At 71.5% G+C, this 104,192-nt stretch carries 85 protein-coding genes and 3 pseudogenes (1 of these 88 cut by a window edge); 46 read left to right on the top strand and 42 right to left on the bottom strand.

The genetic code is table 11. The features are described from left to right. The 4 genes and pseudogenes from ID574_RS62040 to ID574_RS45880 all read left to right on the top strand — a co-directional run. A pseudogene (locus ID574_RS62040) lies at nt 1-398 on the top strand (hypothetical protein); the annotation flags it as partial. Next, nucleotides 395-1,279, top strand: coding sequence for an ABC transporter ATP-binding protein (locus ID574_RS45890; RefSeq protein WP_188195349.1), 885 nt, complete (start codon nt 395-397; stop codon nt 1,277-1,279). The pseudogene ID574_RS62040 and the gene ID574_RS45890, both read left to right, overlap by 4 nt. Before the next feature lie 118 nt (nt 1,280-1,397). Beyond that, on the top strand, nt 1,398-2,708 hold the full coding sequence (locus tag ID574_RS60805) for an ABC transporter substrate-binding protein (RefSeq protein ID WP_223167761.1): 1,311 nt from the start codon (nt 1,398-1,400) through the stop codon (nt 2,706-2,708). A 94-nt stretch (nt 2,709-2,802) separates the two neighbouring features. Continuing rightward, on the top strand, nt 2,803-4,035 hold the full coding sequence (locus ID574_RS45880; protein WP_188195348.1) for a MalY/PatB family protein: 1,233 nt from the start codon (nt 2,803-2,805) through the stop codon (nt 4,033-4,035). Nucleotides 4,036-4,446: 411 nt separating this feature from the next. Here ID574_RS45880 and ID574_RS45875 read toward each other — a convergent pair whose 3' ends face one another. Further along, the gene (locus ID574_RS45875) at nt 4,447-6,687 is read right to left on the bottom strand and encodes an ATP-binding cassette domain-containing protein (protein ID WP_188195347.1); all 2,241 of its coding nucleotides are present in this window, start codon (nt 6,685-6,687) and stop codon (nt 4,447-4,449) included. A 61-nt stretch (nt 6,688-6,748) separates the two neighbouring features. On the opposite strand from ID574_RS45875, the gene ID574_RS45870 reads away from it, so the two are divergent. The 4 genes from ID574_RS45870 (at nt 6,749) to ID574_RS45855 (ending at nt 11,607) form a co-directional block, all read left to right on the top strand. Further along, nucleotides 6,749-7,702, top strand: a complete 954-nt coding sequence (locus ID574_RS45870) for a helix-turn-helix transcriptional regulator (RefSeq protein ID WP_188195346.1) — start codon at nt 6,749-6,751, stop codon at nt 7,700-7,702. A gap of 474 nt (nt 7,703-8,176) precedes the next feature. Next, a complete protein-coding gene (locus tag ID574_RS45865; protein ID WP_188195345.1) occupies nt 8,177-9,151 on the top strand; it encodes an SDR family NAD(P)-dependent oxidoreductase in 975 nt (324 codons plus the stop codon). Nucleotides 9,152-9,614: 463 nt separating this feature from the next. After that, entirely contained in the window at nt 9,615-10,433 is an 819-nt protein-coding gene (locus ID574_RS45860) for an NAD(P)H-binding protein (RefSeq protein ID WP_188195344.1), read from the top strand. A gap of 31 nt (nt 10,434-10,464) precedes the next feature. After that, nucleotides 10,465-11,607 carry an epoxide hydrolase family protein gene (locus tag ID574_RS45855; protein ID WP_188195343.1) on the top strand — a complete coding sequence of 381 codons (1,143 nt, stop codon included), beginning with the start codon at nt 10,465-10,467 and terminating at the stop codon, nt 11,605-11,607. 35 nt (nt 11,608-11,642) lie between these two features. On the opposite strand, the gene ID574_RS45850 is transcribed toward ID574_RS45855, so the two are convergent. Continuing rightward, on the bottom strand, nt 11,643-15,035 hold the full coding sequence (locus ID574_RS45850; RefSeq protein WP_188195342.1) for an AAA family ATPase: 3,393 nt from the start codon (nt 15,033-15,035) through the stop codon (nt 11,643-11,645). 421 nt (nt 15,036-15,456) lie between these two features. On the opposite strand from ID574_RS45850, the pseudogene ID574_RS45845 reads away from it, so the two are divergent. Together ID574_RS45845 and ID574_RS60800 are read left to right on the top strand one after the other, a co-directional pair. Beyond that, nucleotides 15,457-15,723: pseudogene (locus ID574_RS45845) on the top strand (pectate lyase); the annotation flags it as partial. 77 nt (nt 15,724-15,800) lie between these two features. Further along, nucleotides 15,801-17,048, top strand: a complete 1,248-nt coding sequence (locus ID574_RS60800; protein WP_223167759.1) for a hypothetical protein — start codon at nt 15,801-15,803, stop codon at nt 17,046-17,048. Nucleotides 17,049-17,109: 61 nt separating this feature from the next. Here ID574_RS60800 and ID574_RS45830 read toward each other — a convergent pair whose 3' ends face one another. Beyond that, on the bottom strand, nt 17,110-17,667 hold the full coding sequence (locus tag ID574_RS45830) for a TetR/AcrR family transcriptional regulator (protein ID WP_188195341.1): 558 nt from the start codon (nt 17,665-17,667) through the stop codon (nt 17,110-17,112). A 153-nt stretch (nt 17,668-17,820) separates the two neighbouring features. On the opposite strand from ID574_RS45830, the gene ID574_RS45825 reads away from it, so the two are divergent. From ID574_RS45825 to ID574_RS45805, 5 genes are read left to right on the top strand one after another with little or no spacing between them, the layout of a single operon-like run. Beyond that, nucleotides 17,821-19,977: a carbohydrate-binding protein gene (locus ID574_RS45825; RefSeq protein WP_188195340.1), complete on the top strand. Its 2,157-nt coding sequence runs from the start codon at nt 17,821-17,823 to the stop codon at nt 19,975-19,977. A 29-nt stretch (nt 19,978-20,006) separates the two neighbouring features. Further along, complete coding sequence (locus tag ID574_RS45820; protein WP_223167758.1) at nt 20,007-22,112, top strand: glycoside hydrolase family 36 protein; 2,106 nt, start codon at nt 20,007-20,009, stop codon at nt 22,110-22,112. Nucleotides 22,113-22,132: 20 nt separating this feature from the next. Next, nucleotides 22,133-23,464, top strand: a complete 1,332-nt coding sequence (locus ID574_RS45815; RefSeq protein ID WP_188195339.1) for an ABC transporter substrate-binding protein — start codon at nt 22,133-22,135, stop codon at nt 23,462-23,464. A gap of 4 nt (nt 23,465-23,468) precedes the next feature. Continuing rightward, on the top strand, nt 23,469-24,377 hold the full coding sequence (locus tag ID574_RS45810) for a carbohydrate ABC transporter permease (RefSeq protein WP_188195338.1): 909 nt from the start codon (nt 23,469-23,471) through the stop codon (nt 24,375-24,377). After that, on the top strand, nt 24,374-25,207 hold the full coding sequence (locus tag ID574_RS45805; protein ID WP_223167757.1) for a carbohydrate ABC transporter permease: 834 nt from the start codon (nt 24,374-24,376) through the stop codon (nt 25,205-25,207). Before ID574_RS45810 ends, ID574_RS45805 begins: the two co-directional genes overlap by 4 nt. 81 nt (nt 25,208-25,288) lie before the next feature. On the opposite strand, the gene ID574_RS45800 is transcribed toward ID574_RS45805, so the two are convergent. After that, on the bottom strand, nt 25,289-26,602 hold the full coding sequence (locus ID574_RS45800) for an FAD-binding oxidoreductase (protein WP_188195337.1): 1,314 nt from the start codon (nt 26,600-26,602) through the stop codon (nt 25,289-25,291). Nucleotides 26,603-26,915: 313 nt separating this feature from the next. On the opposite strand from ID574_RS45800, the gene ID574_RS45795 reads away from it, so the two are divergent. From ID574_RS45795 to ID574_RS45775, 5 genes are all read left to right on the top strand, one after another. Next, complete coding sequence (locus tag ID574_RS45795; RefSeq protein WP_223167756.1) at nt 26,916-28,100, top strand: hypothetical protein; 1,185 nt, start codon at nt 26,916-26,918, stop codon at nt 28,098-28,100. Next, nucleotides 28,097-29,449 carry a hypothetical protein gene (locus tag ID574_RS45790; protein ID WP_188195336.1) on the top strand — a complete coding sequence of 451 codons (1,353 nt, stop codon included), beginning with the start codon at nt 28,097-28,099 and terminating at the stop codon, nt 29,447-29,449. The genes ID574_RS45795 and ID574_RS45790 overlap by 4 nt, the downstream gene beginning before the upstream one ends. Next, a complete protein-coding gene (locus ID574_RS45785) occupies nt 29,446-29,832 on the top strand; it encodes a FixH family protein (RefSeq protein ID WP_188195335.1) in 387 nt (128 codons plus the stop codon). Before ID574_RS45790 ends, ID574_RS45785 begins: the two co-directional genes overlap by 4 nt. Nucleotides 29,833-29,897: 65 nt before the next feature. Then, nucleotides 29,898-30,527 carry a hypothetical protein gene (locus tag ID574_RS45780; RefSeq protein ID WP_188195334.1) on the top strand — a complete coding sequence of 210 codons (630 nt, stop codon included), beginning with the start codon at nt 29,898-29,900 and terminating at the stop codon, nt 30,525-30,527. A gap of 64 nt (nt 30,528-30,591) precedes the next feature. Further along, nucleotides 30,592-32,616, top strand: a complete 2,025-nt coding sequence (locus ID574_RS45775) for an alpha-glucuronidase (RefSeq protein ID WP_223167755.1) — start codon at nt 30,592-30,594, stop codon at nt 32,614-32,616. Nucleotide 32,617: 1 nt separating this feature from the next. Here the strand turns inward: ID574_RS45775 and ID574_RS45770 are convergent, their stop codons facing one another. The 5 genes from ID574_RS45770 to ID574_RS45750 are packed head-to-tail and all read right to left on the bottom strand — an operon-like array spanning nt 32,618 to nt 39,291. After that, complete coding sequence (locus ID574_RS45770; protein WP_188195333.1) at nt 32,618-33,313, bottom strand: YesL family protein; 696 nt, start codon at nt 33,311-33,313, stop codon at nt 32,618-32,620. A 59-nt stretch (nt 33,314-33,372) separates the two neighbouring features. Then, complete coding sequence (locus tag ID574_RS45765) at nt 33,373-35,010, bottom strand: ABC transporter substrate-binding protein (RefSeq protein ID WP_188195332.1); 1,638 nt, start codon at nt 35,008-35,010, stop codon at nt 33,373-33,375. 29 nt (nt 35,011-35,039) lie between these two features. Continuing rightward, nucleotides 35,040-35,918 carry a carbohydrate ABC transporter permease gene (locus ID574_RS45760; protein ID WP_188195331.1) on the bottom strand — a complete coding sequence of 293 codons (879 nt, stop codon included), beginning with the start codon at nt 35,916-35,918 and terminating at the stop codon, nt 35,040-35,042. After that, complete coding sequence (locus ID574_RS45755; protein WP_188195330.1) at nt 35,912-36,892, bottom strand: ABC transporter permease; 981 nt, start codon at nt 36,890-36,892, stop codon at nt 35,912-35,914. Before ID574_RS45755 ends, ID574_RS45760 begins: the two co-directional genes overlap by 7 nt. 44 nt (nt 36,893-36,936) lie before the next feature. Then, nucleotides 36,937-39,291 carry a beta-xylosidase/alpha-l-arabinosidase gene (locus ID574_RS45750; RefSeq protein ID WP_188195329.1) on the bottom strand — a complete coding sequence of 785 codons (2,355 nt, stop codon included), beginning with the start codon at nt 39,289-39,291 and terminating at the stop codon, nt 36,937-36,939. Between the two features lie 587 nt (nt 39,292-39,878). Between ID574_RS45750 and ID574_RS45745 the strand changes: the two genes are divergently transcribed. Next, nucleotides 39,879-40,388, top strand: coding sequence for an SRPBCC domain-containing protein (locus ID574_RS45745; RefSeq protein WP_188195328.1), 510 nt, complete (start codon nt 39,879-39,881; stop codon nt 40,386-40,388). 120 nt (nt 40,389-40,508) lie between these two features. On the opposite strand, the gene ID574_RS45740 is transcribed toward ID574_RS45745, so the two are convergent. Then, complete coding sequence (locus tag ID574_RS45740; protein ID WP_188195327.1) at nt 40,509-42,005, bottom strand: glycoside hydrolase family 43 protein; 1,497 nt, start codon at nt 42,003-42,005, stop codon at nt 40,509-40,511. Nucleotides 42,006-42,175: 170 nt separating this feature from the next. Between ID574_RS45740 and ID574_RS45735 the strand changes: the two genes are divergently transcribed. Beyond that, entirely contained in the window at nt 42,176-43,180 is a 1,005-nt protein-coding gene (locus ID574_RS45735; RefSeq protein WP_188195326.1) for a LacI family DNA-binding transcriptional regulator, read from the top strand. Nucleotides 43,181-43,374: 194 nt separating this feature from the next. On the opposite strand, the gene ID574_RS45730 is transcribed toward ID574_RS45735, so the two are convergent. Then, on the bottom strand, nt 43,375-44,817 hold the full coding sequence (locus tag ID574_RS45730) for an N-acetylmuramoyl-L-alanine amidase (protein ID WP_223167754.1): 1,443 nt from the start codon (nt 44,815-44,817) through the stop codon (nt 43,375-43,377). An 88-nt stretch (nt 44,818-44,905) separates the two neighbouring features. Further along, nucleotides 44,906-45,925 (bottom strand): M23 family metallopeptidase, encoded by a 1,020-nt coding sequence (locus ID574_RS45725; RefSeq protein ID WP_188195325.1) that lies wholly within the window; start codon nt 45,923-45,925, stop codon nt 44,906-44,908. A 161-nt stretch (nt 45,926-46,086) separates the two neighbouring features. On the opposite strand from ID574_RS45725, the gene ID574_RS45720 reads away from it, so the two are divergent. Further along, on the top strand, nt 46,087-49,293 hold the full coding sequence (locus tag ID574_RS45720; protein WP_188195324.1) for an AfsR/SARP family transcriptional regulator: 3,207 nt from the start codon (nt 46,087-46,089) through the stop codon (nt 49,291-49,293). On the opposite strand, the gene ID574_RS45715 is transcribed toward ID574_RS45720, so the two are convergent. From ID574_RS45715 to ID574_RS45695, 5 genes are all read right to left on the bottom strand, one after another. After that, nucleotides 49,274-50,059, bottom strand: a complete 786-nt coding sequence (locus tag ID574_RS45715; protein ID WP_188195323.1) for an endonuclease/exonuclease/phosphatase family protein — start codon at nt 50,057-50,059, stop codon at nt 49,274-49,276. The genes ID574_RS45720 and ID574_RS45715 overlap by 20 nt on opposite strands. A 41-nt stretch (nt 50,060-50,100) precedes the next feature. Continuing rightward, nucleotides 50,101-50,508, bottom strand: coding sequence for a hypothetical protein (locus tag ID574_RS45710; RefSeq protein WP_188195322.1), 408 nt, complete (start codon nt 50,506-50,508; stop codon nt 50,101-50,103). Nucleotides 50,509-50,603: 95 nt separating this feature from the next. Continuing rightward, a complete protein-coding gene (locus ID574_RS45705) occupies nt 50,604-51,425 on the bottom strand; it encodes a phosphoenolpyruvate hydrolase family protein (protein WP_188195321.1) in 822 nt (273 codons plus the stop codon). Then, nucleotides 51,422-52,657 carry a Tm-1-like ATP-binding domain-containing protein gene (locus tag ID574_RS45700; RefSeq protein ID WP_188195320.1) on the bottom strand — a complete coding sequence of 412 codons (1,236 nt, stop codon included), beginning with the start codon at nt 52,655-52,657 and terminating at the stop codon, nt 51,422-51,424. The genes ID574_RS45705 and ID574_RS45700 overlap by 4 nt, the downstream gene beginning before the upstream one ends. A gap of 115 nt (nt 52,658-52,772) precedes the next feature. After that, complete coding sequence (locus ID574_RS45695; RefSeq protein ID WP_188195319.1) at nt 52,773-53,633, bottom strand: LuxR C-terminal-related transcriptional regulator; 861 nt, start codon at nt 53,631-53,633, stop codon at nt 52,773-52,775. An 85-nt stretch (nt 53,634-53,718) separates the two neighbouring features. Between ID574_RS45695 and ID574_RS45690 the strand changes: the two genes are divergently transcribed. The 5 genes from ID574_RS45690 (at nt 53,719) to ID574_RS45670 (ending at nt 59,060) form a co-directional block, all read left to right on the top strand. Further along, complete coding sequence (locus ID574_RS45690) at nt 53,719-55,323, top strand: AMP-binding protein (RefSeq protein WP_188195318.1); 1,605 nt, start codon at nt 53,719-53,721, stop codon at nt 55,321-55,323. A 72-nt stretch (nt 55,324-55,395) separates the two neighbouring features. Further along, complete coding sequence (locus ID574_RS45685; RefSeq protein ID WP_188195317.1) at nt 55,396-55,578, top strand: DUF5708 family protein; 183 nt, start codon at nt 55,396-55,398, stop codon at nt 55,576-55,578. Nucleotides 55,579-55,745: 167 nt separating this feature from the next. Next, on the top strand, nt 55,746-57,299 hold the full coding sequence (locus tag ID574_RS45680) for an ABC transporter substrate-binding protein (protein ID WP_188195316.1): 1,554 nt from the start codon (nt 55,746-55,748) through the stop codon (nt 57,297-57,299). Nucleotide 57,300: 1 nt separating this feature from the next. Then, nucleotides 57,301-58,206: an ABC transporter permease gene (locus tag ID574_RS45675; RefSeq protein WP_188195315.1), complete on the top strand. Its 906-nt coding sequence runs from the start codon at nt 57,301-57,303 to the stop codon at nt 58,204-58,206. Next, the gene (locus ID574_RS45670) at nt 58,203-59,060 is read left to right on the top strand and encodes an ABC transporter permease (RefSeq protein WP_188195314.1); all 858 of its coding nucleotides are present in this window, start codon (nt 58,203-58,205) and stop codon (nt 59,058-59,060) included. Before ID574_RS45675 ends, ID574_RS45670 begins: the two co-directional genes overlap by 4 nt. On the opposite strand, the gene ID574_RS45665 is transcribed toward ID574_RS45670, so the two are convergent. The 3 genes from ID574_RS45665 to ID574_RS45655 are packed head-to-tail and all read right to left on the bottom strand — an operon-like array spanning nt 59,047 to nt 61,128. Next, a complete protein-coding gene (locus ID574_RS45665) occupies nt 59,047-60,324 on the bottom strand; it encodes a cytochrome P450 (RefSeq protein ID WP_188195313.1) in 1,278 nt (425 codons plus the stop codon). The two genes, ID574_RS45670 and ID574_RS45665, sit on opposite strands and share 14 nt — an antisense overlap. 1 nt (nt 60,325) lies before the next feature. Then, nucleotides 60,326-60,526 carry a ferredoxin gene (locus tag ID574_RS45660; RefSeq protein WP_188195312.1) on the bottom strand — a complete coding sequence of 67 codons (201 nt, stop codon included), beginning with the start codon at nt 60,524-60,526 and terminating at the stop codon, nt 60,326-60,328. After that, nucleotides 60,523-61,128 (bottom strand): TetR/AcrR family transcriptional regulator, encoded by a 606-nt coding sequence (locus tag ID574_RS45655; protein WP_188195311.1) that lies wholly within the window; start codon nt 61,126-61,128, stop codon nt 60,523-60,525. Before ID574_RS45655 ends, ID574_RS45660 begins: the two co-directional genes overlap by 4 nt. 175 nt (nt 61,129-61,303) lie before the next feature. On the opposite strand from ID574_RS45655, the gene ID574_RS45650 reads away from it, so the two are divergent. After that, nucleotides 61,304-62,887, top strand: a complete 1,584-nt coding sequence (locus tag ID574_RS45650) for an alpha/beta fold hydrolase (RefSeq protein WP_188195310.1) — start codon at nt 61,304-61,306, stop codon at nt 62,885-62,887. A gap of 296 nt (nt 62,888-63,183) precedes the next feature. On the opposite strand, the gene ID574_RS60795 is transcribed toward ID574_RS45650, so the two are convergent. Continuing rightward, complete coding sequence (locus ID574_RS60795) at nt 63,184-63,714, bottom strand: transposase family protein (protein WP_223167753.1); 531 nt, start codon at nt 63,712-63,714, stop codon at nt 63,184-63,186. 533 nt (nt 63,715-64,247) lie between these two features. Then, nucleotides 64,248-65,246: an NADPH:quinone oxidoreductase family protein gene (locus ID574_RS45640; protein ID WP_188195309.1), complete on the bottom strand. Its 999-nt coding sequence runs from the start codon at nt 65,244-65,246 to the stop codon at nt 64,248-64,250. A 110-nt stretch (nt 65,247-65,356) separates the two neighbouring features. Here ID574_RS45640 and ID574_RS45635 point away from each other — a divergent pair, with 110 nt between their 5' ends. Then, nucleotides 65,357-65,983, top strand: coding sequence for a TetR/AcrR family transcriptional regulator (locus tag ID574_RS45635; RefSeq protein ID WP_188195308.1), 627 nt, complete (start codon nt 65,357-65,359; stop codon nt 65,981-65,983). 32 nt (nt 65,984-66,015) lie between these two features. On the opposite strand, the pseudogene ID574_RS60790 reads toward ID574_RS45635, so the two are convergent. Beyond that, a pseudogene (locus ID574_RS60790) lies at nt 66,016-66,171 on the bottom strand (IS5/IS1182 family transposase); the annotation flags it as partial. 288 nt (nt 66,172-66,459) lie between these two features. Beyond that, the gene (locus ID574_RS45625; RefSeq protein ID WP_188195307.1) at nt 66,460-67,479 is read right to left on the bottom strand and encodes an ArsR/SmtB family transcription factor; all 1,020 of its coding nucleotides are present in this window, start codon (nt 67,477-67,479) and stop codon (nt 66,460-66,462) included. A gap of 60 nt (nt 67,480-67,539) precedes the next feature. Here ID574_RS45625 and ID574_RS45620 point away from each other — a divergent pair, with 60 nt between their 5' ends. Beyond that, nucleotides 67,540-68,763 (top strand): MFS transporter, encoded by a 1,224-nt coding sequence (locus tag ID574_RS45620; RefSeq protein ID WP_223167751.1) that lies wholly within the window; start codon nt 67,540-67,542, stop codon nt 68,761-68,763. Nucleotides 68,764-69,015: 252 nt separating this feature from the next. On the opposite strand, the gene ID574_RS45615 is transcribed toward ID574_RS45620, so the two are convergent. Next, nucleotides 69,016-69,441: a hypothetical protein gene (locus ID574_RS45615; protein ID WP_188195306.1), complete on the bottom strand. Its 426-nt coding sequence runs from the start codon at nt 69,439-69,441 to the stop codon at nt 69,016-69,018. A gap of 161 nt (nt 69,442-69,602) precedes the next feature. Here ID574_RS45615 and ID574_RS45610 point away from each other — a divergent pair, with 161 nt between their 5' ends. The 3 genes from ID574_RS45610 to ID574_RS45600 are packed head-to-tail and all read left to right on the top strand — an operon-like array spanning nt 69,603 to nt 71,970. After that, nucleotides 69,603-70,238, top strand: coding sequence for a DUF998 domain-containing protein (locus ID574_RS45610; protein WP_188195305.1), 636 nt, complete (start codon nt 69,603-69,605; stop codon nt 70,236-70,238). Nucleotides 70,239-70,289: 51 nt separating this feature from the next. Beyond that, nucleotides 70,290-70,661 (top strand): YciI family protein, encoded by a 372-nt coding sequence (locus ID574_RS45605; protein WP_188195304.1) that lies wholly within the window; start codon nt 70,290-70,292, stop codon nt 70,659-70,661. Nucleotides 70,662-70,716: 55 nt separating this feature from the next. Further along, nucleotides 70,717-71,970: an RNA polymerase sigma factor gene (locus ID574_RS45600; protein ID WP_188195303.1), complete on the top strand. Its 1,254-nt coding sequence runs from the start codon at nt 70,717-70,719 to the stop codon at nt 71,968-71,970. On the opposite strand, the gene ID574_RS45595 is transcribed toward ID574_RS45600, so the two are convergent. From ID574_RS45595 to ID574_RS45570, 6 genes are all read right to left on the bottom strand, one after another. Then, nucleotides 71,951-72,148 carry a hypothetical protein gene (locus ID574_RS45595; RefSeq protein ID WP_188195302.1) on the bottom strand — a complete coding sequence of 66 codons (198 nt, stop codon included), beginning with the start codon at nt 72,146-72,148 and terminating at the stop codon, nt 71,951-71,953. The genes ID574_RS45600 and ID574_RS45595 overlap by 20 nt on opposite strands. Beyond that, nucleotides 72,145-72,408 carry a YciI family protein gene (locus tag ID574_RS45590; RefSeq protein ID WP_223167750.1) on the bottom strand — a complete coding sequence of 88 codons (264 nt, stop codon included), beginning with the start codon at nt 72,406-72,408 and terminating at the stop codon, nt 72,145-72,147. Before ID574_RS45590 ends, ID574_RS45595 begins: the two co-directional genes overlap by 4 nt. 93 nt (nt 72,409-72,501) lie before the next feature. Beyond that, on the bottom strand, nt 72,502-73,005 hold the full coding sequence (locus ID574_RS45585; RefSeq protein WP_188195301.1) for a pyridoxamine 5'-phosphate oxidase family protein: 504 nt from the start codon (nt 73,003-73,005) through the stop codon (nt 72,502-72,504). Between the two features lie 217 nt (nt 73,006-73,222). Further along, nucleotides 73,223-74,377: an NAD(P)/FAD-dependent oxidoreductase gene (locus ID574_RS45580; RefSeq protein ID WP_188195300.1), complete on the bottom strand. Its 1,155-nt coding sequence runs from the start codon at nt 74,375-74,377 to the stop codon at nt 73,223-73,225. Between the two features lie 68 nt (nt 74,378-74,445). After that, the gene (gene sigJ / locus ID574_RS45575) at nt 74,446-75,318 is read right to left on the bottom strand and encodes an RNA polymerase sigma factor SigJ (protein ID WP_188195299.1); all 873 of its coding nucleotides are present in this window, start codon (nt 75,316-75,318) and stop codon (nt 74,446-74,448) included. 87 nt (nt 75,319-75,405) lie between these two features. Continuing rightward, entirely contained in the window at nt 75,406-78,348 is a 2,943-nt protein-coding gene (locus ID574_RS45570) for a DUF6493 family protein (protein WP_188195298.1), read from the bottom strand. A 258-nt stretch (nt 78,349-78,606) separates the two neighbouring features. On the opposite strand from ID574_RS45570, the gene ID574_RS45565 reads away from it, so the two are divergent. From ID574_RS45565 to ID574_RS45550, 4 genes are all read left to right on the top strand, one after another. Next, nucleotides 78,607-79,521 carry a GIY-YIG nuclease family protein gene (locus ID574_RS45565; protein ID WP_188195297.1) on the top strand — a complete coding sequence of 305 codons (915 nt, stop codon included), beginning with the start codon at nt 78,607-78,609 and terminating at the stop codon, nt 79,519-79,521. 175 nt (nt 79,522-79,696) lie between these two features. Further along, nucleotides 79,697-80,125, top strand: a complete 429-nt coding sequence (locus ID574_RS45560) for a MarR family winged helix-turn-helix transcriptional regulator (protein ID WP_223167749.1) — start codon at nt 79,697-79,699, stop codon at nt 80,123-80,125. Then, the gene (locus ID574_RS45555) at nt 80,115-80,630 is read left to right on the top strand and encodes an aspartate carbamoyltransferase (RefSeq protein ID WP_188195295.1); all 516 of its coding nucleotides are present in this window, start codon (nt 80,115-80,117) and stop codon (nt 80,628-80,630) included. Before ID574_RS45560 ends, ID574_RS45555 begins: the two co-directional genes overlap by 11 nt. A 393-nt stretch (nt 80,631-81,023) precedes the next feature. After that, entirely contained in the window at nt 81,024-82,016 is a 993-nt protein-coding gene (locus ID574_RS45550) for a GlxA family transcriptional regulator (protein WP_188195294.1), read from the top strand. A gap of 378 nt (nt 82,017-82,394) precedes the next feature. Here the strand turns inward: ID574_RS45550 and ID574_RS45545 are convergent, their stop codons facing one another. The 3 genes from ID574_RS45545 to ID574_RS45535 all read right to left on the bottom strand — a co-directional run bounded on the left by ID574_RS45545 (nt 82,395) and on the right by ID574_RS45535 (nt 85,260). Next, complete coding sequence (locus ID574_RS45545) at nt 82,395-83,051, bottom strand: maleylpyruvate isomerase N-terminal domain-containing protein (protein ID WP_188195293.1); 657 nt, start codon at nt 83,049-83,051, stop codon at nt 82,395-82,397. A gap of 50 nt (nt 83,052-83,101) precedes the next feature. Beyond that, the gene (locus tag ID574_RS45540) at nt 83,102-84,136 is read right to left on the bottom strand and encodes a helix-turn-helix transcriptional regulator (protein WP_223167748.1); all 1,035 of its coding nucleotides are present in this window, start codon (nt 84,134-84,136) and stop codon (nt 83,102-83,104) included. A 182-nt stretch (nt 84,137-84,318) separates the two neighbouring features. After that, nucleotides 84,319-85,260: a helix-turn-helix transcriptional regulator gene (locus ID574_RS45535; protein WP_188195291.1), complete on the bottom strand. Its 942-nt coding sequence runs from the start codon at nt 85,258-85,260 to the stop codon at nt 84,319-84,321. Between the two features lie 116 nt (nt 85,261-85,376). Here ID574_RS45535 and ID574_RS45530 point away from each other — a divergent pair, with 116 nt between their 5' ends. Next, nucleotides 85,377-89,204, top strand: a complete 3,828-nt coding sequence (locus ID574_RS45530) for a S8 family serine peptidase (protein WP_188195290.1) — start codon at nt 85,377-85,379, stop codon at nt 89,202-89,204. Here the strand turns inward: ID574_RS45530 and ID574_RS45525 are convergent, their stop codons facing one another. Then, nucleotides 89,205-90,140, bottom strand: coding sequence for an alpha/beta hydrolase fold domain-containing protein (locus ID574_RS45525; protein WP_188195289.1), 936 nt, complete (start codon nt 90,138-90,140; stop codon nt 89,205-89,207). Nucleotides 90,141-90,296: 156 nt separating this feature from the next. Next, nucleotides 90,297-91,088 (bottom strand): arginase family protein, encoded by a 792-nt coding sequence (locus ID574_RS45520; RefSeq protein ID WP_223167747.1) that lies wholly within the window; start codon nt 91,086-91,088, stop codon nt 90,297-90,299. A gap of 300 nt (nt 91,089-91,388) precedes the next feature. On the opposite strand from ID574_RS45520, the gene ID574_RS45515 reads away from it, so the two are divergent. Genes ID574_RS45515 through ID574_RS45505 form a run of 3 tightly spaced genes read left to right on the top strand, consistent with a single transcriptional unit; the run spans nt 91,389 to nt 94,449 of the window. After that, entirely contained in the window at nt 91,389-91,958 is a 570-nt protein-coding gene (locus tag ID574_RS45515) for an ArsR/SmtB family transcription factor (RefSeq protein WP_188195288.1), read from the top strand. After that, nucleotides 91,958-93,124, top strand: a complete 1,167-nt coding sequence (locus tag ID574_RS45510) for a retropepsin-like aspartic protease (RefSeq protein WP_188195287.1) — start codon at nt 91,958-91,960, stop codon at nt 93,122-93,124. Before ID574_RS45515 ends, ID574_RS45510 begins: the two co-directional genes overlap by 1 nt. A gap of 59 nt (nt 93,125-93,183) precedes the next feature. Further along, on the top strand, nt 93,184-94,449 hold the full coding sequence (locus tag ID574_RS45505) for a winged helix-turn-helix domain-containing protein (RefSeq protein WP_188195286.1): 1,266 nt from the start codon (nt 93,184-93,186) through the stop codon (nt 94,447-94,449). 174 nt (nt 94,450-94,623) lie between these two features. Here the strand turns inward: ID574_RS45505 and ID574_RS45500 are convergent, their stop codons facing one another. Both ID574_RS45500 and ID574_RS45495 read right to left on the bottom strand, forming a co-directional pair. Next, nucleotides 94,624-95,892: an ABC transporter substrate-binding protein gene (locus tag ID574_RS45500; protein ID WP_188195285.1), complete on the bottom strand. Its 1,269-nt coding sequence runs from the start codon at nt 95,890-95,892 to the stop codon at nt 94,624-94,626. Between the two features lie 51 nt (nt 95,893-95,943). Continuing rightward, complete coding sequence (locus ID574_RS45495; RefSeq protein WP_188195284.1) at nt 95,944-96,825, bottom strand: helix-turn-helix transcriptional regulator; 882 nt, start codon at nt 96,823-96,825, stop codon at nt 95,944-95,946. 99 nt (nt 96,826-96,924) lie between these two features. On the opposite strand from ID574_RS45495, the gene ID574_RS45490 reads away from it, so the two are divergent. The 3 genes from ID574_RS45490 (at nt 96,925) to ID574_RS45480 (ending at nt 99,492) form a co-directional block, all read left to right on the top strand. Then, nucleotides 96,925-97,701 carry a phytanoyl-CoA dioxygenase family protein gene (locus tag ID574_RS45490; protein WP_223167746.1) on the top strand — a complete coding sequence of 259 codons (777 nt, stop codon included), beginning with the start codon at nt 96,925-96,927 and terminating at the stop codon, nt 97,699-97,701. Between the two features lie 146 nt (nt 97,702-97,847). Further along, nucleotides 97,848-98,294 (top strand): DUF4383 domain-containing protein, encoded by a 447-nt coding sequence (locus ID574_RS45485; protein WP_188195282.1) that lies wholly within the window; start codon nt 97,848-97,850, stop codon nt 98,292-98,294. A 118-nt stretch (nt 98,295-98,412) separates the two neighbouring features. Next, the gene (locus tag ID574_RS45480) at nt 98,413-99,492 is read left to right on the top strand and encodes an alpha-hydroxy acid oxidase (protein ID WP_188195281.1); all 1,080 of its coding nucleotides are present in this window, start codon (nt 98,413-98,415) and stop codon (nt 99,490-99,492) included. A 15-nt stretch (nt 99,493-99,507) separates the two neighbouring features. Here the strand turns inward: ID574_RS45480 and ID574_RS45475 are convergent, their stop codons facing one another. Next, on the bottom strand, nt 99,508-102,057 hold the full coding sequence (locus ID574_RS45475) for an ATP-dependent Clp protease ATP-binding subunit (RefSeq protein WP_188195280.1): 2,550 nt from the start codon (nt 102,055-102,057) through the stop codon (nt 99,508-99,510). A 181-nt stretch (nt 102,058-102,238) separates the two neighbouring features. On the opposite strand from ID574_RS45475, the gene ID574_RS45470 reads away from it, so the two are divergent. Further along, nucleotides 102,239-102,997, top strand: coding sequence for an enoyl-CoA hydratase-related protein (locus ID574_RS45470; protein ID WP_188195364.1), 759 nt, complete (start codon nt 102,239-102,241; stop codon nt 102,995-102,997). A gap of 199 nt (nt 102,998-103,196) precedes the next feature. On the opposite strand, the gene ID574_RS45465 is transcribed toward ID574_RS45470, so the two are convergent. The 3 genes in view from ID574_RS45465 to ID574_RS45455 are tightly spaced (at most 13 nt apart) and all read right to left on the bottom strand, a layout consistent with a single transcriptional unit that may run on beyond the window. Continuing rightward, nucleotides 103,197-103,724, bottom strand: coding sequence for a gamma carbonic anhydrase family protein (locus ID574_RS45465; protein WP_188195279.1), 528 nt, complete (start codon nt 103,722-103,724; stop codon nt 103,197-103,199). Between the two features lie 3 nt (nt 103,725-103,727). Beyond that, nucleotides 103,728-104,057, bottom strand: coding sequence for a ferredoxin (gene fdxA / locus ID574_RS45460; protein WP_188195278.1), 330 nt, complete (start codon nt 104,055-104,057; stop codon nt 103,728-103,730). A 13-nt stretch (nt 104,058-104,070) separates the two neighbouring features. Next, on the bottom strand, nt 104,071-104,192 hold the 3' end of the coding sequence (locus ID574_RS45455) for an NAD(P)/FAD-dependent oxidoreductase (protein WP_188195277.1). Its footprint extends 856 nt past the window's final position; only the last 122 of its 978 coding nucleotides appear in the window; its start codon lies off the right edge, out of view; it ends in the stop codon at nt 104,071-104,073.

Below are 104,192 nucleotides of genomic sequence, written 5' to 3'. Positions count from 1 at the left end.
CCGAGTTCCTTGGCCACATGCGCCACCGGCCGCGGGCCGTCCAGCACCATGCGGACCGCTTCGTCCTTGAACTCCTGGCTGAATCGTCGGTTACGCCCCGCCACAGCCTTCCCTTCCGGTTCTCCCTCAACCTTAGTTGGGGACCTGTCCGGAAGATCCGGGGCACCTCAATGAGCGTCCTGTTCGTCGAACACGACATGGACATGGTGCGGGAGATCTCCGACTGGGTGGTCGTCATGTCCCAGGGCAAGGTAATCGCCGAGGGACCGCCCACATCGATCATGTCCGACGAACGTGTCATCGATGCCTACCTCGGAGCTCGCCACGACACCGACATCAGCGAGCTCGAAGACGTGATCCAGGCCGAGCAGATGGTCGACCGGGAGGTCCCGAGATGACTTCTGCCCATCACGGCCCGTCGGACTCCCAGGTCACCGATCAGGGCGAGGTCGTGGCTGAAACCGATCCCAACGCCCCAAAGATCGACCAGGCAGCGCGGACAAGGCATCTGCAGGCGGCCGAGGGTGCGGCCCTCCGCGCCGACAATCTGATCGCCGGGTACCTCCCCGGAGTCGACATCTTGAATGGCGCCGATCTGTACTGCCAGCCCGGCGAGTTGGTCGGCATCATCGGACCCAACGGCGCCGGCAAGTCGACACTGCTCAAAGCACTCTTCGGGCTGGTCAAGATCACCGCCGGGACGGTTCGCCTGCGGGGCGAAGAGATCACGAACCAGCGCGCCGACGCACTGGTATCCCAAGGGATCGGCTTCGTACCGCAGACCAACAACATTTTCCCCTCGCTCACCATCGAGGAAAACCTGCGGATGGGGTGCTATCAGTCCCCCAAGAAGTTCGCCCCCCGGTTTGCGTTCGTGACCGATCTGTTCCCCGCGCTGGGCCGGCGCCGCAAGCAGCCGGCCGGACAATTGTCAGGCGGTGAGCGGCAGATGGTGGCCATGGGCCGGGCTCTGATGATGGAACCCTCCGTGTTGTTGCTCGACGAACCCTCAGCGGGCCTGTCCCCGGCGATGCAGGACGAGGTGTTCGTCCAGACCCGAGCCATCAACCGCACCGGTGTATCGGTCGTCATGGTCGAGCAGAACGCACGCCGCTGCCTGCAGATCTGCGACCGCGGATACGTCCTCGACCAGGGACGCAACGCCTACACCGGGTCCGGCCAGTCACTGGCCCGTGACCCCAGGGTGATCGAGCTGTATCTCGGTACCTTGACCGATGCCGCCCAGGCAAACAGCACACCTACCAGCAGGCGGAACTAGGACTACGACCACACCTGTTCGCCGGTCGAACCCTCCCATCGCGTCCGCTCCCGAACATCCGCCACGACGCAACCGCGCACCACACCAACAGTGCAACAGTCCTCACCTGGAGGCCCCCATGTCGCTCCCCAGACGCATCGCCTGTATCGCCGTTGTTGCCTCCGCCGCGCTGGCAACCGCCGCTTGTGGTTCTCACAGCAGCCCCACCGCAGCCGGCAGCGAGCCGTCAGCCACGGCGGGCACCCAGCTCTACTTCGTAGACGGCAACACCGCCGACTACTCCGGTGATTTCGAGCCGGGCACTCTCAACGGTGTGCGCGCCACCCTGCCCGGCGGCAAGATCGGCGAGGAGTTCCGGCAGAGGATCCTCGAGATCAACAGCAAGGTGAAGGACTTCACCTACGCTCCGGAGGCCTACGACGCCACGATCCTCTCAGCCCTGGCTGCGGTCGCCGCCAAGAACGACTCCGGCAAGGCGATCGCCGAGAAGGAGATCGGCATTACCAGGGATGGGACAAAATGCACCAGCTTCAAGCAGTGCGCCGACCTGCTCGCCGACGGAGCGGACATCGACTACGACGGCGCCTCTGGCCCGATCGAGATGAACTCGACAGGAAGCCCGTCCGCGGCGACCGTCGGCATCTACCAATTCGGGCAGGACAACAACTACACGAATGTCGGCTACGTCAACGGCACCACTCCCGACCAAGCCAACATCCGAGCCGACCAGAAGGTCAGCGGCCCAATCCCCAAGGGGGACGGCACCCTTACGTTCGGCACCCTGCTCCCTGCCACAGGGGACAGCTCCTTCCTCGGCGCCCCGCAGTTCGCCGGCGTGGACCTGGCCATTGACGAAATCAACAAGGCCGGGGGCGTGCTGGGCAAGGATGTGAAGCAGTTGAAGGGCGACTCCGGTGACGGGTCGCCGAACATTGCGCCATCCGAGACCGACAAACTGCTCCGCGGTGGTGCCGACGTCATCATCGGCGCCGCTTCCTCGTCGGTGTCGATGTCGGTCATCGACAAGATCACCGGGGCCGGCGTCGTCCAGATATCGGCCGGAAACACCTCGACCGCATTCGACACCTACCCCGACCATGGCATGTACTTCCGCACGGCTCCCTCCGACGTCCTGCAGGGGCAGGTGATGGCCCAGACCATCAGCGAGGACGGTCACCGCAACATCGCAATCCTGGCCCGACAGGACGCCTACGGAGAGGCATTGGCGAAGAACGTCCGCTCCTTCTACGAGGAGTCCGGCGGCAAAGTCGTCTCCTATGTGCTCTACGACGCGAACGCTGCCAACTACACGGCCGAGGTGGAGAAGGTGAAGGCCCAGCACCCGGACGCCATCGTGCTGATCTCGTTCGACGAGAGCAAGAAGATCGTCCCGGAACTCATCAAAGCCGGCATCGGCCAGAACGGCTGAGCCCGTACCTGGCCGGTGGTCGTGGCTCCGGATCCGCCCCGCAGCCACGACCACCCAGACTGCCGTGTCGCCCGTGGAGTGGAGAAGTTTTCGCATGACCACCAGACCAGCACAAGCCAGGCCTACCGCCACCGCAGAGTACGGTGCCGACCCCGACTTCGACACGGTGTACGACCGCGCCACTTTCGGGTCAGCCAAATGGGCCAACCAATGGGACGAATTTTCGCCGCGTGTCCGGGGCGAGGATCTGCTGTCGCTATGGACGGCCGACATGGACTTCCGGGCGCCGACGACCGTCATCGACCGCCTGCGCGCCGCTGCGGACCACGGTATCTACGGCTACACCCTGCGAGCCCCGGAACACTTCCAGATCGTGCAGAACTGGTTCACCGTCAGGCACGGCTGGACACCACCGGTGGAAACGCTCCTCCCGGCCCCTGCGATCATGTCGTCGGTAGCGGCGATCTTGCGCACCTTCACCGCCCCTGGAGATGGGGTGATCGTCCAATCACCGGTCTACTCGCCGAACTTCGAGGCCATTACCGGTAACCACCGGCGGCTGCTCGTCAACCGGCTCCGGCTCGTCGACAACCGCTACGAGTTCGACCTCGACAACCTGGCCGAGCTGGCCGCATCCGGCGCGAAGGTGCTATTGCTCTGCAACCCCCACAATCCCTCGGGTCGAAGCTGGACGGCCGACGAGTTGCTCGCCGTGAACGACATCTGCGCGCGCTACGACCTTCTGGTGATTTCCGACGAGATCCACTGCGACATCCGACTGAACGGTCGGCCCCACGTGGTCTACGCCTCGATCAGCAGCGACGCCGCCCGCCGAGCATTCATCTGCACTGCCCCCACGAAGACCTTCAACCTTGCCGGCCTGCCATCGGCCACACTCTCGGTCGCCGATCCATCCCTGCGCTCGGAACTGCTGAACGCCATGCGGGCATCGTTCATGATCAACGCGCACTACTTCGGTCGTCTGGCCTTGGAGACTGCGTACACTACGGGTGGTCCATGGCTCGACCGGCTGACCGAATACCTCAAGGGCAACGTGGCCTTCGTGCACGAGTTCGTCCAAGAGCGGCTGCCCGAGATCACGCCGATGCCGCCGGACGCATCGTTCCTGGTCTGGCTGGAGGCCCGTGAGCTTGACGCCCGTGTGGGCGGGCTGCATCAGTTCCTTGTCGACCGTGCGGCAGTCAATCTCTACGACGGCCGGGTCTACGGCCCCGGAGGAGAGGGGCACGTCCGACTCAACGTCGGCTGCCCCCGGAAGGTGCTGACTGAGGCGCTCGAACGCATCGATCATGCGCTATCACGATAGCGCTCCTCGACCTCACCGCCACGAGTGACTGCCCGCAGCGGGACCAGCGGTGATACGAAGGGCCTTTCCGCCTGAGCTTGGACACCCTTGGACACTTGACCCTGAGGGTCCAGAGGAAGAGATGTCGCGCATGGTGATGAAGGTGGTTTCGGCGGGAGACGCTGCGGAACGGAGTGCGGGCCGAACCGGCGCCCGGGGAGACGGGGTGTCGGGTTTCTTCACCGGGCCCATATCTCCGGATCTCCATCATCCGGCACTCAAGGCGTCCACGCTTCGGGGCGAGGGCACGACCGGCTCGCGGGCGATGCCGGCCGCACGGTGGGCCCGGAGCGCCGTGCGGCAGGGGCGACAGCGGAAAGCCGCGAGAGAATGTCCGGCACCAGGTGTCGCCGCAGTGTCAGGTCGCGGCGGCTATGGCGCCTCTGTGCCCTGCAGGGCAGCGGCGGTGACAGTGTTGTCGATCTGGGAGACAGGTCCTTGGTAGAGGATCTGGCCGCCGTGTCTGCCGGGACCCGGGCCGAGGTCGATGATCCAGTCGGCGTGCTGGATGACGTCGAGGTTGTGTTCGATCACGACGACGGTGTGGCCTCCGTCGACGAGTTGACCGAGGATGTCGAGCAGAGCGGCGGTGTCGCGCAGGTGCAGGCCTGTGGTGGGTTCGTCGAGGACGTAGAGGGTGGGTTCGGCGGTGTCGCGCAGTTCTTTGGCTATCTTGACGCGCTGGCATTCGCCGCCGGACAGCGTCGTCAGCGGCTGGCCGAGGCGAAGGTAGCCGAGTCCGACCCGATCTAGGTGGAGGAGTGCCTCGCGGATCTGTTCGTCGGGCAGTCGCCCGATGGCGTCGGTGATGGTCAGGCCGTCGATGTCGGCGATGGACAACCCGTTGACGCGATGACGGAGCACCTCGCGGGTGAAGCGCCGCCCGTGGCAGGTCTCGCAGACGGTTTCCTGGCCGTCCATGAAGGCCAGGTCCGTGTAGATGACGCCCAGCCCTTTGCAGTCGGGGCAGGCACCTGCGGAGTTGGCGCTGAACAGGCCGGCGGGCAGGCCGCTGTGCCTGGCGAAGAGCTTGCGGATGGCAGGAGCGATCCCGGTGTAGGTGATGGAGGTGGAGCGGCGGTTGGTGCTGACCGGGCGCTGGTCGATCACGATCGCGTCGTGCTGGCTGACCAGTTCCGCCGCGAGGCTGGACTTGCCTGATCCCGCGACCCCGGTGAGGACTGTGAGGATCCGGGTGGGGATGTCGACGGTCAGGTTCTTGAGGTTGTTGCGGGTGGCGTTCGCGACCGTGATCGCGCCGGCGGCCGTTCGCGGGCCAGTGGTGATCGAGGTCCGGTTGCCGAGGGCTGTGGAGGTCGCCGTTCGCGCCGCCCGGAGTTCGTCGAAGGTTCCTTGGAACACCAGTTCCCCTCCGCCGGCGCCCGCGTCGGGCCCGATCTCGATGATCTGGTCGGCGATGGCCATGACGGCGGGGTCGTGTTCGACGACCAGGACGGTGTTGCCCTTGTCCCGCAGTCGCCGCAGCAGGGCGGTCATGGAGGCGATGTCGTGGGGGTGGAGGCCGACGGTGGGTTCGTCGAAGACGTAGAGCATCTCGATGAGGCTGCTGCCGAGGTGCTTGACGGTCTTGATCCGTTGCGACTCCCCGCCGGACAGGGTGGTGGTGGCGCGGCCGAGGTGGAGGTAGCCGAGCCCGATGGCGACCATGGCCCGCAGCCGGTCCTTCAGCGCGGCCACGACCGGCGCGACGGCGGGATCGGACGCTCGCTCCACCAGGTCAGCGAGTTCGGTGATCTCCATGCGGGCCATCTCGCCGATGGTGTGGCCCAGGACGGTGGCGGTGCGGCCGGCCTCGTTGAGGCGGTCGCCGTGACAGTCAGGGCAGGTCTCCGAGCGGGTGAACCGGGCGATGGTCTCTTTCTTGCGGTCGGACAGATCGTCGGAGGTGTGCAGGTAGATGCGTTCGAACCGCTCCACGACGCCCTCGTAGTCCTTGGGCGGCTTTCCGCCGAGACGTGCGGCGTGCTCGCCGCCGTACAGCAAGGCCTCGCGCTCCTCCTCCGTCCAGTTCCGGAGCGGGGTGTGGGGGTCGAAGCTGCCGATGTCGGCGTACTGGGAGTACCAGTAGCCGCCGTTGCCGAACCCGGGCAGCAGGATCGCGCCCTGGGCGAGCGACCTGTCCAGGTCCAGGAACCGGTCGACGGCGCTCACCACGATCTCGCCGAGCCCGGAGCAGGTCGGGCACATGCCGACGGGGTCGTTGAACGAGAAGTGGTTCGACTCTCCCACGTGAGGCGTGCTGATGCGGGAGAACAGCAGCCGCAGGTAGGTCCAGGTATCCGTGATCGTGCCCACCGTGGACCGGGCGTTTCCGCCGATTCTCCGTTGGTCGATGACGACGACCGGCGAGAGCCCTTCGATCTCCTCTACCTCTGGGCGCGTCCACCTCGGCAGCCGATTGCGGATGAACGGAGGGAATGTCTCGTTGAGCTGATGTCCCGCCTCGGCCGCGATCGTGTCGAACACCAGTGATGACTTCCCCGACCCCGACACCCCGACGAACACGATCAGCCGGCCGCGTGGGACGTCCACGTCCAGGCGCTTCAGGTTGTTGGTACGGGCTCCCCGGATGCGGATCATGTGCTTCGGCATGCGGCGAGGCTATGAACAGATGTGGCCATATTCTGACCGCAACATCGGGGAGACTGGAGCCATGGCCGACGTCACCCAACGCATCCTCGCCCTGTTGGCCATGCTCCAGACCGGCCGGGCCTTCAGCGGCGACGAACTGGTCGCACGGCTCGACGTCAGTCCCAGGACCCTGCGCCGCGACATCGACCGCCTTCGCGCCTACGGCTACCCCGTCACGACTCAGCCCGGCCCCGGTGGCCATTACCGGCTCACCGCGGGCACCGCGCTGCCGCCGCTCGTGCTCGATGACGATGAGGCGATCGCGACCCTCCTCGGCCTGGCGACCCTCTCCGCGACCGGCCGCGCCGCGGAAGGCAGCGTGGACGAGGCCGCCGCCCGAGCCTACGGCAAGGTCGACCAATACCTCCCCAAGCGGCTGCGTCACCGCGCCGGCCAACTGCGGGCAAGTCTGGAAACCAGTACCACCCTCGCCCCGAGCATCAGCGCCGACGTCCTGGTGTCCCTGGCCGACGCCATGCAGCGTCGCCACGTGGTCACCTTCGACTACGTCGGCAAGGACGGCTCAGCCACGTCCCGGCGTGTCCATCCCTACCGCCACGTCCATCACAACCTGCGCTGGTACCTGCTCGCCTGGGACACCCACAAGAGCGACTGGCGGGTCTTCCGCATCGACCGCATCACCGGCCTCCAGACGTCGACCAGCACCTACACGCCAAGACCCTTGCCCACAGACACCGCACTCGACTACCTGCGTCAAGGACTCGACAAGGACCGCGAACGCGTCGTCCTCACCATCGACGCGCCCCTGCCCGCCGTCGCCGACGCCTTCACCTACCAGGAGGCCGAACTCGTACCCCTGAGCGACCAGCGGACCAGGGCCGTCCTGAAACTCGACACCTGGCACTGGCTGCTGCTGAACCTCGCCTTCCTCGACGCCGACTTCACCGTCCACGAACCATCCGGCTTCCGAACCGCCCTGCGAGCCTTCGGCGCACGCCTCATGGATCGCGAGTGACAACCCGCGTGCCAACCGCCAACGTCCCCAACGCCGCGTCCACACCGCACCACCCGCTCCACGCCCGCCCGGCGTGCTGTGGCCGGCGGTTCCGCATGCCGGGCAGCCGGGCAGCAGGAGAACGCCCGTGCTGGGAGCGCTGAGTGATCGCCGGCCAGTCTGTACCGCGGAGCTCCCAGCTGAACGGAGGCAGCGGCCTGCGGAGCCGCTCCGCCTACTGGCGAGTCGGCTGAGCTCGTCGAGGAGCATCTACACGATCATGATGACCAGGTTGCCGGTGACCCGGCCACTGTCAGCATGTGTGCGCGCCATGGGAGGCACGTGGAGGGAGGCGAGCTGTCGAGGTGCCCGCAGCAGAGCGATCAAGACTCATGGCGGCATTTCCGCCGGAGCTCCATGCAGTGGCGAGGGCAGGCGCCAAGGGCGAGGCGCGGTGATTGACCTGGAGCGCGCTCCAGTTCGTATCGTCTGCGCATGACTACGCCGCAACACAGGATCGGTTCGGGATTCGGCGCGAGGAGCACTGCGGACGACGTTCTCCAGGGAATCGACCTCTCCGGGAAGCTGGCGATCGTCACCGGTGGCTACTCGGGCCTGGGCCTGGAGACCACGCGTGCGCTCTCCCGTGCCGGCGCCCGCGTCGTGGTGCCCGCGCGCCGTCCCGACGCCGCCCGGGAGGCGCTCGGGGGGCTCGACGGGGTGGCGGTCGACGAGCTGGACCTCGCCGATTTCGAGAGCGTACGCGGGTTCGCCGAGCGCTTCCTCGCCACCGGCCGCAGCGCCGAGATCGTCATCGCCAACGCGGGCATCATGGCCTGCCCCGAGACGCGGGTCGGCCCCGGCTGGGAGGCGCAGTTCGCGACCAACCACCTCGGCCACTACGCGCTCGTCAACCGGCTGTGGCCGGCCATCGCCCGCGGCCGGGGGCGGGTCGTGTCCGTCTCGTCCGGCGCTCACGGCGGCTCCGGCATCCGGTGGGAGGACGTGCACTTCTCACGCGGATACGACAAGTGGCTCGCGTACGGGCAGGCGAAGACCGCCAACATCCTGTTCGCCGTGCACCTCGACGCGCTGGGCCGGGATACGGGCGTGCGGGCGTTCGCGCTGCATCCCGGCGCCATACTGACGCCCCTGCAGCGCCACCTGCCGAAGGAGGAGATGATCGAATTCGGGTGGATCGACGAGGCGGGCAACGCGCTGGACCCCGGCTTCAAGACTCCTCAGCAGGGCGCGGCGACCCAGGTGTGGGCGGCGACCTCGCCGCAACTGGCGGGCATGGGCGGGGTGTACTGCGAGGACTGCGACATCGCGGAGGTCGCGACGGACGCGGACGCGACGTCGGGTGTACGGCCCCACGCGATCGACCCGGACCAGGCGGCACGTTTGTGGTGCCTGTCCGCCGAGCTCACCGGCGTCAACGCCTTCGCCCCCAGTGCTGCCGGTCGGTGACCATCCCGCGGCCCGCCAGGACGCTTCCGCCGCGGCACGCCGGCTGCCGCTTCACCGCCGGCCAGGACCCCGGCCACCTTCCGGGCTTGCCATCGGCGGCCGTTCGAGCATCTCGGCGGCGTGCCCGGCGCGATGGTCTGCGACCACACCAAGACGGTGGTGCGTCGGCACGTCGCCCCGGACCTCGGCGGGCTGGCTCCGGCTTGCTCCCGCCGCACCGAGCTGAGCGGCTGACCGCGGCGAATACAAACGCGCGATCCTCTTCCTCGTCAGGACGGAGCTGATAGCCGCGTTCGGGGACGACGGCACAGCCCTGATCAGTACGACGCCGAGACGATCCCGGCGTCGTGGCCTTCACGTCCTGTTGCGCCCTTCCGCTCGCGTGAGCGCTGACTGGCGGCCGCTATTTCCCGTGTAGCGCCTCCTGGTCGAGACGTCGAAAGCGTTGACCAGGAGGTATTCCATGACGATTCTCGTGACCGGCGCGACGGGGACGGTCGGGCGTCAGATCGTTACGCAACTCGTCGAGCGCGGCCAGCCGGTCCGCGCCCTGACCAGGAACCCGTCCGCGGCCCGGCTGCCCGCCTCCGTGGAGGTCGCCTACGGCGATCTGGCCGCGCCGAAGACCCTCGGCCCGGCCCTGGAGGGCGTGACCGCGCTGCACTTGATCACGTTCGGCGGCGACGACTACGCTCCGCTCCAGACCGGGCCCGACCTCGTGGAACTGGCCGTCAAGGCCGGCGTGCGGCGGGTGTCCGTCCTGAGCGGCTGGGACGAGTCCTCGGTCGAGGAGGCGCTGAGAGCCGGTGACCTCGGGTGGACGCAGTTGCTGTGCGTCGAGTTCATGGCCAACGCCCTCGACTGGGTGACGTCCATCCGCGACGAAGGTGTGGTGCGGGTCTTCGGCAACCACCCCGGAGCCGTGATCCACGAGGCCGACATCGCCGCCGTGGCCGTGGCCGCACTGGTCGAGGAGGGACATGCCGGACAGGCGTACATGCTGACCGGGCCCGAGACGCTCACCCCCGCCGAGCGGGTGCGCATGATCGGCGAGGTCCTGGGGCGGGAGATCCGGTTCGAGGAGCTCAGCGAGGAGCAGTACCGGGCGTCGATGCGGGCGGCCGGCGAGAGCGACGACATGATCGAGTTCGCCGTCCAGCTCGGCGCCAATCCTCCCGAGGCGAGCGCCGTGGTCCTGCCCACCGTCGAGGAGGTCACCGGGCGTCCGGGGCGGACGTTCGCCCAGTGGGCCGCCGAGAACGCCGCCGCGTTCCGCCCTTGAACTGCTTTCTACCGCAAGAAGGAGAAATTTCATGACTGTTCGCCCGTTCCGCATCGACATCCCCCAGCGGGACCTGGACGACCTGCGTACCCGCCTGGCCATGACGCGCTGGCCCGGACAGCTTCCCGGGACCGGCTGGGAGCGCGGCGTGCCCGTCGGCTACCTCAAGGAGCTGGCCGAGTACTGGCGCACCGGCTACGACTGGCGCGCCCACGAGGCCAGGCTCAACGAGCTCCCGCAGTTCACCACCACGATCGACGGCCAGAACATCCACTTCCTCCACATCCGCTCGGGCAACGACTCGGCGCTGCCCCTCATGCTCATCCACGGCTGGCCGGGCTCGTTCCTGGAGTTCCTGGACGTCATCGAGCCGCTCTCGCGCGACTTCCACCTCGTCATCCCGTCGCTGCCCGGCTCCGGCTTCTCCGTCCCGCTGTCCGGCGCCGACTGGAACGCCGCCCGGGTCGCAGGCGCGTTCACCCGCCTGATGGCCCTGCTCGGGTACGAGCGCTACGGCGTGCAGGGCGGGGACACCGGGTCCTTCGTCGCGCCGGAGATGGCCAAGCAGGACCCCGGCCACGTCGCCGGCGTCCACATCAACGCCGCCCTCACCTTCCCCGCGGGCGAGGAAGGCGAGATGGAGAAGCTGACGGAGGAGGAACGGCGCCGCTGGAACGCGATGGAGAACTTCAACGACGGCTACCTGCAGACCCAGTCCAAACGACCGCAGACCATCGCGTACGGGCTGCACGACTCCCCCGTGGCGCAGCTCGCGTGGATCATGGAGAAGTTCAAGGAGCTGACCGAGCCCGTGGACGGCCTCCCCGAGGACTCCCTGGACCGCGACCTCATGCTGACCGACGTCACCCTCTACTGGCTGACCGGCACGGGCTGGTCGTCGGCGCACTCGTACTACGAGAACATGAGCGCCGGCGACTGGAGCGATGGCGATGCGGAGGAATGGACCTCCGCCGAGAGCTGGCCGGCGCGGGGAACGGTGCCCACCGGCGTGCTCGTCTCCAAGGCCTGCGACGTCACGATCCGCTCCTGGGCCGAACGCGACCACAACATCGTGCACTGGGAGGAGTACGACAAGGGCGGCCACTTCTTCGCCGCCGAGCAGCCCGAGCTCTTCGCAGCGGACGTCACCGCCTTCTTCGCGAAGCTGCGCTGACGGTCGAGGCGGGCGGGCGTGACTTCTCCCGCACATCATGTCCAGCGGATTCCGGAGGCGGCCGGAGGAGGCTGGTAGCGGCACGTGGCGCCGGTGGAGATCGACGCCCGCAGGTGGGCGGCCAGCTCGGGATGACGCTGGTCCAGCTGGCGCAGCGTGTTGCGGATGCGGTTGGTGACCGCCTTGCGGGCGCGCTCGGCCTCGTCACCCAGCCTGCGCGGCCGCCCGCCCAGCCCGGCCGCTGCACGCAACTCGTCGAGCAGGGCCTGCCGCTCCGCGTCGAGCTCGGCCGCGCGCCGGTCGCGGCCGAGCTCGACCGCCCGGTCGATCTCGTCGTCGAGCTCCTCCAGCCGCCGCCGATAGCGCGTCCTGGCCTCCTCGTCCAGCACGTCGTCGCCGCCCATGCTCCGGGCGGCGACCACCACCTGGCCTCCCGGCGGGTTGAGCAACTCCACCGCGGAGACCTCCACGCCCGGGCGGTCGAGCAGGATCCGCAGGTCGGCCAGGCCCTTGGAGTCGGGCAGATGCACAGTGCGGCCGGCGAAGGTCAGGGCCCAGACCTCGCCGTCGAAGCGGAAGGCGTTGGCTCCCGGGCGCGGCAGGCGTACGAGCATGCCGAGCTCCGCCGCCTCCCGCTCCACCTGCTCGATCAGCGGCGCGGCGTCGCCGCCGCGGGCCTGCAGCACCTCGGCCAGCCGGGCCCGCGACTGGATCGACCAGGGCCGCGCCCCCAGCAGGTCGGCCGCCCGGCAGGCGGCGGTGAAGCCGGCGACGGCGTCGTCCCAGCGCTCCTGCGCGGCGTCGAGCATGGCCGCCCAGTACGCGAACGGGCCCTCGACGGCCACCGTCCCCGTCACGCCCCACTGGCCGATGTACGGGGTGAGGGCGGCACGCGCGTGCTCGCACAGCACCGGATCCTTCGACACGGCGGCGGCCTGCGCCTGGAACCTCAGCCACAGCGGCGCCATCCAGCGCAGGTACTGCTCGCCCACGACCATGATCTCCGCCAGGTGCCGAACGGCCGTCTCGCCGCCGTCGCCCCGCTGCACCGCCGTCACCGCGTTGAACAGCGGGAAGTGCGGACTGCCCTCCTGCTCCATCTCGGCGAGCACGGCGTCGGCCGCGTCGAAGCGGCCCCTGAGCAGCGCGGCGGACCAGCGCTGCAGGCGGCGCAGGTCCTGCCGGCCGAGGCCCGGCTGCTCGCCGAGCTCGTAGGCGGCGTCGATGTGCGTGTCCGCCTCGTCGAAGCGGCCGGCGAGCGTCGCGAACATCGCCTTGAGCACGGCGGCCTCGTGCCGGTACAGCGCCAGCTGCGACTCCTCGGCGTCGGCGACGAACGCCCGCTGCTCGCTCAGGCAGCGGGGATCGCCGAGCTCCAGCAACGCGCCCACGCGCCAGGTGCGGGCGGTCATCGCGAGCTGCCGGTCCCCCGTCCGCCGGGCCACCGCCGCCAGCTCCTCGGTGATGGCCAGCCGCTCGGCCGGGCTGCCCGGTCCCCAGACGGCGCCCAGCCTGGCCAGCAGGCTGTAGCCGAGCGTCTCGTCGTCCTCGCCGCGCCTGGCCAGCTCCGCCGCGACCGCGCTCAACTCCAGCGCCGCGACGTCCAACCGGACCCCGCCGTCGTCGGGCTGCCGCGCCCTGACACCCCGCCGTGCCCGGTCCTCGCCCGGCGCCTGTGCCGTGACGTCGAGCAGCCGTGCTTCGTCGTCGCCGGGCTCCTGAGCCGCCATGTCCGGCGGGCGCGCGCTCCGCTGTGAGCGTGCCGGCTCGTGTGAGCGTGTGTTCTCGTACGGCGGGGAGCTGTCGGGTGGGCGCGGGGCATCGTGCGGTGGGGAGCTGTCGGGTGGGCGCGGGGCATCGTACGGTGGACGCTCGCCCCCGGGCCGGCCTTGGGCGTCATCCGCCGGGTGCCCGTCGTGGCGCACCAGGCGCCGGTGTGCCTCGTGGACGAAGTCGATCCAGCGGCCGCGGCCGGTGTAGCAGTGCTCGTGCAGCTTGAGTGCGGTGAGCGCGAGCAGTCCGGGGTCGTCGAGGCCGCGGGTGATCGCGATGGCCGCGTCCAGCGTGCGGGCGCCTGCGGCGGTGTCCCCCGCGCGGTGTTGTGCCGTGCCGAGGTCGAGCCCGATCGTCGCCCGCCGGCGCGGCTCCGACATGGGGGTGAGCTCCAGGGCGCGGCGATAGTGCCCGACGGCCTCCTCGTCGGCCATCCGCCCCTCGGCGTCCCTGGCGGCGGCCAACAGCAGCTCCGGCGCGTCAGGTGCGGCGCCGAGGTAGGCGTGATGCGCCCGGGTCGCGGGCAGGGCGCCGTCCAGGGCGTGGAGCGCGGCCGCGTGGCGGGCCCGGGCCCCGGCCTCGTCCAGCCCGGCGTAGAGGGTCTCGCGCACCAGGTCGTGGACGAAGGCGTGACGGCCGGCGCCGAGCGACGTGACGAGCTTGGCCGACACGGCCTGGTCAAGCGCCCGCCCCACCGCCTCGCTCGACACGGACAAGCGGCCTGCGCCGTCTGATCCGCCCGGCGTGCCCAAGTCCTTGGCCTGCCGGCGCACCGCGGCCGGGCCGGTCGTCTCGTGCATGGCGGCCGGGCCGGTCGTGGTGTCCGGCACGGGCTCGGCGAGGGCGGTGGACAAGGTCTCTTCGGAGAATTCGCGGCCCAGCACGGCGGCCATCCGCAGGACGTCCAGCACCTCGTCCCCCAGCCGGGAGAGCCGCCGCCGCACCGCCGCCTCCACCCCGGGCGGGATCGTGGCGAGCGGGCTGCCGCCCTGCCACAGCCGGGCGGTCTGCTCGACGAAGAACGGATTGCCGCCGGTCCGCTGATGGATCTCGGTCACCAGGTCATCGTCCGGCTCCAGCCCGGTGGTGCGCGCCACCAGCCGGCCGACCGCCTCGCGATCCAGCCCGGTCAGGGTCAGCGTGGTGGCCTTGGCCTCCAGGGGCAGGCTGAGCGGGCCGTCGACCTCGGCGTCGCGGTAGGTGCCGATCAGTAAGAGCCGCTCGAACCAGGCGTGCTGCACCACGAACTCCAGCAACCTCAGCGAGGCCGCGTCGGCCCAGTGGAGGTCTTCGAGCACGACCACGACCGGCTGCTCGCGCGAGGCCGCCACCAGCAGCCCCGTCACCGCGTCGTACAGCTGGAACGCCTCGGCGTCCGCCCCCGCCAGGCTCTGCGGCGTCGCCCCGGGCTCGAGCTGCCGGACGACCTGCACCCACGGCCAGTAGCCCGGCGCCCCCTCGCCCTCCCAGCAGGCGCCGCCGAGCAGTCGCGCGCCGCGCCGGACGGCCTCCTCAGCCGCGCTCGCGACCAGCGTGCTCTTGCCGATGCCCGCCTCGCCCGCGACGAGCACCAGCGATCCGTGGCTGACCAGCGCGCGCTCGATCTCGCCGCGCAGGATCGCGGCGGGCCGGTGGCGTCCGATGAGCCTCACCATGGCTGGCACCCTACGCGGCGGGTCCGACAAGTCCGAAGCGATGCCCCGGCGGAGGCGCCAGGACGCGGGTCACCACCTCCGCGCGGGTGCTGCGACACCACCTCGCGGCGCAGCCGTGACCGCCCACAGTCAGGAAAGTGCGCCCGGCCCTGTGAAACTTTCACCGCGAAGCCGCAGGTCGCTGCCGAGGGCCGGACGCTCCGGTTGACGGTCGCCCCCGCTCGTGCGATCAAAGGCCGAGCAAGGACAGCCGCGCCCGGTCATAAGGCTGTCCTCCCCACCAACTCCGGCTCAGGCACCCGCCCGACCGGCGGGAAAACGCTTCCCAAGCGACTGAGGCGACTGAAGCGTGGAAAGGCAGGGAGAACGGCTTTGACATCCCCATCACACCCTCTGAGGAGCTGGCGCCGACTCCTCCAAGCTCTATCGGGCCTGCGGCAACTGCTCGACCTCCTATCAACGGCACGTGGTCATGGACGGCGTGACCGCGCGGTCGACCAAGGTGCTGGCCGGCATCAACACCAACTGGGGCGACACCGCGCGCTTCAGCCGGATCACGGTGTACGGCAGCGCCGTCATCTGCGAGAAGTACCGGGGCGTTCCGAAGGGCAGCGAACCCACCAAGATCGGTGAGGGCGCCGACGGCGTGAACTGCCTGTACTCCTCGTCCGACATCGCCTACCGCTAGCGCGGACAGGGCCCCGAGGGAGCGCGCCCTTCCTCGGGGCCCATCGGTGTTAGCGCTACCACCCCCGGAGGCAACGTATGAAACGCCTGGCCATCCTGCCCCTCCTCCTGATCAGCACCTTCTTCCTGCCGGTCGAGGGCGCCGTCGCCGACACGAACGTGGCCAGGTCGGCGACGCCCTCGGCCTCGTACACCTCCCCATGGGAGAGCGTGGCGGCGATCAACGACGGCATCGACCCGCCCCGCTCCAACGACACCGTCAACCGCCGCTGGGGCACCTGGCCCAACACCGGCACCCAATGGGCCGAGCTGACCTGGCCCTCGGCCCAGACCATCAGATCCGCCGACGTCTACTTCTTCGACGACGACGGCGGCGTACGCGTCCCGGCCTCCTGGAAGCTCCAGCGGTGGACCGGCAGCGCCTACGCCGACATCCCCGGCACCTACCCCGTCGCCGTCAACGCCTACAACACGGTCACCTTCGCCCAGGTCAGCACCACGCGGCTGCGCGTGGTCCTGCAGAGCGGCCAGGCGTCGGTCGGGCTGCTGGAGGTCAGGGCGTGGGCCGCCGACTCGGGCGGCTCGACCGGCTGGAACCCGCCCTCCCACCTGGTCACTCCGCTCAACGAGGTGTGGCAGCACCAGGAGAGCACGTATCCGAACCTGTACGGGTTCCGCAACTACGGCTGGGACCAGATCATGGCCAACGGCGGCTCGATCAACTACTGCGTCCGCTGGGACACCAGCGCCACAGTGACGGCCGCCCAGCGCGACCAGATCCACGCGACCCTGGCCCGCCAGTTCAAGAAGTGGATGGACGTCATGGTCGGCCACAACGCCTGGCCGTACGGCAACGTGCCGGTCAAGGTGGTCGGCTGGGCCGTACGCAACCGCTCCCAGCTCCAGTGGAGCGACAACTCCGTCGACATCTACGTGAACGACATCCGCGAGAACGCGCCGCAGTGCGCCGAGGCGTGCGGCCGCTTCTTCAACCAGAACGGCAACTACCCCAACTGCCCGGGCGGCGCGTCGCACCACTACGACATGTCGCTGTGGCTGACGGCCGGCTTCGGCGGCGGCGCGGGCGGCGACTGGGGGCAGCGGCTCGGCAGCGAGTACTACATGAACAACCTCAACACCGACAACATGACGATCCTGCTGCACGAGATAGGACACTCGTTCGGGCTGGACGACTTCTACGACTGGACGCCGACCGGCCAGTGCTGCTTCCTCATGAAGGCCGGCAGCGCCTCGTCGATCACCGAGTTCGACGCCTGGATGTTCCGCGACTGGTGGCGGCATTTGAAGAGCCGCTACGGCCTTTGACGGCTCGTCGGGCGCCGGGCTCGGAGCAAAACCGACCCGGCGCCTTTACAATGTAGATTCATCAGCCGGTCAGGTGGCGCTGCACCACCGGCGCCAGGTCGCGGACCAGGGTCTCGACGTCGGCGTCCGCCATCGGCGGCAGCTCCAGCACGTAGCGGGTGAGGGCCAGGCCGAGCAACTGCGTGCTGACCAGCCCGGCGCGGTGCGCGGCGTCGTCCGCGCCCGCCACCCGGGCCACGAACGCGACGATCTGCCGGTCGAAGATCTCCCGCATGCGATCGGCGGCCATCGGGTTCGTGGCGGCCGAGCGCAGCAGCAGGATCAGCACGTCGTCCGAAAGGCCGCCCTCCCACCGGGCCAGGAAGTGGCGCACCAGCAGCTCGCCGAGCCGGTCCGCCGGCGGCCTGGGCACCTGCTCCAAGCGGAGGTCGACGTCGACGGCGGCGCTGAACAGCCCGGCCTTGCTGCCGTAGTAACGCATGACCATCGACGGGTCGACGCCGACCTGCGCCGCCACGGCCCGGATGGTCATCGCCTCGTAGCCCCGCTCGATGAGCAGTTTCCTGGCGGCCGAGAGGATCGAGCTCCTCGTGGCCGCCGATCGCTCGGTGAACGCCATGACAACGAGTGTAGGCCAACGCTCGTGTGCACCTTGCCCGACATTTGCCGGTAACAACCTGGTAACGCCCTCTTTCTCTTCTCGATGTGACCGCTCACACTCATGCATCAAGAAGATGTGACCGGTCACATCCGCACTCCCCGAGGAGCGCCCATGAGGAGGAGCAGTGCCTTATCCGCGGCCGTGGCGGTGGCCATCGTGAGCAGCGTGCTGCCCGCGACGCCAAGCGAGGCCGCGCCGTCCCAGCTCGTCGTCGACCTCGCCACCCAGACCGGCCCGCTGCGTTACGGCGCGACCGGCTTCCTGTACGGGCTCGGCGACGAGGGCATCCCCAACGAGACCATGCTGGCCGCGCTCAAACCCCAGGTCACCGCTCAGAAGGCGCCCGACGGTCTGCAGCATCCGAACGGCGACGCGCTCAAGGTCGCCCCGATGTTCAAGCGGGCCGGCGGCCGCGACATCCAGATCTACATGCAGGACATCTACAAGCAGTGGCCGTACGAGAACCTCGGCATCAACGACTACCTGGCCAAGGTGGACACGATGACCAGGAAGGTCGTCGCCGACCCGCACCGCACCTCGTACGTGTACGTCCCGTTCAACGAGCCCGACCAGATCTGGTACGCCGGGAACCTGACCGGCTTCCTCAACGACTACAGGACCGTCTACCGGCGCATCCGCTCCATCGACCCCGGCGCCCGCATCGCCGGCCCGAACTTCGCCTCCTACCGCTCGGCCGACCTGCGCGCCTTCCTGCAGTTCGCCCGTGACAACAACGTGCTGCCCGACGTGATGACCTGGCATGAGCTGGGCGACGACTTCTTCACGAGCTGGCAGCAGCACTACGCCGACTACCGGGCGATCGAGACGAGCCTGGGCGTCTCCCCGCGGCCCATCACGATCAACGAGTACGGCCGCTTCTCCGGCGACCTGGGCGTGCCGGGCAACCTGGTGCAGTTCGTGGCCAAGTTCGAGAACAGCAAGGTCGACGGCTGCCTGGCGTACTGGACGACGGCCGGCGGCCTCAACGACCTGGTGACCAGGAACAACCAGGCGACCGGCGGCTGGTGGCTGTACAAGTGGTACGGCGAGCTGACCGGCACGACGGTCGCCGTCACCCCGCCCGCGCCGGGCGGCTCACTGCAGGGCCTGGCGGCGCTCGACCCGGCCAAGAAGCAGGCCCGAGTGATCTTCGGCGGCAACAACCCGGCGAGCGGCACCTACGACACGAACGTCGTGGTCAAGGGCATCCCGTCGTACCTCGGCACGACGGTCCACGCGACCGTCTGGGGAGTCGACAGCACAGGGCTGAACCCCTCCCCCGGCCCGTACCGGGTCAGCGAGGGCGACTTCACCGCCTCCGGCGGCCAGATCACGATCCCGCTGACGGGGCTGAAGGGCACCTCGGCGTACCACGTGATCGTGACCCCGGACAAGGACCGCTCCCCCGCGACCTCGGCGCAGCGGTACGAGGCCGAGTACGCCGCCCTGGGGGGCTCCGCCCGCGTCACCTACGGCTCCAACACCGGCTACTCGGGCACGCACTTCTCGGAGGGATACGGCGCCAGCACCACCGCGAGCACCAAGTTCGTGGTGACCGCCCCGGACGACGGCTACTACGAGGTCGCCCTGCGCTACTCGGCCGGCCCCTACAGCGGCGCCCCGGCCACCCGCTCGGTCCGGATGCGGCTCAACGGCTCCGACCTCACCGACGTGGCCCTGCCCGGCACCGCCGACTGGAACACGTGGAACACCGTCACCACGAAGGTCTTCCTGACGGCCGGGATCAACCGGATCGACGTCGACGCCTACGCCGCCGACGACCGGGACGCGGTCAACATCGACTATCTCGAGGTGTCCGCGGCAACCGGGACCATCACCTCCTACCAGGCCGAATCCCCCGCCAACACGCTGAGCGGCGCCGCCAGGGCGGGCTCCAACCCGGCGGCGTCGGGCGGCGCGTACGTCGGATACATCGGCGCCGGCGCGGCCAACACGTTGCGCTTCAACAACGTCACCGTCCCGGCCGCCGGCCGCTACCGCATGGTCGTCACGTACGCCAACGGCGAGCTGGGCGAGGGCGCCACCAACTACAACTCCAACATCGTCGACCGCTACGCGGACATCTCCGTCAACGGCGGCCCGGCCGCGCGGCACTACTTCCGCAACACGCTGGGCTGGTCGAACTTCCGCACCACGGTCGTCGACGTGGTCCTGGCCGCGGGCGCGAACGCGATCACGTTCGGCAACGCCTCGGCCGGTTACGCCCCCGACATCGACCTCATCCAGATCGCCGCCCCGCTCGGCTGAGCAACACGAGAGAAACAGGAGCAGCAGCTTTGAAGCCAACGAACACCAGCGTGGTCTGGGGCCATGACTGCCTGCGGGTCGTGCTGGACGTCTCACCCGACGGCCCGGTCGGCGTGCGGTCGCTCTCGCCCGGCGGCCCCGCCGCGCCCCGACCGCGGGCGACGCAGCCGCTGGTGGAGCTGCTGCTCCCGGGCACGGGGCGGGCCCGCTCCGCGCACCGCTTCTCGCAGACGGCGGCCGGGCGCGGCCTGGCCTACCGGGGCTGCGAGCAGAGCAGGGACGGTGTGTGGCACGTCCTGCGGATGGACCTGCACGACGCGGCGAGCGGGCTGGACGCCGAAGTGTTCTTCCGCTCGGCCGACGGGGTGGCCGCCTTCCAGGTGTGGACGCGGGTGACCAACCGCGGCGAGGAGCCGGCGCTGCTGCTGGCCGTCTCGTCGTTCGCCGCCTGCTTCGCCGGCGCCGCGGTGGAGTCCACGGACGTGCTGCGGGCCGACAGCGAATGGCTCGGCGAGAGCCGCTGGACCCGCGAGCCGCTGCGCGCGGCCGGCGTGCCCGACCTGAACCTCCCCCGGCACGCGCAGGACGGACGCGGCGTGCTGGCGACGGTCAGCACGGGCACCTGGTCCACCGGCAGCCACCTGCCCACGGGCGGGCTCGCCGACCGGGAGAGCGGTCAGGCGTGGCTGTGGCAGATCGAGCACAACGGGCCCTGGCGGTGGGAGGTGGGCGAGCGGCTCGACGGCGCCTACGTCGCGCTGCTCGGCCCGACCGACCTGGACCACCAGTGGGAGCAGACCCTCGCCCCGGGCGAGTCGTTCACGACGGTGCCGGTGTCGGTCGCGGTGTCCGGCGACGGGTTCGACGGCGCCGCGGCCGCGCTCACCGCGCACAGGCGGGCGATCGTCCGGCCGCACCCCGACCGGGAGCGGCTGCCCGTGGTGTTCAACGACTACATGAACACGCTGATGGGCGACCCGACCACGGCCAAGCTGCTGCCGCTGATCGAGGCGGCGGCGGCCGCGGGGGCCGAGGTGTTCTGCGTGGACGCCGGCTGGTACGACGACGGCGGCGCCTGGTGGGACAGCGTCGGCGAATGGCAGCCGTCGCAGTCGCGCTTCCCGCGCGGCATCGAGGAGGTCCTCGGCCACATCCGCGCGCTCGGCATGGTGCCGGGGCTGTGGCTGGAGCCCGAGGTGATCGGCGTTCGCAGCCCGATGGCCGACAAGCTGCCGCCGGAGGCGTTCCTGCAGCGCGGCGGCGTACGGCTGGCCGAGCACGGCCGCTACCACCTCGACCTGCGCCACCCCCGCGCGGTCGCGCACCTGGACCAGGTCGTGGACCGGCTGGTGGAGGAGCTGGGCGTCGGCTACTTCAAGCTCGACTACAACATCGACCCCGGCGTCGGCACCGACCTGGACGCCGGCAGCGCCGGCGCGGGCCTGCTCGCTCACAACCGCGCGCACCTGGCGTGGCTGGACGGCGTGCTGGACCGCCACCCGCAGCTGATCCTGGAGAACTGCGCGTCCGGCGCCATGCGCATGGACTACGCGATGTTGTCCAGGATGCACCTGCAGTCCACCAGCGACCAGCAGGACCCGCGCCTGTACCCGCCGGTCGCGGTGGCGGCGCCCCTGTCGGTGCTGCCCGAGCAGTCGGCCAGCTGGGCCTACCCGCAGCCCGGCATGTCCGACGAGGAGATCGCCTTCACGCTGTGCACCGGCATGCTGGGGCGGCTCTACCTGTCCGGGCGCCTGGACGCCATGTCGGCCGCGCAGCTCGACGCGGTACGCGACGCCGTGCGCGTCCACAAGGAGATGCGGGCCGGCCTGGCGCGGGCCGTGCCGCTGTGGCCGCTCGGCCTGCCGCGCTGGGACGACCCGTGGCTCGCGCTCGCCCTGCGCGCCGGCGACGACACCTACCTCGGGGTGTGGCGGCGGCCCGGCGCCGCGGCCGCGCTCCGGCTGGAGCTGCCCCACCTGGCCGGCCGCCCGATCGACCTCGGCGTCCGCTACCCGCGGCACCTGCCCTCCTGGGAGCACGCCTGGGACCCCGCCGCCGGGACGCTGACGCTGGCGCCCGGCGACGCCGAGCCGCTCTCCGCCCGGATCTTCCACCTCCGACCCACCCAGTGAACCCCCCGAAAGAGATCAGCATGAACAACAGATGGACAGCCGTCGCCGGCGTGGCGGCGCTCGCGCTCGGGCTCGCCGCCTGCAGCGACCCCTCCGTCCAGACCGCGGAGACGCCTGCCGGGACCGCCGCCGCGGCGGCCTGGCCCGACCCGCAGACCAAGCTGGACGGCGTCAAGCTGACGATCTGGGCCGCGCAGAACAGCAACACCGTGCCCAAGAAGGTGATCGAGGGCTTCCAGCAGGCGACCGGCGCCACGGTGGAGGTCGTCACGATCCCCGACCCGTACGAGCAGGGCGTGCAGACCAAGGTCGCCACCGGCGACAAGCCCGACCTGGCGTTCTGGCAGCCCACCGCGTCGATGCTGACCGCGATCAACGCCAAGGCGAACCTCCAGCCGCTGAACGACGCCCCGTGGCTGGCGCAGATGGCGCCCGACCTGCGCGACATCACCGGCCTCCTGGAGGGCACCAGGTACGCCGCGCTGATCACCAGCCCGGCCGTGGAAGGCGTCTACTACAACAAGGAGGTCTTCGCCGCCAACAAGATCACCGAGACGCCGAAGAACTTCGGCGAGATGGTGGAGCTGGGGCGCAAGCTCAAGGCCGAGGGCGTCACGCCGTTCTTCGAGATGGCCGGCGACAAGTGGGCCACCCAGTGGTGGGTGCAGGTCCAGCTGGCCGACGCGGCCAAGAACGGCCTGTGGGAGCGGGTCAACGCCGGCAAGGAGAAGTTCGAGGACAAGACCATCCTGGACGCGATCAAGACGTACAAGTCGCTGATCGACGAGGGGTTGTTCAACTCCGACATCAAGACCGCCAAGTTCGAGGACCAGGGCGACGCGCTGCTGTCCGGCAAGGCCGCCATGGTGATGCAGGTCAACTCGTTCTTCGGGCAGCTGCAGGCCAAGGCGGACACCGCGACGCTGAACAAGAAGATCGGCTTCTTCCCGGTCTCGCCGTCGGGCAACGTCGGCACGTTCATCCCCGACCAGTCCAACGCGCTGGTGGCGTTCAAGACGGGTGACGCCAAGCGGGAGGCCGCGGCGCGGCAGTTGCTGGCGTACTGGATGGGGCCGGCGTACAAGGACTTCATCACCGACCGCAACACGGTCTCCCTGCAGCCGTCGGTGCCGAGCCCGGAGGGGGTGCCGCAGGCGCTGCTCGACGTGCACGCCTCGCTGCCGACGTCGGTGGGGTCGATGCAGGCCCTCGCGGTCGCCAACCCCGACCTGTACCTCAACCTCGCCGACATGATCAACGGGACCCTGACGCCGGAGAAGGTCGCCACGGCCACGCAGGAGCAGTTCGCGCAGCTCGCCAAGGCGGCCGGAGCGCCTGGATTCCAGGGGTAATTCCATGCTGACAACGGCGCGGGCGACCGCTCCGAGCAGACTGGCGACGCGGGGCCGGCCGGCGATCCGCCGGCGGACCCACCCGATGTGGTTCATGGCGCCCGCGTTCGCCATCCTGCTGGTCTTCTTCTTCCTTCCGACGATCTTCAACTTCGTCTACGCCTTCACCGACTGGTCGGGTTTCAAGAGCGAGATCCGGCCGGTCGGCCTGGACAACTTCACCGACCTCGCCTCCAACGGCACGCTGTTCCGGTCGCTGCGGGTCACGGTGGTGTACGCCGTGCTGGTGGCGATCTTCCAGAACGTGTTCGGCTTCGGCCTGGCCGTGCTGCTGGAGCGCGACACCTGGCTCAACCGGCTGGCCCGGGTGTTCTTCCTCATCCCGGTGCTGATGTCCGCGCTGGCCGTCGGTTACATCTTCCAGGCCCTGCTCAAGCCGACCGGCGCCCTGAACCGGCTGCTGGGGATCGACTACGCCTGGCTGGGCGACACGACCTGGACGGTCGTGGTGGTGGCGCTGATCCACGCGTGGAAGTGGATGGGGCTGTCGATGCTCATCTACCTGGCCGGGCTGAAGACGATCCCCGAGGACATCGTCGAGGCGGCGCGGATCGACGGGGCGACGCGGTGGCGGACGTTCTGGACGGTCCGGTTCCCGCTGCTGGCGCCGGCGATCACGTTCAACGTCGCGACGGCGCTGCTCGGGTCGATGAACGGCTTCGACATCGCGCAGGCCACGACGGGCGGCGGCCCGGCCCGCACGACGGAGATCCTCAACATCTTCATCTACCGCACCTTCGGCCAGGGCCTGTTCGCGCAGGCCACGACGATGAGCCTGGTGCTGTTCCTGCTGGTGGCGCTCATGGCGTTCCCGGTCATCTACGTCCTTCGCAAGCGGGAGGAGATCCTGTGAACGCGAGCGACACGCGGCTGTGGCGGCTGATGCAGCCCGCGGTCACCCTCGTCCTGGTGGTGGTCTCCATCGGCGTCCCGCTGTGGCTGGTGGTGGTGACGGCCGGCAAGTCGCGCGGCGAGGCGCTGAACCCCGACCTCTCCCTCCCGAGCGAGTGGCACCTGCTGGACAACCTGCGGCAGGTGTGGACGGACGGCGAGGTGCTGTCGGCGTCGCTGGGCAGCCTGCTCGTGGTCGTGCCGGCCGTGCTCGGGGTGCTGCTGTTCGGGTCGATGGCGGCGTGGATCCTGGCCCGCCGCGCCACCCGGCTCAACGCGGTGCTGTACGCGCTGGCGATCAGCGGCATCGTGCTGCCGCCCGCGGTGGTGACGGTGGTGCTGCTGCTGCGCCAGCTCGGCCTGGCCGGCACCGCGGTCGGGATGATCGGCGTGTACATGGGCATCTACATGTCCACGGTGATCTTCTTCGTCACCGGCTTCGTGCGGACGATCCCCTCGTCGCTGGAGGAGGCGGCGCAGATGGACGGCGCCGGGCCGATGAAGGTGTTCTGGCTGGTGGTGCTGCCGCTGCTGCGGCCGGTGCTGGCCACGGCGACCATCCTGGTCTGCCTGTACGTGTGGAACGACGTCTTCTACGCCTTCTTCGTCATCGGCGGGCGGGTGGACACGCTGCCGCTCAACCTGTTCCGGGTCGCGAGCGCGGGCCTCTACCTGAACAACTGGCACCTGATCTTCGCGTACGTGGTCCTGATGAGCCTGCCGCTGATCGCGGTGTTCGCGATCGCCCAGCGGAAGATCATCTCCGGGATCACGAGCGGTGCCGTCAAGTAGCAGCCCTGGCAGGGGCGGCGGGACGCCCCTGCCAACGGACCCCCGCCGATGAACGGCGGGATCCGACGGTGCGGGAGGAAGCTAGGCCAGGATCGGGAAGTTGGCGCGCAGCACACCCTCCGGGTCCCGGTCCCGCTTGATCTCCCGCAGCCGTGCGATCGCCTCAGCGGAGAACGCCGCCTCCGCCCGCTCCCCGCGCCCCAGCATCGTGTACGGCTTCCGCCCGCTGACCCGCGCCCCGAGCTCCTCCACCACCCAGGCCTGCTTGCCCCCCACGGCCGCGGACAGTTCCGGGTTGATCGCCGCCCCCAACATGTACAGCAGGTACGGCTCCGCCACCGGCCCGCTCGGCCCCGCACCGGGCCGGGACGCGGCCAGCGCACCGCCCAGATGCCTGAGCTGCAGCCCCATCAGCGGCTCGATCGGCCCACCCAGCAGCGCCTCGACGACGGCGTCGTCCACCCCCGTCAGCAGCTCGGCCCGCGAGCGGCCGGGCACCGGATCGGTGGGCTCGGCGGTGATGTCGCCCAGGTCGGCCACGGCGACCGGCCCGCGCTTGTCGGCGATCACGTCGTCGATCTTGTCCAGGCGGGCCAGCAGCGCCCGTCCCTCGGCCTCGTCCCCGAGGAAGGCGGCGTCGACCGCGACCATGGGCGGCGCCTGCGGGAACTGCATCCGGTTGAACCAGACGGACAGCTCGTCCGGGGCCTCGGCGGTGATCTCCATGAAGGCGTCGAACACCTCGCGGGTGCGGTGACCCGGCCACATCACGCGGCCCCCGTACAGGGACGGCGCCGGGTGGAGGCCGAACTCGACGGCGGTCACGAGCGCGAAGTCGCCGCCTCCGCCGCGCAGCGCCCAGAACAGGTCGGGGTCGGAGTCGGCCGTCACCCTGGCCCGCTCGCCGCCGGCGGTGACGAGGTCGAAGGCCCGCACGCTGTCGGCGGCGAAGCCGTGCTTGCGGCCGAACCAGCTCAGCCCGCCGCCGAGGGTGTATCCGGTCACGCTCACGACCGGGCTGCTGCCGGCCAGCCCGGTCAGCCCGTGCGGCCCCGCCTCGGCCAGGACCCGCCCCCAGGTGACGCCCGCGCCGACGCGGGCGGTCCGCTCCTCCGGGTTCACCTCGACGCCGCCCAGCCTGCCGGTACGCAGCAAGATCACGCCGTCGACGTCGCCGGAGGCGCCGTGGCCGCTCGGCTGGGCGCTGACGGCCAGGCCGGATCGGCGGGCGTACCCGACGACGGCCGCCACGTCGCCGGCGTCCTCGGCCTCGACGACCGCGGCCACCCGTTGCTCCACCGCCAGGTTCCACGCCTTGGACGCCTGTTCGAACCCGTCGTCGCCGGGCAGCAGGACCCGGCCCTTGACGGCGCTGCGCAGGTCGGTGTTCGTCATGTGCTCGCACTCCTCATGAGATGTCCATGGATTCAGGCGGCCCCTGATCCGCGGGACCACCGCTATGACGGTCGCGGCGGCGAAGAGGTGACCGCCCGGGCCTGAGAATTCGTGTGATCCGGCTCACATCAAGGGCGCGGAGCCGACGCCCGAAGCGGCGATTCCATTGACATTCCGTTATTCGGCGTCACCCACAGCACGAATAAGACCGAGCGCGAATAGGCCATTACTCAATGCCACGCGCGGGCGGAAATCCGGTGCCGCGCATTCCCGCCGCATCTGGAAAGATCGAATCAGCGAAGGGAGGCTCAAGGTGGCTTTGGCAAATGTCGGCATACGGCGATTACTGGCGGACACCGGAGAACCGCGCGAATGGGTTTCGCCCCGTACGGACCTCGTCACGGCGCTCCTGGGGGTGTGGTTCGGCATCGGGCTGATGATCGACGCCTGGGCGCACACCAACCTCGCCGAGCTGGAGACGTTCTTCACCCCCTGGCACGCGGCCTTCTACTCGGGTTTCGCGGCCGTCTCCGGCTGGATCATCTGGCAGGTGTGGCGCAACGTGCGGGCCGGCCGGCAGGGCGTGGCGGCGGTGCCCAAGGGCTATCTGGCGGGGCTCGTCGCGATTCCGGGATTCGCCGCGTTCGGCTTCGCCGACATGATGTGGCACACCCTCCTCGGCATCGAGCAGTCCATCGACATCCTGTTCAGCCCGTCGCACCTGGGGCTGGTCACGACGATGCTGCTCATCATCACCACGCCGCTCCGCTCCGCGTGGAACGCCCCGGACGTGGGCGCCGCCCCGTCGCTCGGCCGCCTGGTGCCGGCGCTGGTCGGGCTGGCGTTCGCGACCACGCTGGTGTCGCTGTTCCTGTCGTACGGCGACGCCCTGCAGTGGCGTCCCATGGGCATCGTCGAGGCGTTCTCCCGCCTGGACGGCCCGAGCGCCGACCGGCTGGCCACCGCGATGGCCCTCACCAACGTCGTGCTGCTGGCCCCCGTGCTGCTCATGGTGCGCCGGTGGCGGCTGCCGTTCGGGAGCGTGACCATCATGTACGCGGTGGCGGTGCTCATGCCGGGCGCGCAGACGGCGTTCGAGAACCTCCCCGTCCTGCTGGCGGTCGTGGCCGCGGGACTCGTGAGCGATCTGCTGATCCTGTGGCTGCGCCCGTCCGGGGAGCGGCGGACCGCCTACTGGGCGTTCGCCGGGTTGTCGGGCTTCGCCACGTGGTCGTTGTACATCGGGGTCGCCTCGGCGACCGGCGGCGGGCTGCCCGCCGTGCCGGAGCTGTGGACCGGCGCGCCGATCGTGGCCGGGCTGATCGGGCTCGTGCTCGGCGCGCTGTTCCTGCCCAACGCGACCGTTCCGTCCAACGCGACCGCCCCATCGACCCCGGCCCCTCAGCCCGACGTGACCGCCCCATCCGGCACGACCGCTCCGTCCGACGCGGCCGCTCCGTCCGACGCGGCCGTGCCGGAGCCCGTAGACAGGGCATGATCCGGCTCCTGTGCCTGGTCGCCGTGCTGGTGCTGGCATGCGCGTCCCCGGCCGCGGCGCACAACGTCTCGGCCGGGGCGGACCTGCGGATCGCCCAGACGATCGCGGGCACGGAGCTCACGGTGGTGATCAAAGGGACGGCGCGGGTCCCCGGGCCGCTGCGGATCGGGGTCATCGCCTTCCAGCCGGTCGCCGGCCTGCCGGTCGAGCTCAAGGTGCGGTCGGTAGAGGACGGCCGCACGGTCACGGGCGTGGCCAGGGCCGCAACCCGCGACCCGCGGTACACGGAGCTGAGGGTGGAGCGGACCGGGCCGCACGAGCTCACGCTGCGGGCCGGTGGCGAGGTCGCCGTGGTGCCGTTCCGCGTGCTCGTGGAGCACGGGTCCGGGGCGGAGTTCCTGATCTACGGCGGGTTCTTCGTGGCGGGGCTGCTGCTGGTGGGCGGGCTGCTCACCGGGGCGCTGTCCCGGCCGGGCCGCGCCGTGCTGCTGGGCGGCGGCGCCGCGGCCGGGGTGACGGTGGCCGTCATGGTCATCGTGTTCGAGCCGATGGTGCCCGCGGGGCCGCCCGACGGCGCGCCGCCCGTCGTGACGACTCAGGCGGGAGGGCGGCCGTTCGTGCAGGCGCGGATGGAGACGGTGCCGGAGCGGCCGGCCGCGGGAGAGGAGTTCACGTTGCGGGTCGATCTCGTCGACGGGTCCACGGGGCGGCCGGTGGACGACCTCGCGATCCACCACGAGGCGCTCGCCCACGTGATCGTCACCAGCGAGGACGGGCGGTACTTCCGCCACGTGCATCCGCTGCGCACCGCTCCCGGGCGGCTGGAGGTCCGGCTTCGGGCGGATCGGGCGGGGGCGTACGTGGCGCATGCCGAGCTGGAACGGGAGGACTCCGGCGGGCAACTGCTCATGGGCCGGTTCAGCGTCGGCGGCCAGGGGCCGGAAAGCTCGGGCGAGGGGTCGCGGGCCGCCGAGGACGGCGAAGACGGGCCGGGGGCAGATGCCGGCGACGGCTCCGGCGCTCAGCCGGACGCCGCCGGTGGGGGCGGTGCGGCGCCGCGGTTGCAGCCTGCCGTTCCCGTCGCGGGCCGGCCGGCGACGGTCGAGCTGGACGCCCCGGGGAGCGTGCGGCCGTGGCTGGGCATGGGCGGGCACCTGATCGTCCGCAGCCGGGACGGGTCCTTCCTGGGCCACGTGCACGAGATGGGCTCCGGCGGGTCCCGGCTGCGCTTCACGTTCACCTTCCCCCAGGGCGGACGGTATCTGGCCTGGGCCCAGTACGCCGTGGACGACCGGATCGTCACCGTCCCGTTCACGGTCGACGTCACCGCGTCGGAGAGCCCGCGATGAGGCGGATCGTGATCGCCGTCGCCCTCGTCGCCGCCGCGGCGGTGATCTTCATCGTGGGCCGGGGCCTGGGCGCCGAGCCGCTCCGGGTGAGCAGCACGGGCGCCCGCTACGCCGTCACCGTCGTCGTCGACAGGCCGACGACCGGCCGCGTCTCCGTCGAGGTGCAGGTGACCTCGGGTGACGCGGACACCGTGGCCGTGTCGGCGGTGATGCCGGACATGGGGCACTCCACGCCCGAGCTCACCGCCCGCGAGACGGCGCCGGGCCGCTTCGTCGCCGACGGCGAGCTGTTCCCCATGAGCGGGGCGTGGGAGGTGTCGATCCGGCTGGACGGTCCCGCGGGCGAGGAAGTGCTGACCGTCAACGCGCTGGTCACCGGATAGGGACGCTTCGCAAAACCCTGAAGCGTAGCGGAAAGTGCACCCGCCCCCCGCTAACCTGCCCTTTCATGACGTACGGCCCCTCTCAACCACAGTTCAACGCCCCGACTCCCCCGCCCGTGGTGATCGACGTCGGCCGCGACGCCAAGGTGAAGGCGCTGATCGGCGGCTCGGTCGCGGGCGTCATCGGGATCATGACGCTCTACTGGTCCTTCACGGGCCAGGTGACGGGCGGCTCGGACGGCATGGTGCCCGGCGTGGTCTTCGGGCTGATCTTCCTGTCCATCGGCCTGCTGCCGGTCATCGCCTGGCGCAAGCTGAACCGGCCCCGCCACCTCGTCTTCGACGCCTTCGGCGTGCGCTGGGACGACCCGCGGGGCAAGCCGTGGGCGGTGGCGTGGGCCGAACTGTCCGGGGTGGGCATCTCGCGCACCAAGCAGCGCCGCGTCCAGCTCGCCGACTACATCATGCGCAGGATCATGGTCCGGCTCGACCTCTTCCCCGCCGACCCGGGCTTCCGGGCCCGCCACCCGGACATGGAGCACCTGTGGGAGTTCCACACGGTCAAGAACGGCTACCGGCTGCCGCTCGGCTCGAACCCCAAGTACATCCCGGTCATCGAGCAGGCGATGCGGCGGTTCCGGCCGCAGGCGTACCTGGGCATCAAGGACGAGGGCTTCGTCGTCGGGCTGGTCTGACCGTTGATCACCGGTTTCGGTAGATTCTCCGTGACGGCTCGGCCTGCCCATCCGGAGGACGTTCGTGACCATTCCTGAGCTGACCGACGTGCACGCGGCGTGGCTGCCGCCGGAGGCGTTCCGGGCGATCGGCTCGCGCCAGGTCCTCGTGGGCGGCGAGGGGACGCTCGCCGAGACCGTGCACGACGAGGTCGCGCACGCCTGCGCCCGGCACGGCGGCAGTGTGCGGCGGGACGGCGACGGCCCGTTCGACCTCGTGCTGGCGTTGTCGGCCGTGGAGCGGCTGCCGGCCGGCGCGGCGGCGATCAGGGACGAGGCCGGCCGAGCCGGCGCGGAGGGGTACGTGCTCGCCCGGCGCGACGGCGTCACGGTGGTGCTCGCCGACGACCCCGCCGGGCTGCTCTACGGCTTCTACCACGTGATGCGGCTGGGTGAGGCGGCGTTCGAGGGCGAGCGGCCGGCGGAGCGGCACCGGCCCGCGAACGGGCGGCGCATGCTCGACCACTGGGACAACATCGACGTGCACCCGGTGATGGGCCAGGTCGAACGCGGCTACGCGGGCGGTTCGATCTTCTGGCATGACGGCGTCCTGCGCGAGGACCTCGCGCGCGTGCGGGCCTACGGGCGGTTGCTGGCCGCGTGCGGGATCAACGCGGTCGCGATCAACAACGTCAACGTGCACGCCAGCGAGGCGCGCCTGCTGACCGACCGGCTCGACGAGGTCGCCGCGATCGCCGCCGAGCTGCGCCCGTACGGGATCCGTGTGCACCTGTCGGTCACGTTCGCCTCCCCCATCGTGCTCGGCGGGCTGCCGACCGCCGACCCGCTGGACGAGGACGTGCGCCGGTGGTGGGCCGAGGCCACCGAGCGCGTGTACGGGACGATTCCGGACTTCGGCGGTTACATGGTGAAGGCCGACTCCGAGGGGCAGCCGGGCCCGTTCGCGTACGGGCGCACCCACGCCGACGGCGCCAACCTGCTCGCCGACGCCCTCGCCCCGCACGGCGGGGTCGTGCACTGGCGGGCCTTCGTCTACAACCACCGGCAGGACTGGCGCGACCGCTCGACCGACCGCGCCCGCGCCGCCCACGACCATTTCGCCCCGCTCGACGGGCAGTTCCGCGACAACGCGATCCTGCAGGTCAAGTACGGTCCCATGGACTTCCAGCCGCGGGAGCCGGTCTCGCCGGTCATCATGGCGATGGACCACACGAACGTGGCGGTGGAGTTCCAGGTGACGCAGGAGTACACCGGCCAGCAGAAGCACGTGTGCTACCTGGCCCCGATGTGGAGCGAGGTGCTCGGCTTCAAGCCGTGGGGCCCGGAGGACGGGTCGAGCGTGGCGACGAGGGCGGCCAGGGGCGGCCTGGTCGCGGTCTCCAACGTCGGCGACGACCCTTTCTGGACCGGCCACCCGCTCGCGCAGGCCAACCTGTACGCCTTCGGCCGCCTGGCCTGGGACCCGTGGCTGACCCCCGCCGACATCCTCGACGAGTGGATCGGCCTCACGTTCCCGCCGGGCCCGGAGCCGCTGCGGCGCGCCCTGCACGCGATGATGGACGGCTCCTGGCGGACCTACGAGCGCTACACCGCGCCGCTCGGCGTCGGCTTCATGGTCCGCCCCGGGCACCATTACGGCCCCGACGTGGACGGCTACGAGTACACGCCGTGGGGCACGTACCACTTCGCCGACCGGGACGGCGTCGGCGTGGACCGCACCCGCGCCACCGGGACGGGCTTCACCGGCCAGTATCCGCGGCCGTGGTCGGACGTCTACGAGTCCCTGGAGCGGTGCCCCGACGAGCTGCTGCTGTTCTTCCACCACGTCCCGTACGGGCACGTGCTGCACAGCGGCTCGACCGTCATCCAGCACATCTACGACACCCATTTCGCCGGGGTCGAGGAGGTGGCCGAGATGCGGGCGCACTGGGACAAGCTCGAGGGGTCGGTGGACCCGGCGCTGCACGGCCGGGTGCGGGAGCTGCTCGACGAGCAGCTCCGCTGCGCCGAGGAGTGGCGCGACCAGATCAACGCCTATTTCTTCCGCAAGTCGGGGGTGCCGGACGCCCACGGCCGGCACATCCCCTGATTCAGACGGTGAACCTTTCGGTCACCTCGGCGATCAGCGGGCGGCTGTTCCACAGCAGCGCCGCCGCGAACGCCGAGGCCAGGAGCGCCGGCAGCAGCTCGGTGGCGAGCAGCGTGGCGCCGCCCGCCACGACGAGCAGGGAGGCGTTGGCCAGGGTGACCTTGGGCGAGCGCATGAGGAAGTACGAGGCCAGCCGGGCCACGTCCACCGCCCGGAACTCGAACAACGACGTGATCACCAGCGCGTTGGCCACCCACACGATCGCCGCCGCCGCGACGAGCACCAGCAGCACCGCCCACCACCCCGGCACTCCGGCGGCCGCGAAGTTCGCCAGATTGGTCCCGATGACGGCCACCCCGGCCAGCCACGGCGCCCAGATCTTCAGCACCCCGCCCGCGTTGGCCCTGTAGCCGCGCCAGAACGCCGCCGCCGGGCGCAGGTCCGTCAGGTCGGTGCTGCGCCGGCCCAGCGCGTAGAGCGCGGCGGACAGGGCGGGGCCGAGCGGCAGCGCACAGAGGGCCGCCAGCGGCACGTTGCTCGCGTCGCTGCCGAGCAGGGTCAGCGCGACGAGGCCGGGCGCGGCCGTGACCAGGAACAGGCCCTCGACCACCAGCAGGGTGTAGATCAGCGCGGCGGCGCGCGAGAGCGGCCCCTCACCGAACCGCCGCCGCGCCGCCACCTCAGGCACCTCGCTCATCGGTCATCCTTCCCCGGCCCGGGCGGCCGTCTGCCATGGGCCTGGCCCGTCCGCGTCGATCAGCCGTGTTCCTTCTTGAACCGCTCGTAGGCGGTGGTGACCAGGTTGATGTAGGAGGTCATGTTCTTGGCCTCCAGCTCCTTGACGTAGGCGTCCCATTCGCTCAGGTCGCGCTCGCCGAGGATGAACTTGAGCGTGTTCTGCTGGACGTGGTCCTTCAGCGGCGTCTCCCACAGCGCGGCCTGCTCGCGCTCCTCGTCGGTGAACGGGTGCGGCGGCTCGACGGGCCACGGCTTCCTGGCGTTCATCACCTTCTGGAATGCCAGCTCCTCCTCGGAGAAGGTGGAGTGCAGCAGCTTGGTGGTGCCGCCGTAGGTGAACACGCCGTTGTGGAAGCCGAAGTCCTTCTGCAGGTGCTTGGGCGCCCCGGGGTTGAGGCCGACGAAGTCGACGTCCTCGGCGAGCTTGTAGGCGCCGGAGGCGTCCTTGGTGAACGTGGTCCCCTCGACGCCCCACTTGGCGAACTCCTGGCCCTGGTCGGAGTACCAGAGCCAGTCGATGAACTGCATCATGGCCACGAAGTTCTTGTTCTCCAGGGCCTTCTTGGAGATCATGACGCCGTTCTCGGTGCGGACGCCGATCTTGTACTCCCCGATCGGGCCCAGCGGCACCGGAATCTTGACGATCTTGGCGCCGGGGACGAGCTTGCTCAGCTGGGTCCGGTGGTCGTTGATCAGCGTCTGCGCGTTGGCGCTGATGACGAACGACTTGCCGGAGTTGAACTTCTGCTTGGCCTGCTCGTCCTGCTGCGTGAAGCTCTCCGGGTCGAGCAGCTTCTCCTTCACCAGCTTGTGCAGGTACTCGATCATCTGCTTGTACCCGGGCATGGCGCCGGTGTAGACGAACTTCCCGGCCGCGGAGTCCCAGGTCGCGTGCTGGTACTCCCACCCGCCCTTGGCGCCGTACGCCTGGGCGACGATTTTGAGCAGGTTGCCTCCCGGCGTGGGGACGCCCCACCGGTCGGTCATGGGATAGAGGTCGGGGTACTCGGCCTTCAACGCCTTGAGAACGGTGTACAGCTCGTCCCAGGTCTTGGGGATCTCCAGATTGTGCTTCTCCAGGATGTCGGTCCTGACCGCGAGGGAGTAGTCCACCCAGATGTCCTCGTGAAGCCCGGGCAGCAGGTAGAAGCGGCCGTCGGACTGCCGGAACGTGTTCAGCTCCGGCTCCAGGCGCCACTTGGCGACCTTGTCCTTGAAGTTCGGCATCAGGTCGAGGTAGTCGCTGACCGGCAGGATGGCGCCGGAGGCCACGAAGGCCTCCTCAGCCGGATGGTACGTCTTCGGGATGATGAGCGGGGCCTGACCGGAGCCCACCAGCAGGCCGCGCTTCTTCTCGTAGTCGCTGAGCGGCACCGCGACCGGCTTGAGGGTGACGTTGGTGCGCTTGGTCAGCTCCTGCCAGAACAGCCAGTCGTTCTTGAGCGGGTAGAACGGGTGGTTGTTGTAGAGGACGTCGAAGGAGATCGGCTCGGTGGCCTTGAACTGCTGGCCGACGCCGAAGCTCGCCATCGCGCCCGCCTTGTTCCCTGACACGTCGGCGGTCTTCTTTGCGGTCTCGCCCTCGCCGCAGCCGGCGAGGACGAAGGTGAACGCACCCAAGCCGACAAGCGCCTGACGTCGTGAGATCTCTCGCATGGGGGGATTCCTTCGGTTGACGGGGACGGCTAGCCCTTGACCGCGCCGAGCATGACTCCGGAGACGAAGTACCTCTGGACGAAGGGGTAGACCGCCAGGATGGGCAGGACGGTGAGGAGGATCGTCACCGACTGGATGTTGGAGGCCACCTGCGACGCCTCACCTATCACCGCGCCGGCGTTCTCCGCGCCGGTGGCGCCCGCGATGATGTTGCGCAGGTAGACGGTCACCGGGAACAGCTCCTGCTCGTTCAGGTAGAGGAAGGCCGTGAACCACGAGTTCCAGAACGAGACCGCGTAGAAGAGCAGCATCGTGGCGATGACCGCTTTCGACAGCGGCAGCACCACCCGCCAGAGGATGCCGTAGGTGCTGAGGCCGTCGATGGCGGCGGCCTCCTCCAGCTCCTGCGGCAGGTTCTCGAAGAACGTCTTCATGACCAGCAGGTTGAAGACGCTGATGGCGTTGGGCAGCACGACGGCCCAGATGGTGTTCGTCATCCCGAGGCTGTTGACCAGCACGTAGTTGGGGATCAGGCCGCCGGAGAAGATCATGGTGAAGACGGCCACCCAGATGAGGAACGTGCGGCCCTTGAGGTGCTTCTTGGACAGCACGTACGCGTAGCAGGTCGTCAGCACCATGGCGATGGCCGTGGCCACGACCGTGTAGACCACCGTGTTGCGGTAGTTCGTCCAGAACATCGGGTCCGCCGTCACGACTTCGTAGGTCCTGAGGCTGAACCCGCGCGGAAGGAGGTTGACCTGCCCGGTGACGATGTAGCGCTCTTCGCTGAACGAGCGGGCGATGATGTTGACGAACGGATACAGCGTCACGATCACGACGCCGGTCAGGATGACGGCGTTGATCCCTTGGAACACGCGGTAGCCGCGGCTCCTGGCCATCGTCACCATATGCTGGTCCCTACTGTGCGGCGGGAGATCAGGTTCGCCGACACGATCAGCACCACCCCGATCAGCGCCTCGAACAGGCCGATCGCGGCGGCGTAGCTGAGGTTGCTCGACTCGAAGCCCATGCGGTACAGGTACGTGGAGATCACGTCGGCCGTCGGGTACGTCAGCGGGTTGTACAGCAGCAGGACCTTCTCGAAGCCCACGGCCATGAACGTGCCGACGTTGAGGATCAGCAGCGTGACCGCCGTCGGGCGGATGCCCGGCAGGGTGACGTGCCAGATCTGCCGCCACCGGTTGGCGCCGTCGATGCGGGCCGCGTCGTAGAGCTGCTCGTCGATGGTCGTCAGCGCGGCCAGGTAGAGGATCGTCCCCCAGCCGACGGTCTGCCAGACCTCCGACGAGACGAAGATCGTGCGGAACCACTCCGGCTTCTGCATGAACGGGACGGGGTCTTCGCCGACGGCCTTCAGCATCTGGTTGATGGGGCCGTCGATGGCCGTCATCTGCATGACGATGCCGGCCACGATGACCATCGACAGGAAGTGCGGCAGGTACGACACCGACTGCAGGAACCGCTTGATGCGCTGGTTGCGCACCTCGTTGAGCAGCAGCGCCAGCGCGATCGGCAGCGGGAAGGTGAACAGCAGGGTCAGCGCGCCGAGGATGAGCGTGTTGGTGAACACGTTCCAGAACGTGGGGTCGCTGAGGAACATCCGCACGTACCGCAGGCCCGCCCAGGACTCGCCGAAGATGCTGCCGCCCGGCTCGTACCGGCGGAAGGCGATCACGTTTCCGATCATCGGGACGTACCGGAAGATCAGGAAGAACAGCAGCGGCAGGATCGCCAGCGAATACAGCCGCCAGTCGCGGCGGAGCGCGTGCCACCACGTGTCCGGCTTGGCGCGCCTCCGCCGGCCGGCGTCGGGCCGGGCGGGGCGCGCGTCCCGCGGTGGACCGTCCAGGGTCGTGCTCATCGCGCCCGTTTTCATGGCCTCACTCCGAGAGGCGGGCTCGGTGGTCATATGCCGCCGCCTTCCTCCGGTGTGACGGCGACCGCCGCCAGCAGCTTCCTGTCGTGGCCGACCTCGCGCTCGGCGCCGGTCAGCCGCAGCGGCAGGACCGCCGCGGTGTCGGCGCTGGAGCGCCCGAAGCGCAGCTCGACGTCGCCGGGCTCGACGATGCGCCGGCCGCGCACCCCCGTGAACGACGTGAGGTCGGCCGGGACCGTGAACGACACGCGCGCGGCCCGCCCCACCTCCAGCGGCACGCGGGCGTAGCCGACCAGCCGCACCACCGGCCTGGTCGTCTGCGCCACCGGGTCGTGCAGGTACAGCTGCACGACCTCGGCGCCGGGGCGCGACCCGGTGTTGCGCACCGTGATCTCGACGGTCGTCTCGCCGTCGACCGGCCACTCGGCCGGCCCGCGCACGCCCGCGTCGCTCCACTCGAACGTCGTGTAACCGAGCCCGTGCCCGAACGGGAACGCGGGCGTCGGGTCCACGGACGAGACCTCCGAGCGGCGTCCCAGCGGCGGCGACAGGTACGTCGAGGGCAGCGCGCCGGCGTCGCGCGGCACGCTGACCGGCAGCCGCCCGGACGGATTGACCGCGCCGGTGAGCACCTCGGCGAGGGCCTGGCCGCCGAGCTGCCCGGGGAAGAATCCGTAGACGACGGCCGCGGCCGCGTCGGTCTCCGGGCCGAGCGCGTACGGGCGTCCCGCGAGCAGCACCAGCACCACGGGGGTGCCGGTGGCGAGCACGGCCCGCACCAGCTCGCCCTGGACGCCCGGGAGGTCCAGGTCGACGGCGTCGCAGCCCTCCCCCGAGGTGCCGCGCCCGAACAGGCCGGCGCGGTCGCCGACGGCGAGCACGCACACGTCGGCCTCGGCCGCGGCGGCGACCGCCGCCGGGATGCCGGAGGTGTCGTCGCCGGTGATGGCGCAGCCCGGCACGTACGTCAGGCCGGGGACGAGCTCGGCCAGGGCCTCGCGCAGCGACGGGATCTCGACCCCCAGCCCTTGCTCCGGATGCGGGCCGACGTGCGCGGGGAAGGTGTAGCAACCGAGCATGGCCATCGGGTCGTCGGCGACCGGGCCGACGAGCGCGACGCGCCGCCCGGGCGCCAGCGGCAGCACGCCGCCGGCGTTGCGGAGCAGGACGATGGACTCGCGGGCCAGGCGCAGGGTGATGTCGCGGCCGGTCTCGTCGTCCAGGCGGAGCCCGTCGGGGTCCTCCGGAAGCGGCCGCCAGCCGGCGTCGAGGAGGCCCTGCTCGGCCTTCTGCGCCAGCACCCGCCGCAGGGCGCGGTCGATGAGCGCCTCGTCGACCTCACCGGCCTTCACCGCCTCGATCAGCGAAGCGCCGAAGGTGTCGACGGTCGGCAGTTCGACGTCGATCCCGGCCCGCAGGGCCAGCCCGGCCGCCTGCCCTCCGTCCGCGGCCACGCCGTGCAGGCGCTCCAGGAAGCGGATGGCGAAGTAGTCGGAGACGACCGTGCCGGTGAATCCCCACTCCTCGCGCAGCAGCCCGGTCAGCAGGCCCTCGTCGGCGGCCGGAGGGACGCCGTCGATCTCGGCGTAGGAGTTCATCACCGACCGGGCGCCGCCGAGCCGCAGCGCCATCTCGAACGGCGGCAGCACGGTGTCGGCCAGCTCCCTGCGGCCCATCGGCACGGGGGCGTGGTTGCGGCCGCCCCGGGAGGCGGCGTACCCGGCGAAGTGCTTCAGCGTGGCGACGATCCCGGCGCCCTCGAGGCCGCGCACGTACGCCGCGCCGACGGTCCCGACCAGGTACGGGTCCTCGCCGATGGTCTCCTCGGTGCGGCCCCACCGGTAGTCCCTGGTGACGTCGAGAACCGGGGCGAGACCCTGGTGAACGCCCGCCGCGCGCAGCGACCGGCCGACCTGCCCGGCCATCTCCTCGACCAGTTCGGGGTCGAAGGCGGCGCCCCAGCTCAGCGGCGCGGGATAGACGGTCGCCCGCCAGGCGGCGAAGCCGGTCAGGCACTCCTCGTGGACCTGGGCCGGGATCCCGAACCTGCTGGCCGCCACGATCTCCGCCTGGGACGCGGCCAGCGAGCGGGCGCCGGCGACGGGATCGACCGGGGCGGTCCCGAACGGGCGGGTCAGCTGCCCCAGGCCGTTGCCGATGACCGCGTCCCACTGCACGGTGTCCATGTCGTGCTGGTGCGGCGCGACGCCTCCCCCTGAGGCGTCGGCGCCGACCCAGACGCCGACCAGCTGGGCGACCTTCTCCTCCAGCGTCATGAGCGGGACGAGCGCCGCGGCTCGCTCTTCGGGCGACAGCCGGGTGTCCTGCCACGGCGGGCTCTCGCCGGACGCGGCACTAGTGTCGATTGGTCCTTGACCCCTCATGCCAACCTTTCGGCCGATGATGTAACCGAAACTTTCGAGAAGATCCGTTAATATTGCGGCAACTTAGGGGTCGCATTGAATCGTGTCAAGAGGGGTGTTGAGTGCCAAGTTGCTGACCTAGTTGTGACGTTAGCCCGGGTCACAGGGCTCGATCAAGGTGCGGCCACGACGGCAAATTGCCGGAAAATTTCGGAAAATTCAGCAAGTCGGACGCCACTGACAAGGTGCCGGTCAGACCCGCTTCCGGGGGCGCGACGACCCGCCCGATGCCGGTCGACCACCCTCACGAGGAGTCGGCACACGCCGCGCGCTCGTCGCCCCCGCGACCGCGGCCACCAAGCGCGGCGCATCCGGCCCGCCCGGTCCGGGCCGGACACTTCGCCGGCCGTCGGGCGAATCGCCGGCTCCGCCTAAGGAGCCTGATCGGGGTGACACCCATCGGTGCCGGCGCCTGTTTCAGCGGCGGTCCCTCGGCCAGCTGGGCGCGCGGCGTGGGGGCTCGGCTTGTTAGGCAAGCCGTTACTTGCATATTGTGTGTTCTGGCGCAGCCGGCTCGACGCCCTGGAACAACGGCTGGAGGAGAACCCATGATTCACGGAACCCTGGAAACGATCGACGGTCGCCCGGCGCTGCGCTTCGAGCGCACGCTCGCCTACCCGGTCGAGCGCGTGTGGCGCGCTGTCAGCGTGCCCGCAGAGCTCGAGCGCTGGTTTCCCGCAGCCGCCGACTGGACCCCGGCGGCGGGCGAGACGTTCGAGGCCGCCGGCGCGACCGGCGAGGTGACCGAGGCCGACCCGCCCCATCGCCTGGCCTGGACCTTTGCCGGCCAGCTGTACAGCTTCGACCTGGCCGCTCACGAGGACGGCTGCCGCCTGGTCTTCACCCACGTCATCGACGACCGCGACCTCGCAGCGCAGACCGCTACCGGCTGGGAGACCTACTTCTCGCGGCTCGAGCCCCATCTCGCCGGCGAGTACCTCTCCGAAGAGGTGGCACACGAGACGTGGGAGGAAATCCACGAACGCTACGTCGAGCGTTTCGGGGTCGACCCGGGCCCGGGCCGGCGCTTCGCGGCGCAGCTGCGTGCCCGCCCATGACGCCGGTCTCCGCGTCCACCACGTCCTGCCGCCGACGCCGCGCCCGGCACGCCGATCGACAGCAGACCCCGGCGCGTAGGACCCCCTCGTCCCACTGAGTGCCGGCCGAGCACGCCTGGCTCAGGTCGCCGGCCTCTCGTAGTCGAACCAGTCGAAGCCGGCGCTGCCCTCCGTGACGTACATGCCGATCACCCGTCCGGTGAAGCCGGTGGCGACCTCCGTGGACAGGTAGCGGCCGTCGAGCTGGGCCAGCAGGACGCCGCCGGCGGAGAAGGAGAGGGTGTCCGGGCCCCGGCCGGACACCCCGAGCGGTTCGGTGACCGGCCCGGTCGCGGTCGGCGGCAGGACGTCGTGGGTGCGGACGTCGATGGCCAGGGTGAGCGGACCGGGCGGGACCGCCCGCTCGGCCACGCACTGGCGCAGCGGCCCGATCCTGGCGATCACCCGTACGCGCCCGTCGCTCACCTCCAGGTCGTAGTGGTGGGCCTCGTCCATGCGCACCGACAGCCCCGCCCGGCCCGAGCCGGGGTCCAGGCGGGTGGTGACGCGGCAGTCGTGGTGCTGCTGGCGGCGGCCGACGAAGGTGTGGCCGGGACGGTCGAGGGTGGGGCCGGTGGCGTGCAGGGTCAGCCAGCCGGGGCGCTCGGTCAGCGACCAGCAGTCGTCGGGGCGGCTTCGCGGTGAGATCCAGTACGGCGCCAGGGCCTCGGCGTCGAAGTCGTCGCGGGCCGGTGTCTCGGGGAGCGGGTGCCAGGCGGCGGGCGCGCAGTGGCGTTCCTCGACGGGTCCGGCGACGGGCCAGCCGTCCTCCCACCGTACGGGGATGAGGAAGGTCTCCCGGCCGAGGACCTGGAACTCCGGGGTGAAGCCGCGGGGCCGGGTGCCGAGCAGCACCATCCACCAGCTGCCGTCGGCGGCCTGGACGAGGTCCGCGTGGCCGGTGCTCTGGACGGGCCGGTCGGTGCCGCGGTGGGTGAGGATCGGGTTGACCGGCCCCGGCTCGTACGGGCCGCGCGGCGAGCGGGCACGGGCGATGGAGACGGCGTGGCCGCGCTCGGTGCCGCCCTCCGACATGAGCAGGTACCACCAGCCGTCCACCCGGTACAGGTGGGGTGCTTCCGGATATTTCCCGCCGGTGCCCGACCAGATGGGGTACGGACCCTCGAGCACCTTGCCCTCCGCCGGGTCGATCCGCGCCACCTGATTGCCGGAGGTGGTGCACCAGCAGGAGCCTTCCTCGTCCCACGCCAGGTCGGGGTCGATGCCGGGCAGGTCGATCCAGATGGGGTCCGACCAGGGACCTTCGGGCCGGTCGGCGGTGACGAGGAACGTGCCGCGCCCACTCACGTTCGTCGTGACGAGATGGAACCGGCCGTCGTGATGCCGGATGGTCGGCGCGTAGACGCCGCCCGAGGCGGTCGTCTCGGCGGGCAGGTGCAGTTGCGAGGGCCGGTCGAGCGCGTTGCCGATCTGCCGCCAGTGCACCAGGTCGCGGCTGTGGAAGATAGGCACGCCGGGGAAGTACTCGAAACTGGAGCAGGCCAGGTAGTAGTCCTCGCCGACGCGGCACACGCTCGGGTCGGGATGGAACCCGCCGATCACGGGATTGTCGTACATGCGCACGGCGAGGGGCGTCCCTTCGGCAAGCTCGTCAGAAACTTTCGGATGAAATTCCGATCGTTAGTTCGCGACTCTAAGCATCCCCCGAGAAGCACGTCAAGGATCTTCAGCGTGGACGCCGAAACAGTCCTGGGTGGCCGCGAAACCCGGAGGCTAGACTGCCGGTCATGACGAGGCCCCTGACGATCGCGCAGCTCGCCGAGCTGGCGGGGGTCTCCACGGCGACGGTCTCCAAGGTGGTGAACGGCAGGGCCGAGGTCGCGCCGGAGACCCGCGCCGCCGTCGAGAGCCTCATCCGCCGGCACGGCTACCGGCGGCAGAAGCGGCGGGTCAGCCCGTCCGCCCTGGTCGAGCTCGTCTTCCACGCGCTCGAGGGCGACTACCCGATCGAGATCATCAAGGGTGTCGGGCAGGTGGCGCGCGAGCATCAGCTGGCCGTGGTGCTGTCGGAGCTGCAGCACCGGCACGTCCCCGGCCAGGGCTGGATCGAGGGCGTGCTGAGCCGCCGCCCGACCGGCGTCATCGCGGTGTTCTCCGGCCTGACCGAAGAGCAGCGCGACCAGCTCGACGCCCGCGACATCCCGCTCGTGCTGCTCGACCCGAGCGGCGACCCCGGCCACCGGCTCCCCTCGGTCGGCGCCAGCAACTGGAGCGGCGGGCTGTCGGCCACCCGCTACCTGCTGGACCTCGGTCACCGGCGGATCGCCATCGTCACCGGGCCGGACTTCGCGCTGTCCAGCCGGGCCCGCCTCGACGGCTACCGCGCCGCGCTCGACCGGGCCGGGGTGCCCATCGACCCGGAGCTGATCTGCGAGGGCGACTTCCTGGCCGGGGGCGGCCTGGCGCAGGCCCACCGGCTGCTGCGGCTGCCCGACCGGCCGACCGCCATCTTCGCCGCCAACGACGAGCAGGCCATGGGCGTCTACCAGGCGGCGTACGACCTGGGCCTGCGCATCCCCGACGACCTGAGCGTGATCGGCTTCGACGACCTGCCGGCGATCCGCCGGGCCATCCCGCCGCTGACCACGATCCGCCAGCCGCTCACCGAGATGGCGGCCGCGGCCGCCACCATGCTGGTGACGCTGGCCCGCGGCGAGCCGCTGCAGCAGAGCCGGCTCGAGCTCGGCACGGACCTGGTGATCCGGGGCAGCACGGCCCCTCCGAAGGCCTGAAACTTTCGGCATCGGAGCCGACCGCGCCGTGTAGCCTCGGCGAGCCCGATGATCAGACTGGTTGACGGTTACTCTGCCGCACACTTCGATCATGAGGTCCTGACCCCTGCGGAGCATGTCCTCGTCGAGCACCGGGTGATGGGCTGAGGTCAACGTGCCGGCCGAGGCCCCGGCCGGCACGTTGACGGCGCGGGTCAGCCGCAGTGTTCGAAGGGACTGTCGTACGTGGCGGTCCCTGCCTTGCCGCCCCACCTGACGCACTTGTCCGCGGCGGCCGCGCGGACCGGCCCGGCGTAGTACGCGAAGTTGCCGCTGTCGGTCACCCGGGGCTTGCCCTTGACCTCCAGGTACGCGCTGACGGCGCTGGCCTGGCCGACCGACGTCTTCTTGATCGTGGTCGCGCAGTTGTTGCCGTTGGCGGAGTTGTACAGCAGGTAGGCGGTGCCCGCCGAGCCGAGGGGGGCCGAGTCGATCACCTTGTAGCCGCTGCCGCACACCTCCTCGGGCGTGTGCGGGTTGGGGGTGCCGCCGCTGCCGCCGGTCACGTACTGCATGAACTTGGTCCAGTTCCAGTGCGGGCCGGGGTCGGTGTGGTCGGTCCCGGGGACGGCGTGGTGGCCGACGATGTGGGTGCGGTCCTTCGGGATGCCGTACCGGTCGGCGATGTTGCGGGTCAGCGCGGCCGAGGCCCGGTACATCGCGTCGGTGAACCACGTGGCGTTGTTCACGTAGCCCTCGTGCTCGATGCCGACCGAGCGCCGGTTGTAGCTGCCGGCGTGGAAGGCGCGGTCCTTCTCCCTGACCATCTGGGTGATGGCGCCGTCGGAGGAGCGGATCACGTAGTGGGCCGAGGTCGGGTTCGGCCTGGGACCGTTCTGGAACCAGGAGATCGTCCCGGCGTACGAGCCCTGCGTCACGTGGATGACGATGCGGTCGATCTTGTCACCGGCCGGGCGGTTGGAGACCGCGTAGTTGCTGCTGTGCGCGGGCACCCACGTGGCGCCGGGGTAGTCGGTCTTCGCGGCGAACGTGTTGGGCGCGTCCAGGTCCTTGGCGTCGGCGTACGGGCCGCGCTCCGGCTCCACGGCGCGGGGCGGCACCGTGACGGTCTCGCCGTCAGGGGTGGTGGCGCGCACGCCCTCGGCCATCAGGTCGTAGACGGAGTCGGCGTACAGGCGGGCCACGTCGGCCGAGGAGGCGTTGCCGTACTTGGCGACCGCCTGGTACCACTTCGCCGGGTCCTTGCGGCCGGCCGCGGTCACCCCCAGGTCGTCGGCGAGGGCGCGCAGCACGGCGGCGCCGCCCGCGATGTTCGCCGCGTCGTCGGTCTTCAGCTTCGCGACGTCCTGGCCGGTCAGCTTGGCCGCCTGTTCCAGCGTGCGCGTCTTCGGGTTGCTGACCAGGTGCATCACGCCGTAGCCGCCGCTCATGCTGGGCTCGCCGTCGTGCCCGTCCAGGTGGGTCTCGGCGTAGGCGAGCGACACCAGCAGGTCGCGGGGCACCTCGTACGTGGCCGCCGCGCGGGCGAACGCGTCGGCCATGGGATCGGCCGTCGCGGCCGCCTGTCCCATGAACAGCGGCAAGGGGATCAGCGCGCCAGCCAGGAGCACGGCTGACCGGCGGAATCGGGGGTGCACAGATGTCTCCTCGGAAGGTCGGTACGCGAAAGAGGGAGCGGCCGCCGGTCACAGGAGGGGGACGGCGGCCGCTCCGGCCTGAAGGGGGTCAGTCGCAGTGTTCGAAGGGGCTGTTGTACGTGGCGGTCCCTGCCTTGCCGCCCCACTTGACGCACTTGCCGGCCGCCGCGGCACGCACCGGGCCCGCGTAGTAGGTGAAGTTCCCGCTGTCGGTCACCCGGGGCTTGCCCTTGACCTCCAGGTACGCGCTGGTGGCGCTGGCCGTGCCGAGCGACGTCTTCTTGATCGTGGTCACGCAGTTCTGGCCGTTGGCGGAGTTGAAGAGCAGGTAGGCGGTGCCCGCAGAGCCGAGCGCGGCGGAGTCGATCACCTTGTAGCCGCTGCCGCACACCTTCTCGGGCGTGTGCGGATTCGTCCCGCCGCCACCGCCGCCGCAGGAGTTCTTCGAGGTCAGCGTCTGGATCGGGTAGCCGAAGGTGACGCCGTTGAAGACGGCCTTGCGGATGTTGCCCGGGTAGCCGGTGCCCTGGCGGACCTCGTAGTGCAGGTGCGCGCTCATCCCGCTGTTGCTGGGTTTGGTCGTCTTGCCGAGCGTCCCGATCTTCTGGCCCTGCGAGACGCGGGCGCCCGCGGCGACGGAGCGGCTGTTCAGGTGCGCGTAGAACGTCTGCCAGCCACCCCCGTGGTCGATCTTGACCAGGTTGCCGAAGCCGTTCGCGGAGCCCTGGTGGGCCGAGATGACCACGGTGCCGGCCGCGGCCGCGACGACGGTGTCGCCCAGGTCGGCGTCCGGCGAGTTGCCCCGGTTGAAGTCGATCTCGTGGGCCCGGTGGGCGCTGCTCGCGCTGGAGTTGCCCGTCCAGCGCTGACCGCACGGGAAGGGAAGCTGGAAGCGCGGCGCCGCCAGGGTCGAGACCGGCGGGACGTCGACCATGTTCGGGGGATCGTCCGGGTGCGCCGTGGGAGACGGCGTCGGAGTGGCCGTCGCCGTGGGGGACGGCGTCGGAGTGGCCCCAGCCGTCACGATCGATCCCGCCGAGGCGGCCTGGCCCGACATGAGCCCCGCCAGCAGGAAAAACCCAACCGTAAGCACCCCTCTGGGTCTCATACGGATCCTTTCTGGATCTTACGAAGCGCTCTTGCTGGGGACCCAGATTGGGAGTACGGCATACAAAGAACATCCAAAATCGATATAAAGGCTCAGCCCGCTTGAACGACGACCCAACGAATTGCGGCAACCCCGAAAGCGGAGGAGTAGGTGCGTTCGTAGTGGCTGACCTGCCGAATTTCGGCATTCTCGGGCCTTTGCTGGTCCGGACGCCGGAACACAAGGTCCGCATCGCCGGCAAGAAACCCAGGCTGTTGCTGGCCTCACTGCTGCTCGAGGCGAACCAGGTGGTCGGCTCGGACGTGCTCATCGAGGTGCTGTGGCCGGCGAACCCGCCGTCGTCGGCCGTGGCGAACCTGCGGACGTACGTGAGCGCCCTGCGCGGCGCCGTGGGCGAGGCCGGGGCCACGATCGTGGCGCAGCCGTCCGGGTACGCGGTGGAGCTGCGGGCCGAGCAGCTCGACGCGCTGCTGTTCGAGGACCTGGTGGCCAGGGCGCGGGCGGCGGCCGGCACCGAGGAGGCGGCCGTGCACCTGCGCGGGGCGCTGGCGCTGTGGCGCGGCAACCCGCTGGGCGACCTGCCCGGCAGCCCGGTGTGGGACGGCCGGCTGCGCTCGCTCGCCCAAGCCCGGCTCGGGGCCGCCGAGGAGCTGGTGGCGGCGAAGCTGGCCTGTGAGGAGTACACGGCGGCGATCGAGGACCTGCGGGAGCTGATCGGGGAGCATCCCTACCGGGAGGATCTGTGGCAGCGGCTGATCCTCGCGCTGCACCGGAGCGGGCGGCGGGCCGAGGCGCTGCACGCGTACACGACGATCCGGCGGCAGCTGGTGGACGACCTCGGCATCGAGCCGGGCCAGGACCTGCGCGACGCCCACGCCGCCGTCCTGTCCGACGACTTCCCCCCGACCCCGGCGCCGCCGACGCCCCCCTCCCGGCTCGCCCCGCCCACCGGCGCTGCCCCCGCGCCTCCCCCGGGCACCGCTGACGCGCCTGCCCACACCGCCGTCCCGGGTGCGCTCTCCCTCGGCGGGAGTTCGCCCGCCGTGGTCCCGGGAACGCTGTCCCCCGGCGTGGAGTCCCCGGCAGTTGCGCCGGCTGCGCACTCCCTGGGCATGGAGTCGTCGCCCGTCGTCCCGATGGCGCTCCCCCTGGGCGTGGGATCGCCTGCCACCGACCCCGGCGCGAGCACGCCGGGCGCTCCCTCCCCCGGTGCGGGCGCTCCCCCGGCCGGTCTGCCGGCGATCCTCACGCACGGCATGCCGGTGCCGCATCAGTTACCCGCCGACGTGCCGGACTTCACCGGCAGGGGGAGGGCGGTCGCCGACCTCATCCAGGCCCTCTCCCCCGAGACGCGGGAGGCGGACGGTCCGCCGTCGATCGCCGTGGTCGTGGGGCCGCCCGGGGTCGGCAAGTCGGCGCTGGCCGTGCACTGCGCGCACGCCGTACGCGCCGGCTACCCCGAAGGACAGCTGTACCTGTGCCTGGACGGCACCGACAGCACCCCCGCCGACCCCGCCGACCTGCTCGCCCAGGCGTTGCGGGCGCTCGGGGTGGCCGAGGCGGCCCTTCCCTCCTCGGTGCACGAGCGGGCCACGTTGTACCGTTCGCTCCTCGCCGAACGCCCCATGCTCGTCCTCCTCGACGACGCCGCCGACGCCGCCCAGGTACGGCCCCTGCTGCCGGGCAGCGGCTGCGCGGTCCTGGTCACCAGCCGCCGCCGCATCACCGAGCTCCCCGGCGCCCTCCTGCTCGAGCTGGACGTGCTGTCCCCGGCGGAGGGCGTGGAGCTGCTGGGCAGGATCGCCGGCGCCGACCGGGTGTCCGCGGAGCGGGAGGCCGCGCGGGCCATCCTGGAGGCGTGCGGCCATCTGCCGCTGGCGGTCAGGGTGGCCGGAGCCCGCCTGGCCGGACGGCCCGGCTGGTCGCTGCGCGAGCTCCAGCGGCGGCTGGCGGACGAGGCGACCAGGCTCGACGAGCTGCGCGCCGGCGACCTGGAGGTACGCGCCTCCTTCGACCTCAGCTACCGCCGTCTGCCCGGCGAGGCGGCCCAGGCCTTCCGCGCGCTGGCGCTGCTCGGCCCGGCATCGGTGCCCGGCTGGGTGGCCGACGCCGTGCTCGACCGGCACCGCGCCGACGCCGTCGTGGACACGCTGGTGGACGTCAGCCTCCTGCGCCTGGTCGGGACCGACCCCCTCGGCCAGCCCCGGTACCGGCTGCACGACCTGGTCCGCTGCACCGCCAGGGAGAAGGGCGGCGGCGCGGCCGAGCGTCAGGCGCTCACCCGGGTACTCGGCGGGTGGATGACGGCCGCCGAGCACGCCACGTCCCGGCTGCCGACCGCGTTGTTCAGCATGACGTCGGAGGCCGCGCCCCGGTGGAGCCTGGAGCGGGAGACCCTCGGCCGCCTGACGGCCGACCCGCTGTCGTGGTTCGACGCCGAGCGGGAGTCGCTGGTGGAGGCGGTGCGGCTGGCGGCCCGCACGGGGCTGGCGCAGTCGGCGTGGGGGCTCGCCGCGACCCTCGTGCCCTACTTCGACCTGCACTGCCGTTTCGACGAGTGGCAGCTCACCCACCGGGTCGCCCTGGACAGCGCCCAGGCGGCGGGCGACCGGCGCGGCGAGGCGGCCATGCTGCGCGGTCTCGCCCAGGTCTGCCTCTACCAGGACCGGTACGCCGAGGCCGACGAGATGCTCCGGCGCGCCCGGGTGATCTTCCGGGAGCTGGGCGACGGGCGCGGCGAGGCGATCTCGATCTGCGGGCTCGGGGCGGTCAACCAGTTCTCCGGCCGGCATCTTCGCGCGCTGGGCTACTTCCGGCACGCGCTGGCCATGTTCCTCGCGATCGGCGATCCCAGCGGGGAGGCGTACGCGCGGCAGGCCATCGGCCGGGTGTACCTGTCGCTGCAGGACCTGCGCCAGGCGTCCCGGTGGCTCGGCGAGGCGCTGCGGCTGGCCGGGGAGCTCGGCGACTCCCACCGCGAGGGATGCGTGTCCATGCAGCTGGGCCGCCTGCACGACCTGGCGGCCGACTCCGACGAGGCGATGCGCTTCCAGGGGCGCGCGCTGGACCTCTTCGAGACCCTCGGCGACCGGCACTGCGGCGCGTACGCCCTGCAGAACCTGGGCGGGCTCCGCGCCGCACGCGGTGACCGGTCACACGGCTCCGCCGAGCTGCAGCGCTCGCTGGCGATCTTCCAGCAGCTCGGCGACCGGAGCGGCGAGGCCGACACGTTCCAGACGCTCGGCGAGCTGTACCGCTCGGCCGGCCGCGCCACGCTCGCCTCGCACTACCTCCACCGCGCCGGCGAGCTGCGCAGGCAGTTGCGCGAGGACGCGGCGCACCGCACGCTCAGCGCGTCATCCTCATGACGATCGGCCGGTGGTCGGACAGGTTGCTGGACAGCACGTCGCCGCCGGTGACGGTGACGCCCCTGGTGAAGACGTAGTCGATGCGGGCGCTGCCGAGGGTGGGCTCGTCGGCGTGCCTGGCGCCGGTGTCCAGCCAGCCGGCCTGGACGAACCATTTGGTCACCGTGTCGGTGGGCTTGGCGTTGAAGTCGCCGGTGAGGATCAGGCCCGTCCGGGTGCCGAAGTAGTCCAGGATCTTCCTGGCCTGCGCCTGCCGCCGCGCGACCGACTCGGCCGACAGGCCGGGAGACAGGTGCGTGGTGAACACCCGGATCGTGGCGCCGCCGCCCAGGTCGAGCCGCACACCGGCCATGGAGCGGTTGACCGGGCAGGTCGCGTAGTCGGTCAGCCGTATCGTCACCCGCTCCACGATCTTGTACTTGGACAGCACGGCGTTGCCCGCCGTGCCCGGCTGCGGGTCGTCGCAGGGCCCCACGTTGTCGCCCGCCCCGAAGTGCGCGTTGTCGCTGATGTGCCAGCCCAGCTCGGCGGCCAGTTGCCTGACCTGGTCGGCGTCCGGCCTGCGGTGGATCTCCTGGAGGGTGACGATGTTGGCGCCGCTGGCGCGGATCACCGCGGCCATGGCCTTGATGTCGGCGCTCTCACCGCGGATGTTCCAGTTGAGGACGACGAGGTTCGCGGCGGCGGAGGCGGGAGGGGCGGCCAGGGCCGCGGCCGCGAGCACGGTCGCCGCCGCGGCCGCCAGGATCCGTCTGATCATTCGCATGCCCGTGGATCTTACAGAGGATCTTGACGGGGCATTCCTGCTCAGGGTGTGGTGGCGCAGTACTCGCGGGCGCCGCTCGTGTAACGCATGCACACGCGGTCGCCGGTGACGAGCGGCGGGTAGGGCCGGAAGTCGCCGTGGAGTGCGGTGCCGCTGCTCCACGTCGCCAGGGAGCCCTGGGCGGGAGCGCCGTTGACGGTGAACGAGAAGATGGCCGTCTTGGGCGCGGGCTGGATCCTGAAGGAGGCGCTGTAGGAGCCGGGGACCCCCCGGATGCCGAAGCAGACCGGCGCCTCCGGGATGCAGTAGACCTCCGCCGCCGCTGGGGCAGGGGACGTCTCGGCGGTGGCCGCGCCGCCGAGGGGCACGAGGGCCGCGGTCAGGCCCGCGACGGCCCATAAACGGGCGCCGGACGGGCGGCGGGGCGTCGACGTCGTGTTCGCGCGCATGCGGTCTCCCTGACGATGCCGGTGGATTCCCTTCCGCAGGGAGCATCGGCGACCCGCCGCACTTCGTCAAGATCGCCTGTAACGTTCATGGACGCTCAGAAGCCGAGGGCCTTGAAGGCGCGGACCTGCTCGGTGATGGCGCGCTCGGTCGGCAGCCGCTCGACGGACGAGGCGCCGAAGAAGCCGACCACGCCCTTGGTGCGCGACAGGACGTGGGCGGCGTCGGCGGGCTCGGCGATGGGGCCGCCGTGGCAGAGCACGAGCACGTCGGGCCGGACGGCGGCGGCCGCGTCGCGCATGGCCTGGACGCGCTCGGCGGCCTCGTCCAGGCTCAGCGCGGTGCCGGCGCCGATGCTGCCCTTGGTGGTCAGCCCGACGTGCGGGACGAGCACGTCGGCGCCCGCCTCGGCCATCGCCCGCGCCTGGTCCTCGTCGAAGACGTAGGGGGCGGTGACGAGGTCGCGCTCGTGGGCCAGCCGGATCATCTCGATCTCCAGGTCGAAGCCCATGCCGGTCTCCTCCAGGTTCTGCCTGAAGGTCCCGTCGTACAGGCCCACGGTGGGGAAGTTCTGGACGCCCGCGAAGCCCATGGCCTTGAGCTGGTCGAGGAAGAGCGGCATGACCCTGAACGGGTCGGTGCCGCACACGCCCGCCAGCACGGGTGTGTCGCGGACGACCGGCAGCACCTCGGCGGCCATCTCGACGACGATCTGGTTGGCGTCCCCGTACGGGAGCAGCCCGGCCAGCGAGCCGCGCCCGGCCATGCGGTAGCGGCCGGAGTTGTAGATGATGATCAGGTCCACGCCGCCGGCCTCGGCGCACTTGGCCGACAGGCCGGTGCCGGCGCCCGCGCCGACGATCGGCCGGCCGGCGGCGATCGTGGACCGCAGCCTGTCGAGGACGTCCTGCCTGTTCACGTGGCACCTCCGGTGATCATGTCGTGGAGCCGGTCGGCCATGGCGCGGCCGAAGGCGGGGTCGTTGATGTGCAGGTCGAGCTCCTCGACGGCGACCGGGGAGCCGCGCAGGCCCTCTTGCATGGCCTCGAAGCAGGCGGCGTCGGCCTTCGGGTCGGCGAAGGCCGCACCGGGGGCGTCCAGCGCGGAGACCCCCTGCCGGGGCACGAACAGGGCCGTGGGACCGGTCGCGGCCCGGAGCTTGGCGGCCACGCGCCGCCCGAGCTCGCGCATCTCGTCGGGCGTGGTGCGCATCAGCGTGACAGTGGGGTTGTGGACGTACAGGAGGCGGTCGGCGAACGCGGCGGGCACGGTGTCACGGGGGCCGAAGTTGACCATGTCGAGCGCGCCGGGGGCGACCACCTGCGGCACGCCGTGCGCGCCGGCCGCGGTGAGCCGTTCGGAGCCGGCCGACAGCACGCCGCCGACGAGGTCGTCGGCCAGCTCGGTGGTGGTCAGGTCGAGCACGCCCGCCAGCATCCCGCTCGCGGCGAGCCCTTCCAGCGCCCGGCCGCCGGAGCCGGTCGCGTGGAAGACGAGCACCTCGTAGCCGAGCTCGGCCAGCCGCTCCCGGGCGGCGTCGACGGCGGGCGTGGTGACGCCGAACATCGACGCGCCGATCATCGGCCGGTCCGGCTCGCCCGCGGTCCGCGCTGCCCTGGCCAGCCGGTACGCCTGGCCCATGCCGGCGGCCGCGGCGGCGGCGTTGCCGAGGATGGCGCGCGACACCCGGTTGATCCCGGCGATGTCGACCACGCTGTACGTCAGGGTGACGTCCTTCGCCCCGACGTACGGCGACACGTCGCCCGCCGCCATCGTGGAGACGATGAGCTTGGGCAGGCCGATGGGCAGGTCGCGGACGGCCCGCGCGGCGATCGACGAGCCGCCGCTGCCGCCCAGCGCCAGTACGGCGTCCACGCGGCCGTCGGCGTGCAGCCCGGCCAGCACCGCGGCCGCGCCCTCGCCCATGGCGGCGACGGCGGCGCCGCGGTCGCCCCGCTCGCGCAGCGCCCGCACGTCGTGCCCGGCCGCCTCGGCGACCTGCTCGCCGGTGACGTCGGCGAGGAAGTCGTGGGGGCCGACGCCCGCGTCGACCACGATCACGTCGCTGCCCAGCTCCACGAGCCGGTTGCGCAGCCAGGCGTACTCCTCGCCCTTAGTGTCGAGAGTGCCGATCAGTACGACGGACGGCATGTGGTGCCTCACCTCTCTGCTCACCGGCCTTCTCCGCCTTGGTGAGCGGGTCGACGGCGCTCGGGAACCCCGCGTACATGCCCGGTGGGACGGGCTCCCACGCCCCTCTGGGGGTTCAGGGGAGGAAGCCGTGGCGCCGGGCGGTGACGACGGTTTCCATGCGGGTGTGAGTGCCGAGCTTCCGCATGGCGTTGCGGAGGTAGCTCTTCACCGTCTCCGGGCGGATGCCGAGCCGGGTGGCCGTCTCGGCGTTGCCGCAGCCGACGGCGACCAGGGCGAGGACGTCCAGTTCGCGGGGTGACAGCGGGTTCGGGTGGGTGCCGGCAGAAGGGCGGGCCAGGCGGTCGCACACGTCCTCCAGGCGGGCCCGGAGTCCGGCGTCGGCGATCTCCCGGGTGATGGCCCGCAGCTGGGCGTGGGCCTGGCGGACGGCCTCCCACTCCCCCGCGCCCGGGGTCTCGCGGGCGGCCCGGGTGATCGCCGCCGTCTCCAGCTCGGCCAGGCGGCGTTCGACCTCGCGGCGTACGGCCAGTTCGAAGCCCATGCGGGCGGCGACCTGCGTCATGGCGTCCACGACGCGGTCGCTGATCGACAGCGGCTCGCGGATGCCGCCGTACAGGACGCCGGACACGGCGCCGTCCACCGTGACGGGCACGGCCGCGATCGCCCGCAGCCCTTCCGCGATCACCGGTTTGTCGTACTCGTGGCTGATGCGAGGGTCGGCGGCGTAGTCGTCGACGGCGCCGGGCCGGGCCGTGGTGAGCACGCGGCCGCCGAGGCCGCTGCCCGCGCTGACGGCGAGGCCGCGCAGCACGCCGGTCAGGGTGCCGCTGAACTCGGTCAGCGTGACGCCGCGCCACCCGCCCGCCACCACGCCGCCGAACGCGACCGGCAGCCCGGTCGCCCGGCGCAGCCGTCCGACGGCGGTGTTGAGCGCCTCGCGTTCGCGGTCGGCGGGCGCGTGCGGTGCGGCCATGTCCTCCAGCATGGACGCGGCCGGCGGTCGGGGCTACCCCCGAACGGGGGTGGCGGCGGGTCCGGGGGCGGGGGATCCTGCGGGCATGGCTGATGCATTGCTCTCGTACGCCTCGGGTGTGTCCGCCGTCCCCCTGCTGGGCGAGACGATCGGGGAGAACTTCGAGCGCGCCGTGGCGCGGTTCGGCGGGCAGGAGGCGCTGGTGGACGTGGCGGCCGGGCGCCGCTGGACCTACGCCGAGCTGGACGCCGCCGTGAACGAGGTGGCGCTCGGCCTGCTGGCCCGCGGCATCGCCAAGGGCGACCGGGTGGGCATCTGGGCGCCGAACTGCGCCGAGTGGGTGCTCGTCCAGTACGCCACCGCCAAGATCGGCGCGATCCTCGTCAACGTCAACCCCGCCTACCGGGCCCACGAGCTGCGGTACGTGGCCGAGCAGTCGGGCATGCGGCTGCTGATCAGCGCCGTCGCGCACAAGACCAGCGACTACCGGTCGATGATCGGCGAGATCGGGTTCGCCGACGCGGTCTTCATCGGCGAGCGCGAGTGGGATGAGCTCGTGGAGAGCGGCCGGCGGGGCGACCCGGCGGCGTTGCGGGCGCGGGCGGCGGAGCTGGCGTTCGACGACCCGATCAACATCCAGTACACCTCGGGCACCACCGGCTTCCCCAAGGGCGCCACGCTGTCGCACCACAACATCCTCAACAACGGCTACTTCGTCGGCGAGCTGCTCGGCTACACCGAGCGGGACCGGGTGTGCCTGCCGGTGCCGCTGTACCACTGCTTCGGCATGGTCATGGGCAATCTCGGCGCGGCGTCGCACGGCTCGTGCGTGGTGCTGCCCGCGCCGGGCTTCGACCCGGAGGCGACGCTGCGGGCGGTGCAGGAGGAGCGGTGCACGTCGCTGTACGGGGTGCCGACGATGTTCATCGCCGAACTCGCCGTGTCCGGAGATTTCGACCTTTCCTCCCTGCGTACCGGGATCATGGCCGGCTCCCCCTGCCCCGTCGAGGTGATGAAGCGCGTCGTCACCGAGATGAACATGACCGAGGTCGCCATCTGCTACGGCATGACCGAGACCTCGCCCGTGTCCACGATGACCCGCAGGGACGACGGCCTGGTCCGCCGCACCGAGACCGTGGGCCGCGTCATGCCGCACACCGAGGTGAAGATCGTGCATCCGGAGACCGGCCTGGCCGTCCCCCGGGGTGAGCCCGGCGAGCTGTGCACCCGCGGCTACTCGGTCATGCTGGGCTACTGGGGGCAGCCGGACGCCACGTCCGAGGCCGTCGACGCGGCCCGGTGGATGCACACCGGCGACCTGGCCACCATGGACGGCGACGGCTACGTCGCCATCGTCGGCCGCATCAAGGACATGGTCATCCGCGGCGGCGAGAACATCTACCCGCGCGAGATCGAGGAGTTCCTGTACGGCCACCCGGACATCCGCGACGTCCAGGTGATCGGCGTGCCGGACGAGAAGTACGGCGAGGAGCTCATGGCCTGGATCGTCATGCGGCCGGAGGCCGAGCCGCTGACGGCCGAGCAGGTCCGGGAGTTCTGCGCCGGCCGCCTGGCCCACTACAAGATCCCCCGGTACGTGCACGTGGTGGACTCCTTCCCGATGACGGTCACCGGGAAGATCCGGAAGGTGGAGATGCGGGAGCAGGCCGCCCGCCTGCTCGGCACGTAGATCGAAAGGTGTACGCCGATCTCCTCAACACGCAGGAAGCCCGGAGGGCCGGCCTTTCACTAGCGTTTCCCCATGACCTCCGCCCGCAAGACGCTCATCACCGGCCTGGCCACTTTCGTCGCCGGCCTGGCGTTGTGGCTGTTCGGCCTCGACGTCGAGATCTTCATCTTCACGCCGTCGAAGCTGGGGGTGGTCCTCATGGTCGTCGGCGGGCTGGAGACCCTGTACGGCGTGCACAAGGCCGTGCGGGACTGATCGTCGGTCCGGCGCGGCCGGCACGCGGCCTCCGGGGTCGCGCCGGCCGGCGCCGCTCGGCACAAGACGCGCATATGCGGATCTTCTCGAGTGCGCCGCCCGCTTTCCACCCATGATGAAAACCATTATCGTTGCGGCGAGATCGTCGGCGACGAGGGGAGAACAGGGTGCGGGGACGAGCCGCGATCGTGGCGCTGACCGTGCTGTCAGCAGGAGCCCTGGCAGGATGCGGCGGCTCGCCCGAGGCCGGGGACGACACCGGCCGGATCACATTGGCGGCTCCCCGTGACCTGGTCGCGGGCCCGCAGGATCCGTACTTCACGCATCAGACCCTCCGCGTCTGGGAGCCGCTGGTGACCGTGGACGACCGGCTGCGGCCGGTGCCCGCGCTCGCCACGGCCTGGGCGAGCGCGGACGGCGGCAAGCGGTGGACGTTCACGCTGCGCGAAGGGGTGCGCTTCAGCGACGGGACGGCGCTGGACGCCGAGGCGGTGGTGGCCAACGTCAAGCGGTTCCTGCGGATCGCGCCCCGGCAGTCGGCGTTCTTCAGCCTCGACGCCGGGATGGAGGTCGCGTACGGCAAGCTCGGCGAGGTGCGGGCGGACGGCGCGAACCGGGTGACGTTCGAGCTGCGGGAGCCCGTGGCGGATCTGCCGGGGCGGCTGGCCGGGTTCTACAGCATGGTGCAGTCCCCGAAGGCGTTCGCCGCGTCGGGCGACTTCGCCGGCGACCCCGTGGGGACCGGTCCGTACACGCTCGCGCGGTGGGTCAAGGGGCAGGAGGCGGAGCTGGCCGCCAACCCGCACTACCACGGGGCCGCGCCGGCGTACGACAAGGTCGTGATCAAGGTGATCCCGGACGCCAACGCGCGGGTCGCCGCGCTGCGCGCCGGCGAGGTGGACGGGCTGATCGACAAGGGGGCGCTGCTGTCCGGGCAGGTCGCCGCCGTGGCCGCCGACAACCGGTTCAGGGTCGTGCGCAGTCCTTCGGCGCTGACGCACTATCTCACCTTCAACGGCTCGCGGAAGCCGTTCTCCGATCCGCGGCTGCGGGAGGCGGCGGAGCTGGCCGTCGACCGCCGGACGATCGCCGGCAAGCTGCTCGCCGGCACGGCGACGCCCGGTGGGGCGTTCCTGTCGCCGGTCTTCGGCGAGCTGAGCGATCCGGGCATCACGGCCGTCCACGATCCGGCGAAGGCGCGGGCACTGGTGAGCGCGGCCGGAAAGCCCGCGGCGCCGGTCACGATCCTCATCTCGTCGGCCGAGACCGGGCAGTTCCCCTACACCGACATGGCCGAGGTGCTGCGGGCGGCGTTCGAGCAGGCGGGGCTGCCGGCGAAGGTGACGGTGGCGGAGGCGACGAAGGCCGTCATGGAGGCCGGCGACTACGACGTCTTCCTCAGCGCGTACAGCGTGCCCAACGGGGACGCCGACTACCTGTTCCGCCGGTTCCTGCGCTCCGACGCCGCCTGGAACGTCGAACGCAGGCTCGGCTACCGCAGCGAGGAGTTCGACACGCTCGCGGATCAGGCGGCGGCCGAGACCGACGCGGGGCGGCGGCGCGATCTGTACCGGCGGGTCCAGCGGCTGCTCGCGGCCGACCGGCCGATGATCCCGCTGGCCTATCAGGACAATCCCGTGGTGACGACCGCCCAGGTCGGCGGCGTGGTGCAGAATGCGGCGTATGTCGTGGATCTCGGCAAGCTGACGCCGTCGGGCTGACGTGGGTTTCCTGCTGCGGCGCGGTGCGGAGACACTGCTCGTGCTGCTGGTCCTGTCGGTGCTGGTCTTCCTGCTGACCGCGCTGGCGCCCGGCGATCCGGCCGAGGAGATCCTGCGCCGGGGCGGGATCCAGCCGACGGCGGGCAGCATCGCGACCCTGCGGGCGGAGCTGGGGCTCGATCAGCCGCTGCCGGTCAGGTACGTGGAGTGGTTGTCGGACGTGGTGCGGGGCGATCTCGGGCGTTCCTACGTGGACCGCTCTCCGGTGAGCGGTGAGATCGCCGCCCGGCTGCCGGCGACGTTGCGGCTGGCGGGGGCGGCGGCGCTGGTCGCGGTCGGGCTCGCGCTGCTCGCCGCGTTCTGGCCGGGCGGGCGCGTCGTGACGGCCGTGGCGGTGGCGGTGGCGAGCGTGCCGCCGTACATCGTCGGGATCCTGCTGATCAGCGTGGTCGCGGTGGGCCTGCGGGCCCTGCCCACCGGCGGTGACTCCGGTCCCGGGGCCGTGGTGCTGCCCGCGCTGACGCTGGGGCTGGCGGGCGCGGCCACGCTGGCCCGGCTGCTGCGGGCCGACCTGGCGCAGGCGCTGGCGCTGCCCTTCGTGAGGCTGGCCGCGGCCAAGGGTCTGAGCGCGCGGCGCGCCGTGTCGGTGCACGCGCTGCGGGTGGCCGCGCCGAACGCGATCGCGGCGGCCGGCGCGGTGCTCGCCGACCTGGTGGCCGGGGCCGTGGTGGTGGAGACGTTGTTCTCCTGGCCGGGGGTGGGGCAGCTGGCGATCTCGGCGATCAGGCAGCGGGATCTGCCGGTGGTGCAGGCGTACGTACTGGTCGTCGGGGTGGCGACGGTGCTGGTGCTGGCCGTGGCGGACCTCTGCCTGGCGGCGGCCGATCCCCGGGTGCGGCGGTCGTGAAGGGCCGCGCCGTCCTGAAGGGCCGCGCCGCCGTTCCGGGCCCCGCCGCCGTGCGGGGACGGGCGGCGGGCGTGGGCGGGCGCGCCGGGGTCGCGTTGCTGGCCGGGGTCGTGGTGTTCTGCGGGCTCACGCCGCTCGTGTCGCCGTACGACCCGTATCTGCCGGATCCCGCGCGTGCGCTGCTGCCGCCGGGCGCGGAGCACTGGCTGGGCACCGACCAGCTCGGCCGCGACCTGCTCACCAGGACGGCGGCCGCGGGCGCGGTGTCCCTGCTGACCGCCCTCGCCGTCACGGCGATCACCACGGCGTTCGGGACGGTCGCCGGCGCCGTGGCGGGGCTGGCCGGTGGGGTGCCGGAGCGGCTGCTGCGGCACGCGTCCGCGGTGGCGCTCGCGCTGCCCGGGCTCACGTTCGCCCTCGCGCTGGCAGGCGTCCTGCCGCCAGGACCGGGCACGGTCGTGGCGGCGCTCGTCCCGTTCGGTTGGGTGAGCTGCGGCCTCGTCGCGCACACGGCGACCCGGCGGGTGGCCGCGTCGGGGTTCGTGCTCGCCGCCCGGGCCATGGGGGCGTCGCCGTCCTACCTGCTGCGCCGCACGATCGGCCCGCACATCGCCGGGCCGGTGCTCACGGTCGCCACCGCCGACCTCGGCCGCACGCTGATCGCGGCGACCTCCCTGAGCTTCCTCGGCATCGGGCTGCCCCCGCCCGCGACCGACTGGGGCGGCATGGTGAGCGAGGCCGTGCCGCTTCTCGTCGCCGCGCCCCGCCTGGCGATCGTGCCCGCTGTCGCGCTGGCCGTCACCGGCGTGGCCGTGGCGCTCGTGGCCGACGCCCGCCGGCTCAGCCAGGAGTGATCCGGATCGGGAGCGTACGCGGCCCGCGTACCTGGCCCGGGGCCCACGTCACCGCCGAGGGGTCAGCGAGCGTGAAGGCCGGAATGCGCTGCAGCCAGACCTCCAGCGCGACCCGCAGCTCCATGCGCGCCAGGTGGGAGCCCACACAGCGGTGGATGCCCAGGCCGAAGGCGACGTGGCGGTTGACCTCGCGGTCGATCACCACCTCGTCCGCCCGCTCGAACTGCGCCGGGTCGCGGTTGGCCGCCGGGAACGACAGCAGCACCCAGTCGTCGGCCTTCATGTCGACGCCGCGCCAGCGCATGTCCTCCTTGACCAGCCGCGCCATCGTCACCGGCGCGTACACGCGCAGCAGCTCCTCCATCGCGGTGGGCAGCAACCCCGGCTCGGCGACCAGCCGCTCCCGGTCGGCCGGGGTCTTGGCCAGGTGCCACAGCGACGCGCCGATCGCGCTCCAGGTGGTGTCGATCCCGGCGATGAGCAGCAGCGCCATCGTCCCCGCCACATGGTCGGGGGCCAGCTTCCGCCCGTAGAGCTCGGCGTTGATCAGGTACGTCGTCAGGTCGTCGCGCGGGTGGTCCACGTGGTCGCGGATCTGGGCCAGCAGGTAGTCGAACAGCCGTCCCATCCGCTCCATGCGCTCTTCGGGGGGCAAGTTGACGCCTTCGAGCGCGTTCTCGATGAACTCGCGGAAGCGCGGCCCGTCCTCCGGCGGGAAGCCGAGCATGTCGGCGATGACCCGCACCGGGATGTGCTGGGCGTAGTCGCGGGCGGCGTCGACGACCTCCTGCCCCTCCAGGGCGTCGATGAGCGCGTGGCAGTACGCCCTGGTCGCCTCCTCCCGCCGGGCGACCGCGCTCTTGGTGAAGGCCGGCAGCAGCAGCTTGCGGGCGTCGTGGTGGAAGGGCGGGTCGGAGGAGATCGGCGGCGAGCCGCCCATCGGCGCCAGCTCCTTGGGCGGCCGGAAGTTGCTCATGATGATCGACCGCGAGGAGAAGTGCTCCGTGTCGTACGCGATCGCCGCGACGTCCTCGTAGCGCGTGGGCAGCCAGCCGCCGCCGAACCGCTCGGTGTGCGCGATCGGGCAGCGCTGCCGCAGATCGTCCTGGATCGGATACGGGTCGGCCACCCACTCCGGCTCGAGGTGGGAGAAGTCGGTCGCCCAGTCCGAGACCGGACCGGTGATGATCTCGTTGCGCGTGCCGAGGGGCAGGTCTCCGCGCGTCTCCCTGAAGTCCTGGGTGAAGCGGTCGTCCACGGTCATGTCAGGCCTCCTCGTGGAGCTCTATCGCCCGTTCGGGACAGTTGGACACCGCCAGGCGCGCGGTGCGCTCGTCGCCGGGCGGGACGACGCCGGTGCCGGGCACGGTCCCGTAGCCCTCGTCGTCCTCGCCGAACAGCCCGGGGGCCAGGTCGTAGCAGCGGCCGTGCCCCTGGCAGCGCCCGGAGTCGATGCGCAGTTTCATGGCGTTTCCTCCTTGTGAGGCGGGGCCAGGGCGGTGACGACCCGGCTGAGCAGGGCGGCCCATTCCTCGTCGTCCACGGCGTGCAGGTCCGGCGTGACGAGTGCGCTGCCCATCGCGAGCAGGAGGCAGAAGTGCGCGAGCGCGTCCGGCGACAGCGCCGGGTCGAGCTCGCGGCCGGACTGCGCGACCCGGACGAGCTCGGCGATCCAGTCGGCCCGCTCGCCGACGTAGTCGCGCATCGGCCCAGCGACGTCCTCGTCGCGGCGGGCCGCGACCAGCGCTTCGACGATGAGATAGCCCTGCGGGTCGCGGCGGCGCGGCAGCCAGCGGCCGATGACCAGCAGCAACTCCGTCACCGACCGGTCCGGGTCTGCGGCGAACAGCTCGGCCAGCAGCCGCCGCCCGTGCGCCCGCAGCGCGGCCACCAGCAGAGCGGCCTTCGAGCCGAAGTGCGCGTAGAGGGCGCCGTTGCTCACGCCCGCGGCCGCGGCGATGTCGGCCACGCGGGTGCCGTCGTACCCGCGCCGGGCGAAGACGTCGGCGGCCGCGCGCAGGAGCCGCTCACGCGTCTCGGCGGCCGTCACACCAGCGATACGCCCCATAGATGAATTAAAAGTACGTTCATTTTTCTTCGTCAAGAGTCTGCGCGGATCCGGGGGCGTTGTCTGAGGCGCTTGCGGATGTCAGTTCGGCGTGGATCTTGAGAGGCTGCGTAGGGCGGGCGACCAGCCTCGTAGAAACAGTAAGGAAACAACCGCCGCTCTACTACTGATCCGCATGACGTACCGAACTTCACTGACGGCACTGGCCCTGGCGCTGGCGGGGTTGGCGGCGCATCCTTCCGCGGCGGGTGCCACCGCCACCGTCGCCGCGAGCGCGAGCGCCACCGCGAACCCCAGCTCGAGCTCCGGCGTGTCTTCCGTGCAGTGGAAATCCTGCCCGGCCTACACCGACGAGGTGATCCGGAGCCTGGGCGTGGCGGAGGACAAGGTTGCGGCGTTCCACTCCTTGATGAAGCGCCTGGAGTGCGGCACGGTCAGCGTCCCGCTGAACCATCGTGACCCCAGCGGGCGGAAGATCGACATCGCGGTGACCCGGCTGGCCGCCACGGACGAGGCCCACCGGCTCGGCGCCGTTGCCGTCCTGCCGGGCGGGCCGGGCAACAGCGGATACCTGGACCCGGTCCTGCGGGCCGCGCTCAGGAACGAGGAGATGGCGGGGCTCAACGAGCGGTACGACATCATCGGCTTCGACCCGCGCGGGGTCGGGAACAGCACCAAGGTCGCCTGCACCTTCTCGCCAGTGGGCCCGCGGGAGCCCGGCACGCTGACCAAGGAGGCGGCCAGGAAGATATACGACGCCCAGGTCGCCGCCAACCAGAAGTGCGGACGCTCTGACCCCGCCTTCCTCGGACAGCTCACCACCGAGAACGTGGCCAAGGACCTGGACCTGGTACGGACCGCGCTGGGTGAGAGCAAACTCAACCTGCTCGGCTTCTCCTGGGGCACCTATCTGGGCATGGTGTACCGCAGCCTGTTCCCCGGGCACACCGGACGGGCCTTCCTGGACAGCGTGGCGCCGCCGTGGACCCGTATTGACGAGCACGCCAGGGACAGCGCGGAGGCGGCCGAGCGCAACTTCGGGCGCATGGCCGCCTGGCTGGCCCGCCGCGACGGGACCTACGGTCTCGGTGCCACCGCACGGAAGGTGCGCGAGGAGGTGGCGAAGCTGGTCCGCGCGTACGACCAGAGCCCCAAGACCTACACCGACCTGCAGCGGCCCATCGACGGCTCGGCCGTCGCCGACCTGGCCAGCCGCAACTCGACCGAGTGGGTGCGCGCGGGCAAGGCGCTGGCCGAACTGCGGACGGCGACGGGCACCACCGTTCCGCCCGCCGTCAAGGAGCTGCTCGGCGCACCGATGATGGGGACGCCCGTGCCCGGCGCGCCCGAAACACTGAACAGGACCATGAACTTGGCCGTCGCGTGCAACGAGGACAGCAGCCGGGCCGGTTTCGACACCGCCTGGCATGACTACCAGCAGCTCGTGAAGCGCCATCCGGCGACCGGCCGGTCCTGGGGACTGCCTGTCATGTGTCCCGGCTGGCCGCTGCCGGTGCAGCAGGCCACGTTGAAGCGGAGCAGCGGGTCACTGGTGCTGGCGGGGCACCTGCACGAGTTCATGTCCGTCTACGACTGGACGCTGCAGACCCGGCGCGCCATCGGCGGCACCGTCTATACGGTCGCCGACGACGTGCACGTGTCGACCACCCGGGTGCCCAAGTGCGCCGCCGACGTGGTGCGGTACCTCGAGACGGGCCAGATCGGCAAAGGTTGCGAGGGCAGCGCTATCCCGAGCTGACCACCGGTCACCGGCCCGGCGACCTGCCACGGGTCGCGGGGCCCGATGCCCTGGCGGCGTCATCGGGGCGCACGGCCCGCCCGCCCGGGACCACGGCGAGCACCCGGTTCATCCCGTGCGGGGTGTGGGGGCGGTCTACATCATCGGGAGGGCTGCAGCAGGAGGGCGCATCCCGCAACCATCCAGCCCTTTCCCGAACCGCGCTCGGATTGGCACTGTCACTTTGAATGGCGTTCGGCCAAGCTGATGAGACATCGCTCTAAAGACAGTGCCCTGTTCAGCGATACGCGCCGCTGTCAGGTTCGGCGTCGCCAGACCGCGGCATACTCAGCGGCGGGCCGCCCGATCGGAGGCCAGGACGCGACGGCATCGATGGTCTGGGCCAGGTGCTCCCGCTTGCCGTGGTAGCGCTTCCGCCGCTTGCCTGAGACGAACCGGCGCCTTCCGGGCCGGTGGGCGGCGGGTCGGCGGACCTGGATCTCGGTGCCGTCCAACCGGAGACGCACGCCGTCGGCCTGGGCATAGGCGAAGACGTCGGCCAGGGTGCGCAGGCGGAACCGGGAGAAGGTAGCGAGGCCGCGGGCGGCCGGCAGCGGCCGGATCTCTCCGATGACCTTGGTCACGGTGCACCGGTCGACGTCGAACAGCTCGGCCAGGGCCGCGCGGGTGAGGTCCAGCCGCAGGTGCGCGAGGGTGACCAGGACCCGGTCTACGAAGACCAGCCCACGCCGGCGGCCCGCCCCTCGATCAAGGTGCCGAGATGTGCACGGGACAGGCCCGTGAAGGCAGAATGAGACAGGGCTGTACGCCTCGCTGATCGCACGCAACCGACGACGAGCTGGACATCGCCACTGTGATAGTCCTGGGGGATCAGGTCGAGTCGGGTAGCCCTCAGTCCTCGGGGTCGCGCAGGCCGACGCAGTCAAAAGCCCAAAGGGCCTCTGAGTAGACGAAGGTGCCCGTCATCCACGGCTCTCCTTTGGCGGCAATGCCGTCGCCGCGCTGGCCGGCGCGCCGGTCGACCCGCAGAAGGTGGCCGCTGTCTTGGCCGGGACCATCCCGTTGCCGGAGATCCCGGAGTTCCCCGGGGTCCTTGCGGCGCTTCAGAAGAAGGTCGCACTCCGCAGCGACCAACGCAGAGGCTCGCGACCATGTGGCTCACGACGCAGCCTCCTTCGTGCGGCATCTCGGCCATCCCTCCCAGGTCGACCGATCATGGGGATAGGAGTGACCGCTCACTTGCGGAAACGTTCTGACCGACCCGTATGAGGGCAGGACAGCAGGAGGTGCAGCCCGCAATGGTGGCAATCGCCTGCTGTACGGGCGGGCAGCGCCGAGGAGAGCTGGCGTCACGGCCTGCTCATGGCAGCAGTGCCAGCTTGCCCACGGTGCCCCGCGCTTCCATTTCCGCGAGCGCTTTCGGCCCCTCGGCCAGCTCATGGATGGTGGGCCGGCCGGGGCCGAGCACCCCGGCCGCGAGGAGCCCGAACATCTCCCCCATGACCTCGCCGAAGATCTGCGGTGCCGCCTGGATCAGGATGCCGATGTTCAGGCCGATGACGTGGATCTGGTGCTTGTAGACCAACTCCCAGTTGCTGATCGCCGCTTCGCCGCCGGCCACCCCATAGACGACGACCCGGCCGGTGACCCGCTTGGTCGCGGCCAGGCTGGCGTCGAGGGTGGCGCCGCCGACCGACTCCAGCACCAGGTCGACTCCCGCGCCGCCGGTCAGTCGCAGGACGTCGGCGGCGAGGTCGGCGCCGCGGGAGTCGATGACGTGGTCGGCGCCCAGGGCCCGTACGACCTCGTGCTTGCCTGGCGAGGCCGTGGCGATCACCGTCGCGCCGTAGTGCTTGGCCATCTTCACCGCGGCCTGGCCGGTCCCGCCGGCCGCGGCGTGGATCAGCACGGTCTGCCCGGCGGCGATGCCGCCCAGCGGTTTGAGCGCCGCCAGCGCGGTCGGCCAGTTCACGACCAGGCCCAGCGCCTGCTCGTCGGCCCAGCCCGCCGGCACCGGCAGCGCGGCGGCCGCGGGCAGCACCATGTACTCGGCGAAGGCGCCGCCTTCGATGCCGACGCCGATGACGTGGGCGCCGGGCTCCAGGGCGGTCACCCCCTCGCCGACGGCGGTGACTTCACCGGCGCCCTCGATGCCCGCCACATACGGAGGCTGCGGGCCACCTGCGAACGTGCCGCGGGCCTGTGAGATGTCGACGAAGTTGACGCCGGCGGCGGTGACCCGGATCAGGACCTCACCCGGGCCGGGGCTCGGCACCGGTGCGTCGGTGATCAGGCACAGGTCCTGCGGGCCGTTCAGTGACGTCTGCTGCAGGGCGCGCATGGTTGCGGGAATGCTCATGGCCGTCGGCTTTCTTTGTTTGTCGAACGACCAACAAATCGTGTCACGCCGCGCGACGCAGGTCAAGGTAAACTTGATCGAACGACAAACAAGTACGGAGACGCATCCCGATGGCTACTCGCGGCAGGCCGCGCACATTCGACCCGGACACCGCCCTGCGCCAGGCGCTGGACCTGTTCTGGGAACGGGGCTACGAGGGGACTTCGCTCAACGACCTGGCCCAGGCCATGGGAATCGCCTCGGCCAGCATCTACGCCTGCTTCGGCAGCAAGGAGGACCTGTTCCGCAAGGTCATGGCGCTCTACGGCACGACCTCAGGCGAGCCGCCCAGGCGCGCGCTGCGCGAACAACCGACCGCACGCGCCGCGATCCACGCCATGCTGCGCGCCACCGCCGATGAGATCACCCGCCCCGACACCCCCCACTACTGCATGCTCATCCTGGCCGCGCCGACCGGCGCCGTGGAAAACCACGCGGTCCGAGAGTTCCTGGCCGGCCTCCGGCGCGACATGCACACCACCATCAAAGACCGACTCGCCCGCGGCGTCACCGACGGCGACCTCATCGCGCCGCCCGCCGGCCTCGACGCCATCGCCCGCTTCTACACCACCGTGGTGCAAGGCCTGTCCATACAAGCCCGCGACGGCGCCGGCCGCACCGAGTTGGAAGCGGTCATCACCTGCGCGATGGCCGCCTGGGACACGCTCACGTCCGTGCCGTCGCACCAAGTGCACTAGGGGCTCCTCGCGCAACCAGGCCGTCCCACCCGCAGCCGCCGCCAGCAGGTCATACCCGAGCCATAGCGCAGCCGGTCATCCAGCCGCTTGCGCCCGGGATGCCGGAAGCGCCGCTGACGCTGGGGCAGCAACGGCTCGATCACCGCCCGGAGCTCGTCGCTGACCTCCCGCGGCTTCGCCCGCGCCACCTGTACTCCTCTTGCCACGACTACAGCGAGAGATCAAACCACAACCAAGATCATTCTGTCAGGCGCTCCAAAAGCACGGGCCGCCAACTCGCCTACTGGCGCAGCGTGAGCCTGACGTCCCGACTGAGACCCCCGGGCAGCGCATCCGCCATGGATCCGAGGGGCCAGATGGCGTGGGGGGAGGCGCCGCGACCGCTGCTCATCTGAATACGTCGACCGCAAGCCCCGCTGTCATGTTCAACGACGCCAGACAGAGGAGTACAGGACCGGCGAGCAAAGCTCTCGGTCTCAGATCGACGGCGGTCGTGAGGCGAACACGTCATGAGCCGTTCGTCCGGGATGGTGAGCGGACAGCAGCGCTTCGGCGATCGCCGAGCGGGCGTACAAGATGTACCTGCCGGTGCGGTGCGCGGTGCAGAGCCCGGCCCTGCGGAGCGCGGTCAGGTGCTGGTTGACTCCGGGCTCGGAGAGCCCGGTGCGCTGGGCAAGGTCGCGAGTAGAGGCGGGCTGGTCGAGTTCGCCCAGCAGGCGGGCACGCGTCCTGCCGAGTACGGCGGCCAGCGCCGCGGGCGGGTCGAGCTCGCGCCGCTCCCACAGGGTGGCGATGCCGCGGGGCGGGTAGCGCACCGTCGGCTGGTACGGCGGCGTGGTGACCGAGAAGACCCTGGGCGAGGCGAACACGCATGGCACCAGCAGCAATCCGAGGCCGCGCAGCGAGCGGGCGCCGGACACGAACCGATGCCGGATCCGTAGCGTCCCGTCCTCCCAGGTGACGGCCTCGTCGAGGTCCGCCAGCATGCGCTGGGCGCCGCCCTCGGCCAGCAGTCTGGCCCGGTGGAGGATCTCTCCTTCCAGCAGGGATCTGATCCTCGGCCAGTACGGCGCCATCGCGGCCTCCCAGTAGCGTTCCACCTCCTCCGCCAGCCGCTGGAGTCCCTGCTCCGGGTCGTCGTAGAGGGCTTGGACCCGCTTCGTGCGCGGACCGGGGACCTTCTCCAGATCCGAGCGGACCCGGTCGGCCGCGCCCCGCATCGTGGCCAGTTCCAGCTCAAGGTCCGGCATGGACGTCGACGGCGGGGTGCAGGTGAAGCCGGCGATCACGACGGTGGGCACCGGGACGAGGTCGGACAGCAGCCGCCAATCGACGTCCTGGAGACGGCGGCGCACCCGGTCGGCCCAGGGGCGCAGGAGCGGGTGCGCTGACGGGTCCTTCACTGCCCGGACGCTGGCCACCACCTCGCCGAGCGGCGAGATCGCGAAGCGGAGGTTGGCGATGTCCCGGGCCGTGAACGACAGGTCAAGAGTCACTGGATTCGCTTCTCACTTAATTGATGGCGCCTTCGATCGCATCTCAGCAGTCTGAGGGACATGTCGGCAACTGTGATGGAAGAGCCGCTGCTGCGGCTTCGCGGATTCCGGAACCTCTTCGTCGCCGGGGTGGTGAGCCAGTTCGGAAGCCAGATCAGCTACGTCGCGCTGCCGCTGATCGCCGTCACCGCACTGGGCGCCGGGGCGGGCGAGGTCGGGCTCCTCTCCGCACTCGGCACGCTCACGGTGCTGCTGCTCGGGTTGCCCGCCGGGGCCTGGGTGGACCGGGTCAGACGGCGACCCGTAATGATCACCACCGATGTCCTGCGGGCCGGGGTGCTGCTGTCGGTGCCGGTGGCGTGGTGGGGCGGGTGGCTGTCCATGGGGCAGCTGTACGTGGTGGCGGTCCTGGTGGGCGCCGGGACGCTGCTGTTCGACGTGGCCTCGATGAGCATCGTGCCCGGGCTGGTGGGGCGCCCGCGGCTGACGTCCGCCAACTCGCTGCTGGTGGGGACCAACGCCGGGATGGACATCGCGGGGCGCAGCGCGGCCGGGCTGCTCGTGCAGGTCGCGGGGGCGCCGGTGGCGGTGCTGGCCGACGCGCTGAGCTACCTGTGGTCGGCGGCCTGGCTTCGCGGCGTACCCGAGCCCGCCGGGACCGAGGCGCCCGCCCGGGAGCCGCTCGGGCGGCAGATCTCGGCCGGCGTCCGCTTCCTCTTCGGCAATCCGGTGCTCGTGGCGGCCCTGGTCCAGGGGACGATGGCCAACCTGGCGTTCCCGCTCTGTTCGGTGCTGCTGCCCATCGCCATCGTCGATCAACTCGGTCATCCGGAGTGGGTGCTCGGCGCCTACCTCGCCGTCGGCGGGCTCGGCGCGCTGGCGGGCTCGTCGGCGGCGCATCTGATCGGCCGCCACCTCGGCACCGGCCGGGCCACCTGGCTCGTCAGCCTGGTCACGGCGCCGGCCTCGTTCCTGCTCCCGCTTCTCGGCCCGGGGCCGTGGCTGTGGGTGGCCGCGGCGGCGTGGTTCGTGCTGACCTTCCGTACCGGGGTCAACAACGTGCTACTGGTCAGCCTGCGGCAGAGGGTCACGCCCGACGACATGCTCGGCCGGATGACGGCCACGATGCGGCTGCTGCTCATGGGGGCGATCGGTCTCGGCGGGTTGCTGGCGGGCGCGATCGGTGAGCTCTGGGGCGTACGTGCGGCGCTCTGGCTCGGCGCTGTGATCATGGCCGCCAGTTGGGTACCGATCCTCCTGTCCCCGCTCCGCCAGCAGCCCTGAGGCGATGCCCCGTCGATCGGCCCGGCAGGCGCACGGCGGGGAGAGGGCCAGCCTGAACATTGACTCCACCGCTCTCCTGCTCGACGCGACCACGACCGGGCCCCCGTGACGTCACGCCATTCCCGGATTCCCAGGGGTGCCGGGATGGCCGGCGCTGTTCGACGCTGGTCCGCTCACCTCGTCGCTGAGCCGGCGGACCAGACCCAGGCCCACCCCCGTGTGAGGCATCAGGGTGAGCCCGGCGAGCCGATGTCAGATCCGGGTCATGGTCGACGCGTATCCGCCTCCGCCGGGGTAGACCCATTCGCCGGTGACCGCGGTGTCGTCGGCACTGAAGGTGCCCTCGTAGTACGCCGGACTGCCTTTTGCGCCGCCCCAGATGGTCAGCTTGTCCCCGGTGACCTCGTAGACGTAGTCGAGGGTGTTGCCGGCCGAGTCGTAGAAGCGCGACACCACGTCCGCGCCGACCGGCTCGCCGAACGGGTGCAGGTTTCCGATCACTTCCAAGCCGATGACCGGCTGGCCGAACTGGGTGAGCTCGACGTGCTGGAGCAGGAAGAACCGGCCGGGCATCCATTCGTACCGCACGGTTCCCTCGGCGCCGCCGGTGACCGCCCAGGTGCCGACCAGGCGGTCCAAAGCCTTCAGCTCGGCGCTCGGCTGGATGATCTCAGACATCTCGTTCTCCTCGGTGACTTTTTGGTGAGTGCTTGCCGGTACCTCGGAGGCGGCCGTCGATCCTCGACACATTCGGCATGTGACCTAGATCACATCGCTGCTGTGTCGAGATCCCGGATCCGGCCACGAGGTACCGGCAGGAACCCACCAAGGAGGAAATCATGGCCACCGTCGCCGTTCCCGCCGTCCACCGCTCGTCCGATCACCTTCTGCTCGCCGGCTCCCTCGCCGGGCCGGTCTTCTTCACCTCGGCCATCGCTCAGATGCTCACCCGTGAGGGCTTCGACATCACCCGGCACCCGATCAGCCAGCTGGCCACCGGCGACCTCGGCTGGATCCAGATCACGACGTTCGTGCTCGCAGGCCTGGGCGGTCTCGCGCTGGCTGCCGGCATCAGGCGCACAATCACCGAGGGGGCCGGCCGACGGGCGCTGCCGGTCCTCGTCGGGATCTTCGGCGCCGGGCTGATCGCCGCCGGCCTGTTCACCATGGATCCGGAGAACGGCTTCCCGGCCGGCACGCCCGACGGGCCTGTGGCCCAGATGTCCTGGCACAGCGTCGTGCACTCGGTCGCGGCCGCGCTTTCCTTCACCGCCCTGGCCATCGCCGCCGTCGTGCTGACCGTCCGGTGCGTGCGCCGCCGGGCCGCGGTGCCGGCCGTCCTGAACGGCGCCGCCGCGCTCGTCCTGCTGCTGCCCGTGTCGCCGGACCACATGAGCATCCAGATCGCCGTCAACGGCCTGGTCGCCTTCACCTGGACGACCGTCCTCGCGCTGTCCCTGCGCCGCGCCGCCTGATGTCCGGCCCGGCGTACGATTGCCCAACCACGATCAACAAGAGGATCCATCGTGAAGTACCTGTTGCTCAGTTACACGCCAGTCGCCGCCTGGGACGCAGCGACCGCCGACACCCCTTCAGAGGAGGCACTGGCCGCGTTCGCCGCTTACCAGAAGTTCGAGCAGGAACTGATCGAGACCGGCGAGTTCGTCACCAGTGAGGGCCTCGGCCACCCCGCGGTCAGCACCACGGTGCGCAAGACCGCGGATGGCGTGGTGGCGACCGACGGGCCGTTCGCCGAGCTCAAGGAGGTCCTGGCCAGCTTCGCCGTGATCGACGTGGCGAACCGGGAACGAGCGGTCGAGATCGTCTCGCGGATCGTCGAGGTGCTGGGTGAGCCGGTCGAGATCCGGCCGATCATGGGCGAGGACTTCACGGCGTGACCGGTCGCGCCCGGAGACGCCGGTCCGAGGCGAGGGGGCAGGAGGGCATGCGAGCATGACCGCGGACGTCGAGCACCTGCTGCGGACGGAGGCGCCGCAGGTGCTCGGTGCGTTGGTGCGGCGCTTCGGCCGCTTCGACATCGCCGAGGACGCGGTTCAGGAGGCGCTGCTGGCCGCGAGCCGGGCATGGCCGGCCGACGGCGTGCCGGAGAACCCGCGCAGCTGGCTGGTCAGGATCGGCTACCGGCGGATGGTCGACCTGCTCCGCGCCGATCAGGCCCGGCGCCGGCGCGAGCAGGAGGCCGGAGTCGCCGAACTGGCCATGCAGGAACCGGCCCGCCAGGCCTCTCCCCCACAGGAGAGCGACGACAGCCTCGCCCTCCTGCTGCTCTGCTGCCATCCCGCGCTGAGCGCCACCTCCCAGGTGGCACTCACGCTGCGCGCGGTGGGCGGCCTGACGACCGCCGAGATCGCGCATGCCTACGGGACCGCCGAAAGCACCATGGCCACCCGGATCAGCCGCGCCAAGCAGCAGCTGGTCCGCGCTGGCGCTCGCTTCACCCCGCCGACCGACGCCGACCGGGACAGCCGGGTGGCCGCCGTGATGCAGGTGCTCTACCTGATCTTCAACGAGGGCTACACGGCCTCCACCGGAGGCCGACTCGCCCGCGTCGACCTGACCAAGGAAGCGATCCGGCTGACCCGCATGCTCCGCGACCGGCTGCCCGGCGACCCCGAGGTGACCGGCCTGCTCGCGCTGATGCTGCTCACCGAGTCGCGGCGCCCCGCGCGCACCGGCGGCGAGGAGGAGCTGGTTCCCCTGGAGGAACAGGACCGGACGCAGTGGGACCCCGGCCTGATCCGTGAGGGCACCGAGCTGATCGACAGCGTCTGGAGCCGGCGCGAGGTCGGCCCGTACCAGCTGCAGGCGGCGATCGCGGCAGTGCATGCCACGGCCGCGTCGCCGCAGCAGACTGACTGGCCGCAAATCGCGGCGCTGTACCTCTGGCTCGAACGGCTCACCCCGACCGCGCCGGTGCGGCTGAGCCGGGTGGTGGCGGTGGCCCAGGCATACGGGCCGGCCCGAGGGCTGGCACTGCTCGACGACCTCAACCGGCGCTACCGGCTGGATCAGGAACCACTGACCCGGCAACGAGAACGTGCAGTACGCGCCCACCTGCTGCAGATGACCGGCGACGCGGCCGCCGCGGCGAGGCTGTACCGCGAGGCCGCAACCCTGACCGGCAACCAGGTCGAGCGGCGATACCTGCTCGACCGGGCCGACCGCCTCAGCGGTCAGGTGCGGTAGCGGCGGGCGCCGGTGTAGCCGTCGACCCGCAGTTCGTGGGGCTGATCTCGGCGGCGGCGACGGCCCGGTTCAGCGCCACCATCGGGTCGCCAGTGAGCCGCTCCAGCAGCCCGTACAGGCCGAGGACCTGCGGGGTCAGCTCGGACAGCAGGTCCTCGACCCGCGCGGTCGAGCTCACAGATCCGCGCCCGGCACGGGTCCCATGAGCCGGCGCACCTCGATCCGGTTCCGCAACGGCTCGCCAACGGGTCCGGGCGCCGCCGGCACCTGCGCAGCGATCTCGATCGCACGCGCCTCGGACTCCACATCGACCAGCTGGTAGCCGGCCAGCACCTCCTTGACCTCCGTGAATGGCCCGTCGATGACCACCGGGCCGCCCTGCCCGTCGACGGTCACGATCTTGGCCAGCCCCGGCGCGGTGAGCGCTTGCCCGTCCACCAGCTCACCATTGTCGATGAGCCGGACATCGGACCCACGCCGAGGCCGCCGTCGTACTTGGTCAGCAACATGTACCTGGTCATGGTCTCCTCCTCAGCTCTCGCGCACCGCGCCCTGGCGTGCCAGCAGCAGGTCCTCGACGGCCTTGGGGATGGTGGTCTCGAAGTCCAGCAGCTTCGCCCAGTCCGGCTCGAGGGTGATGAGGACCATCTGGTCGTACAGGGCCCGCACCCCCTTCTCCCAGCCCTCGAAGTGCTCGGCCGGGGTCACCTTCCTGGACGCTTCGACGTAGGCGTCCGGCACCCCGTCGACCAGCTCGAGCCGCACCGCGCCGCGGATCAGCAGCACCCGGGGCGGCCATTGACCCTGAGTGTCGACGGTGACCGCCACCCTGGGATTCTGTCGCAGCGCCGGGACCTTCGCCGACGTCGGCACGGTGGCCATGACCACGTGCTCGCCGGTCCACAGGAACCCGATCGGGATCACCCGCGGCGCACCGTCGACGCCGACGTAGGCCAGCCGCGCCGGGATCGACGACCCCAGCAGCTCCTGCGAGATCGGCTTGGCCAGCACCTCGGCGACCTCTTGGCGGTTCATGTGCTCCTCCCTTGTCGATTCGCGCGCGCCCAACCTGGCGCATTCGTCAGTCAGACGGAGCCGGCCGCGCGTTCTCGACATGGTCGCCTCCTTTTCACGCAAAAAAATCGGTCTCATGATCACCGCCAGTACCCGCCATCGGCAAGCCGCGTTCCCGAGCGGGAGCCGGGGGGACGCGGCGGCCCGGTGGGCCGCCGCGTTCGGGAGGGTGCGGGGTTCACGCGGCGGGGGCGGCCGTCTCCTCGTCGCGGGGGAAGAAGGGCAGCTCGATGTAGACGCGGCCGGCGGCGGCGAGGATCTCCGAGGCGTCGTCGACCGGCGGGTGGATGGCCTGGTTGATCCCCTTCTTGATGACCGCGCCGTCGGCGCCCGAGGCCATCACCCTGCGGTCCCAGCCCCGGGTGAAGAGCCCGCCGGCGCCGCCGAGGTCCAGGCAGGTGACGTACGGGCCGGGGGTGAAGTCGCGCGGCGGCACGCCGAGCAGGTCGGCCGCCGCGTTGTACCCGGCGACCTTGCCGAGCGGGGTGGCGTGCTGGCAGGCCTGCATGACCGTGTGCTCGGCGTCGAACGCCGCCGCGGCCGCGTCCCCGGCGACGAACACCTCGGGAAGGGCGCGCAGGTGCTGGTCCACCGGCACCCGGCCGAGGTGGTCGAGCTCGTCGGAGATCTGCCGGGTGAGCTCGCCGGCCCTCATCCCCACCGACCAGACCACCGCGTCCGCCTCGACCCTGGCGCCGTCGGACAGGACGGCGTATCCGTCGCCGACCTCCGTCACCGTCGTCCCGAGGCGGTATTCGATGCCGAGCTGGTCCAGCGCCGCCTCGATCTCCTTGCGCGGGCCCGGGCCGAGCGGGGCCGCGAGCACCCGCGACCGGTCCACCAGCAGCACCCTGCCGCGGTCGGCCAGAGCGGTCGCGGCCTCCAAGCCGACGAATCCGGCGCCGACGACCACGGCGGAGTAGTCCTCCCGGCCGCGCAGATGCTCGGTGAGCCGCCGGGCCCCGTCGAGGGTGTCGATGTCGAAGAGCCGTTCGGCGCCGGGCAGGCCGTCGGGCGGGAAGAGCTTGCTGCCCGCCGCCAGCACCAGGCGGTCATAGCCGATCTCCTCGCCGTCGGCCACCACCACGCGGCGGGCGGTGTCGATCGTGCTCACCGTGGCTCGCAGGTGCTCGACGCCGATCGGCTTGAGGATCCTGCGCAGCTCCACCTTGGCCAGGTCCGGCTCCGGCTCGTACAGGCGCGGCCGCAGCACCAGGTGGTCGTTCGGCGCGATGAGCGTGATGCGCAGGTCCGCCTCTCCGCGTGCCAGCGCCGCACCCGCCGCGCTCCACACGCCCGCGAAACCGCCTCCGATGATCACAACGTGTGCCACCGTCTTGTCCTCTTTCCACCTTTGCCCCCGGGGGTCGGGGGGTTCGGCAGGGAGACAAGACGGCGGGCTCAGGTGTGACCGAGGAGGGCGAGCTTGTCGGGATTGGCCAGTCTCCTGAACGCCGTGATCCGTCCGTCGGCGATCTCCACGGTGTCGAGCCAGACCAGCTCGCCGTCGCGGTAGGTCGCCAGGGCCGCCTGCCCGTTCACCTCGATGATCTCGAACGCGTCGGGGCGCCTGATCTCGATCTGCCTGATCGCCAGCAGGGCGATCCGCTCCGCGCCCAGGACCGGCCGGCGCGCGGCGGTCACCTTGCCGCCGCCGTCGGCGACATAGACGACCTCGGGGTGCAGCAACTCGACGAGCCCGGCCATGTCCCCCGCGTCGGCGGCCGCCTTGAACGCCCTGAGCACGCGTTCGGTCTCGGCCCTGGACGCCCGGGGCCGCTCCTCGACCGCGGCGACCCGCGCCCGCGCGCGGGAGGCGAGCTTGCGGCAGGCGGCGGGCGTGCCGCCGAGCACCTCGGCGATCCGGCTGAAGGGGAACGCGAAGACGTCGTGCAGCACCAGCGCGACGCGTTCGGCCGGGGTGAGCGTCTCCATGACCACCAGCATCGCGGTGCTCACCGACTCGTCCATGAGCACCTGGGCGGCGGCGTCAGGCCCGGTCACCAGCGGTTCGGGGAGCCAAGGCCCGACGTAGGACTCGCGCCGGACCCGCGCCGACTGCAGCACGTTGTACGACGTCCGGGCGGCCAGGGTCACCAGCCAGGCCCGCAGGTCCCGCACCCCGGACAGGTCGGCCGCGGCGGCGCGCAACCAGACCTCCTGCGTCACGTCCTCGGCCTCGGCCACGGAGCCGAGGATCCGGTAGGCCGCCCCGAAGACCGCGGGACGATGCGACTCCCAGTCGGCCTCGGCCAACGTGCCGGTCGGCTCCACCCTCGGCCTCCTGCCCCTCGGACCAGCGATCGACCTCCGATTCTAGGAACCGATCTCCTGGCCCGGACCCTCGGCCCGTGCCCTCCCCTACCCCCCGAGCTGGTCGCGCAGCCGTGCGCAGGCCCGCGTGAAGCGGTTGCGTCCCGGCCCCGCCGCCAGAGCCGTCACCTCCGGGATCGGGCCGCACGCACCCGCCCAGGCGGCGGCGTCCGCCGCGAGCGTCATCGCCTCCACGTGCACGACGGACGGCCGCTCGCCCTGGCCGGGCAGCAGGACGGGCAGCAGACTCGTCAGCATCCGCCACACCTCCGCGTAGGCGCCCTGCCGGGCGGCCTCGGCCAGCACGGCCACGACCGGGCGCGGCTCGACATGCGTGCGGCTCGTCAGCAGCGCGAGCTGCCGGCCCACCGTCTCGGCCGGCAGTCCGCCCCTGGCCGCCATCCGCACCAGCAGCGAGACGGCCTCCGGATGCCGCTGGGCCACGAAGTGGGCCAGGACGACCGCCGTCGCGTCACCGGCGGGCCCGTCGGCGTCGATCAGCCTACGCACGCACTCCGCGTAGACACCGAGGTGACGGCCCAGATCCGGCAGGTAGTTGACGGCCACGACCTCCCGGTGCGAGGGCAGGATCCCCGGCCACCAGCCCATCGCCTGGCCGTCCTCGGGCCAGAGCCTGCGCGGCTCGCGCAGCAGCTCGTCGAGGAGGTCGTGGCCGGTGGGCGCTGCCCGTAGCACCGGCACGAGGCGGAGCTCCCAGACGCGGTACCCCGGCTCGCGTTCGTCGTAGAAATAGTCCGTGGCGCCCTCCATGTAGGCCCACCGCAGACCTGCCTCCGGGTCGTGCAGCCCGCCCCCGGCCATCCACCCGGCGGCGACGGCGGCGGCCCGCGAGCCGAGCCCGGCCGCCCGCGCGGCCGCGGCGGGGTGCGCGCCCCTGCGCAGCCGCAGCAGCGCCTGCAGCAGGTCGGCGGTCAGCGGTTCGACACCGGCGGCCGCGCACGCCGCCAGCCGGTCCACCAGCACGTCCGGGTCGAGGTGGCCGGTCAGCACCGTGGGGGTGGCCAGCAGCACGGGCGGCAGCGCGCCCTCCCGCAGCGCCAGGTAGAGCTCACTGAAGCGGTGCAGCAGGAAGAAGTGCGGCGGAGCGACGCGTCCGGGCTGCGGGAGCCGGTTCCGGCGGCGGGACTCCGCCGCCGGGTCGGGCGGCTCGGGCCTGTGGAACAGCGGGCGCGGCCCGGCGTACGTGACGCCGATCCGGAACGCGCGGGGCTCGCCGGGCCCCGGCTCGGGGACCGGCAGCCCGTCGCGCATGGCGGCCACGCGTTCCTCCGACACGCCGATGCCCAGAAGCCGTTCGAAGACCTCCTCGCGCACGTGCTCGGGGAACTGCGCGAATGCCGGCTCCTCCCCCGGCTGCCCGGGCTCCTGTGGTCTCCCGGGTTTTCCGGCTTCCTGGGGTTCCTCCTCGTCGGCGTCCGGCACGACCCTGACGCGCACCCGGAAGCTCGCCCCCGCCCACGGATCGACGGGCTCGGGTGCGGGCACCCCGGGGTCGGAGCCGGGCGCGATCAGCTCCATGGCCAGGGCGGCGATCCACTTGCTGGGGTCGAGCCAGTGATCGTGGCGGAACACGTCGGGGTAGGCGCCGCCGAACTCGGCCGCGAGCGTCCGCCGCAGCTCCTCACGGTCACCGGCGGCCTGCGCCACGAACGCCGCCAGCCACCGCTCGCCCTCCACCCACTCGTACACGTCCCGCCCCAGCCGCACGGTGGGCTCCGGGAACGGCTCAGGCGCGACGGGCGTGAGCGGCGGCGGGGTGAACACCTCGGCCTTCTCCGGCTCCGGCACGTCCCCGCCGAACACGGCGGCGACCCGTGACCCGAGGGCCGGCGGGAGCAGGGGCACGGCCTCGGCGAGGACCTGTCCGGCCGGAGCGAGGACGGTGGCGTACCGGAGTGCGAGCCGGGCGGCCCGCCCCTGGACCTCGTAGGAGGCGTGCCCGAACGCCGCCGCGAGCGCGGGCGCCGCCTCGTCCGCAGGCGGCAGCTCCTCCTCCAGCCAGCGCAGGCCCGCCAGGGCCAGTTTGGACTCCGGGCGGAAGGTCAGCGCACCGACGGCCTCGGCCGCGTCGGCGCTCTCGTGAGGGCCGACGCGCCGCAGCTGCGCGAGCGCGAGCTCGGCGACCGTGCCCGGCGCGGCGGGCAGCAGCCGCAGGTAGTCGCGGGTCCGCGCGGCGACCTCCTGCGGCGTGGGGTCCAGCATTCGGTGCAGCCGGACGAAGAAGCGCAGGCCGGCGGCGTCCCCGCCGCGCAGGAAGCGGCGCAGGCAGCCGTCGAGCAGGTCCGCGCGCGAGACCCGTCCGGTTGCCTGCAGGCGCCCGATCATGGCCAGCCAAGGGGTGGGCCGGGGTTCGAGCCGCTCCTCGCGCAGCACGCGCCCGGCGCCCTCGGCCTCGAAGATCCGCGGCAGCAGCGGGCCGATCAGTGGGTCGTCGGCACTCGGCCGGGCCCTGAGCCAGGCGGTCACCAGCGGGTCGTGCTCGGGCGGCGGAGCGCCGCAGGCCCGCAGCAGCGCCAGCGCTAGCGAGGCGTTGCGGTCGTCGGCTGTGCGGATCCTCCTGGCCAGCCGGGCGGCCACGTCGGCCTGCCAGGCGGCGGGGCGGGCGGTGAGCACGCGGAGCACCTCGTCCGTCCCGCTCCAGGGACCGGTGAACTCGCGGCGGGTCAGCCAGGCGACCGCGGCGGCGGCCCCGGACAGGGTGCCTGCGCCCGCGACGCGCAGCGCCTCGCCGTGCCCGCCGATCCCATCGCCGGACTCCGTCTCGTCGAGGTCGAGCATCCACCGCCTCCCGGCACGGCGGTCGGCGGCCTCGCGCATCTCCTTGCGCAGCTCGGGCAGCCGGCGCGCCGCCCCGGCGCGCTGGTCGTCGCTCAGGTCGAGGACGTGGTCGGCCAGGTCATGGGATCTGCGGGCGATGACAAGCTCACGGACCCGGGCCCAGGCCGTCGTGGAGTCGGAGATCACGGTCATGGAAGCACCCTAAAGATCAACTCCGACATGTTCGGGTGCCATCCTGATCACAACTGGGTCATGACCGACAACCGCCACGTCGCCCTGGACTCCCGGCCGCCCGCCGTAGCGGGCCCATCGGACCTGACAGGCCGCCTATCAGTCATAGGCGCATTCACCGGCGTTTCCCGGGCCTGAAGAGCAGCGCGACCGCCGCCGGCAGGCGATGCGGCGTTACGGTCGTTGACCCCTTGGGCGGCCGATGTTTGACTCGGCCCGGTGTCGAACAGATCCTCGGCTGCTCGCGCGGCGGCACGGCTGCCTCGCGAGCCTGGCGTCTATCGGTTCCGCGACCGGCACGGCCAGATCCTTTACCTGGGGCGCGCCACCGACCTTCGGAGCCGGGTGCAGTCTTACGGGGGCGACCTGCGCGATCGCGCGCACCTGGCGGAGATGGTCGCCCAAGTCGCCCGCGTCGAGGCGGTGGCGTGCGACTCGGTGCACGAGGCCGCGTGGCTCGAGCGCAACTTGCTGGAAGCCGACATGCCACCCTGGAACCGCGGGCTGGGCGGTGAGGAGACGTCGATCTACATCCTGGTCGACACGCGGCCGCACACGGCCGGGGTGCGGCCCAGCTACGTCGCACGGTTCGACGGCGTCGTCGGCTTCGGTCCCTACCTCGGCGGAACGAGAGCACGGCAGGCCATCTCGGGGCTGCACCGGGCGTTCCCGCTGTCATACACGCGTGACCGGCTCACCGCCACCGAACGCGACATCGCGACACGGCGCGGCATCGGCCCGCAGTCCAGAGAACGACTGGCCGCGGCCGTCATCTCCGCGCTCGATGGGACGAACGCCGAGGCCGCGCTCGAAGCGCTGACAGCGGCCCGCGATCGTGCGGCGGGGGCGCTCAACTTCGAACTGGCCTCCCGGATCCACGGAGAGCTCGCCGCGCTCGAATGGGTGACGAGCGTGCAGCGCGTCACCGTCGAAGGCGGCGGCGACCATGACGTATGCGGCTGGGCGGACGGCCTCGCCGTCACGTTCACCATCCGCGGCGGGCGCCTGAATGGATGGGACCAGCGCGGGTGCAGTCGCTCGTCCGTCGCCCGGGCGAGCGCCGTCACGCCGCCTGAATGGGCCGGGTTCGCCCAGCGCAATGCCGAGCTGGCCGCAACGCTCATCCGAGCCTGACCGGGACGCCCCCGGGAAAAGGAGGTAGGGGCTCAGCAGTCCGCGCACCACGTCCATTCCAGGCGTCCGCGGAGAGGTAGCCGCCCTGGGCGGATCCTCCACACCTTCCCCGGGAACAAGCGTGATCGCCGCCATCTAGTTGTGCCATGCAACGAGATGGTTGTATGGTCGAACCGTGGCGGATGAGCGTGAACTGCAAGAAGCCGTGGGCCGGTTCGTCCGCGCCTTCGGCCTCCACCAGCCCGACCAGACCCCCTGCGGGCGGCCCATCCCGGTATCGGAAGCCCACGCGCTGGGCGAGCTGGCCAGGGACGGCGCGCTGCGGCAGAGCGAGCTGGCGCACCGGCTGCGTCTGGAGAAGAGCACGACCAGCCGCTTGGTCACGCAGCTCATCAACCGGGGCTGGGCCGAGCGCACTCCGGCCCCGGACGACGGGCGCGGCGTGCTGGTCCAGCTCACCCCCGCCGGAATCAACGCCGCGGAGCAACTGGCCAAGGCCAGAGCGGCCCGCTTCTCCGCGATCCTGGACCGCGTCCCGGAGAACGAACGCGACGGCGTCCTGCACGCCCTGGAAATCCTCACGGAGGCAACGGATGACCCTTAGGAATCAACGCATCTCGCTGCTGGTGGCCGGCCTCGCCGTGGTCGCCGTCGCATCGGCCGGATACGCGCTGAGCGGCCAGAGCGAACAGCCGGCGACGGCGGCCCGCCAGGCGGAGATCGCCGCCAAGAGCCGGCAGGTGATGCCCTTCGATCTGGACCGCACCACCCACCGCTTCACCAAGTCGGCCACCGGCGGCCTGCAGACGGTCTCCGCGGACGACCCCGCCGACGCCCAGCAGGTCGAGCTGATCCGGGAGCACCTGGCCGAGGAGGTCGCAGGCTTCAGCAAGGGCGACTTCGGCGACCCGGCGTCCATTCACGGTGGCGAGATGCCCGGTCTGCGCGAGCTCGAAGCGGGCCATGACCGGATCGACATCCGCTACGCCGACACTCCCGCCGGAGCCCAGATCACCTACACCACCTCAGACACATCGCTGATCAAGGCGCTGCACGCCTGGTTCGACGCCCAGGTCTCCGACCACGGGCAGCACGCCGAACACGGATGACGCACCCCACCCCATGCCTGGCTCCCCTCGTTCGTGGCTTCAGTCACCCCCTATCCATTCGCCCATCTGCGCCGCGCTGGCTTCCGGATATACCCAACCCTCGTAAGGTTCCTGCCCCATCTGTCGCAATGAACGAAGGAGACCCTGAGAGAAGATGCCCTCGCCCGGGCACATTACTGCATTCTTAATACCTAACCCACGTACCGTTTAGCAGCTCGGACGTTGGGATCGGGCAGTCGTCCGATCCTGACGCGACCGGATCCACTCCTCACCGCCCCAAAAGGCGACCGGCCCGCACGCGGCGTCACCCCCTCCGGCCGTTTCTCCTGGATGTCCGGATCCGTGCGACAGCTGTCCTTGTGGTCGCTCTGGGCACGCGGCGAGACTGGGCCGATGACCGACAGTGGGGGCTGTGAGGTGATCCTCGCCGTGGCCGACGGAGTGTTACTGCTCGATGTGGCCGGGCCGATGCAGGTGTTCAACGATGCCGGCGGGTACCGGGTGCGGTTGGCCTCGGTGGACGGACACCCCGTTCGCACCGATGTCGGTGTCTCGCTGAGCGTGGAACTCGCCCTGTCCGATCCTGACCTCGCGGTGGACACGCTGGTCGTGCCGGGCTACCCGAGGAAGACGTTCAGTGCCCTGACGCCCGCGCTGGCCGACGGCGTGCGGCGGCTGGCGCCTCGGGCGCGACGCGTGGTCTCGGTCTGCACGGGTGCGTTCCTGCTCGCCGAGGCCGGCCTCCTCGACGGCCGGCGGGCCACGACGCACTGGGAGGCCTGCGCCGCGCTCGGGGCCCGCTTCCCGGACGTCACGGTCGAGCCGGACGCCATCTACGTGCGGGACGGCCCGATCGTCACCTCCGCGGGCGCCACCGCCGGGATAGACCTCGCGCTCGCCCTCGTCGGCGAGGACCACGGCGAGGACCGGGCCCGCTCGGTGGCCAAGCACCTCGTCGTGTTCCTGCAACGTCCCGGCGGTCAACGCCAGTTCAGCGCCTGGAGCGCCGTCGCCGCCCCCCGCAACGCCACCGTACGCCGGGCGCTCGACCTGGTCGCGGCGGACCCGTCCGGCGACCATCGCGTCATCACGATGGCCGCCCATCTCGCGATCAGCGAGCGCCACCTGACGCGTCTGTTCCGCCGCGAGCTCGGGATGACGCCAGCCCAGTTCGTCGAGCGGCTTCGTGTCGAAGCGGCGCAGGCACGGCTGGAATCCGGCGACGCCGCCATGCCGGAAGTCGCCACAGCGTGTGGATTCGGCTCGACCGAGACGATGCGCAAGGCGTTCCTGCGAGTGCTCGGTGTCGCCCCCTCGGCGTACCGGAACCGCTTCCGGCTCTCCACCCACAGGCCCCTTCCTGATCGTCACGTCAGAGGGGAGTGACCATGTCCTTCCCCATGTCCTTCACCATGTCCTGCCGCGACGTGCTCACGACCGGCCTGGCCGGCACCGCGGCCGCATTAGGCGGCGCGCCGGCGCAGCGCGGCCGGCTGCTCGCGCATGGTCGGTCCCTGCCCGCCGCCGCCCAGGCGGGCCGGCGCGTGAGCGTCGAGCCCGTCGAACTCCGCGCCGTGCTGCGCGTCGTGGTCGCCGCCGTGCTGGGTGTCGTGGCCCGGTCCGTGTTGCCCACCGTGAGCCTCAGCGGCGTGGTCGTGGTGGGCGTGCGGCAGGATCCGGTAGGCCGACGCGGCGTCGCCGGTGCCCAGCAGTCCGGGGCGGGTACCGGTGGCGGCCGAGGCAGGGTCCCGTTCAGGCGGACGATCAGCCGAGGACGAGCGGGAGTTTCGCGGCCAGTTCGCCGACGGCGGCCTTCTCCGCGTCTGTCGGGGCCCGGCGTCCGGTGCCGATCAGCAGCGCGTCCTCGTCGGACAACGAAGGGGGGAACGCCGCCCCGGCGATCTGTTCCAGCATCTCGCGTGAGCGGGCGAGCCCCTCGGCGGGCGGTCCGGCCACGTCCGGGAGGTGTGCGATCAGGTCGAGGTGGTGCAACGTCCATTCCAGGACGTATGCGGAAAGGTAATCGCCCACGGTGAGGACCTGGTCGCGGGTGCCGACCCGGAGGTCCGGGTCGGCGAGTTCGGCGGCACGTCCGGCGGCGGACCCGACGTCGTCGAGGTGGAACTTCAGCAGCCACGGCTCCCCGTACGCCGCCGCCAGCCGGACGATCAGCGCGTCGAGCGGGTCGTCGCCGGTCGGCGGCGTTCCGGCGACCTCCCAGTAGGTCACCGCGTCGCGGGTCGGTTCCGTTTCGGCGGGGGTCACGAGCGTGATCAGGACGTCCTGCGCATCGATGATCAGGTGACACACCAGGTCCCGCACGAGCCAGCCGGCACAGCCGGAGGGCTGTGCGAAGTCCTGGTCCGGGAGTTCGGCGACCGCCGTGCGCAACGCCGTCCACGAGCGTGAGAAGAGATCCACATCGGCACGGTAGTTCGGTGCCGGAAGAGCGGACAAGCGTATGGGGCCGGTCAAGTCGGGTGACACCCGGCGGCGAAGGCGGCCAGGACGCCGGCCTGGAAGCGCGTGCGAGCGCCGAGGCGGGCCATCAGCTCGGCGATGCGCCGCTCCGCCGTGCGGCGGCCGACGCCGAGCTGGCGGGCGATGGCCTCGTCCGTGAGGCCGGACAGCAGCAGGGCGATCAGCCTGCTGTCGTCGCCGGGCCGGTTGCGGGCGGGCGGGGCCAGGCGCAGGGGCAGGGCACGCCGCCACAACCCCTCGAAGAGCGCGATCAGGGCCTCCAGCAGGCCCGACGGGTGGACGACGAGCGCCGTGGCCGCGTCGGCGGGGTCGTGGGCGAGCAGGAGCAGCGCGAGCCGGTCGTCCACGATGTACAGCTTCAGCGGCAGGGCGGGCAGCACCCGGGCCCGCTGGCCGGCCTCGACCATCTCCTCGATCTGCCGCAGCGCGCCGGCACGGGCCACGAAGTCGCGTTCGTAGATCATGCGGCTCGTGACGCCGCGGTCGAGCAGTTCCCGCTGCGCGGCGACGCTGCCGAGGCGGTCGAAGTACGGCGGTTTGGACAGGCTGCGCAGGTGATGCCGGGCCGCGCGCTGGATCTGGGCGTGCCGCTGTTCGACCGCCCGCCGGCCGGTCACGATCTCGACGACGGCCGGCGGGGTACGCTCCCTCGCGCGTTCCTGGAAGGCCTCCTCCAGGCTGCGGGCACGTTCGCGGGCCCGCGTGAGGCCGCGCTCGGCGGCGAGCAGGAGGGCGTCGAGCGCGATCTCCGGCGCTACGGCGGTGTAGCGGGGCGGCGGGCCGGGCGCGGTGCCGAGCAGTCCCTTGTCCTCGAGGGCAGAGAGGAGGCGAACCAGGTCCGTGCCGCGCGTCCAGGCCGCGGCGAGCTGGTCGAGGGTCGCCGGCGACCGGTCGAGCAGCAGCTCGTAGAGCGCCTCTTCGTCGGCGTCGAGCCCGATCACGCCGAGCGTGCCCCCGCCAGCCTCACTCGCGCCGGGCACGTTCTCACCGGGCTCGCTCGCACCGGACACGTTCCCACCGGACACGTTCCCACCGGGCCCGCTCGCACCGGGCCCGCTCGCACCGGGCCCGCTCGCACCGGGCCCGCTCGCACCGGGCCCGCTCGCACCGGGCCCGCTCGCACCGGGCCCGCTCGCACCGGGCACGGCCACATCGGGCACGCTCCCGCCGGATGCGGCGCCGTCCGGGCCTTGTGCGTCGGGGCCGGTCACGGCTCGGCCAGCCAGCCTCGGGCGGCGGCCTGGTAGCCGGCCTGGAAGCGGGTCTGGGCGTCCAGACGGGCCATCATGGCCCGGACGTGGCGGCGTACGGTGCGGTCGCTCCAGCCCAGATGCGCGGCGATCGCCGCGTCCGTCAGCCCGGCGGCGAGCAGCGGCAGCAGATCGCGCCGCGCGTCGGCCGCGCCGGGCGCCGCGGCCAGCCGCCCGCGCCGCACGTGCAGCGGCACCGCCCGCTCCCACTCCGTCTCGAACAGCACCGACAGCGCACCGAGCAGCGCCGGGTCGCGCACCACCAGCGCGGACTCCCCGACGTGCCCGTCGTGGCGCGCCGGCAGGATCGCCTCCGGCCGGTCGCTCAGCACGAGCTTCAGCGGAACGTCTCCGACGCGGGCCTGCTCGCCGGCCGCGACGTAGCCGGCGATGGCGGCGAGCGTGCCCGGCGCCTCCATGGCGCGCCGGTCGTACAGCACCCGGTACTCGACCCCCCACGTCAGCAGCTCCAGCTCGGTGACGTTGCCGTCGGCGGCGTACGGCGGCGCGTCGAAGACGCGGACCTGCCGCCGCGCCCCCCGCTGGAGCAGCTCGAACCGGCGGAGGACGGCGTCCCTGCCGGTCACCACCTCCACCGGCCCGGCGGCGCCCGGCTCGGGCGCGGGCCGGTGGAAGCGCGCCGCGAGCCGGGCGATGCGATGCCGCGCCCCGGCGAGCTCCCGGGTGCGGGCGTGGATGAGCGCGTCCAGCCCCAGCTGCGGGGAGATCGCCGCGTAGCGGGGCGGATCCCCGGGCAGCCGGGTGATCAGCCCGAGGTCCTCCAGCGTGGCGGCGGTGGCGGCCTCGTGGCCCAGCTCGCCGGGGGTCGCCGGGGAGCGCTCCACGAGCGCCTCATAGAGCGCCTCCGCCTCGGGCGGCAGTCCGATGATCTCCAGCACGACCACAGCATGTCCTCTTTCCGCCATGTACGGGAAGAGGACAAGATTTCGTCTTTCGCGACTTTACTGCGATCTGTCATGGTTCCCCGGGGAGTCGATCATCACCGAGGAGGGCCATGATCCGCCGGACGCTCGTCGCGCTGGGCCTGCTCGTCTCCACCCTCGTGGCCGCGCCGGCCCCGTCCCTCGCCGCACCGGCCCCACCCCCGGCCCGGAACGAACCCACGAAAATCACGCTGATCACGGGAGACGTGGTGACGTACGGCACCGCGCCGGACGGCAGCCCCCAGGCCGAGGTCGACCCCGCCCCGCGCCCGGACGGCGCGCCGGTGTTCTTCCTGTCCGTACGCGAACGGGACTCCTACTACGTCTACCCCGCGGACGTGATGAACCTGCTGTCCGCGGGCCGCCTGGACCGGGGCCTGTTCGACGTCGCCTACCTCGCGGCCAACGGATACGCCGACGCCGAGAGCCCGGTCCTGCCCCTGATCGTCCAGCACGCCGCCCGCCGGCGGATCGCCGCGGCCCGCGACCTGGCCAGCATCGACGCCGCGGCGGTGAAGGTGGACAAGAAGAACGCCGCCGCGTTCCTGTCCTCCCTGGGCTCCTCCCTCGACGTCACCAGGGCCGGGAAGACCAGGATCTGGCTCGACCGCAAGGTCCGGGCCGTCCTCGACGAGAGCGTCGCCCAGATCGGCGCCCCGCGCGCGTGGGAGGCCGGGCTGACCGGTGAGGGCGTCAAGGTGGCCGTGCTCGACACCGGCGTCGACGCCGGGCACCCCGACCTGGCCGGCCGGATCGCGGCCACGGCCAACTTCAGCACCGAGACGAGCGCCGAGGACGGGCACGGGCACGGCACGCACGTGGCCTCCATCATCGCCGGGAGCGGCGGCCGGTACACCGGGGTGGCGCCGAAGGCCTCGCTCCTGGTGGGCAAGGTGCTCAACGACCGCGGCGGCGGCCTGGAGTCCGACGTCATCGCCGGCATGCAGTGGGCGGTCTCCCAGCGGGCGCGGGTGGTCAACATGAGCCTCGGCGGCTGCTGTCCCGGCCCGGACAACCCGCTCGACCAGGCCCTGGCCGAACTGTCCGAGCAGTCGGGCACGCTGTTCGTGGTCGCCGCCGGCAACGACGGGGGCTCCCGCACGATCGGCTCGCCCGGCACGTCGCCGGCGGCGCTGACCGTGGGGGCCATGGACGGCTCGGACAAGACGGCCCCGTTCTCCAGCCGGGGCCCCACGGCGATCGCGTACGGCCTCAAGCCGGACGTCTCGGCCCCCGGCGTGGACGTCACCGCCGCCCGCGCGCAGGGCACCTCCATGGGCACGCCCGCCGACGACACCCACACAAGCGCGTCGGGCACGTCGATGGCCGCCCCGCACGTCGCGGGCGCGGCCGCGTTACTCGCCGGACAGCGCCCGGACTGGACGAACGCCCAGCTCAAGGCCACTCTGACGAGCACCGCCCGGCGCACCGGCGCGGGCGCGTACGAGCAGGGCGCCGGCCGCGTCGACGTGGCGCGCGCCACCACCCAGCGGGTACGCGCCGAGGGCGCCCTCGACTTCGGCTTCCTGTCCTCCCCGCAGAACGGCCCGGTCACCCGCATCCTGACCTACACCAACGACGGCGACACTCCCGTCACCCTCACCCTGACCACGGGCGTCTCCGCGCACCGCGGCGGCGCCCCGCCCGAGCGCACGCTCACCGTGGACGAGAACACGGTCACGGTGCCCGCCCGCGGCACCGCGCCGGTGACGGTCACGTTCGACCCGGCCGGCCCGGAGACCTGGTACGAGGGTTTCGTCCACGCCTCGGACGCGACCGGCGAGGTCCAGGTCAGCACCGCGGTCGGGGCGTTCGTCGAGCCGGAGCGGGTCACCGTCCGCACCCGCCTGGTGATGCCGGACGGCGCGAGCAGCCCGACGAGCGTCCCGTGGCTGCTGCTGAGGACCGACGACCGGGACGACCTCGAGTACTCCTACCTCCCCGCCCCCGGCGCCGAGAGCGAGGCCGCCGTCTATCCCGGCACCTACAGCGTGATGTCGGCGGTGGCCTGGCGCGACGCGGACGGCGCGTGGGTGCAGTCGCTGCCGGTCGAGCCGGAGGTCGAGATCACCCGGGACACCACGGTCACCCTCGACCTGCGCAAGGCCCGCAAGGTGTCGGTGCGCACGCCGCGCCCCGCCGAGGCCTACGCCTCGCAGTACGCCTTCCGGCGCACCGCCGCCAGCGGCGTCTACGCCGACGCCCGCTCCGTGTACCCGGAGTACGGCCTCGACCAGTACCGGATGCTGCCCACGCGCAAGGTGCGGCAGGGCTCGTTCGCGCTGGCCGGCCGCTTCCAGCTCGGCGCGCCCGCCATCACCATGACGGCCCGCGGCGGCCCGGAGCTCACGCCCCGCTACGCCGACCTGCAGCCGGCCACCCGCAAGCTCGACGGCCGCAGCCGCCTGACCGTAGTTCCCGCCGGCGCCGACCTCGCCGGGCTCGACGTGCGCGGCAAGCTCGTCCTGCTCGACCTGGCCGACCTGTGCCCGGCCACGACCTGCTCGGGCAACGCCCTGGACCGGGTGAAGGCGGCCGCGCAGGCGGGGGCGACGGCGGTGCTCGGGTACGGGGCCGCCGGGCGGGCCTTCCTCGACCCGGCGGCGAGCTGGCCGGTCTACCCCATCCCGACCATGAGCCTGCCCGCCGAGCAGGGCCGGGCGCTGGCGGACCTGGCCCGGCGGAGCACGGTGACCGTGACGGCCGAGGGCGTCGCGACCACCCCGTACCTGTACTCGCTGATGCTGACCGAACGCGACCGCGTCCCCGCCGACCTCCGCTACTCCCTCAAGGACCGCGACCTGCAGCGGATCGAGGACCGCTTCCACGCCGACCGGCCCGGCCGCGCGACGCTGAGCACGTCGGTGAGCGTCCGCACCCCGTCAGGGTGGTGGGCGGGCACCTGGTCCATGGACCACGAGCGGCCCGCACGCACGACCATGACCGAGTACGTCGGCCCGCCCTCCCCCGACGTCATCTGGACCCGCCAGCACACGACCACCTACGACGAGGGCGCCGACTTCTACAGCAGGAGGGCGCTGACGGCGAGCTCCGTGGACGTGTTCCGCTCCCCCGGCTCACGGACCGACGCGTGGGGGATGCAGCCGCGCGTGCCCGGCAACGTCGTCGTCTCCGAGGCCGCGTACGCCGCGGGCGCCGTGCAGTGCTTCCCGTGCCGGGCCGAGGACCTCTTCCTGGCCACGGTGCCCGTCATGGGGCCGACGCCGAACCACCAGGAGGCGTTCACGTACAACGCGAACTTCCAGAGCGACAAGCACGGCGGCCGGGACGAGCTGCGCCTCCACCGCGACGGTCAGGAGGTGCCGCTGGTCGAGGCCAAGGTCGTGCTCGGGATCTTCGCGGTGACCATGCCGACGTTCACCCTGCCGCGGGAGGAGGCCTCCTACCGGCTGACGGACACGTTCCGCACCCCGCATCCCCTGCAGCAATACGCCAGGGACGTCGAGACGGCGTGGACGTTCCGCTCCGGGCGCCCGGCCGGCGGCCTGACCGGCACGGACCAAGGGCTGTGCGTCGCCTGGTTCGCGCTCGGCAGGGTGGTGCCGTGCGAGCCGGTCAGAAGGCTCAACCTGCGCTACACGCTGCCGCTCGACCTGGACAACCGGGTCAGGGCGGGCGTGCCGCACCGGATCGCCGTCACCGGCTACCACGGCTCCTACGAGCGGCCGGACGCGAAGGTCACCCGGCTCCGGCTGTGGGCGACCTTCGACGACGGCGCCCGCTGGACGCCGGTCCCCGTCTCCCCGTCCGGCCACGCGATCATCACGCCTCCGCGGCTGGAGCGGACGACGGGAGCCGTGGGCCTGCGGGGCCACGCCACGGACGCCGAGGGCAACACGGTCGAGCAGACGGTCCACCGGGCGTACGGGCTGAAGTGATCAGCGGCCGGCGTTCAGTGCGGCGGCGAGGTCGCCGAGCGAGGCGTCCACCTCGTCCAGGGACGGGGTGCGGTTCAGGTGCCCGTGCGGCATGCCGCGCGCCAGGTACGTGCTCACCGGGACGCCGGCCTCGCGGAGCTGGCGTTCGAGCAGCTCGCCGGAGGGGCGCAGGTCGTCGTACTCGGACAGCAGGATGTGCGTGGCGGGCAGCCCGCCGAGCGGGGCGGCGCCGGGCAGCGCGTCGGGCGGCAGGTCGCTGATGCGGCCCACGTAGGCGCGGACCATGCCCTCGATCGCGTCGACGGGGAAGCGCATGAACGGCGGGAGCGCGCGCATCTCGGCGGCCGTGGCGTCGTCGAGCGCGGGGTTGGGGTAGTGCGCGAACGGATAGGCCAGCAGCACCAGGGCGGCCCGGGGGGTTCCGCTGTCCCGGTCGCGTAGTGCCGTCGCGAGGGCGAGCGCCGCGCCCGCGCTGGCCCCGCCGATCGCGGCACGACGGCCGGGCATGGCCTCGGTGGTGAGCCAGCGCCAGGCCGCGTCCACGTCGTCCAGCGGCACGGGGTAGCGCACCCCGTCCTGCGCGAGGCGGTAGTCCACCGAGGCCACGAAGGCGCCGGTCCGCGCCGCCAGCTCGGCGGCGACGACGTGGGCCTCGGGCATCTCCAGGTCGCCGAACACGAAGCCGCCGCCGTGCGCCCACAGCAGGGCGGTCGTCGCGGGGGCGCCGGGCGTCCGGTAGGTGCGGACGGGGACCGGGCCGTGCGGCCCGTCGATCCGCAGGTTCTCGACCATCAGGTCCGGCGGCATGACCCACTCGGCCGGGTCACGGAGGTATTCGGTCATCCGCTGCCCGGCCGCGGGGTCCGAGGCGAGGTCGTCGCGGGACAGGCCCTGGATGAGGTGCAGCTTCTGCGCGAGGAAGGGGTGGAGCGGCATGGCCCCTCTTCTATCAGTGCGGGGAATCAGGCATGCGGGGGGGATTGAGTGGCGGGCTCGACGCGGCGAGCGCGCCCGACGACTCCCCCCCGCAACCGGGACGAGCGCGAGGCCCATCCGATACAGATGCACGATGATCCGGGCGGCGTTGTGGGGTCAGCGCGTCAGCGCGGCGCCCAGCCGGCGGATCACCTCGGCCTCGCCGGGGTCGACGTCGTCGCCGGATGGCGCGTGCTCGGTGATGGCTGCCCCGATGATGTCGTCCACCTGGGAGATGAGGTCGACCAGCCGCTGCGGCTGCACGCCGTTCGGCTCCGGGTAGCAGGTCGCGCCGAAGGCGGTGGGCTCCAGGACGTCGAGGTCGATGTGCACGTACACGGGGCCGCGCAGACCGTCGAGCGCGCGTTCCAGGTCGTCGACGCCGTACCTGCGCAGGCCGGTCTTCGCGAGGTACTCGTGCTCGGACGCGTCACCCGCCCGCTCTCCGGCGATGATCACTTGCTGTGGTGCCAGCGGCGGCTCCGGCGTGAGTCCGGCCGGCCCGTCTCCGAGCAGGGCGCGCACCACCATCCCGTGGAAGGCGCCCGACGGCAGCGTCTGCGGGCTGTAGACGTCCGGGTGGGCGTCGATCCACAGAACCGTCAAAGCCTCTCCATAGCGGGCGTGGGCGGCGTCGATCGGCGGGATATCGACCGCGCAATCGCCGCCAATGGTGATCACCCGTTCTCCGATGCCGGCCAGCATTGTCCGCGTCAGCCGCTGGTTCTCCACCAGCACGTCGTAGGCGCGGATCCCGGCGACCTTTTCCCCGCCGGTCTCAAGCACCGGCACGGTCACCACCGCGTCGGCGGGAATGAGCTCAGTGGCGCGGTGGGCACCGGCCATCAGTCGCGGCGCCTTGCTCGACGCCGATCCTTGCCATTGTGGTACGCAGAGCACAGTCGTCATGCGGTGACGATATGAGATGCCAGACGTGAAGGTCGCGGAGGAAGCGCGCAGGAAGGACGTCACGAGGGTGATCGAGGCCCACGTCAGGTGGGCTTCGGAGTGCTGAGGGAGCCTCTCGTAGTCGATCCAGTCACCGAGCGAGGAGAAGCAGGCGCTGTCAGACCTCGCAGCCATGACTCAGACGTTCCCGCGCCGCTTCGGCAGAGGTGGATTTAGCCGTTCCAGCGCAGGCACCACCTTGACACGATATCGCTCACTTGCGTACGTTTTCCGTAATTACGGAAAAACGGAAGGTGCTACGTGGAAGAGCGTCTGGCCGCGCTGGAGCGGCGCATGGACCAGCTGGAGGAGCAGCACGCCAAGACCTCCGCCCGCGGCTCAAGGCTGCCGGCGTCGTCGACTCTGGAGCTGGTCCGCCACTTCTGGGAGCGAGCCACGGCGGGCGGTACGGCCGGGACGGTGGCGTACGGCGGGGCCGCGTTCGTCGGCGGCCACGAGTACCTGTGGGCCGGCGAGCACCAGGTCCACGACCTGATGGCGGCCGATTGGACGGCCGCGGCCACGGCGCTGGAGTCGATGGGGAGCCCGCCCCGGCTGGCGCTGCTCGCGGCACTCGTCGGCGGGCCGCGCAGCAGGGCCGAACTGCAGGAGGCGCTCGGTGGCGAGACCTCGACCGGCCACCTCTACCACCACCTGCGCGAGCTGCAGCGGGCGGGGTTGATCACGCAGCGGCGGCGCGGCACGTACGAGGTCGTGGCTCGCGCCGTCATCCCCCTCCTCGCCGTCCTGGCCGCCGCCCTGGATCTCGGCCCGTCATCCCCCGACCTCGGCCCGGGATCACCTGGCGAACCCGGAACGGAGCAGGGCTGATGGCGTCGCGACACCGGGCAGCCGGCCTGTCGGCGGCGCGGCACCGGGCGGCACGGCGGGAGTGGCGGTCCGGGGACATCGGGGAAGCCGCACGTCTGGCGGCCGAGTCCGGCGACGAGCGGCTGCTCGTCCTGGCCGACCTGACACGAGGCCGGTTCGAGCAGGGGCTGGCCCGCTACGCGTCCCTCTCCGGCGGCCTCCGCCTGCGCGGGCTGGACGAGCCCGTGGCGCACGCCTGGCTGCACCTCGACCGGCCGGACCTGGCATGCGGGCACTTACGCCGCCGCCTCCGCCGCGTCCCGCCCGACCTGAGGCTGCGGCGCGACCACCCGATGACGGTGAAGATCGCCGCCCCCGTCAGGCTCCCGTTCGCCGACCACCCGCTGGCCGCGTACCTGCCTGCCGTCGAGGGCACACTGAACGGCCACGAGACGCTGCTCCACCTGGACACCGGAGGCTCGTTCCTGGTCATGGGCACCGAACGGGCGGCGGCGATGGGTGTCGCGTCCGCGCCCATCGGCCGCCGCTTCCACGGCGCCGCGCTCGTCGAGGCCCGCGCCGGGATCGCCCGCGAGCTGGACCTCGGCGGCGTGGCCATGACCAACGTGCCCGTGGACGTCCTCCCTACGCTGACCGGCCCCCAGAACCTCGTGATCATGGGGACCTCGCTGCTCCGGCGCTTCCTGCCCACCATCGACACCCCCGCCGAGCATCTGCTCCTGGCCCCGCGCGGGCACCGAGCCCCGCAGGACGGGACCGTGATGCCCTTCTGCCTGTGGGCCGACCACTTCATGTTCGCCCGGGGCGGCTACGGTCCCCGCCGCGACCTCACGTTCTTCATCGACTCGGGCCTGGTCCACCTGCTGGAGGACGAGGAGAGCGGCGTGATCCGGCAGGCGGCCGCGCTGGCGACCCGGGCCCAGTACCGCTCGTGGGGCATCCCGGACGGCGAGCTCGCCGGCACCCATCTCAAGGCGGCCCACCCGCTGCGGCTGGGCCCTCTGGAGCAGCCGGGGCATCTCCTGTCCATCGTGCCGGGCAGGAGGGCGCCGTGGTCGGGGTTCGGTGGGATCCGGGTGGACGGGCTGCTCTCGCAGGCGTTCCTCGGCAGGTACGCCTGGACGCTGGACTTCGACCGGTACGAGTACACGTTCCGGCGCGGCTAGCGAGCGGCCGTCCGCACCCCTTACCCACTCGAACGCTTTTTCGACTATGCTCTACGGCCATGTCGCACCCTCTGCCCCTCAGCCTGGAGTCCGCCCGGCGGCTGGCCGTGCGTTGCCAGCATCTGGCCGGTCCTCGTCCGGGAGCCGACCTCGACGGACTGCGCCAGGTGCTGGGGGCGCTGCGGTGCCTGCAGCTCGACCCGGTGAGCGCGGTCGCCCGCAGCCATCTGCTGGTGCTCTGGAGCAGGGTCGGCGCCTACGATCCCGCCGACCTCGACGTGCTGTTGTGGCGGGAGCGGTGGCTGTTCGAATACTGGGCGCACGCCGCGTCGATCGTGCTGGCCGAGGACTACCCGATTCACCAGGTCATGATGCGCGTCTACCCATCGGGCGAGTCCGGCTACGCGCGGCAGGTCCGCGGCTGGCTGGCGGCCAACGACGCGTTACGGCAGCACGTGCTCGACCGGCTGCGGGAGAAGGGCCCGCTGCCGGTCGGCGGGTTCGACGACGTCGCGGCCGTCCCGTGGCGGTCGAGCGGCTGGACCAACGGCCGCAACGTCGAGCGGATGCTGGACTTCCTGTGGTTCCAGGGCCAGGTCATGGTGGCCGGGCGGGAGGGGCGCACCCGGCTGTGGGACCTGACCGAGCGCCGGCTGCCCGAGTGGGCCGAGAGCGAGCCGCTGTCACAGGAGGAGGCCGTCGCCCGGGCCGCCGAGCTCGCTCTGCGCGCGCTCGGCGTGGCGCGCGCCGCCGACATCGAGCGGCATTTCATCCGCGACCGCTACCCCGGGCTCGCCGAAGCGCTGAGCGGGCTGGAGGCCGCGGGCCGGGTCGTGCCCGCCGAGGTCGAGGGCGGCGGCGAGCGTTGGTTCGTCCACCGCGACGTGCTCGGCCTGCTGGAGCGCGGCTGGGAGCCGCGCACCACGCTGCTGTCGCCCTTCGACAACCTCATCTGCGACCGGGAGCGGACCGAGCGCCTGTGGGGGTTCGCGTTCCGGACGGAGATGTACGTCCCGAAGGCCAAGCGGCGGTACGGGCACTACATCATGCCGATCCTGCACGGCGAGCGGCTGGTCGGCAGGCTCGTGCCACGGCTCGACCGGCGCCGCAAGGTGCTGGAGATCGAGGGATTGTTCCCCGAGCCGGGAGCGGCGGCGGACGAGGCGACCACCGAGGCCGTCGGCCGGGCGATCGCCGACCTGGCCGCGTTCGCCGGTGCACGCGAGGTCGTCTACGGCGAGAAGGTCCCGGAGCCGTGGCGGGCGGCCCAGTCCCCCGGGCCGGTGAGCGCTCCGGCCCCAGGGGTCCGGCCTTCCCGGCCCTGAGCGACCCGTCCCAGGGGCCCGAGCCTCCCGCCCGTGACGCCTTCAGCGTCGCAGGGGCCGGCCTCCCTCTGAGCACGCGTCCGTCGAGGGGCGGTTCCGGCGTGCCGCTGCCGCTGCTCGACGACGAGGAGGCGGTGCGGTCGTGGCGAGGGCTCGGGCACGCTCCTCACCGGCTCAGTTGCCCTGCTTGTGGGTGGCCCAATACTCGTCGGCGGCGGCCTGGATGCCGGCGAGGACCTTCTCATAGGTGTCCGGCTTGGCGACGAAGCCGCCCAAGCCGTCGAGCGCCGCCGTGAGCACAGGTGGCGGCGTGGCCTCGAAATACCGGTTGACCAGGCGATACTCCCCGCTGCCCGCGGCCTTGCCGACCTCCGCGATGGCCTGGTCGGCGATGGCCACCTTGGGGTTGGCCGAGACGTCGCCCCTCGCGGTGGCCCACTTCTCCTGCGCGGCGGCCCCCACCCACCACTTGAGGTACTTCATGCTGGCCTCAGGGTCGGGCGCCTTGGCCAGCGAGCAGAGCGGCCCGCTCTCGAAGATCATCGAGGTCTTGGGCAGTGCGGAGTTGACGTTGGGGATCACGAAGAAGCCGTAGTCGGTGCCGGCCTTCATGTCGCGCTGGGTCATGCTCGTGTTGAACCACGTGCCGAACGACACCATCGCCGCCTTGCCGGTCTTGAGCATGTCGGCCGGGTCGGTCTTGTCGCCGGGGTTGTTGAAGTACCCGGCGTCGATCATCGACTTCCAGCGCTTCATCACCTCGACCACGCCGGGGTCGGTGTATTTGGCCTGGCCGGTCGACAACCGGTCGTACAGGTCGGGGTCGGTGCCGGCGAGGAGCTGCTCGAACCAGACGAAGGAGAACAGCACCGAGGTGTGGTAGAACGCGGTCACGCCGTTCTTCTTGAGCGTGTCCGCGATGCCGATCAGCTCGTCCCACGTCTTCGGCGGCTTCAGCTTGTGCTCGTCGAAGATCTTCTTGTTGTAGAACATCCCCCAGTAGGCCGCGTTGAGCGGGACGCAGTACTGCTTGCCGCCGACCGTGTAGTAGGGCGCCAGGTCGGCCGACAGGTCGCCGTTCTTGATCGCTTCCTGCCAGATCGCGGTGGTCTCGGCCACCTGCTTCTGGGCGACGATCTCTTCCAGCCGGCCGCCCGTCGTCCAGGTGAACAGGTCGGGTTTCACGTTCGTGCGGAAGGACGCCTTGATGAAGGCCTGGTACGTCGGCTCGTCGGTGTAGCCGACCGACTTCACCGACAGGCCGATCTGCTGCTTGGACAGGACGCCCATCTCGTCGAAGTACTTGCTCCAGGCGCCTTTGTCGTTGTAGAGCTTCAGCTCCGTCTTGCCGGGCTGACTGCCGGCGGTGTCACCGGCGGAGGAGCAGCCGGCGAGGGCGAGGGCGGTGACGGCGGCGATGAGCAGTGGACGCGACCGGATCATGCCCGGCCTCCTGTTCACAGTGGTCAGGGGTGCGAGGTGAATGTGATCTAATCACTTGATGTCTGGAGTGTCCATAGCCACCGGGACCACGGCCCGCCGCGTCGCCTCCCGGTAGTCGCGGGGCGCCATGCCGTACTTCCGCTGGAACAACCGCCCGAAATATGACTGACCTGAGAAGCCGCAGCGCTGGGCGATCCTGCCGATGTCCTCGGTCGTCGTGGTCAGCAGCAGGGCGGCGTGCTCCAGCCGGCGTCTGACGACGAACGCGACCGGCGTGCAACCGTAGTGCCGTCGCATGGAGCGGGCCAGGTGCCCGGAGCTCACGGCGGCCAGCTCCAGCAGCCTGGGCAGGCCCTCGCGCAGGTTCTCCTCGCGGCTCATCGCGACGCAGGCCGACACCAGCCAGCCGGGCCGCCGGTCCACGGCCGTGCCGTCGGCGCGCTCCAGCGCCGGCACGACCGCCGTCCAGAGCCTGACCAGGTCGAGCACGCGCGGAACGCCGGAATAGGCGCCGAGCACACGGGCGAACTCGGCCGCGACCGGCCCGTCCAGAGCGGCGTGCGCCGTCAGCGGCAGGTCGCGCCGGTCCCAGTCCGCCGTGCCCGCGAGCCCGGCGAGGTCGGCGAAGGCGTGCCAGCGTTCGCTCGGGAAGGCGATGTTGACGAAGCGCATGCTCCCGGCGAACTCGTGCCGGTCGTGCGGCCGCACCAGCACCATGTCACCGGCGCGCAGGGGCATCTCGGCCTCGCCCACCCCCCACCCGCCTCCCCAGACCACTTGCGTGCCCGCCCCCACGGTCACGAAGACGAGCTCGTGGAAGTCGGCGTGGGTGTGCGGCTCGGGCCGGTCGCGGCGGCTGCCGGTCACCGGTACGAGGGCCGCGTGGTACGGCAGCCCGGCCGCGAATTCGACCCACCGCAGAACCGTCGGCATGTCAGGAAATTAATAGTTATGGAGCGGCGAGTACTAGTAACTCGGGCCACCAAGACCGAAGAATCCGGATCGACGCCCTCCACCGAAAAGGAGCACTTGGTGATCACGGAAGTCGACCGGACCCTCCAGGACTACGACCGCGACGGCTACACGATCTTCCGGAACGTCCTCGACCGCGACCTGATCGCCGAGGCGAGCGACCACGTCGCCTGGCTCCAGGCCAAGCACCCGGACCGGCTCGGCGAGGACCTGGCCACGGAGCTGGTCGCCGGGGACCCCTTCTGGGTGCGGCTGGTCAGCGACCACCGGTTGCTGGACATCGCCGAGCTGTTCGTCGGCCCGGACATCGCGCTCTTCGCCTCGCACTACATCAGCAAGCCGCCCTTCTCCGGCATGCCGGTCCTGTGGCACCAGGACGGCGCGTACTGGCCGCTGGAGCCGATGCGGGTCGTCACGCTGTGGCTGGCGGTGGACGAGTCCACGCCGGAGAACGGCTGCGTGCGGGTGATCCCCGGCTCGCACAAGGAGGACCTGCACGAGCTGCGGCAGCGCGACGACATCGACAACGTGCTCGGCTCGGAGAGCGCGGTGACCGTGGACGAGTCGCAGGCGGTGGACCTGGTGCTGTCGCCCGGCGACGTGGAGGTGCACCACCCGAACATCCTGCACGCCTCCAACGCCAACACCTCGCCGCGCCGCCGCTGCGGGCTGACCATCAGGTACATCCCGACCTCGACCCGGATCACCAGCGAGCAGCAACCGTTCGTCTCGGCGCTGCTGCTGCGCGGGGACCCGGGCGTGAACGTCTACCAGCCCTTCCCGAGGTATGTGGCGGGCGAGCACATGCCGTTCGCCGGCGCGGAGAAATGGGCCTGAGAACTCCTCGGGAAGAACGATGCCGGCGTCCACGAGCGACCGGTGGGCCTGCGATCGCCGAGCACGACGATCTGCGCCGCGGTGACTGGCCACAGCTCTGGCGGGTAGACGCATGGTCACATACCGGCAGTTCAAAGGAGGGTCTCATGGACAGCCCTCGCACCTACGCCGGCGGGAGCCCCGTACAGCTGGCGGCCTTCGTCGTCGGCGCCCTGTTCGTCTTCGTCGGCGTGCTCGGCTTCATCCCCGGCGTCACCACGCACTACCCGGAGATGGGCTTCGCCGGCCACGAGTCCGGCGCGCTGCTGCTGAACGTGTTCCAGGTGTCGATCCTGCACAACCTCGTCCACCTGCTGTTCGGCATCGCCGGCATCCTTCTGTCCAGGACGTGGTCCGCCGCCCGCGCCTTCCTCGCCGGCGGCGGCGCCATCTACCTGGCGCTGGGGATCTACGGCATGGTCGTCGGCCAGGACACGCCGGCCAACTTCGTGCCGGTCAACACCGCCGACAACTGGCTGCACGTGGTCCTGGGCGTCGGCATGATCGCCCTCGCCTTCCTCCCGGCCCGCCACCGCGCGTCAGCGACCCGCTGACCAGCGCGTCCCGGGAGGCAAGCGCTCGAACCCGTCGAAATACACAGAAGGGAACGGCCCATCGGCCTCGCCGCGTACTGGATGGGACACCACCCAGGCACAGCGAGGAGCGCACAGCATGATCCATCCATCCGTGGCGGCGCCGTGGTTCGAGACCCTCGGCGACATCGAGTCCGCCGCCCTGGAGGCGCTGTCCCCCGACGTCCGGGACTATCTGGAGGGCGGCGCGGGCGCGGAGTGGACGTTGCGCAGGAACCGGGAGGCGTTCACCGAGTGGGGATTCGCCCCGCGGCTCATGAGCGGCCTGCGGAAGCCCGGGCTGCGGACCACGTTCATGGGGGTGCCGCTGCGCATGCCGATCCTGACGGGGCCGTTCGGCGTGGACGCGCTCTTCCACCCGGAAGGCCAGAAGGCCGTCGCCCGCGCCGCCGCCCGGGCCGGCGTCTCGGGCATCGCGCCCGAAGCGGGCTCCCACTCCTTCGCCGAGGTGCGGAACGCGTCCCCGGCCGGGATGTCCTTCGCCCAGGTGCACCCCGCCGGCGCGGCGGACGGCTTTCTCCGCCGCCTGGAGCATCTCGAGGAGGCGGGCTTCCGCGCGCTCGTGGTCACCTGCGACACGCCGACGGCCGGCTGGCGGGAGAGGAACCGCCGCAACCGCTACACGCCCCCGCACGCCGTCGTCGCCGGCAACTTCGCCGAGGGAGAGGGCACGGGCGACGCGTTCGCCGATCTCTTCGGCGGCGACGGACCTGCCTGGCGCTGGGACGAGCTCGGCCGGCTCATGGCCCGCACGACGCTGCCGTGGATGGCCAAGGGCATCACGACCGTGCGCGACGCCGAGGCCGCGATCGAGGCGGGCGCGAGCGCGATCGGCGTGTCGAACCACGGCGGCCGCCAGCTCGACGGCCTGCCCGCGGCCCTGGACGTGCTGCCCGAGATCGCCGCCGCGGTGGCGGGCCGCGCGCAGCTCGCCTTCGACAGCGGCGTGCGCCGGGGCTCCGACGTGGTCAAGGCGCTGGCACTCGGCGCGGACGTCGTCGTGCTCGGCCGGGCCGCCGTCTACGGGCTGGTCGCGGGCGGCGAGGACGGCGTGATCCGGGTGCTCGACCTGCTGCGCGAGGAAATGGACAACGTCCTGACGCTGCTCGGCGTCACCGGCCTGACCGGCCTTGATCAGGGGTTCCTGCGCCGCCTCTGACGTGGCGTGCGACGATCACAGGTACGGTCCCGGCGCGGGCGGCCGCTCGCGCTGCTCCAGGCGCGGCTCGGGGCGGGTCACCACGTCCGGCTCGACGTCCGGCCCCGGCTCCCGCCCTTCGTCGAGGACCGTGATGGCCAGGTCGCCGTTCCGCACGCCGACGTGCGCGCGCTGGCCGGCTTTGAGGGTGCCGTCCAGCAGCAGCCGCGACAGCGTGTTGTCGAGCTTGCGCTGGATCGTGCGGCGCAGCGGCCGGGCGCCGAAGTGCGGCTGGTAGCCCTCGCGGGCCAGCCAGTCGATCGCGGCCGGGTCCAGGTCCAAGGTGACGTTCTGGGCGTGCAGGCGCCGCCGGGTGTCCTCCAGCAGCAGGACCGTGATCTGCCGCAGGTGCTCCGCGGACAGCCTGTGGAAGACCATGATCTCGTCCACGCGGTTGAGGAACTCCGGGCGGAACCGCTGCTGCAGCAGCCGCACGAGCTGCCCGCGCAGCCCGGCGGCGGCCTCCCCGGGATGGGCCATGATGAGGTCGGCGCCCAGGTTGGAGGTCATGATCAGCACGGTGTTCCTGAAGTCGACCGTGCGGCCCTGCGCGTCCGTGAGCCGCCCGTCGTCGAGCACCTGCAGCAGCAGGTTGAACACGTCCGGGTGGGCCTTCTCGACCTCGTCCAGCAGGACCACCGCGTACGGCTTGCGCCGCACCTGCTCGGTGAGCTGACCGGCCTCCTCGTACCCCACGTAGCCGGGCGGCGCGCCGACCAGCCGGGAGACGGCGTGGCGTTCCTGGAACTCGCTCATGTCGAACCGGATCATCCGGTCCTGATCCCCGAACAGCGCCTCGGCCAGCGCCCTGGCCAGCTCTGTCTTGCCCACGCCGGTCGGTCCGAGGAAGAGGAAGGAGCCGATCGGCCGGTTCGGGTCGCTCAGCCCCGCCCGGGAGCGGCGCACCGCCTCCGCGACCGCCACCACGGCCTCGTCCTGGCCGACCACGCGGTGGTGCAGGTGCTCCTCCAGAGCCAGCAGGCGGTCCTTCTCCTCCTGGGTGAGCTGGGCGACGGGGATGCCGGTGATACGGGAGACGACCTCGGCGATCTCGTTCGCGGTGACCTCGGGAACCCCCTGGCGGCCGCCGTGGGCCTGCTCGATCCTGGTCCGCAGGCCGGCGATCTCGTCGCGGAGCTCGCGGGCCCGCTCGTAGTCCTCCAGCTCCACCGCCTGGTCCTTCTCCCTGAGGCACTGCTCGAGGTGCTCTTCGAGCTCGCGGGTGTCGCTGGGGGTGGTCCTGCTGCGCAGCGCCACCCGGGCCCCGGCCTGGTCCATCAGGTCGATGGCCTTGTCGGGCAGGAAGCGGCCGGAGACGTACCGGTCGGACAGCTCGGCCGCCGCGATCAGGGCGTCGTCGGTGAACTTGACCTGGTGGTGCGCCTCGTACCGGTCGCGCAGGCCGCGCAGGATCTCGATGGTGTCGGCGACGCTCGGCTCGGGGACCAGGATGGGCTGGAAACGGCGCTCCAGCGCCGCGTCCTTCTCGATGTGCCTGCGGTACTCGTCCAACGTGGTCGCGCCGATGACGTGCAGCTCACCGCGGGCCAGGGCGGGTTTGAGCATGTTCGAGGCGTCGATGGCGCCCTCGGCGCCGCCCGCACCCACGACCGTGTGCAACTCGTCGATGAAGACGATGAGGTCCTCGGCGTTCGCCCGGATCTCGTCCATGACCTTGGTCAGGCGTTCTTCGAACTCGCCGCGGAATTTGGTCCCGGCGACCATGCCGGGCAGGTCCAGCTGGACCACCCGCTTGTTCTTGAGCGTCTCGGGCACCTCGCCCTCCACGATGCGCTGCGCCAGCCCTTCGACGACCGCGGTCTTGCCGACGCCCGGCTCGCCGATGAGACAGGGGTTGTTCTTGGTCCGCCGCGACAGCACCTCCACGGCCTGGGCGATCTCGTCGTCCCGCCCGATCACCGGGTCGACGCCGCCGTCGCGGGCCGCTGCGCTGAGGTCCCTGCCGTACTGGTCGAGCGTGGGGGTCGTGCTGGGCGGGCGGCGCGCCGGCGCCGCCTCGGTCTCCGCGCCCAGCGACTGGGGGGTGACGTGCGAGCCGCGCAGCAGCCGGCCCGCCGTCGACTGCTGGTTGGCGGACAGGGCCAGGACCAGGTGGGGCGCGCCGATGTAGGAGTTGCCCGTGGCACGCGCCACCTGCCGGGCGTCCAGCAGCGCCCGCTTGGCGGCGGGCGCGAGCGGGATCGGCCCCTGGCGCGGCTCGCGCTGCTCGGCCTGCTCCTCGACCGCGCGGGCGATCGCCGCCGGATCGGCCCCGGCCTGCTCCAGGAAGCGCCGGGTAGTGTCCGTCTGCGTGGCCGCCCAGAGCAGGTGCTCGGTGTCGAGATAGTCCGCGCCCCACGAGATCGCGCGCTCGGCCGCCGCCCGCAGCAGGTCGATCGCGTCCTCGCTCAGAAGGCGGCCGAGGTCCACCCGTCTGACCACCCCCGGCTGTCCCACCCCGAAGAACCGCGCCAGCAGGTCGTCCATCGGCCCGAAACCATAGGGCCAGTACTCACCAGTGCTCATGCTGCTCCCCTCCGATCCCGGGGCGCCTACCCGTCGCACCGGCCGCATAACGACACCCCACGGTCGCCACCGCTCAGGCGAAGCACCTCTCCCTTGGTCCGGGCCCTTCGCCGGTGCGGCGCCATGGCGATCCGCATGAAGGTTCTTCTACAATGGCATTGCGCTAGACCATTTGACTGTAGTGAATTCTGGTTGGGGGCTCCCGCTGAACGGCACAGTGCGGATCGAGGACGGGCAGGATCGGGTGCTGGTGCGGCTCGACCGCCCGCACGTGCGCAACGCGATCGACGCGGCGATGGTGGCGGACCTCCACGAGGTGTGCGCCGAGCTGGAACGCCGCCCCCGGGTGATGGTGATCACCGGCGGCGACGGCGTCTTCGCGGCCGGCGCCGACATCCGGGAGCTGCGTGAGCGCCGCCGGGAGGACGCCCTGGCGGGCATCAACAGCGGCCTGTTCGACCGGATCGCCCGGCTGCCGCTGCCCACGATCGCCGCCATCGACGGCCCGGCCCTCGGCGGGGGCGCGGAGCTGGCCTACGCGTGCGACTTCCGCATCGCGACGCCGCGGGCCCGGTTCGGCAATCCGGAGGCGGGGCTCGGGATCATGGCCGCGGCCGGGGCCTGCTGGCGGCTGCGTGAGCTGGTCGGCGAGCCGCTGGCCAAGGAGGTCCTGCTGGCCGGGAGAGTGCTGTCCGCCGAGGAGGCGCAAACCGTCAGGCTGGTGAACGAGCTGGTCGCCGAGGATGAGCTGCTGCCCGCGGCCGACCGGCTGGCGGCGCGCATCGGCAGGAACGCGCCGCTGGCGCTGCGCCTGACCAAGCTCGCGCTCGCCGCGCCGCCCGGCGCGCACCCGCGCTTCGACGACGTGGCCCAGGCCGTGCTGTTCGAGACCGAGGACAAGTACGAGCGCATGACGGCGTTCCTGGAGCGCCGCCGCTGACGCACCGCACGGCCTCCCGGCGCGTCGGCCAGCGACCCGTTCGCCACCCGCCACACCGGGTTGCCGCCTGCTCGACCCGGTTGCCGCCCGCCGCCCCCATCGGCCCCGTTGGCCCTTCCCCGCCGAGCCCGCACCGGCTCCTACCGAGAGGCGGCGCAGGTGCGTGCGGCGCGTCCTCGAGGGCCGAGGCGCCCGGCCGTCAGGGGTCGAGTCTGCGGAGTTCGTGCCGGTAGCGCTTGGCGTTGGCCCGGTACTCCGCCACGCCGTAGTCGATCCACTCGCGCTGCGCCGAGCCGTCCATCGGCCTGGCGCGGGCGGGCACGCCGAGCGCCATGTGACCGGCCGGGATCTCCGCGCCCTCGGGCACGAGCGCCTGGGCGCCGACCACCGAGCCGGTCCGGACCACGGCGCGGTTCAGGACCACCGCGCCGGAGCCGATGAGGCAGCGGTCCTCGACCGTGCATCCTTCCAGGTGGGCGTTGTGCCCGACGACGCAGTCGCTGCCGATCACGGTGGGCCATCGATCGGTGGTGTGCAGGACGGTGCCGTCCTGGACGGAGGTGCGCTCACCGATCTCGATGCGGCCGAAGTCCGCCCGCAGCACCGCGGCCGGCCACACGGACGCCTCCGCGCCGAGGGTGACGGCGCCGATGACGACGGCGTCCGGGTGGACGTAGGCGTCCGGATGGATCCGCGGCTCCTGGTCGCCGAGTGCGTAGAGGGGCATCGCTCACCGGCTCGCGACCATGGGGGTGTCCACGCCGACCCGGCCCGTCCTGCTCGACCCCCCGGGGGCGCCGAGCGGCGCGTCGCGGCCCGGCAGGACCTCGACGAAGAAGCGGCGGTTGTCCTCGACGAAGTCGGCGTCCTCGGCGGCGACCCGCCGGTCCTGGCTGATCGCCTCGACGGGGCACACGGGCTCGCACGCGCCGCAGTCGATGCACTCCTTGGGGTTGATGTAGAGCTTGCGCTCCCCCTCGTAGATGCAGTCGACGGGGCACTCCTCGACGCACGACTTGTCCATGACGTCGATGCAGGGCGCGGCGATGACGTACGGCATGCGGATCTCCTGACTAGACCGGGGCGGGGTTGTCGGTCGAGTGCCCCGGGAAGAGCTGGGCGGCGGGATCGAGGTGCACGGCGGCGTTGTTGACGGCCGTGGCGACCTCGCCGAAGCCGACCGCGATCAGCCTGA

Origin of the sequence: Nonomuraea sp. SYSU D8015 (assembly GCF_008065375.1) — a bacterium.
Lineage (GTDB): Bacteria > Actinomycetota > Actinomycetes > Streptosporangiales > Streptosporangiaceae > Nonomuraea.
Note: the sequence above shows the minus strand (reverse complement) of the source record. Positions and strands in the feature narration are given on the sequence as shown.

Excerpts from the sequence above, each read along its gene's own strand:
- ID574_RS45890 (WP_188195349.1), top strand. The coding sequence starts at position 395 with ATGACTTCTGCCCATCACGGCCCGTCGGACTCCCAGGTCACCGATCAG.
- ID574_RS60805 (WP_223167761.1), top strand. The coding sequence starts at position 1,398 with ATGTCGCTCCCCAGACGCATCGCCTGTATCGCCGTTGTTGCCTCCGCC.
- ID574_RS45880 (WP_188195348.1), top strand. The coding sequence starts at position 2,803 with ATGACCACCAGACCAGCACAAGCCAGGCCTACCGCCACCGCAGAGTAC.
- ID574_RS45875 (WP_188195347.1), bottom strand. The coding sequence starts at position 6,687 with ATGCCGAAGCACATGATCCGCATCCGGGGAGCCCGTACCAACAACCTG.
- ID574_RS45870 (WP_188195346.1), top strand. The coding sequence starts at position 6,749 with ATGGCCGACGTCACCCAACGCATCCTCGCCCTGTTGGCCATGCTCCAG.
- ID574_RS45865 (WP_188195345.1), top strand. The coding sequence starts at position 8,177 with ATGACTACGCCGCAACACAGGATCGGTTCGGGATTCGGCGCGAGGAGC.
- ID574_RS45860 (WP_188195344.1), top strand. The coding sequence starts at position 9,615 with ATGACGATTCTCGTGACCGGCGCGACGGGGACGGTCGGGCGTCAGATC.
- ID574_RS45855 (WP_188195343.1), top strand. The coding sequence starts at position 10,465 with ATGACTGTTCGCCCGTTCCGCATCGACATCCCCCAGCGGGACCTGGAC.
- ID574_RS45850 (WP_188195342.1), bottom strand. The coding sequence starts at position 15,035 with ATGGTGAGGCTCATCGGACGCCACCGGCCCGCCGCGATCCTGCGCGGC.
- ID574_RS60800 (WP_223167759.1), top strand. The coding sequence starts at position 15,801 with ATGAAACGCCTGGCCATCCTGCCCCTCCTCCTGATCAGCACCTTCTTC.
- ID574_RS45830 (WP_188195341.1), bottom strand. The coding sequence starts at position 17,667 with ATGGCGTTCACCGAGCGATCGGCGGCCACGAGGAGCTCGATCCTCTCG.
- ID574_RS45825 (WP_188195340.1), top strand. The coding sequence starts at position 17,821 with ATGAGGAGGAGCAGTGCCTTATCCGCGGCCGTGGCGGTGGCCATCGTG.
- ID574_RS45815 (WP_188195339.1), top strand. The coding sequence starts at position 22,133 with ATGAACAACAGATGGACAGCCGTCGCCGGCGTGGCGGCGCTCGCGCTC.
- ID574_RS45810 (WP_188195338.1), top strand. The coding sequence starts at position 23,469 with ATGCTGACAACGGCGCGGGCGACCGCTCCGAGCAGACTGGCGACGCGG.
- ID574_RS45800 (WP_188195337.1), bottom strand. The coding sequence starts at position 26,602 with ATGACGAACACCGACCTGCGCAGCGCCGTCAAGGGCCGGGTCCTGCTG.
- ID574_RS45790 (WP_188195336.1), top strand. The coding sequence starts at position 28,097 with ATGATCCGGCTCCTGTGCCTGGTCGCCGTGCTGGTGCTGGCATGCGCG.
- ID574_RS45785 (WP_188195335.1), top strand. The coding sequence starts at position 29,446 with ATGAGGCGGATCGTGATCGCCGTCGCCCTCGTCGCCGCCGCGGCGGTG.
- ID574_RS45780 (WP_188195334.1), top strand. The coding sequence starts at position 29,898 with ATGACGTACGGCCCCTCTCAACCACAGTTCAACGCCCCGACTCCCCCG.
- ID574_RS45770 (WP_188195333.1), bottom strand. The coding sequence starts at position 33,313 with ATGAGCGAGGTGCCTGAGGTGGCGGCGCGGCGGCGGTTCGGTGAGGGG.
- ID574_RS45765 (WP_188195332.1), bottom strand. The coding sequence starts at position 35,010 with ATGCGAGAGATCTCACGACGTCAGGCGCTTGTCGGCTTGGGTGCGTTC.
- ID574_RS45760 (WP_188195331.1), bottom strand. The coding sequence starts at position 35,918 with ATGGTGACGATGGCCAGGAGCCGCGGCTACCGCGTGTTCCAAGGGATC.
- ID574_RS45755 (WP_188195330.1), bottom strand. The coding sequence starts at position 36,892 with ATGAGCACGACCCTGGACGGTCCACCGCGGGACGCGCGCCCCGCCCGG.
- ID574_RS45750 (WP_188195329.1), bottom strand. The coding sequence starts at position 39,291 with ATGAGGGGTCAAGGACCAATCGACACTAGTGCCGCGTCCGGCGAGAGC.
- ID574_RS45745 (WP_188195328.1), top strand. The coding sequence starts at position 39,879 with ATGATTCACGGAACCCTGGAAACGATCGACGGTCGCCCGGCGCTGCGC.
- ID574_RS45740 (WP_188195327.1), bottom strand. The coding sequence starts at position 42,005 with ATGTACGACAATCCCGTGATCGGCGGGTTCCATCCCGACCCGAGCGTG.
- ID574_RS45735 (WP_188195326.1), top strand. The coding sequence starts at position 42,176 with ATGACGAGGCCCCTGACGATCGCGCAGCTCGCCGAGCTGGCGGGGGTC.
- ID574_RS45725 (WP_188195325.1), bottom strand. The coding sequence starts at position 45,925 with ATGAGACCCAGAGGGGTGCTTACGGTTGGGTTTTTCCTGCTGGCGGGG.
- ID574_RS45715 (WP_188195323.1), bottom strand. The coding sequence starts at position 50,059 with ATGCGAATGATCAGACGGATCCTGGCGGCCGCGGCGGCGACCGTGCTC.
- ID574_RS45710 (WP_188195322.1), bottom strand. The coding sequence starts at position 50,508 with ATGCGCGCGAACACGACGTCGACGCCCCGCCGCCCGTCCGGCGCCCGT.
- ID574_RS45700 (WP_188195320.1), bottom strand. The coding sequence starts at position 52,657 with ATGCCGTCCGTCGTACTGATCGGCACTCTCGACACTAAGGGCGAGGAG.
- ID574_RS45695 (WP_188195319.1), bottom strand. The coding sequence starts at position 53,633 with ATGGCCGCACCGCACGCGCCCGCCGACCGCGAACGCGAGGCGCTCAAC.
- ID574_RS45690 (WP_188195318.1), top strand. The coding sequence starts at position 53,719 with ATGGCTGATGCATTGCTCTCGTACGCCTCGGGTGTGTCCGCCGTCCCC.
- ID574_RS45685 (WP_188195317.1), top strand. The coding sequence starts at position 55,396 with ATGACCTCCGCCCGCAAGACGCTCATCACCGGCCTGGCCACTTTCGTC.
- ID574_RS45665 (WP_188195313.1), bottom strand. The coding sequence starts at position 60,324 with ATGACCGTGGACGACCGCTTCACCCAGGACTTCAGGGAGACGCGCGGA.
- ID574_RS45660 (WP_188195312.1), bottom strand. The coding sequence starts at position 60,526 with ATGAAACTGCGCATCGACTCCGGGCGCTGCCAGGGGCACGGCCGCTGC.
- ID574_RS45655 (WP_188195311.1), bottom strand. The coding sequence starts at position 61,128 with ATGGGGCGTATCGCTGGTGTGACGGCCGCCGAGACGCGTGAGCGGCTC.
- ID574_RS45650 (WP_188195310.1), top strand. The coding sequence starts at position 61,304 with ATGACGTACCGAACTTCACTGACGGCACTGGCCCTGGCGCTGGCGGGG.
- ID574_RS45640 (WP_188195309.1), bottom strand. The coding sequence starts at position 65,246 with ATGAGCATTCCCGCAACCATGCGCGCCCTGCAGCAGACGTCACTGAAC.
- ID574_RS45635 (WP_188195308.1), top strand. The coding sequence starts at position 65,357 with ATGGCTACTCGCGGCAGGCCGCGCACATTCGACCCGGACACCGCCCTG.
- ID574_RS45620 (WP_223167751.1), top strand. The coding sequence starts at position 67,540 with ATGTCGGCAACTGTGATGGAAGAGCCGCTGCTGCGGCTTCGCGGATTC.
- ID574_RS45615 (WP_188195306.1), bottom strand. The coding sequence starts at position 69,441 with ATGTCTGAGATCATCCAGCCGAGCGCCGAGCTGAAGGCTTTGGACCGC.
- ID574_RS45610 (WP_188195305.1), top strand. The coding sequence starts at position 69,603 with ATGGCCACCGTCGCCGTTCCCGCCGTCCACCGCTCGTCCGATCACCTT.
- ID574_RS45600 (WP_188195303.1), top strand. The coding sequence starts at position 70,717 with ATGACCGCGGACGTCGAGCACCTGCTGCGGACGGAGGCGCCGCAGGTG.
- ID574_RS45585 (WP_188195301.1), bottom strand. The coding sequence starts at position 73,005 with ATGAACCGCCAAGAGGTCGCCGAGGTGCTGGCCAAGCCGATCTCGCAG.
- ID574_RS45570 (WP_188195298.1), bottom strand. The coding sequence starts at position 78,348 with ATGACCGTGATCTCCGACTCCACGACGGCCTGGGCCCGGGTCCGTGAG.
- ID574_RS45555 (WP_188195295.1), top strand. The coding sequence starts at position 80,115 with ATGACCCTTAGGAATCAACGCATCTCGCTGCTGGTGGCCGGCCTCGCC.
- ID574_RS45550 (WP_188195294.1), top strand. The coding sequence starts at position 81,024 with ATGACCGACAGTGGGGGCTGTGAGGTGATCCTCGCCGTGGCCGACGGA.
- ID574_RS45530 (WP_188195290.1), top strand. The coding sequence starts at position 85,377 with ATGATCCGCCGGACGCTCGTCGCGCTGGGCCTGCTCGTCTCCACCCTC.
- ID574_RS45525 (WP_188195289.1), bottom strand. The coding sequence starts at position 90,140 with ATGCCGCTCCACCCCTTCCTCGCGCAGAAGCTGCACCTCATCCAGGGC.
- ID574_RS45520 (WP_223167747.1), bottom strand. The coding sequence starts at position 91,088 with ATGACGACTGTGCTCTGCGTACCACAATGGCAAGGATCGGCGTCGAGC.
- ID574_RS45510 (WP_188195287.1), top strand. The coding sequence starts at position 91,958 with ATGGCGTCGCGACACCGGGCAGCCGGCCTGTCGGCGGCGCGGCACCGG.
- ID574_RS45505 (WP_188195286.1), top strand. The coding sequence starts at position 93,184 with ATGTCGCACCCTCTGCCCCTCAGCCTGGAGTCCGCCCGGCGGCTGGCC.
- ID574_RS45500 (WP_188195285.1), bottom strand. The coding sequence starts at position 95,892 with ATGATCCGGTCGCGTCCACTGCTCATCGCCGCCGTCACCGCCCTCGCC.
- ID574_RS45495 (WP_188195284.1), bottom strand. The coding sequence starts at position 96,825 with ATGCCGACGGTTCTGCGGTGGGTCGAATTCGCGGCCGGGCTGCCGTAC.
- ID574_RS45485 (WP_188195282.1), top strand. The coding sequence starts at position 97,848 with ATGGACAGCCCTCGCACCTACGCCGGCGGGAGCCCCGTACAGCTGGCG.
- ID574_RS45480 (WP_188195281.1), top strand. The coding sequence starts at position 98,413 with ATGATCCATCCATCCGTGGCGGCGCCGTGGTTCGAGACCCTCGGCGAC.
- ID574_RS45475 (WP_188195280.1), bottom strand. The coding sequence starts at position 102,057 with ATGAGCACTGGTGAGTACTGGCCCTATGGTTTCGGGCCGATGGACGAC.
- ID574_RS45465 (WP_188195279.1), bottom strand. The coding sequence starts at position 103,724 with ATGCCCCTCTACGCACTCGGCGACCAGGAGCCGCGGATCCATCCGGAC.
- fdxA (WP_188195278.1), bottom strand. The coding sequence starts at position 104,057 with ATGCCGTACGTCATCGCCGCGCCCTGCATCGACGTCATGGACAAGTCG.